The sequence below is a fragment of the Mesorhizobium metallidurans STM 2683 genome, assembly GCF_000350085.1.
Lineage (GTDB): Bacteria > Pseudomonadota > Alphaproteobacteria > Rhizobiales > Rhizobiaceae > Mesorhizobium > Mesorhizobium metallidurans.
The window spans coordinates 1-113911 of the sequence record NZ_CAUM01000146.1 but is presented as its reverse complement, the minus strand read 5'-3'; the positions used below and the strand labels follow the sequence as shown (position 1 = coordinate 113911).

Here is a 113911-nt window from a genome sequence, read left to right as displayed (position 1 = left end):
GGCCCGGCCGGGATGAACACCGCCGGCAGGTGGCCGAAGGTGAGAGCGGCGATCACCAGCCCCGGCACGATCTTGTCGCAGACGCCGAGATAGACGGCGGCGTCGAACATATTGTGCGACAGGCCGATCGCGGCGGCCATGGCGATCACGTCGCGTGAGAACAGCGACAGTTCCATGCCGGGCTGGCCCTGCGTGACGCCGTCGCACATCGCCGGCACGCCGCCGGCCACCTGGGCAATGCCGCCGGCCTCGCGTGCCGCATCCTTGATCAGCGCGGGATAGGTCTCGAACGGCTGATGTGCCGACAGCATGTCATTGTAGGAGGTGATAATGCCGAGGTTCGGCACCCGGTCGCCACCCAGCGCCACTTTTTCGGAAGGGCTGCAGACCGCGAAGCCATGCGCGAGGTTGCCGCAGGAAAGCACTGCCCGGTTGGCGGTGCGGTTCGACGCCTCGGCGATGCGGTCGAGATAGGCCTCGCGGCCTGGTCTGGAGCGTTGGCGGATGCGCTCGGTGATGGCTTCGATATCGCGTCGTGCGGTCATGGCGGTCGGTCCTTTCGGGTCCCGGAAAACATCCTCCCACCATCTGCCGGGACCATTGGCGAGTTGAAAATCAGGGTGCCCAGAAAACCTCTACGGCCTTGGGCGCTGCGTCGATCACGGCACGAATGGGCTTTCTCGCGCCCGGTCCCATGGCGCCGTCAAACGCGGTGCGCTTGTCCTCGCCCTCTATGTGCAGTGCGATGAAACCGGCAGCGAGGATCCGCGCCAGCGCCAGCGTCAGTCGCGGCTCGCCGGCGCTTGCCGCGTGGACCGGCAGCACGATCCTTGTCGAGGACGGGTCGAGCAATTTTGCCAGATTGTCGGCATCGGGAAAAAACGAGGCGGTGTGGCCGTCGGTTCCCATGCCGAGCACGACCACATCGAGCGGCCAGGGCAGTGACTGCAATGCCGCATCGTCGGACGCCGCGGCAGTCTCGATGCCTGCGGCCTCGTGATAGAGCGGCACGAAACGTGCGGCGGCGGCCGCGTTCTGCAACAGGTTGGCGGCAACCAGACCGGCGTTGGAACGTGGCGAGGAGGCCGGCACGAAGCGCTCGTCGACCAGCGTCACCGTCACTCTGTCCCAGGCAATCGGTATCTTCGAAAGCGTTGCGAAAAATTTCGCCGGCGTCGTACCGCCTGAAACGGCGAGCAGCCCCGTGCCGCGCTCGGCGATCGCCTTGGTGAGGCGGCCCGCAACGTGGCCGGCAAGCGCTGCCGCCAGTTGGGGGCCGTCGGCGAACGCATGCCAAGTGTAGGCGTTCAATTGCTCTCGTGCCATGTCCGCCCGTCGCGTTCGATCAGGGCAATCGAGGCCGAAGGGCCCCAGGTGCCCGCCGTGTAGCCCTGTGCGTCCTGCCTGGCGCTTTCCCAGGCGTTCTGGATCGGGTCGATCCATTGCCATGCCGCCTCGACCTCGTCGCGGCGCATGAACAGCGTCTGGTTGCCGCGGATGACATCCATGATCAGCCGCTCATAGGCATCGGGCGCGCGACCGTCGAAGGATTGCGCGAAACTCATGTCGAGCGAGATCTGGCGCAGCCGCATGCCGCCCGGCCCCGGATCCTTGATCATGATGAACTGCCTGACGCCTTCGTCCGGCTGCAGCCTGATCACCAGCTGGTTGGCGAAGATCGGCCCGGCGCTGTCGTCGAAGATCGAGTGCGGAATCGGCTTGAATTCGATGACGATTTCCGAAACGCGGGTCGCCAGCCGCTTGCCCGTCCTGAGGTAGAACGGCACGCCCGCCCAGCGCCAGTTGCCGATCTCGGCCTTGATGGCGACGAAGGTCTCGGTGTTGCTGTCCTTGCCGAGTTCCTCGACATAGCTCTTCACCGGCCCTCCGGCCGAGGCTCCGGCGCGGTACTGGCCGCGCACCGTATGCTTGGGCGCCTCGTTGCCGTTGATGCGCTTCAGCGACCGCAGCACTTTCAGCTTTTCGTCGCGCACGGCGTCGGCGTCCATCGACGACGGCGCTTCCATGGCGACGAGGCAGAGAAGCTGCAGCATGTGGTTCTGCACCATGTCGCGCAGCGCGCCGGCCTTGTCGTAATAGGTGACGCGGTCTTCCAGGCCGACCGTCTCGGCCACGGTGATCTGCACATGGTCGACATTGGCGGAATTCCACAACGGCTCGTAAAGTGCATTGGCAAAGCGCAGCGCCATCAGGTTCTGCACCGTCTCCTTGCCGAGATAGTGGTCGATGCGAAAGATCTGGCTCTCGTGGAAATCATCGCCGACCAGGTCGTTGAGCGTGCGCGCCGAGGCGAGGTCGCGCCCGATCGGCTTCTCCAGCACGATGCGCGAGTTCGGCGTGATCAGATTGTGCTCTTTCAGCTTGTGCGAGATGTCGCCGAACAGCGCCGGCGCCACCGCCAGATAGAAGGCGCGGATGCACTCGCTGTCGCCGATCGCCTTCTTCAACTTGTCGAAACCGGCGCCCGTGGTGGCGTCGGCCGAGACATAGGAGAGCCGCGCCAGGAACGTCTTCAGCTCCTTGGCGTCGATGTCGGCCGGCTTAACATGGTCCGAGATCGCCTGCTTGGCGAACGCCTGGAACTCCTCGTCGGTCATCTTCGAGCGCGAGGTTCCGATGATACGGGTCGGCTCGGAGAACTGATGGTCGCGCTGGCGATGATAGAGCGAAGGCAGGAGCTTGCGTTCCGACAGATCGCCGGTGCCGCCGAAAATGATGAAGTCGAAAGGGTCGACAGGGATGATCTGGCTGGTCATGGTCTGTCCGCTCTGACGCCGGTCGCAAGTACGCGGCTGATATATTCTAATCGATTTAAATTTTCCAGTGCCATCGTGTCACATCCCAAGGCCAGTCGGTCTTTCAACGATTGGTCCTAACATGTGCCCTTGACACTGGCGCGACCCGGAGGCTTGTCGCGAGCGATGGCTCCGGGAGGCCTTCGCAGATGCAGCATAGAGCGGTTCAATGAGTGAGAAAAGCATGCGCCTGGAAAACAAGGTCGCCATCATCACCGGCGCTGCGTCCGGTTTCGGTGAGGGCATGGCGCGGCGCTTTGCCGAGGAGGGCGCCAGCATCGTCGTCGCCGACCTCAATGCCAAGGGTGCCGAACGCGTTGCCGGCGATATCGGCCCCAACGCGATCTGGACCCAGACGGACGTCTCGCTGCGTTCCGAGTTCGACGAGATGGTTTATGCCGCAAAGAGCGCCTTTGGCCGCATCGACATCATGGTCAACAATGCCGGCTACACCCATCGCAACGGCGATATGCTCGAGGTCGACGAGACGACCTTCGACCTGATCACCGCCGTCAACATGAAGGCGATCTATCATGCGGCACTTGCGGTCGTACCGATCATGGAACGGCAGGGCGGCGGCGTCATCCTGACCACGGCTTCCACGGCTGGCATCAGGCCGCGGCCCGGCCTTACCTGGTACAACGCGTCGAAGGGCTGGGCGATCACCGCGACCAAGTCGATGGCGGTGGAACTCGCGCCGAAGAACATCCGCGTCAATTGTCTCTGTCCGGTGGCCGGCGAGACCGGCATGCTGGAAAAATTCATGGGCGCCGACACGCCGGAAATGCGCGAGAAATTCCGCGCATCGATCCCGCTTGGCCGGCTTTCGAAACCGCTCGACATAGCCAACGCGGCGCTCTGGCTGGCGTCGGACGAGGCAGCTTTCGTCACCGGCGTGGCGCTCGAAGTCGATGGCGGACGCTGCATCTGAGCGGCCTGGCCATAACGGGAAGCAATTTGACTTGAGCGTCCGGCGAAAGGCATAAGACGCTGAAACAGGATAGGGGTCGGTGGCGCAATGAACGCGGGATTGCGGAAAGTTCGCGAAGACCTGCGGCGTCGTTTCGACGTCTACCGGGCAAAACGCGCCCGCTCAAAGATCAACGCGACCGTTATTGGTGTAACCGGCAGTTCGGGCAAATCGACCGTGACCGAACTGCTTGGGCACATACTGGCCAGTCATGGCTCGGTGCATACCCAGGTCCTCGCCAATACGATGAACGCGTTGGTCAGGATGCTGTACAAGCGCATCAAGAATACGACCGAACTCGACTACGTCATTTTCGAAGCCGGAGCCAGTGGGCCGGGTACGCTCAAGCCAATGGCGGATATGCTGAAGCCGCATGTAGCCATAGTTACCATGGTCCGCCTCGAACATTTTTCAGCATTCAAAACCCTGGAGAACGTCGCCCGGGAAAAGCGCGCCTTGGTCGATGCGCTGGAGCCGGGCGGCTTCGCCATCCTCAATGCGGATGATCCCCATGTGATCGGCATGGCTTCCGCCACCGCGCATCGTGTCGTTACTTTCGGCGTGTCGGAACAGGCCGACTATCGCGTGACCAACGTCAATGCCGCCTATCCGGACAAGTTGACGTTGGCCATCCATTGGCGGGGCGGCGTGCTGGAATTGAAGACGGCATTTCCGGCCGAACATTTCTGGCTGCCGACAGCCGCGGCCGTTTGCGCGGCATTGGAGCTTGGCGTTCCTCCCGAGAAAGTGGCGGCCAGGGTGACGACATTCCAGCCGCTGGCCAACCGCTGCCAGGTGCTCGTCACCGAGGGCGGCCCGCAATTCATCGTTGATGCCGCCAAGTCGCCCTGGCATTCGGTCGATCTTGCCTTCGATTTGATGGCCAAGGCCACGACGAAACCAAAGCGCATCGTTCTGGGGCAGATCTCGGACTATGCGGGCTCGACCCGAAAATACCGCTACGCCTACAGGACCGCGCGTGAGATTGCCGATCAGGTTATCTATGTCGGCGACAATGCGCACCGCTCGGGAGCCGGGCAAGAGGATCGTGATAGCGGCCGGTTTCATGAATTGCGTACGCCGAAGGAGGTCTCCGAGCACATCAAGAGAACGGCCGTCGACGGCGAACTTATCCTGCTCAAAAGCTCCTCCAGGCTCCACCTGGAGAGGGTCGCGCTTGCCTGGACGCATGATGTCAAATGCTGGGTCCCGGTCTGCGGCAAGCGGGAAGGGTGCGACACGTGCGGCCTGTACGAGGTGCCGTTCGAAGAACACCGCGACCATGTCAGGCAACGCAGGCATGCCAGACGATGGCGGCGCTTTCGCCGTCTGCTCGGCGCCTGACGGAGATTTCACGGGCTGGGCGGCCGTCAGGGATCCGCGGTTCTCCAGACCGGCGCGGGCATCAGGCGCCTGTCTTGATATAAGTCTTGTAGATCCAGCCGCGCTTGCCGTTATAGACGATCTGGCACCATTGCTTGCAGCCCATCACCTGCACGGAAGTCTTGGCGGGAACGGTGACCATGGCGGCTGCATTCTTCTTCGGGCCGGTTCGCATGGTGACGGCTCTCAGAATGCGTCCGGTGCCGGCCGCGGCTGCTTTCCGCGACTTGGCTTTGGCTTGATCGCTGTCGTCCTGCGCTGCCGCAGGCGCCTGTGGTTTCGCAGTTGCAATGGCGGCGGTTTGCGCGCCGTCCGTCTTGCCCGGGGCCGCGACCTTGGCAAGCATTGTTGCCGCATCGTTCTTTGCCGCCGGGTCGGCGAATGCGGCCGCTTGCTCGCTCTTGCCCGCCTCCTGGCCGGATGACGCGGCGGCGGATGCGGCCTTTGATCCTGTCCAGCGGGGGTCATTCGGCGCCAGAGCCGGTATTTCGGCCTCCGCCGCGGCCACAGTCGGCGAAACCGCGTCGGCCTTGCCAGCGGCCCGTGGCAGCTCAGCAGCCGTTGCGGCTGCCGTCGGGATGATCTTCGTTGTCTTCACCGGAATGGTCGGGACGGTCTGCCCCGGGCTCGCGGCCGCCTGTCTCTCATTGGCCGGCAATGCCAGCCATAGCGCCACCGCGGCCACGCCAAGCAGCGCTGCGGTGCCAAGCGCGGCGATCACCAGATGCGAGTTCGAGCGGACTCCTTGCCAGAAGGTAGGCCGCATGTCGTAGCCGAACTGCATCGCAAAGCGCCGTCGTTCCGGCATGCCGAAACTAAAGGGCTCTCTCACTCTGCCACCTCCATTTGCGGCCGATGTTCTTTCGATCTGTGCCGGTAAGCCGGCATTCGATCGGCATCGGTCCGCAAAAAAACACGCGCGGGCAAGCCCGCAAAAGCCCCGCTTAACTGCCCACGGCCTGCATCTTTCAACCCAGATTGTGGCATCACTGCGCCTTTTACGAGCGATTCTGCACGCTTGGAAGGTGTTTTGCCAAGGGTTTCTGCAATCTGTGGTTAAATCCTGTCCCTCAAGGCGAACCAGTTGAGTGCGAGGAAGAGCAGAGGCGTGCGCCAGCGCCGGCCGCCGGGAAAGGGCGGGATTTTCAGATCCTCTATCAGTTTCAGCCGGTCCCGGTTGCCTGAAACAGTTTCTGCATAGAGCTTGCCGAAGAAGTTCGACAGCATCACGCCGTGGCCGGAATAGCCGCCGATCGAAATCACATTGGGCATCACCTCGCGCACGAAAGGTTTCCTCGGCACTGTGATGCCGACATAGCCGCCCCAGCCATGGGTGATCTCGACATCCCTGAGGTCGGGATAAAGCTCTGCTATCTGCCGGCGGATGTGGATGTGAATGTCCTTCGGATCGTTGACCGCATAGATCTCGCGCCCGCCGAACAGCAGCCGGCCATCCCTCGTTTTGCGGAAATAGCGCACGACAAAGCGCGAATCGTCGACCGCCTCGCCGCCCGGCAGCACTTTTGTGTCGGCCCCGAGCGGCACCGTCGCGCCGATGAAGGAGCCGATCGGCATGATGTGCGCCGCACTCACCGGCTCCAGCGCGCCGCCATAGGCATTGACGCCGAACAGGCATTTCTCGGCTGTAATCGTGCCCTTCGGCGTCGTGACATTGACCTTGCCGCCGACGGAGGTGATGCCGGTCGCCGGCGTTTGCTCGAACAGCTGCGCGCCCGCCTCAGCCGCTACCTTTGCCGTGCCGATCACCAGCTTGAGCGGATGGATGTGGCCGGTGCCGGTATCGCGGGTGCCGCCGAAATAAGCGGTCGATCCCAGCCGCTCCGCCGTCTCCCTGGCATCCATGAAGGAAATATGCGAATAGCCGAAGCGGCTTGCCATGATCTCGGCATGCGCTTTGTAGTCGTCGACATGGCGCTTCTTGTGCGCCACCGACATCTGGCCCGGCATATAGTCGATCTCGATGCGGTTGACGGCGGCGAATTCGATGAGGTGCGCCTTGGCCTCCTCCGCCAGGTCGAACAGCGCCTTGGCCCGGGAAAACCCGTATTCGGCCTCCATTTCCTCGGCCCAGGCACGCTGGCCCGTCCCAAGCTGGCCGCCATTGCGGCCGGATGCGCCATCGCCGAAACGATGCGCCTCGGTCAGCACGACATTGGCGCCGGCCTTGGCCAGATGGGCAGCCGCCGACAGGCCGGTGAAACCGCCACCGACGATGACCACGTCGCATGTCCGGTCGCCGTCGAGCGCCGCGTACTCGGGCCGAGGTCCCGCTGAATCCTCGTACCAGGAGCGGCCGGGAGAGATGGGGGATTGGTAGGGCATGATGACCGACAGGTAGGGCAGTAGGGCAGTAGGGCAGTAGGGCAGTAGGGCAGTAGGGCAGTAGGGCAGTAGGGCAGTAGGGCAGTAGGGTAGAAGCTATTCAGGTGACAATTTGCGGATCAGAAGGCGCAAGAGCGTCCCTACGCTCTCGCTGCGGTTCATCAAGGGTTCGACCGCCTCGCGCGTGGCGATTCCGACACGGTGCGCAATCATAAGATGCGTCTCCAGTTCCTTCAGCGATCCTTGGGCGATCCTGAGAAATTGCTGGTAGCAAGCTCGGCTCTCTCGGCCGTAACCCTCAGCGATGTTGGCAGGCACGGAGGTAGCTGCCCGACGCGCCTGACCTGTCACTCCATAGAGTTCGTTTTTCGGCCAAGCTCGTGTCGCTTCATAGATTGATACTGCCAGGTCCATCGCCTGCTGCCAGACGATCAGATCCCTGTAGGACTCGATCTTCGCCATCACATGCCGCCCCCTACTGCCGTACTGCCCTACTCCCCTAAACGTTCAGCAGCAGATACTCCCGCTCCCACGGGCTGATCACTTCCATGAAGGTTTCGAATTCCGCCCGCTTGATCGCCGCAAAGGTCGCGACGAAGGACTTGCCGAGCAGCGTGCCGAGTTCCTCGTCGGCCTCGAACAGGTCGACGGCTTCCAGCAGGCTGCGCGGCAGGTCGATCTGGTCCGCATTGGCGGTCGTCAGCACAGGCGGCTCGGCCTTGATCTTGTTGGTCATGCCGATCAGGCCGCAGGCGAGCGATGCGGCCAGCGCCAGATAGGGATTGGCATCGGAAGAGGGAATGCGGTTTTCGACGCGTCGGGCCGCCGGGTCGGAGCGCGGAACGCGGAAGGCGGTGGTGCGGTTGTCGTAGCCCCATTTGTTGTTGACCGGCGCCGAAGCCGACTGCGTCAGCCGGCGGTAGGAATTGACATAGGGTGCAAACATCACCAGCGCGTTCGGCACATGTTTCTGCATGCCGCCGATGAAATGGAAGAAATCGTCGGTCTCCGAGCCGTCCTCGGCCGAAAAGACGTTCTTGCCGCTCTTCTTGTCGATAATCGACTGATGGATGTGCATCGCCGAACCGGGCTGGCCCTGGATGGGTTTGGCCATGAAGGTGGCATAGATCTCATGCTTCAGCGCCGCCTCGCGAATGGTGCGCTTGAACATGAACACCTGGTCGGCGAGTTCGATCGGATCGCCATGGCGCAGATTGATCTCGAGCTGGCCGGCTCCCTCCTCATGGATCAGCGTGTCGATCTCCAGGCCCTGGCTCTCGGAAAAATGGTAGATGTCGTCGATCAGTTCGTCGAACTCGTTGACGCCGGCGATCGAATAGCCGGCGCCGCCACCGATCGGCCGTCCGGACCGTCCGACGGGCGGGGTCAGCGGGTAGTCCGGGTCGGGATTCTTGCGCACCAGGTAGAATTCGATCTCGGGCGCCACCACCGGCTTCAGCCCGCGCTTGTCGTAGGCGGCAAGCACGCGCCTCAGCACGTTGCGCGGCGTGAACTCGACCGATCGGCCGTCCTGGTGGACGAGGTCGCAAATGACCGCCGCCGTTGGATCCTCTTCCCACGGCACCACGGTCAGCGTGGAAAGATCCGGCATCAGCTTGAGGTCGCCGTCGTCCTCCGGATAGTGGAAGCCGTTGCCGTCCTCCGGATAGCCGCCGGAAATCGTCGTCATGAATACCGCCGAAGGCAGCGCCAGCGAGGTGTTGGAGGTGAATTTCTTCGATGGCATCATCTTGCCGCGCGCAACGCCGGCCTGGTCGGGCGTGATGCATTCGATGTCCTCGATGCCGCGCCATTCCAGCCAGGCGCTGACTTCCTTCCAGTTCTTCACGCCCCGCAGATTTTTCACGAACGCAGGCGTGCGGGCACGTCCTCCGCGGCTCGACGGACGGACTTCCTTTTTTGCAGGCGGCATCATTCACCAGATTGGGTTGCGGATTTTGGAGTATAGCCGGGGCCGGTGATGGAAGGGAAGGGGAGCCGGCCCGTATCGCCTGCACGGTTGAAAATCGCCACGGGCAGCTTAGGTTCGGCCTCCCGTGAACTAGCGTCCCGGTTTCAGTAGAAGACATCGAATGCAGAACAATGCCCAATTGACCACGATCGGCTTCGATGCCGATGACACGCTCTGGCAGAACGAACAGTTCTTCCGCCTGACCGAGAAGCGCTTTGCCGCGCTGCTCGCCGACCACGCCGAGGAGGGGCATATATCGGCACGATTGCTGGAAGCCGAGAAGCGCAATCTCGCAATCTACGGTTTCGGCATCAAGGGATTTACGCTGTCGATGATCGAGACGGCGATCGAGATCACCGAAGGCCGTGCGCAAGCCTCGGTCATCGCCGAAATTCTTGCCGCGGGCCGCGACATGCTTGGCCATCCGATCGAGGCGCTGCCCCATGCGCGCGAAACCGTGGAAAAGCTGGCAGGTGCGTACCGCCTGCTGCTGATCACCAAGGGCGACCTCTTCGACCAGGAGCGGAAGCTGGCGCAATCGGGCCTTGGAGATCTGTTCGAGGCGGTCGAGATCGTCAGCGACAAGAGCGCGGCCACCTATGCCAGGATCTTCAGCCGCCACGGCGATGGCCCGGAAAAAAGCATGATGGTTGGCAACTCGCTGAAGTCGGACGTAGTGCCGGCCATCGAGGCCGGCGGTTGGGGTGTCCACGTGCCGCATGAACTGACCTGGGTGCTGGAACATGTCGAGCCGCCGGTTGCGGCACCTCGCTTCCGCCGGATAGCCGATCTGTCGGAACTGCCCGGGCTGATGGAAAGCATCGGGAAAGCCGGTTGACGGTCAACCTCGCCTAGAGCGGAATGCATTTGGATTGAACGGGCATCCCGCTCTATCTGTTTGTTTTAGCCGCATTTGTGCGACGCCAAGTGATTCCACTTGGCTGCAAAATGCTCTAGCTGCGCCCGAGCCCGATCAGGTGGTCGATCACCGGTTGCAGCCGTTCGGGGGTGATCGGCTTGACCACCACCACGTCGACAACGCTCGACAAGCCCAGGCTCTCCGGAGTGCCATTCTTGGTTGAAAGCAGGATCACCGAAGGGAGCGACTTGCCCGATGTCCGTCGCAGCGTGCCGATACCGGACAGCAGCGAGTCGCAGTCCTTGTTGTCGGCTCCGCCATCGAGGACGACAGCGCCGGGAATGAACGATCGCAACGCCGCTGCCGCCGTTTCGGGCGATTCCGAGATGGGTTTCAGCCCGGATCGTTCAACTATTTTCGACACCACCACCCGGTTGACCGGCGATTTTCCGACGACGAGCACGCGGGTAAAGTCCGCGAGCATCTCGGACTGCCCGTTCCGGCTCACCAAAGTCAGGTGGCTTGCAGTCTTGGTCTCGCGATTCACGGGGCGCATGGGCAGGACAACCATTCGTCGCTGTTTCAATGCAGAGTTGAAATCAGAGCGACAATTGGCGTGAGATCGTGTCCCATGTCAAGTTGAAACGGCGGGTTTCGAAGATGTTGCTGTAAGCGATAAAATATAAGTTAAATCTTTAATCTTGGCATGGCGTGAAGGGTTGTGAAACGAAATTCACCTGCGCAGAAAAACTGCGCAGGTGAGGCGCGAATTCATCGGTTTCGATCAGCCTTGGTTCCGCTGCGTGACGATCACCGGGATCAGCAGGTCGCCCCAATTGCCGTCGCCGCCATGGTGTCTTGCCGAGCGTACCAGCTCCACCGACACGCCGGCCTCGACCGCCTTCATGACGGACTGGTTGAGTCTGTGCAGGTCATTCGCCAGCATGCGGATGGTCGCCTGCTGGTCGACATTCATGGTGGTGGCCTGTTCTTCGGCCCGTTCCTTGACGCGGCTGATCGATGCCATTGGTTTTCTCCTTGAACCCCTTTTGGGGCGTTTCCTCTGTTGTTGCGTTTCTTCTATTCCGCGGCCGGCTTGAACTGGGCATGCTCGGTCGATTCATGCATGGCCGTGGTCGAGGATCGGCCGCCGGTGATCGCCATGGACACGGCGTCGAAATAACCGGTGCCGACCTCGCGCTGATGCTTGGTCGCCGTGTAGCCGTGGGCTTCGGCCGCGAACTCCGCTTCCTGCAACTCGGAATAGGCAGCCATCTGCCGCGCCTTGTAGCCGCGCGCGAGCTCGAACATGCCAAAATTGAGCTGGTGGAAACCGGCCAGCGTGATGAACTGGAATTTGTAGCCCATGGCGCCGAGCTCCTTCTGGAACCTGGCAATGGTGGCGTCGTCGAGGTTCTTCTTCCAGTTGAACGACGGCGAGCAATTATAGGCGAGCAGCTTGCCCGGATGGTGTTTGCGCACGCCCTCGGCGAATTTTTTTGCCTGCGCCAGATCCGGCTTGGAAGTCTCGCACCAGATCAGGTCCGCATGAGGCGCGTAGGCGATAGCCCGCGCAATGCAGGGCTCGATGCCGTTCCTGACCTGATAGAAGCCCTCCACCGTGCGGCCCGCACTATAATCGACGAAGGGCTGGTCGCGTTCGTCGATGTCGGAGGTGAGCAGCTTAGCGGCTTCGGCGTCGGTGCGGGCGACAACCAGCGTCGGCGTCCCCATCACGTCGGCGGCAAGCCGCGCGGCGTTGAGGTTGCGGATGTGTGCTGCGGTCGGGATCAGCACCTTGCCGCCGAGATGGCCGCATTTCTTCTCCGACGCCAACTGGTCCTCATAATGGACGCCGGCGGCACCGGCCTCGATGAAGGCCTTCATGATCTCGAAGGCATTGAGCGGCCCGCCGAAGCCGGCCTCCGCATCGGCCACGATCGGCGCGAACCAGGTGTCGACCGAAAGCCCCTTGCCTTCGGAGGTCTCGATCTGGTCGGCGCGCTGCAGCGTGCGGTTGATGCGCTTGACGAGCTCAGGCGCCGCGTTGGCGGGATAGAGCGACTGGTCCGGATACATGGCTGATGCGGTGTTGGCGTCGGCGGCGACCTGCCAGCCCGACAGATAGATTGCCTTCAGGCCGGCCCGCACCTGCTGCATCGCCTGGTTGCCCGACATGGCGCCGAGCGCGTTGACGAAATCCTCCTCGTGGATGAGCTTCCACAACCGGTTGGCGCCCATCTCGGCGAGGCTCTGGCGGATCTGGACCGAACCGCGCAACCGCTTCACATCTTCGGTCGAATAGGGCCGTTCGATACCGTCAAACCGGCCTTCCGGTGCCGAGGGGACGAGGTTGTAAAAATCAGTCATCGGTCACTCCGAATGGGTCTGTGTCGGGTTTTGAGAACGCCAGGTCATGGAAAACATCGCGTCGTCGGATGTGACATCATTTACATTGCATTGCAAAATTGGCCAGAAGAACTAGGGGATAAACCGGAAAATAAGAGAAAATCTGTGTTGCGTTTGACAGCGTGCGGCTGTAATTTTGTAAATCTTGTAAAGACTCAACTCGCAAAGTCGAAGTTCGACTTCATTGTAAATTCGTGTAAAGGGACCATGGCCGAGCAAAAGATATTCGCCGGACCGCGCATCCGCCGCATCCGCAACGCCAAGGGCCTGACGCAGACGGCGATGGCCGAAGGGCTCGGCATCTCGCCGTCCTATCTCAATCTCATCGAGCGCAACCAGCGACCGCTGACGGTCCAGTTGATCCTGAAGCTGGCTTCCGTCTACAAGGTCGACCCGCACGAATTGCAAGGCGAGGCGAAAGGGGCGGTCGCCGCCTTGCGGGAAGTCTTCTCGGATCCGTTGCTGGTCGGCGAATTGCCGGGGGACCAGGAGCTGATCGAGCTTGCCGAGGCGGCGCCCAACGCGTCCGCCGCGGTGGTAAAACTGTTCCGCGCCTATCGCGAGCAGGCTGAGCGGCTTTCCGATCTCAATGAGCTTCTGGCGCGGGAGGGTAGGGCCACCGCGCTTTCCGGCGCCCGCTTGCCGATCGACGAAATGCACGAGATTTTCGAGCGCCGGCCGAACCATTTTACCGCACTCGAGGCGGAGGCCGAGTCGTTCACATCGGTGCTCGATCCCGGCGACGATCTGTTCGGTGCGCTGAAGGCCTGGCTGAAGCGCGAATACGGCATCGTCGTCAAGGTGCTGCCGGTCGCCACCATGCCGAACTGGCGCCGCCGCTACGACCGCCATTCGCAGCGCCTGTTTCTGTCCGAGCGCCTGTCGCCGTTCGACCAGTTGCGCGAAGTGGCGATGGAGGCCTGCCTGATCCGCATGACGGTCGCGGTGGCGGGCGAGATTCAGGCGCTGAAGCTGACCACGGACGAGGCCCGCCGGCTGGCGCGCTTCGAACTTGGCCGCTACGCTGCCCACGCGCTGATGATGCCTTATCAGGCCTTTCAGGCGGCCGCCCACCGCGCGCGCTATGACATCGACGTGTTGCGTTCGCGCTTCGGCGTCTCCTTTGAGCAGGCCGCGAACCGCCTGACCATGCTGCAGCGGCCGGGCGCGTCGGGCATACCGTTCTTCATGCTGGAGGTCGACAATGCCGGCAACCGCTTCCGCAAGGCGGGCAGCCAGGGCTTTCCGCAGAGCCGCTTCGGCGGCGGCTGCCCGAAACTGCCTGTCCATGCTGCCTTTGCCCAGCCCGGCCAGATCTTCGTCGAGGCGGTGGAAATGCCCGATGGCGCCGAGTTCCTGTGCGTCGCCCGCACGCTCGAAGGGCCGCAGGGCGCGTTTGCGGAACGCCCGCGCCGCACGGCACTTCTGCTGGGCTGCGACATCGGCTTTCGCGACGAGATCGTCTACGGCGCGGCACTGCCGGGTGTGGCTGCCGCCGCAAAGCCTGGACAGGGAACCAATCCGGCTACACCGATAGGCCCCGCCTGCCGGCTCTGTGAACGCATCGGCTGCCTCGCCCGCGCCGAGCCGCCGGTCACGCGCCCGCTCGGCCTCGATGAGATGGTGACCGGACTGAGCGCCTTCGATTTTCAGTGAGACGTCGCAGACACCTTGCCGTCTTTGCCACAATTGTCGCCGTCCGGTGGATCACGCCCGGCTGCTGCCTTTGCGTTACGCGTCTGAGGCACGTCCTTGTCGTCCGTTGCGCATTGTGCCGCCCCAGTGCATGTCGCGCAAAAGTGCGCAGCGGTTTTGCGACAACGACATGCACAAAACAAGAAGCTAAAGCGCGTCGCATGAATCCGTTCAAACCCGACACGCTTTAGAAATCGCCGACAGTCGCGCCCATGACCGATACCGCATCATCGCCGATGGCCGTTTCGCCTGTTGTCTCGCCGCAGGGCGAGCGCATCGGCTTCCTCCTGGTGTTCCTGTCGGCTCTGATGTGGAGTTTCGGCGGCGCCATCGCCCGCTTCATCGACGCCGGCGACAGTTGGACCGTGGTGTTCTGGCGCTCGGTCTGGGCCGCCGCCTTCCTGGTCTGCTTCATGATCTGGCGCGACGGCTGGCGCTGCACGCTGAAATTGTTTCGCGACATGGGCCTGCCCGGCCTTGCCGTGGCCTTCTGCTTCGCCACCGCCTCGACCTCTTTCGTCGTGGCGCTTGCCTATACTTCCGTCGCCAACATCCTCTTGATGCAGGCCGGCGTGCCACTGCTGGCGGCGTTGTTGGCCTGGGCGCTGTTTCGTGAAAGAGTCGCCATGGCGACCTGGGTGGCGATTGGCGCGGTCATTGCCGGCGTCGCCGTCATGGTGTCGGAATCCCTCGACGGCGCCGTCTCGCCCATCGGCGACGGATTGGCCCTGCTCATCGCCGTCATGTTTTCGATCGCCACCGTCATCACGCGCCGCTTTGCCCATGTGCGCATGACGCCGGCGACCTGCCTCGGCACGATGCTCGCCGCCGCATTCGCGGCGTCACAGGCATCGGAATTTGCCGTTTCCAGCCGCGACATGGGCTTCCTCTTTGCCTTCGGCGTTGTCAACCTGGGTCTTGGCCTTGCCTTCTTCGCCACCGGCGCCCGGCTCGTTCCGGCGGCAATCGCCGCCCTGCTCGGCACATTCGAGCCGATCCTCGGACCGATCTGGGTCTGGCTCATCCACTCCGAGGTGCCATCGGCGCGCACCATTGTCGGTGGCGCTGTCGTGGTCACGGCGCTGCTCGTCCATATCGGGCTCGAATTCAAGCGTCAGGCGCGGCCCGTGCGGCCAGGCGTCACTGGCATGCCATCACCTAACTGATGCAGCGCACCCGCCAAAGCGAGATGAGCCATTGACAACGCGGCGGCCGCGCGGGCAGGCTGCAAATACGGCAACAACAAGACAGGCGTATCTTGCCAAGTCTCTCCGTCGGCCCGATCAAGACCGGAGCGCATCGTTGTATTTCTGCCCGCGCAGCGGCGAAAGCTTCTGACGACGACGGAGCGCCTTCCCGACCGCAAAGGAAACACCGGGCTCCGCCAGCATCGCCCCGCCATGGTGCCGGCAATTCGCGCTTGTTGCTTCCTGGAAAGCTCAATAATCTGAAGCAAATGCCGGCCGCGCGGACGCTGCCGGGTACAATCACCAAAGGAGAATGGCATGATCCGCAAAGCGCTCTGGCTTTCGGCGACTTCGGCATTGTTGGCTCTGCTCGCGTCCGGCGCTCATGCCCAGGACCGCGTCGTCAACGTCTTCAACTGGTCGGACTATATCGACAGTTCGATCATTGACGACTTCACCAAGGAGACCGGTATCAAGGTCGTCTACGACACTTATGATTCCAACGAAATTCTCGAAACCAAGCTGCTTGCCGGTGGCAGCGGCTACGATGTCGTGGTGCCGACGGCAAGCCCGTTCCTGGCCCGTCAGATACAGGCCGGGGTTTACCAGAAACTGGACAAGTCGAAGCTGCCCAACCTTTCCAATATGTGGGGTGAGGTGGCGGACCGGGTTGCGAAGTTCGACCCCGGCAACGAATACTCGGTCAACTATATGTGGGGTACGACCGGCATTGGCTACAACACCAAGAAGGTGAAGGAAGCCCTTGGTATCGATACGATCGATAGTTGGGACGCGGTTTTGAAGCCGGAGAATATCGCCAAGCTCGCGGGTTGCGGCGTGTACTTCCTGGATTCGCCGACGGACATTGTTCCGACCGCGCTGAATTATCTTGGTCTCAAGCCCGACTCGACCTCTCCCGATGACATTGCCAAGGCCACGGACCTGTTGCTGAGCATTCGGCCGTCGATCCGCAAATTCCACTCGTCGGACTACATCAACGCGCTCGCCAATGGCGACATCTGTGTGGCGGTCGGGTTTTCCGGCGACCTCTTCCAGGCCCGCGATCGTGCGACGGAAGCGAACAAGGGGGTCGAAATCGCCTACGCCATCCCCAAGGAAGGCGCGGAGATGTGGTTCGATCAGATGGCGATCCCGGCCGATGCGCCGCATGTCGCCGAGGCGCACGAATTCATCAACTACATGATGAAACCCGAAGTGATCGCCAAATCCACCAACTACGTTTTCTACGCCAATGGCAACAAGGCCTCGCAGCCGCTCGTCAGCAAGGAAATCCTTGATGACCCGGGCGTTTATCCAACCGATGCGGTGCTGGCCAAACTGTTCACCGTGGGTCCATACGATCCCAAGACGCAACGTCTCGTCACCAGGTCGTGGACCAAGGTCATTACGGGACAATAGTAATCTGACGCGGCCCCGGCGGCTGGCTGCCGGGGTCGAATTCTTCAGGGGCAAGATAAGAGACGGAGTGGGACATGAAATCGCTTGGCAGTATCCGCAGGGATTTCGCGCCCTGGAACGACCCCAACGCCAAGCCCTACATCCAATTCGAAAACGTCACCAAGAGGTTCGGTGACTTCACCGCCGTCAACAATCTGTCGCTGACCATCTTCGAGCGCGAGTTCTTCGCCCTGCTCGGCGCGTCCGGTTGCGGCAAGTCGACCTTGCTCAGAATGCTCGCCGGTTTCGAGGAGCCGTCCGCAGGCCGTATCCTGCTCGATGGCCAGGATTTGCGTGGCATCCCACCCTACCGGCGGCCGGTCAACATGATGTTCCAGTCCTACGCCCTGTTCCCGCACATGACTGTCGAGAACAACATTGCCTTCGGCCTCAAGCAGGACGGCATGGCCAAGTCCGATATCGAAAAGCGCGTCGCCGAGATGCTGAAGCTGGTCAAGCTCGAGCAGTTCGCCAAGCGCAAGCCGCACCAACTGTCCGGCGGCCAGCGCCAGCGCGTCGCGCTTGCCCGCTCGGTCGCCAAGCGGCCGAAGGTTCTGCTGCTCGACGAGCCGCTTGGCGCGCTGGACAAGAAGCTGCGCGAGGAGACGCAGTTCGAACTGATGGACCTGCAGCAGGAACTTGGCTTGACCTTCGTCGTCGTCACCCACGACCAGGAAGAGGCAATGACCATGGCCGACCGCATCGCCATCATGGACAAGGGCGAGGTGATGCAGGTGGCGACGCCGGCGGAAGTCTACGAGGCGCCTGGCTCCCGTTTCGTCGCCGGCTTTGTCGGCAACGTCAACATGTTCGAAGGCAAGGTCGCGCGTGGCGAGGCGGGTGCCGCAAGCATCGATGCCGGCAACGGCATTACCATCCGCACCGAGAACGCCGGCGATGCCGCCGCTGGCGCCACTGTCGCCTTCGCCATCAGGCCGGAGAAGATCAAGGTATCGTCGAAGAAGCCGGCCGATGCCGTCAACGCCATCGAGGGCGAGGTCTACGACATCGCCTATCTCGGCGACATGACTGTCTATCACATCAAGCTCGACGACGGCCATGTGGTGCGCGCGAGCGCGATGAACGCGGCCCGCATCACCGAGGATCCACTGACCTGGAACGACCGGGCCTGGGTTTCATTCCGGCCGGATGCCGGCGTCGTTCTGACACGGTAGGGGGCGGTCATGTCGAACGCCGTAACCGCCGTATCGGCCTCTCCGGCAGCCAATGACGGCAAATCCGTTCCGGCGAGGCTGGGGGAGGCCTTCGTTGGCCGCCTGGTCATCATCATCCCCTATCTCTGGCTGCTGTTCTTTTTCCTCGTCCCCTTCATCATCGTCTTCAAGATTTCGCTGTCGCAGACGGCGATTGCCATGCCGCCCTACACGCCCGTGCTCGATTTCAGGGACGGCATCTCCGGGTTCTTCGCTGGATTTGGCGAGCTCAATTTCGACAATTACGCCTGGTTGACGCAGGACGCGCTCTACGTCAACGCCTATGTATCGAGCGTCATCATTGCCGCCATCTCGACGCTGCTGACCTTGCTGGTCGGCTATCCCATCGCCTATGGCATGGCGCGTGCGCCGGCGGCGATCCGCCCGACGCTGCTGATGCTGGTGATCCTGCCGTTCTGGACCTCGTTCCTGATCCGGGTCTACGCCTGGATCGGTATCCTCAAGCCCGAGGGGCTGCTCAACCAGTTGCTGCTGTCCACCGGCATCATCAGCCAGCCGCTGATCATCCTCAACACCTACACGGCGATCTTCATCGGCATCGTCTATTCCTACCTGCCGTTCATGGTGCTACCGCTCTATTCCGCCCTTGAGAAAATGGATCATTCGCTGATCGAGGCGGCCAAGGATCTCGGCTGCCCGCCGACCAGCGCCTTCTGGAAGATCACTTTCCCGCTGTCGCTGCCAGGCGTCATCGCCGGTTGCCTTCTGGTGTTCATTCCCGCCGTCGGCGAGTTCGTCATCCCCGACCTGCTCGGCGGATCGCAGACGCTGATGATCGGCAAGACGCTGTGGAACGAGTTCTTCGCCAATCGCGACTGGCCGGTGTCGTCGGCCGTCGCCGTCATCCTGCTGTTGCTGCTGATCGTGCCGATCATGCTCTTCCAGCGGGCCCAGGCGCGCGCCCAGGAACAGGATCGGTAAACCCATGAACGCCACCTGGAGCCGCTTCAACATCACCTCGATCGTGCTGGGTTTTGCCTTTCTTTACCTGCCGATCGTCCTGCTCATCGTCTTTTCGTTCAACGAGTCGAAACTGGTCACCGTCTGGGGCGGCTTCTCGACCAAATGGTACGTCTCGCTGTTTCACAATCAGGGCCTGATGGACGCTGCCTGGGTGACGGTGCGTGTCGGCGTCATTTCGGCAACGGTGGCGACCGTGCTCGGGACGCTGGCGGCGCTCACCCTGACACGCTACACGCGTTTCAGGGGCCGGGTGCTGTTTTCCGGCATGGTCTTTGCGCCGCTGGTCATGCCGGAAGTCATCACCGGCCTGTCGCTGCTGCTGCTCTTCGTGGCTGTCGGTCTCGACCGCGGCTTTCTCACCGTTACCCTTGCCCACATCACATTGACCATGTGCTTCGTAGCCGTTGTCGTGCAGTCGCGCCTGGTCACCTTCGACCGCTCGCTGGAAGAGGCCGCGATGGATCTGGGCGCGCCGCCGGTAAAAACCTTCTTCCAGATCACGCTGCCCGTCATCATGCCGGCGATCGTGTCCGGCTGGATGCTGGCGTTCACATTGTCGCTCGACGACCTCGTCATCGCCAGCTTCACCTCCGGGCCGGGCGCCACCACGCTGCCGATGAAGATCTACAGTCAGGTCCGCCTCGGCGTGACGCCTGAGATCAACGCCGCCTGCACCATTTTGATCGCGGTCGTCGCGGTCGGCGTCATCGCCGCGTCGGTCGTCAACAAGCGCCGCGAGGTGCAACGGCAACTTGACGAGCAGGCCGCGCAACGCGGCTGAAAATGGGCCGCCACCTTCAGGCGGCCTATTCTCCTGAAACGCCGCGGCTTATCGGCGAGATGAACGGCGTGCTCCAGGTGCCGCCGACGAAGAATGACGACTGGCTGGGGCCTTGGCCGTTTGTCTGCGTCGTCGCCTGGTCTGGCTGGATGATGCCGCCGGAGAGAGCCAACCCGCGTCCGGCATAGGTTGCGATGCCGGAAAGCCAGAGCTTGTATTTCGCCGAATTGGCCTCGGCCTTGTCGATCTTCGCCACGCCGTTCGAAATGCTCGCCTTGAGTTCGGCTCCGTCGATAGGCAGCGTTCCGTCGGAGACATCGTCGAGCGCGAAGAACCCGCCCTGTTCGGTGTGTTTGAGAAATGCCGGCAGATTGAGCTTGCTCAGCGCGCCCTGACCGAATGTTGCCGAGACCGAGCCGTCGGCATTCTCGAAAATGGAATCCCAGGTTCTGCCTGGCCCCTTGAGGATGACGGAGACGGTCCCCGTCCCGATCGGCACCAGTCGCGTCATTCCGGCCGCGGTGGCGAACGCGCCGCCGTCGATATCAGAGGCAAGCAGCCTGATCTCGACCTGCGTCCCTTCCGGCTTGCGATCGAAACGAAGACTGCTCTGGATGTTGCCGCCAAAGGCCGATGCATCGGAAATGTCGAAGACGGCAAGACCGTTCTTGACCTGGGCGGTGGCGGCGACATCGGCAAGCTGGATGGCGCCCGCGGTGGCGTGGGCGGCCGACAGCCTGAGATCGAGATTGACCCGGTCGGCGAAGCTCGTGTCGATTTCGGCGGGGCCGGTTCCGCCAGTGGGCGTCAAGGGGGTGAAGGCGGAGAGAAACGACCACAGATCAAGCGTGTCGAAGGCAAGCGTCCCGGCGATCACCGGCCGCGCCTCGCCGAAGGAGAGGTCCAGGGCGCCCATTCCCGGATTGTTGTCGAGCGCAAGCGCGGTGTTTTCCAGTTTGACGCGGCCGGCGGTTGCCGTGACCTTGCTCGAAACGGAAATCGAGCCGATTGCCGCACCCGGCGCGATGCCGGCCTGCGACCATTCGAGCACCCGCCTGAGCGAAGGCGCGGCAAATTTCGCCTGGCCGTCGAAAAAGGCATTTTCGAACATGCTGGCCACGCCGTCGAAGGAAAAACTGGCAGGGGCCGCCTTGAACGAAAGCGTGATCGGCGCCGCGCCCCCCGCAAACAGCACCAGCGGGTTCGGCGATGCGGCATCGATGGCGATACTTTCGCCGCGCCAGATCCCGGTCGCCGACAGCGTCGCATTGCTGTTCATCGCGGCCCAGTTCGCTTGACCGGTCAGGCTGCTCAGGATCTCGGTGTCCTTGCCGCCGACCGAGGTCACCATGCGGCCGTCCCTGAATTCCACGGTGCCGAACGGATCCGTCGGCAGCTTGCTCAGATCGGGCTTCGCCGGATCGGCGCTGATCACGGCGCGAGCCGTGTCGATGGAGCGCGTTATGCGCCCGCCCGAGGGTATGGCGGGCAGAAAAAGCCCATTTGCGGCGCGCTGAACCCGGATCGTCGGCCGCACCAGCCGCGCCGTCGAAAACACCACGTCGCCACGCAGCGCCGCCATGGCGGAGAGATCGACCTCGACCCGTTCGGCTTCGATCACCGGCGGCGCGTCGGTTTCCGTCCACTGTGAGAGCGTCACATCGGACAGGATGGCGCGGAAATTCGGCCAGACTTCGATCCGCGGTGCGCCGTCGATGGTGACCCTGAAACCGCTCCACGCGCTCATTTCCCAGGCGATGCGGTCGCGCACGATGCGGGTCGAGGCGACGAGCGGCAGGGCGGCGACGACCAGCGCGATGACGAGGACGGCAACGCCGATCACCCATATTCCGCGCCGGATCAAAGGTGATGCCATATCGCCCCGGTTGCTTCCATTCCGACAAAATCGCTCGATGGGTGTAACCCCAGTCGTCACTACGACTTAGGGCTGACGCATTTCAAGTCTTTATGGCCCGGCGATGGCATTTGCGCACATCCATCGCGGCCGGCTTAACAAAATCTTGCTCTGCTGCGCTGCGATATGCATAAGCGACGGTGACCGTGGAGGAACGATCATGGCCGCCGAAACACCACTCTGGACCCCGACGCAAGACCAGATCGACTCCGCCCCGATGACTGCCTTCATGAAGGCCGCCGAGGCGAAAACCGGCGGCATGTTTTCCTCGTATGCCGACCTCCATCGCTGGTCGGTCGACGATCGCGGGGCGTTCTGGGACTTGGTCTGGGATTTTTGTGGGATCCTGGGCGACAAGGGGACCGGCGAGGGCGTCGGTGAACGCGTCCTTGTCGATGGCGAAAAGATGCCCGGCGCCGCCTTCTTCCCCGACGCGAAGCTGAACTTCGCCGAGAACCTCCTCAAGAAGACCGGCTCTGGAACGGCCATCGTCTTTCGCGGCGAGGACAAGGTCGAGCGGCGACTGTCCTGGAATGAGCTCCACGCGCTGACCTCGCGCCTGCAGCAGCTTTTCCTGTCGCTTGGGGTGAAAGAGGGCGACCGGATCGCCGCCATGATGCCCAACATGCCGGAGACCGTCGCCGCCATGCTGGCGGCCGCCTCTATCGGTGCCGTCTGGTCGTCCTGCTCTCCCGATTTCGGCGAGCAGGGCGTGCTGGACCGGTTCGGCCAGATCGCGCCCGTCGTCTTCATCGCCCCGGACGGCTATTGGTACAATGGCAAGGCGATCGAGGTCGCCGACAAGGTCGCCACCGTGGCGACAAAGCTTCCCACCGTCCGCAAGATCCTCATCGTCGACTATCTCGGCACCTCGGCCGACGTGGCAGTGACAATCGATAAGGCAGCGGCGCTGGAAGAGGCGCTTTCTCCGTTTGCCGCCAAGCCCGTCGCCTTCGAACGGCTGCCGTTCGCGCACCCGCTCTACATTCTGTTTTCCTCGGGCACGACCGGCATTCCCAAATGCATTGTCCATTCGGCTGGCGGAACGCTGATCCAGCACGTCAAGGAAGAACGGCTTCACGCCGGTTTGCTCGATGGCGACCGCTTCTTCTACTTCACCACATGCGGCTGGATGATGTGGAACTGGCTGGTATCAGGCCTGGCGTCGGGCGCGACGCTGCTGCTCTATGACGGCTCGCCCTTCTACCCCGACGGCAACGCACTGTTCGATTTCGCCGATGCCGAGAAGATGACTTATTTCGGCACCTCGGCCAAATTCATCGATTCCGTGCGCAAGGCCGGCCTCAAGCCGATCAACACGCACGATCTTTCCACCGTGCGCACGGTCTCCTCCACCGGCTCGCCGCTGTCGCCGGAGGATTTCCGCTTCGTCTATGACGGTATCAAGAAGGACGTGCACCTCGCTTCGATCTCCGGCGGCACCGACATCGTCTCCTGCTTCGTGCTCGGCGTGCCGACGCAGCCGGTCTGGACCGGCGAGATCCAGGGACCCGGTCTCGGCCTCGCCGTCGACGTCTGGGACGACGACGGTCACCCGCTCCGCCAGGAGAAGGGTGAACTCGTCTGCACGAAGGCGTTTCCGGCGATGCCGATCGGCTTCTGGAACGATCCCGATGGCAAAAAATACCACGCGGCCTATTTCGAGCGCTTCGACAATGTCTGGTGCCATGGCGACTTCGCCGAATGGACCTCGCATGGCGGACTGATCATCCATGGCCGCTCCGACGCGACGCTCAATCCGGGTGGTGTGAGGATCGGCACGGCGGAGATCTACAACCAGGTGGAGCAGATGCCGGAAATCTTGGAGGCGCTGTGCATCGGCCAGGATTTCGACAATGACGTGCGCGTCGTGCTGTTCGTGCGGCTGGCCGCGGGCGTCGAGCTTGACGCCGAACTGGAAAAACGCATCCGCGCGAAAATCCGCTCCGGTGCCAGTCCCCGTCACGTGCCAGCCAAAATCGTCGCCGTCAGCGATATTCCACGCACCAAGTCGGGCAAGATCACCGAGCTCGCGGTGCGCGATATGGTGCACGGTCGGACCATCAAGAACAAGGAGGCGCTGGCCAATCCCGAGGCGCTCGAACTGTTCCGCGACCTGCCGGAGCTGGCCGACTGAACATGGTTAACGAGTTATCTCGCTCGAATTTACCTAGATTTCATGAGTGGTACACATTGGTAAATTTTCCGGCGCGCCGGTAAGGATTTGTTAAGGGCCGGCATTGATAGTCGTGCGTAACTTGAGGGAGAAATCCCGTTCCTCGAAATCCCCAGAGGATCTGAATTCGCTCAAGCCCCGTTGTGACAGCAATCTCATTACTAAAGGCGTCCCGTGGGACGCCTTTCTTTTATTCTATTCGGCCAGCACGCGCGTCGATGGAAAAGCGATCTCGACGAGGGTGCCTTCGCCGGGCGTCGAGTTGATGGTGAAGCGGGCCCGGTTCGCCTCGACCATGGCCTTGGTCAGCGGCAGCCCGAGACCAGTGCCGTCACCGCGTCCGCGCTTCAGCGCATTGATCTGCTTGAACGGCTTCAGCGCCTGCTCGATCTCCGACTGGCTCATGCCGATGCCGGTGTCGCGAACGCGCATGACGACATCGCCCGAAGCCTCGTAGGCGGTCGAAACGATGACCTGGCCGCCGGCCTGAGTGTAGCGAATGGCATTCGACAGGATGTTCAGCGCGATCTGGCGCACGCTGCGCAGGTCGGCCACCACTTCCGGCAGCCGCGATGCGAAGCTGGAGCGGATGATGACACGTTCGCGGTTGGCCTGCGGCTGCATCATCGCCACCGTTTCGGCGAGCGTGTCGTTGAGCGACACCGCCTCGTAGGCCATCTCCTGCTGACCGGCCTCGATCTTCGAAATGTCGAGCAGATCGTTGACCAGGTCGAGCACGTGGTTGCCCGACCGGTTGATGTCGCGCAGATAGTCGCGGTAGCGATCATTGGCGACCGGCCCGAATTTCTCATCCACCATCAACTCGGAAAAGCCGATGATGGCGTTGAGCGGTGTGCGGATCTCGTGACTGATGCGGGCGAGGAAGTCGGTTTTCTGCGAGGAAGCGCGCTCGGCCACCGCGCGCGCCTGGGTCAGATCCTCTTCGGCCCGCTTCCATTGCGTTATGTCGCGCACCACCGCGCAGAAGCCGCTGTCATTGGGCAGCCTGCCGATGGTCATGAACAGCGGGATGAAGCGCCCTTGCGCCTCGCGTCCGATCACCTCGCGGCCGTCATTGAGCACGCTTGCCACGCCGGGTTCGGACAGTCCGTCGAGATAGTCCCGCGCCGCGCGCTGGCTTTCGATGGCAAACAGCGAGACGAAAGACTTGCCGGTCACCTCGTCGCTGTCGAAGCCGAACAGTGCTTCAGCCGGACGGCTGATCGAGCGGATCGTTCCGTCGCGGCCAATCAGCACGACGCCGTCGGTCGCGGTGTCGATGATGGTGCGCATCTCGGCGATGCGTGCCTTGAGCTCGGGGATGTCGGGCTGCGTCTGCTCGTCCGCAGCACCGTGCAGGGCCGCCGGCGGTGCATCGTCGTCGCCGGAACGGCGCACGACCAGCATCAGCGCCTTGCCGGTACGCCACGGAACCGCGCGCAAAAGAGCCTCGATCGGAAACTCCTGGCCGTCACGTGTCTTCAACCGCAGCGCGTGATCGGTGCCGTCGGAGGCGCTGTCGTCGTAAGGATCGGCAAACAGCGCGCCGAGGCCGCCTGCCTCCTCCAGATCGTCGAGCGTGTCATAGCCGGTCAGGCCGAGGAATTCCTCATTGGCGTAGTGAAGGTCGTCGCCGGAATGGATGAGGAGCGGCACCGGCAGCTTGCCGAGGATCGAAATATCCGGAGCCTTGTCGTCTCCGGCGAAAAAAGCCGACGGTACAAACCCTTCCAGCTTGAGTGGCGGCACCTGGAGACGTGGCCGCCCGACGGGTGCCGGCTCCACGTCATCGGTATTCGCGATGTCATCGGTTGACGGACGGGTTTCCTCGCTATCGGCGCGCGCCCAGTCCTCGCTGTCTTCCGCATCGCGGAAATCGTCCGCGATCATGCTGTCGTCGTCTTCGGTGGTCTCAGCACGCCGCGGCGCTTCGCTGGCGCTCGATCGGCTGTCCGTGCCGGTAGGTTGGGCGATCTCCTGCGCTTCAGCCTTGTCCGGTTCCGAGCGAGGTGCGTCATCGCTGTTGTCGGCTACATGGTCCCGGTCGGCGTAGTTAAGCAGCGAGCCCGTGATGTTGGACACGGCTGATGGTCCCGGCTGCTCCTGGACAGCCTCCGGCTGTTCCTGCACGGCCGCGTCCGGCTGCTTGCCGTCGAGTCTTGCGATATCCTTCTCGTCTTCGCTATTGGTTTCGGCCGGTTCCGCCACCAGTTCCGCCGGCTTTTCGACATCGGCTCGCTCGACCGGGACATTCTCCTTCCTAAGCCGCTCGCCGATCTCGCGGAATGCACTGCGCTCCAGCGTCGACAGGCCCTTGTCGTTGGCGGGCTGCCTGTGCTCCGCCAGCCGGATCACCTTGTCGGCAAAGCGACGTTCCGGCTTTGGCACAATGGTCAGCGCCGGCACCTCGCCCTTGAACGGATCGGTTTCCTTCGGTGCTTCGGGCACAGTCTCCGTGATCTCAGGCCCGGTGATCTCAGGTCCGGCGGCTGCCGGCGCCTGGTCATTGGGGACAAGCGCCATCCCGATCGCTTCCGGATCGACCGCCGCATCGCCGGTGCGGGCGACGCCGAAACCGCGGAAGCCTTCGAAGGCGCGGCTGCGGCCATAGACGGGCAGCGCCGCCAGGTCGACGGGTATTTTGAGATCGGTGCCGGCAACCGGCCACAGCACCGAACGGCCGGACCAGGTGTCGCGCCGCTCGAGCAGGCCGGCGATCTCGCCGGATGCATCGAGGCCAAAGGCGGCCGCGACGTCCCTGAAGCGCCGGCCGATCACGTCGGCGGCGGGCTTGCCGACGATCTCGGCGAATTCGGGTGAAAGGGCACTGAACTTGCCCTCGGCGTCGGTGCGCCAGACGAAGCGCAGCGGCGCCGCGGCGCGGTCGATGGTTCGCGTGGGGGGCTCGGCCGGGTAGGCGGGTTCGGCGATGTCTCGCGCGCTGCCTTGTGCTGGAATATCCGCCCCGGCGGGTGCTTCGCTAAGCAAAGGGGCTTCCGGCCTTACCGGCTCGCGCGTCTCATCCTCACTGGCGCTGAAGTACCAATGGTCATGCTGCGCCGGCGTTCCGCCGGGCGCCGGGCGAGCGCTATCGGCGGTTTGCGGGCTTCGTTCGGTTGCATTTGCAATGTCATGCTCAGCCGATGCCGCTTCGACAATCGGCGGTACGGCGTCCGTCGCCGTATCGGCGCCGGCTTCCGTCTCCACCGGGCCCCCGTCGCCAAGAGCTTCGCTATCGAGCCTGTCCTCGTCGATCACCACCAGCAGGTGCCGCTCATCCGTCAGCCGGGCGAGGCCGGCCGGATAGGAGGTGGCGCCGCCTGGAACGAGGCGCTTGACGATGCGCTCGCTCTCATTCGTTACATCGGCCACGAGTGCTGCCAGCGTCTCGGGCAGGATGCCAAGCGCCGAAAAACCATCCGAAGCTGCCTCGATACCGCCCTTGGCGTCGACAAAGGCGATGAAGTGACCGTCCTCGGTAAAGCCGCTGATCGCCCGATCGGCAATCTCGGCGGCGTTGCGCGAGCCGGCTTGCGCTGCCGGCACTGCCAGCATGATCGCATTCTCGCCATCCGGCATGGTGATAGCGGTGGCCAGGAAGCCAATCGCGCGGCTGGTCAGGCCGGTGGCCAGCCGAACCGTGATGGCGCGGTCGCGGCCGATCTCCGGAAAACCGCTTGTCGCCATGATCTGGCGCCTGGCGATCATCGGCAACCCTGCCGAGCTGCCGATGATCGCCTCGATGTCCGGGTAGCCGAACACGGCCGCTCCTGGTCCGTTGGCCCAGATCACCTGTTCGAGGTCGGCCGGCAGAACGGCGATCGCGTCGCCGGCGGCAAAGCGCTGGCGGACCGCGTCAAGCACAGCGACGTCGAGAAAGGAGTAGTTTTCGGACGGCATGCGGCTAGTGAACCCTCTGGGCAACCCTCTCGATCGGGCAATTTTGAGTTAACGCTTTGTTAATAAAAGCCGACGGCGCGAAGGTCTACAAGCCATTGCGTGCAGCGGTCGGAATCTCTGGGCGTTTGGTTAACGCCGCTTAAGATTTTATGGTGCGCTGCAACAAAGATGTTGCAATGCACAAAATTTGCCTTTATATTGCCATCATACATGAACGAGACGGCTTTCCTTCAAAGCCGCTGCCACCACAAGGATGGAAAATGTCCAGGACCAAAACTGCCGAGACGATCGAAAACGTTGAATTCCCGAGCTTCGACGCTTCCAAGGCCACCGACCAGATCCGCGCTTTCGCCGAAAAGGGCGTTGAGCAGTCGAAAGAGGCCTATGCCAAGCTGAAGACCGGCGCCGAGGAGACCCAGAAGGCTCTGGAGTCGACCTTCGAGACCGCCAAGACCGTTTCCAGCGACCTGTCGCTCAAGACCATCGCTGCTTTGCGTGCCAATGCCGAAGCCGGCTTCTCGCATCTCGAGGCTCTGATCGGCGCGAAGTCGCTGTCGGAAGTCGTCGAGCTGCAGACCGCATTCCTGCGCAAGCACGTCGAAATGACCGTCGAGCAGGCCAAGGATTTCCAGACCGTCGCCTCCAAGGCTGCCGAGGACGTCTCCAAGCCGATCAAGACCGCCTTCGAGAAGGCCGTAAAGGACATCAAGGCCGCCTAATATTTGCGCACAACGCGAAGATGCATCAAAACGTCGCATTTCGTCAGACAAATAGATATGCGATAGAATTGGTGAAAATGAATACCCGGCGGGTGGAACCTCCTCCCTCTGCTCTCCGGGGTGACCAGCCAGCACCTCCTCCCGCTGGCTCGTAACAGGAAAAGGCCGGCACCTCCTCCCGCCGGCCTTTTTCTTTGCCCGGCGGAAGGTTGCGAAACGATGGTTCGCTACAGCGCCACACGTCCTTGGAGGCGCAAAGGCCGCTGTAGAACCTTGGGTTTGCGCATGATCCCGGCGAAAACCGGTTCTGATTTTCAGGGCGATGCGCTGCCAAAAGTCTTGAATTAAACTCCGATAGCCCGTATGGACGCATCGCCGAGCGACAGAGCGCATCCTGGAGAATGAGCCTCGATCCCGCTCAGGCAAACGTGCCGTTGTAGCTCAGATGGTTAGAGCGCCGGATTGTGGATCCGGAGGTCGCTGGTTCGATCCCAGCCAACGGTACCATCGGCTTCCTCGCCTTCCGTGATCGTCAATGTGGCCTTGGCCTTGCGGGTTTCACTCCATGAGGAGCAAACTATTTCCTTGTCGGAAAGCGGCAGCGAAGCTCTGACAGGTCTCAATCGTCTCCGGCGTCTGTCTTCCATGTTGAGGATTCGGTTTCTTAGAAGTAAACCCGTTGGGCTTGCCTTATGAACCGGAACCGCTGACCCTCTCCGCGCATTTCGATGGATCGTGAACAAATCCACTTTCAATAGTGCTCCGGGCAGGCCCCAGGCAGGCTGGACAATCAAGCTGGGCGATTCTCCCGTCATCGGCACGGCGATCCACAGCGGCTCCGACATCGGGCGCGCCTGCCAATCGCTCATGTGCATCCCTGATCCTGACCGGCTGCGGGAGGAGGACCCCTTCACCGAGCACTTTATCGCCGATTTCCCAACCCAGATCGTCGTTCATCGATCGCGCTTTCAAGTCGATCTGAACCGCGCGCGCGACGCTGCCATCTATCGGTCGCCGGACCAGTCCTGGGGCCTGAACGTATGGCGAGAGCCGCCGGCTGAAGACATTGTGAACGAATCTGCTGCCTTTCACGACGCGTTCTACGGCGAGCTCAGGCGTGTCCTGACCGATGTCGAGAAGCGCCATGGCCGGTTCGTCCTTGTCGACGTCCACAGCTATAATCACCGGCGCGAAGGGCCGAAAGCAGTGCCCGCGTCGCAAGATGTCGCGCCCGACATCAATATCGGCACATTCTCCATGGACCGCGCGCGCTGGGCGCCGGTGGTCGACGCCTTCATGGAGACATTGCGCGGCCAGCGTCTCAATGGCGAGCCGATCGACATACGCGAGAATGTATCGTTCCAGGGCAAGGGCGAACAGACCCGTTTCGTCCACGCCAATTTCCCCGAAACCGGCTGTGCCATCGCGGTCGAGTTCAAGAAGATTTTCATGGACGAATGGAGCGGCAACCCCGACTGGGCGGCAATCGAACGGCTGCGCGCCATGCTGGCGTCCACGGTGCCGGTTCTTGAGGCCGCGCTGCGAGGCATGACATGAAGCCGAAGCTCGTCGAGGTTATGTCTCCGCTGGCGCAGATCGAAGCGGACCTGGATGCGCTTTTGCGGGACGGCAAGCCGATCCGCCGCGAGTTCGGCGACGGCAACCGTTTGCACATCGATCGGCCGCTGCCCTTTCTCTGCGTCCATGTCGGGTCGCACCAGGATGCGGCATTCCAAATTGTTTCCGCCAACGCGTCCTATCTGATCGTGGCCGATACTGGCTTCGCCGGTGAGGTCGCGCGGCTGGTGGCGCGAAGGATGCGCGATCATTGCGGCGCATTCCTCGTGCTCGACATCGGCGAGTTGGCCGAAGACCGGTTTCTGACCGAGGACGTGCCGTTCCTGCCGCCTTTCGAGATTGCACTGGCCAGCGGCAAAACGGCGGCGGAGAAGGCGGCGCTCAAGCGCTTCGCCACTGCTGCGTCCGGACGCGAAGCAAAATACCGCACGCCTCGCGTCGACGAACTCAATCCCGCGACACGTGCCGAAGCACGGCTCACGGATTATCTCGGCGATGTCGCTGAACTGACGGTGCGCTTCGCGCCGATCTACAAGGTACCTGGCAGCGAGCGTGTCTATCCTGAATTGCGCGACCTTGTCGTCGCCAACATGGTGGATTCTGGACTTCAGGCCGTCAGCGCTTTCCTAAAGGCATCAAGGCTGGAACAGCCGGCAACCCATCGCTCACTGGGTCGCCGCGCCTATATCGACGCTGTCGTGCGCGCCGACCGGGCGGTCGACAACGTCGCGTCGACATTCGACTTTCTGCTTGCCGTCACACCGATCAACGCCGAACCAGCCTGGCTGGAATTCCAGGCCGGCGGCTTCGAGCGTATGCCCGCACTGCTCTACAGGCCGCTCGAGTTCGAGGTTGCCGCCCAGAAGCGGAAGCTCTATTCGGTCTCTCTCGATCATCTGGAAGATACGCTCCTGACCAAGCTGCTCTCTGAAAGGCAGCAGGAACTCGATCTCCAACTGTCGATGCTCGCGGCACGCGAAACGCCTCGCTTCCTCGAATTCGGACGAGCACTCCATGGCAGCGTCGAGCCAAGCCTGGCGGCGAGGGCACACACCATTCTCGAAAAGGTGCCCCGCGTTGCGTCGGCCGCCCGGCAGAAGGGCCTGGGCGCCGACGCCGTTGCCGCGGCCGCGCGGGACATGATCGCCGGATACCGGGCAGCCTATCCGGAATTCGATGCTTCCGTGGAGATCCGCGGCGACCTGCCGGCCGGCCTCCTCGTCTCTCGAAACCGGCTGCTGGTTTCGCGCGATACCAACCTTCCACCAGAGCGTCTGACTGCGCTGCTCAGTCACGAGATCGGTGTTCATCTGCTGACCTATTTCAATGGCGATGCGCAGGGGCTCTCCATCTTCCGCAACGGGCTTGCGGGCTATGAGGGCATGCAGGAGGGGCTGGCCGTGCTGGCGGAGTATCTGGTCGGCGGCATGACCGCGGCGCGCTTGCGGCTGATCGCGGCCAGGGTCATCGCCTGTCAGGCGATGCTCGCCGGCGCGACGTTCGAGGAAACCTTCCACGTTCTTCATAGGGATTTCGGTCTCGATGATCGCAGCGCCTTCAACGTCGTGCTGCGTGTCTTTCGCGGCGGTGGCCTTGCAAAAGACGCCATCTATCTGCGCGGCGTGGTGCAGGTTCTCGATCACCTGAAGCACGGTGGCAGCCTCACGCCGTTTTGGATCGGCAAGATCTCCGCAGCGCATTTCGGAGCCATCCAGGAACTCAACGCGCGCGGCTTGTTGCGGGCGCCGCGCCTTGAACCTGCATTCCTTTCTTCCGATGCGGCGCGTCCGCGCCTCAAGAAAGCGATGGCAGGGATCGATCCGATCGATATGGTTGAGACCTGAGGGAGTCCCCTATGCGCATTGCGTTCTTCGTCAATTCGATTGAGAGCGAAACGCCCGGCTACACGACGACAGCGCTGGCGCTGGCTGCAATCCAACGTGGCCATTCTGTTGTCTATGTCGAACCAGGCGATTTCATATTGCGCCCGGATGACAGTCTGGCTGTCAGCGTAGCGGTTTTGCCGGACGCTCCCTATAAGACGTCCGACAAGCTGCATGCTGCCTTGAAGGATGCCGCGAAGCAAAAAAAGACCTTCGCGGCAAGCGATATCGACATCTTGTTTCTGCGCAACGACCCGTCGCTCGACGCCACCGATCGACCATGGGCCGCCAACGCGGGCGTTATGTTCGGCCGGCTCGCGGCGGAGCGCGGCGTGATCGTCGTCAATGATCCTGACGGCCTGGCGCAGGCGCAGAGCAAGCTCTATTTGCAGACCTTTCCCGAGGCGGTTCGACCGTCAACCCTGATATCGCGCAGCATTGCCGAAATACGCGCATTCATCGACAAACACCCGAAGGGCTGCATCGTCAAACCACTGCAAGGGTCGGGCGGCAAGAACGTCTTCCATATTGCGACCGCCACCGATTCCAACCTCAACCAGATTTTCGAGGCCGCCAGCGGTGACGGCTATCTCATCGCGCAGGTCTACATTCCGGAGGCCAAGGCTGGTGACGTGCGCCTTTTCCTGATGAACGGCCTGCCGCTGATGCGCGATGGCAATTATGCCGCCTTTCGCCGCGTCCCGGCCAAGGGCGACGTTCGCTCCAACATCCATGCCGCCGGAACCGCCCGCAAGGTCAAGGTAACGGACACGATGTTGCGCATTGCCGAGATGGTACGCCCCAAACTGGTCAGCGACGGCATGTTTCTGGTTGGCCTCGACATCGTCGGCGACAGACTTCTGGAGATCAATGTCTTCACGCCAGGCGGGCTGATACGGCTGGCCGACATGTACAAGACGGATTTTGCCATACATGTCATCGTCGCGCTGGAGGACAAGCTGACGCTGCGCCGGGCCTACGGACAGGCCATGCCGAATTCGCGGCTGGCGACGCTTTGATGAGTGCAGGCAAGTCGGCGGTCAGATCAGCGGTGCGGCCCGGACTGCGAGCGAAAAACCGCACATCGATATGGCGCCAATAGCTGGTTACGCCGCGATTTCGCAAGCTGCGCATTCTTATCGATGACACCGAGTAATTGCACACCCCGCGGGACCGAGATCTCGACGGCATCGGGCGTAAGATTTGCTACCAGGACTCTGATGTCTTGGCCAAGCCCGTAGGCGATCGCCGCGATGCCCGGGTGATCGACCACCACCTCGTAGCGCCTCGCACCGGCTGCGGCAGAGAGTTCGGCATGAACGGCTTGCACGGGACGCTTGCGGTCGAGATCATCCACAAGCCCAAAAACTCCGGTTGGCGACGCAAGAATGAGACGATCGACCTCAGCGCTGGCGGCTTGTGCCGCCACGCCGACGGCAAAGGCTGCGCCGAACAGGGCGCCATGCCGGGGATCGTTCCCAGCACCCGACACACGCGCAAGAGCCGGGTTTGCGGCCACGGCCTGACCATAGGGATTGTGCCGCATGCCGATCGTGCAGGGTCCGAGCCAGATAGGCTTTCCCGGGCACAGCCGTCGCGTCGCGGCGATGACCGGGGGATAGACGCTCAGCGTCTCCATGACCGAAAGATCGTCGGCGGCATGAACAATGGCTGCGTTGCCGAAGAAGACGAAATCGGCATCGCCGGTCGGCGGGTTGCGATTGAATTCGGTGAACAGGGACGGCGTCCCGGCGCCGATGGCGGCGCGTATCCCGCTTGCCCTGAGCGCGTCCACGAGGTCGCTGATCGGCCGTTCACCCGGAGGCACCGAACTCGACGCCCGTGTCTTGAACTCGCGCCGTGGTGAAACCAGAACGGCACTCGGTTCGACTTCCGACGAGCGGATCGCATCGACGACAGCTTTCGCCTCAGTCGCCGGATTGGCGGCATCAAGGATTGCCTCGATCGCGAGGCGTGCGCCGATCGACGCGGCAAGGCCGGCCGCCTTGCGCAACACATGCGCGTCATGTCCGCGCGCGCTGTCGAAGCGAACGATGACATCCTGCGCTGGACCGAGCAACGTGGCGCCGGCCCGGGCCGACGCCAAGTTGTCGGAATCGAGAAACAGGGCCATGGACGGCATCCGCCCAATTGGCCCAAGCGTCAGAGTGGCCTTTTCGGCGATTGCAGGTCGGCTCGCCAAAGTCTTGGCCTCAATGGAAACCGTGACGCGCTGGATGTCCTTCGCTCCCTTGGCGATGACATAGGGCCGTGGCTTCGACAGCGGACGGACATAGGTCTTGAACGAGGCGTCGGTCCAGTTGCGCTGGTCTTCCATCTCGAAGGCATCGCCTTCCATGGCGACGGTGCAAATGAGGCCGGGCGCCGGCTCGTGCGTCAGCGCGCTGATGTCGAAGGCCGGCTGGTCGGGGCTGATCGCCTCGGGAAAGACCGTCTCCTCGATCCGGCCGTCGCTGTGCCGGATGGTCAGCCTCCCTCCTGCCGCCTCCGAAGGATGGAGCACGACGAAACCGGTGCGATTGGTCGGGAAATCAGCGAGCGCGACGCCTTCCGCCTCCAAGGTCAGCACTCCAGAAGCGTCGCCCATTATTTTCATCCGGTAGGAAAATCTGCCCTGCGCACCGGCGCACAATCCGTCATAGGCGACCTCGAACGCCGCCTTGTCCTCCGATATTGTGAGGTTCGTAAGCCCGGCCTTGTATGTCCCCCAGGATACGTCGCGCGCCAGATAGTTTATCGCGCGCACCACTTCGACGCCGGCAAATGAGATTGTGTGAAGATTGCCGCCTTCCAGGATCACGCTCAGCGGACCGGCGGTAAGGGTCTGGCGCTCGGCGACCTGTTCGTCCGTGCCGAACAGGTCGAGCCTGCTGGCTTCTCCGCTCACGTCGCTTCCCTGACTTTGGCGTTTTCCTCCACCCTGTAGGCGATTACGGTCTTGCTGATCACCAGATCGCGCGAGCGTTGGTCGAACTGACGGAAATGATCCGAGGCAAGATGCAGGTCGAAGGCCGCGCGGTCGCGGTAGATCTCGTAGAGGAAGACATGGCTGGAGACGGCCGAGTCCGCCGGCGTCAGCACGTCGAAGCGCAGGCAATCCGGCTCGAGCTCGACGGAGAGCGCCGCATTCTCGGTCACCAGCCGATGGAATTCGGGAAAGGCGCCTTCGAGAAGCTCGAACGCGACGGTGATCGCGAATGCGGCCGCGCCAAGCCTTTCCTTGCCTCGGCTCTGCGCCTTTTCACGCCCCGCCGTCATTGCGCCCTCCGGCTTTTTGAGGCGGCAACATTTTCGCCCCACTGCGCCGGAACGATTGCCCGGTGTTCCGCCGCCGCGCGGTAGGCTGCATCAACCAATGCGTATGTCCTAAGATTGTCCCGGCCGGACGTTTCGGCAGGCACGCCGCGCTTGAGGCAGTCGAGGAAATGGCTGCAGGCGACGAACGCGCCTTCCTGTGCGACATGCCAGGGCTGGCTGGTCCACGAGCGCAGCGGCGAGCCGATATCCTCCTCCGTTGCTTTGCCGTGGCTGGTCACCCGCATGCGCAATCCCGGACGGACGACGATCGAGCCCTTGTCGCCCTCGATCTCCACCAGCGTTTGCGGGAACGGATCGGGGTCGCGGCGCGCCTCGTAGGTACACTCGACGACGCTGACTGCACCACTCGTGTGGCGCAGCAGCATCGTCGCCGTATCCTCGGCCTTCACCTTGGGATTGCGGCGCTGGGTCTCGCAGGAAATGCGCTCGACTTCGCCCAGGAAATAGCGCGCAAGGTCAAGCATATGGATGCCGACATCCGCGATTGCCAGCCGTTCCTCGTCGTAGAAATAAGGCTGCGTGCGATAGACATCGAAGCCGGTTCGAAATGCTATCCGCGCCCAGTTCGGCGTCCCGATCGCCCCGCTGTCGATGACGCGCCTGATATGGCGCATCGGCGTCTGGAAGCGGAAGTTTTCATGCACCGCGAGCCACACGCCTGCCTTCTCGGCCGCCTCGACGATGGCGACGCAATCGTCCCAGCTCGGCGCGAAAGGCTTTTGCACGATCGTGGCAACGCCGCGCGCTATCGCCAACTCGCAGAGCGCGCGGTGCGTGTCGTGGCGGGTGACGATGTCGACGGCGTCCAGCCGCTCGCTTGCGAACATGATTGCGGCGTCCGCATAGGACGGGACGCCGAACGCACGGCCGGCGGCTTCGGCCTTGCCGGCATCGATGTCGCAGACGGCAGCAAGCTGCGCGCCTTCCGCCGCAAGCTCCTTCCACGCATGCAGATGGTTCTGCGCATAGAAGCCGCAGCCGATCACCCCGATCCGGATCGCCCCCGTCGCCATTTTCTATCCTGCAACGATGGGCGTTCTGAGCACGCCGATACCATCGGCCTCGATCTCGACGACGTCGCCGGCTTTCATGAAGACCGGCGGCTTCTGGAAGATGCCGACGCCGGCCGGCGTTCCCGTCGACACGATGTCACCAGGCGCGAGCGGAATGTACTGCGACAGGAAGGAAATCAGCTGCGGCAGCGAAAACAGCCAGTCCGAGGTGCTGCCGTCCTGCAGCGTCTTGCCGTTGAGCCGCGTCTTCAACGCGACATTGTCGGGATGCGGCATCGCATCTGATGTGACGATGCAGGGGCCGATCGGCGCGAAGCCGGCAAAGTTCTTGCCGATGGTGATCTGATTGTCCTTGAACTGCACGTCGCGCGCCGAAATGTCGTTGAGCAGTGTGTAGCCGAAGATCGCCGGCATCACTTCGGCTTCCGTTGCCTTGTGCAGCTCCTCGCCGATGACCGCCGAGAACTCCACCTCATAGTCCATCTGTTCAGTTCTATCAGGCTTTTCGACCGGCACATCGGGTCCGATCACCGAGGTCGGCAATTTGGTGAAGAAGAAAGGCTCGGTCGGCATTTTCGCGTTCGGGTTCTCCTCGGCGTGGCCCTTGTAGTTGATGCCGGAGCACAGCACCTTGCCCGGCCGGATCGGGGCTTCCAGCCTCACATCGGCGAGCGCGTAGCGCGGCGCCTTGGCGAGACCGGCCCGAATGCGGCTCAGCGTCTCTTTGCCGCCGAGCACGACCTCCATCACGCTCTTAGCAATTCCAACCTCGGTCAGGCAGTCGACGTGGTCGCCGTCGAGCACGCCGGCGTGATGATCATGGCCTCCCTTGCGGTGGGAGAAGGTAACAAGCTTCATCTAGTCCTCCGAAACGAATACGGCCTTGTGCAAAGCCATTGGATTGTCTGCGAGCTTCCGGAAGACGCCGGGTGCTTCGCCAAGCGCGAAGGAACTTGCAATCTTCGGATAGCGGATCTTGCCGCAGGCGAGCAGCTCAAGCGCCTCGGGAAAACAGTCGACCGAGGCGCGCGAGCCGAGGATGGTCACTTCCTTGCGGGTGAAGTCGAGGCCCGGGAAGGTAATGCCTTGCCCCTTCCTGACCAGTCCGAGAATGACGACGCGCCCGCCGGCGGCGACGAGATCGATGGTCTGCTCCATTGCCGGCGCAGCTCCCGTCGCCTCCATGACCACTGGCATGCCTTCGCCATTGGTGAGTTCGAGCACGCGTTCCAGCAGGCCGGCGCCGCCGGCAATCGGGATCGCGCCGAGATCGGCCGCCGTGGACAGGCGCTCGGCCGACAAATCGGTGGCGTAGACCTTTGCGCCATGCGCGCGCGCCACTTCGACGATTGCCAGTCCGATCGGCCCGGCGCCGAGCACGAGCATCGTGTCCTGCGCGCTGACCATGCCGCGGCGGCAGCCCTGCACGCCGATCGCCACCGGCTCGGCAAACGCCGCCCCGAAGTCGGTCAGCCCATCCGGCACGACATTGAGATTTCCGGCCGGCGCTGTCACGAAATCGGCGAAGCCACCCTCGCGATGGACCCCGACAATGCTGAGATTGGCGCAGCAATTGCGCTTGCCGACCCTACAGGGATAACAGTGGCCGCAGCCGATGAACGGATCGACGACGACGCGCGTGCCGATGGCCGGGCCGCTTGAGCCGGGGCCATAGGTTTCGACCACGCCCGATATCTCGTGGCAGCCGATCCGGGGGTAGCTCACATAGGGGTTCTTGCCGGTGTAGATGTAGAGGTCGCCGGCGCAAAGGCCGGCAGCCTTGACGCGCACCAATACCTCTCCCGCCTGCGGCTCGGGCTTTGGCGCCTCGGCCATGCGGATCGAAAACGGCGCATCGAAGATTGCGGCACGCATTTGATCAGGCCGCCTTGGCCGGCCGCACGACCTTGCCGTCGCCGTCGAATTCGATCCAGTCGCCGGCGCGCAGCAGATAGGGGTCGGCGATCGCCTCGCCACGCGCCCTGGCTTGCCGGTGGTGCTCCATATAGTCGGCGACATCCTTGTCGCCATCGAGTTTGATGTAGTGGCAAGGCAGCACCGTCTCGAGGCCGAGCCATTGCGTGGCGAGAACGCCTTCGTACGGGCTCATCTCACCGGTCAGCATTTCACCCGGCATCGGGTTGAGATGCAGGATCTCCTGCGGATTGGCGATGCCGATACAGCCGACATTGGGCTTGTAGAGCTCGGCCTGCAGCTTGAGATCGGAGAAGATGGCGGTATCGCCATAGTGGTAGAAGCGCAGATTGTCGTCGGCATAGACGATGAAGGCCATCGGCACGCCCGAAATGAAGGAATTGTCCTTCAGCCTGATTTGCGACCAGTGATGGCATTCGAGCGGCTGGATCTCGATGCCCGCCACCTTGACCCGGATGCCCCAGGTCGTGGCGCGGATCTGGCTGGCCGGAATGCCGCGATCCATCAGCCAGGCCTTCACCTCGCCGCCGCAGACGACCGGACAGCCATATTTCTGCGCGATCTTGTCGGTATCGCCGAGATGATCGAAGGCCGCGTGGCTGACGACGACGAGATCGACGTGATCGAATTCGGTCGACTTGGTCGCTGCGCCCGGATTCTGGTCCAGAAACGGATCGCACAGGATGCGCAAGCCGTCGCGCGTCAGGATCTCGTAGGCGGCGACGCCGTGGAAGCGCATGCGGGTGGTGGGGTGACGTGCCATTTTGTGTCCTTGGCCATTTTGGTGGTGATTGGCCGTCCGGCGGCGAGGGAGAGCGCGCCGCCGGAGGCTGCCCGAGCCTTGAATCAAGGCTGAACCTTGAGCCAAGACTCCGGCGGTACAGCCTATTTCACATTCAGCGCGGTCAGCACCTTGTCGACATTGTCCTTGGTGATCAGGATCACGCCGGTATCGAGCGTGTCCGGTATCGGACGGCCGCCATCGGCTGCGGTCAGGCCCGCCGACTTCAGCGTGTTGGTGTTGTAGTCGTGCAGGAGCTTGACAGCGTAGTAGATGAACAGCTCGCGGTTCTGCACGACGATGCCGTCGACCCAGCCTTCCTTGGCCGATTTGAAGAAGTCGGGCGTCTGCTCCATCGCCGTCACCTTGATGTCGCCGGGATTCTTGCCGGCTTCACGCAGCGCGGTGACGATGCCGGCGCCGGATTCGGAATCGAAGCCGGCAAGGCCGGCGATATCGGGATTGGCTGCGAGGATCGCCGCGGTCACCTGCGCCGCCTTCTGCGCGTCGCCGCCGTCGTCCTCATTGGCGACGATGGTGTATTTGCCGCCGCCATTGGCCTCGATATAGGCTTTGAAACCTGCCACCGCCTCGCGCATGTTGCCGGCGTTGATGATTGACATCGACGCGAGCTTGCCGCCATTCGGCAGCATTTCCATCAGCTTCTTGGCCTGGGCGACGCCGACCTGCGTCCAGTTCGTGCCGATATAGGCAAGGCGGCCGGAATCGGGCAGGTCGCCATCATCGACCACCGTCGGCACGCCCTGCTCCATGCATTTCTTGACGGATTCGGTCAGCGACGGATCCCAGCCGCCGACCACCGAGACGCCGCTCGGCTTCTGAGCGCAGACCTGGTCGACGGCGGAGATGAAACCCGGCACGTCGAAGTCGGTCGGCCCGGCGACGATCACCTTGACGCCGAGTTCCTCGGCGATCCGCTTCATGCCGACATAGTCGTACTGCACGAACAGCGGCAAATTGGCCTTGTTGGAGATCCAGTAGTAGGTTTCCTTCGCATCGGCCGGCCCGAAGGATGATTCCTGCGCGCTGGCCGGAAAAGTCTGGAGCAGTGCCGTGGCAGCAAGCGCTGCGCCGGAGAGTATCGTTTTCACTATCGATTTCATGCCCGTTTCCTCCTGATGTTTTTGTAGTCCCAGTCGTCTGAAATCCAGTCTCCTGCATCCCGTCCGGTTGTCCGGCTCCAGCCTCCGCCTGAGATCAGGCGCGGCCGCTGGTCTTGAAACGATCGAGCGACACGGCGAACAGCAGGACCAGGCCCACCACCAGCCCCTGCCAGAACACGCCGATCGCATTGATGATCATGGCGTTCTCGATCAGCGCGATGAACAACACGCCGAGAATGCCGCCAAGGATCGTGCCTTCACCGCCTTTCAGGCTCGCGCCTCCGAGCACTGTGGCGGTGATGACCTTGAGCTCGATGCCGACACCGGCATTGACGACGGCGCTGTTGAGGCGCGCGGCACCAAGCACACCGGCCAAACCCGCCAGCGCTCCCATGATGACGAAGCCGATCAGGATGAGCCGGTCGACGCGGATGCCCGAAAGCTGGGCCGCGCGCGGATTGCCGCCGATGAAATAGAACTGCCGGAAGAAGCGCGTCCGCGCCACCAGCCAGCCGCCGACGAGCACCAGCACCAGCATCGCCCAGAAGGGCGACTGGATCCTGAACAGCGGGTCGGCGGCGCGGCCATATTCGGCGAAGGCGTCGCTGATCGGGGTGACGCCGGTGCCTGCGGTGACATAGGTCAGGCTGCGATAGATGGTGAGCGTGCCAAGGGTGGCGATCAGCGCGTTGATGCCGATACGCGTCACGATCAAGCCGTTGACCAGGCCGCACAGTGCGCCGACCAGGATGCCGATAAGGACCGCGATCTCGGCCGACCAGCCCCACCATCCCGCCACGACGCCGGCCCAGACGCCGGAGAAAGCCAGCGTGGAACCGACCGACAGGTCGAATGTGCCGCCGATCATCAGCAGCATCATGCCGCAGACGAGCATGCCGACCGGCGCCAGGTTGAGCAGCACGGCCCGCATGTTGGAGGCGGTCGGGAAATTGTTCGGGTAGACGATGCTCATCGCCAGCGCCAGCACGACGACGAGCACGAAGAGCGTCAGTTCCCTGGAATCGGCAAGTCGCCGCACGATGCGCACGAAGAGATTCTCGCGCCGGCGCTCGGCAGTCTCTGCCAGGGGTTGCGTGATCTGCATCGCCATCATGCCTCTGCCATATCAGGTTGTTTGCGAACCTCGGCCACCGAGGCCGTGTATCTGGTGGCCAGCCGCAGCACCTGTTCCTCGCTCGCCCCGTCGCCCGGCAGTTCGCCGACCGTCCGGCCTTCCGCCATCACGACGATGCGGTCGGCGAGCGCCAGCACCTCCGGCAGGTCCGAGGACACGACGAGCAGGGCGACGCCCTTGTCGGCGAGCGCCCTGAGCAGCCGGTAGATTTCGGAACGCGCCCCGACATCAACGCCGCGTGTCGGCTCGTCGACGATCAACAGGCGCGGCTCCATCGCCAGCCATTTGGCCAGCAGCACTTTCTGCTGGTTGCCGCCGGAAAGATTGCCGACGATCTGGCGGACGCTCGGCGTCGCGATGCGCAGCTCGTCGACGAAATTCCTGGCCAGCGCCTCGGCCTTGCGGTTGGAAAAGTTGGCACCCGACGAGACCCTGGACAGAACCGTCGCGGCGACGTTGTTGACGATGTCCATGCCGAGGAACAGTCCTGCCGCCTTGCGGTCTTCCGGCACCATGCCGATGCCGGCATGCTTGCCGTCCCATGGACCTTTCGGATCGATCGCCGTACCGCCGATGCGGATCTGGCCGCCGTGCCGGCGGCGGGCGCCGAAGATCGCCTCGCAGAATTCGCTGCGACCCGAGCCGATGAGACCGGCAAGGCAGACGATCTCGCCGGCCCGCACGATGATCGACGCCGAACGGACCAAAGGCGGCGCATCCAAATCTTGCGCTTCGAGCACGATTTCGCCGATTTTTCGCCCCGTGGCGGAGCGCGAGAAATGCACGTCGCGTCCGACCATCAGGCGGATCAACTCGTCGGTCGATGTCTCGGCGACCTGGCGGGTTCCGGCAAGCCTGCCATCCTTGAGCACGGTCACCGAATGGCAAAGCGAGAAGATCTCGGCGAGGCGATGCGAAACATAGATGACCGAGACGCCGTTGCCGGCCAGCCGGCGCACCACGTCGAAGAGCTTCCCGGTTTCGGTCAGGGTCAGCGCCGCCGTCGGCTCGTCGAGGATCAGGACCCTGAGGTCACGCGACAGCGCCTTGGCGATCTCGACGATCTGGGCCTGCGCCGGCGACAGCACCGACACTTTCAGCGCCGGGTCGATGGCAACGCCAAGCTGCGCGATCAGCGCCTTTGCCTGTTCCCGCATGGCGCGGACATTGACCTGGCCAAGCCATTGCGTCGGCTGCCGGCCGGCAAAGATGTTCTCGGCAACCGAAAGCTGCGGCACGAGCGAGCCTTCCTGATGCACGATGCCGATGCCGAGGTCGCCGGCGGCCTTTTCGTCGAGCGTGCCGATCTCGGCGCCATCGACCAGGACGGTGCCCTGGTCGCGCGAATAGACGCCGGCGACGATCTTGCCGAGCGTCGATTTGCCGGCTCCGTTTTCGCCGAGCAGGGCGCGGATTTCACCGGCCTCGACGCTCATCGAGACGTCGTCGAGCGCCCGCACGCCGGGGAAGAACTTGGAAAGGCCGTTGATTTTGAGCCTCGGCGCCATCGCCCTATTGTGCCCTGGCCTGGAGGTAGTGGGCCTGCTTGGCCTGGATCATCCAGACCATGGTTTCGTTGACGGGCGTCGCCACACCGGTGCGCTTGCCTGCTTCGACGATCGCGCCGTTGATGACCTCGATCTCGGTCTGGCGCCTGGCCTCGACATCCTGCAGCATCGACGCCTTGCCGCCGACCGCCTTCTCCAGCAGGCCGGTGATCGCGGCCCAGCGCTCGTCATAGTCGAGCGCGATGCCTTGCGCCTTCGCCACCGCCACGACCTCTTTGAGGATGGCGGCCATCAGGCTCTTGGTGCCGTCGAAGGCGACGAGCTCGTGCGACATGAAATGCAGCAGTCCGGCGACCGGCAGCGTGCAGGCATTGAGCGCCAGCTTTTTCCAGACCTCGTCCAGTATCCTGTCGGAGCGCGTCGTTTCGATCTCGGCCGCGCGGAACGCCTCGATCACCTTGCCGAGGCGCTCGGTCGGCTTGCCCGTGAGCTCGCCGATATAGGTCATGCCGGATCCCGGATGCTTGACGCGGCCCGGCGCCAGCAAGGTGCCGCCATGATAGGTGAGCCCGACCAGCACGCGATCTTCGCCGACGATCGAGGCGATACGCGGCGCATTGCCCCAGCCGTTCTGCAGGCTGAGCACGGCGGTCTCACCGGCGATCATCGGTTCGGCGGCCCGGACGGCAGCCTCGGTGTGATAGCATTTGACGAAATTGATGATGAGGTCGACCGGGCCGACGCTCGCCGGATCGTCGCTTGCCGGCACCCTGATCACCGGCTGCGAACCATCTTTCTCTTCGATGGTAAGTCCGTTGTCGTTGATCGCCGTCACGGCCGCCTTGGAGACGTCGATCAAAGTCACGTCGTTGCCGGCGCGGGCCAGATAGCCCCCGAATATCCCGCCCATGGCTCCGCCGCCGCCCAGAATGGCGATTTTCATGCATCTTCCTCCCTTGGCGATCGCAACCTTTGGCGATCGCAACCGCCGTCGCAAAGCGCGTTGATTTGCCGGCTTTGGGGCATGCCTTGACGTGCACCAAACCAGCCACTGACCGGCGCTCGTTGAGCCCGGCCTTTGTCCTCGCGCTTTTCGATCTTGTGATTTCAGCATTGCAAGCTGTTGCATGGTTGTCAAGCATGATGGTATGAAAGGTCTATGGTCGACCCACTTGTCATAGAACGAAAGAAGCTCTTCGAGCATGTTGCCACGCATCTCGAAGGGCAGATCCTCTCCGGCAAACTGAAGCCCGGAGACCAATTGCCGCCCGAGCGCGACTTGCAGTCGCGCTTCGGCGTCGGCCGGCCCGCCATTCGCGAGGCGCTGATCTCGTTGCAGAAAGCCGGCCTCGTCGAACTCACCAATGGCGCCCGCGCCAAGGTGCTGATGCCGACAGCCAGCCACATCTTCACCGGCATGGCGCCTGCCGTCAGGCAGATGCTGTCGACCGAGGAAGGGCAGCGCTCCTTTCAGGGCGCCCGCATGTTCTTCGAAGTTGGCTTGGCCCGTGAGGCGGCTCGCACGGCGACACCAGCCGACCTGGAATCGCTGTGCACCGCGCTCGAGGCCAACCGCCTGGCGATCGGCGACCGCGATCGTTTCACCAGCACCGACATCGCCTTCCACTTCGAGCTGGCGCGCATTGCCCGCAATCTCGTCTTCGTCGCGCTGCACGACCAGATATCGGAATGGCTGAAGGAACAGCGCATCGTCACGCTGGCCGCCGACGGCCAGGAACAGACGGCCTATGAAGCGCACCGCGCCATCTATGAGGGCATCGCGGCACGCGACCCCGATCGCGCCGAGCAGGCGATGCGGTCGCATCTCGACCAGCTGACGACGATGTTCTGGCGCCAACGGGCAAGTGAGCCTGAGACGGGCGGCCACGACGAATGAAGATCGGCGTCATTGGGGACGATTTTACCGGTTCCGGCGACATCGCCAACACGCTCGCCAAGGCCGGCGCGCGGACCGTTCAGTATGTCGGCATACCTTCCGCAGACCTGACGAGAGCGATCGACGCCGCGGTCATTGCATTGAAGACACGTTCATCCGATGTCCGCGATGCGGTGGCGCAGTCGCGGCAAGCCTGCCGTTGGCTGGTTGCCAATGGCGCCGAGCAGATCGTCTTCAAATATTGCTCGACCTTCGATTCCACGCCGCAAGGCAACATCGGACCAGTGGCGCAGGCGCTGCTGGAGGAATTGGACGCACCGTTGACGCTGGTTTGTCCTGCCTTTCCCGCCAACCGCCGCACCCTTTATAACGGCCATCTCTTCGTCGGCGACCGTCTGCTCAGCGAGTCGGGCATGGAGAACCATCCACTGACGCCGATGACCGATCCCGACATAAGGCGATGGCTTTCACGCCAGACACAGCTCAAGGTCGGCCATCTTGCACTCGAAAGCTTGCGCTCGGGTGCCGCTGAGGCCGACTTGAGTCTTGCGCGGCGCAACGACGAAAAACTGATCGTCGCCGACGCGATCTCAAATGACGATCTCATCGAGCTCGGCAAGATAGCCAGGAGCCATCGGCTGGTCACCGGCGGTTCCGGCATTGCCATGGGCCTGCCCGGCAATTTCGGCATCGTTCCGGCGCCCGAGAACCGACCGCAGTTCACGGGCGGCAACGGTCCCGGATTCATTCTTTCCGGCAGCTGCTCTTCGGCGACACGCCGGCAGATTGCCTTCTACGGCAGCAGCCACCGTTCGATGCGTCTCGACGCGGCCGAAGCGCTCGATCCGGCCGCCGCCGTCGCGCACTGCCTCGACTTTCTGGTCAGCCACCAGGACGAAGGCCCGCTGGTCTACTCGACGGCCGAACCTTCGGAAGTGGCCTCGGCACAAGAGCGCTATGGACGCGACCGGCTGGCGACATCGTTCGAGACGATCTTTGCCGAGCTCGCCGCAAAGGCGGTGGCTGCCGGCTTCCGGCGGCTCGTGGTTGCGGGCGGCGAGACATCCGGTGCCGTCGCCTCGGCATTCGGAGTGGCGGCACTCGAGGTCGGTCCGGAGATCGACACCGGGGTGCCGGTGCTCATCCTTGACGGTGAGCCGAGGCTGGCCTTCGCGCTGAAATCAGGCAATTTCGGCGCCGATGATTTTTTCGAACGCGCCCTCGATATGCTGAAAGGTGACGCCCGATGACACCGGAAGAACAGCAGCTTCGCGATGAGTTTTGCCGCTGGGGCGAATCCCTGTTCATGCGTGGCTACACCGCCGGCTCGTCCGGCAACCTGTCGGCCCGGCTTGCCGACGGTTTCCTGGTCACGCCGACCAATTCCTGCCTGGGCTGTCTCGAGCCCGGCAGATTGACGAAACTGGACGCCAAGGGCGTGGCGGTGTCGGGTGACGCCCCGACCAAGGAAATTCCCCTTCATATGGCATTCTATGAGGCACGGCCGCAGGCGGCGGGCGTTGTGCATCTTCACTCGACCTATGCCACGGCGCTTTCCTGTCTCGAAGACACCGACCCCAACAACGCCATCCCGCCAATCACGCCTTACGTGGTGATGCGCGTCGGGCCGGTGCCGCTTCTGCCCTACACGCATCCCGGGTCGGCCGAAATCAGGCCACTGGTGCTGGCCAAGGCGCATGATCATGCGGCCGTTCTGCTCGCCAATCACGGTCCGGTCGTTTCCGGACGCAGCTTTCGCGACGCTGTTTTTGCCGCCGAGGAACTGGAGGAAACGGCAAAGCTGGTGCTTCTGACGCGAAGGCTGCCGGTCCGGCAACTGGATGCTGTGCAGGTCGCCGAGCTTGAGCAGCGCCGACCGAAATGAATTCGCTTTGCCATATAACTAAAACCATCCGGGGAAGGCAGCGCGTACGGCCGTCGCCAGCGGTGGGATGTCCTCATCGGGCACCGACGAATAGGGCCACAAAAGCCGGGGTCCAATCGAGCTCCAGCCGCCGGCCGCCGCCATCGCCTTGTCGAGGGCGGCGTCGCTGACGCCATAGCGGGCTCGAAACGGCAGGACGTGATCGGCGAGAAAAGCCTGTATGCGTGCCTGCATCTCGACGGCTGCTTGCTCCCCGGCTCGTATCTGCGCCCACCATTGCAGTGCCCCTGTCGGGCTAAGGCAGGCAACGTTCGAATAACTGCCATGTGCGCCGTCCGCATAACCAGTCGCCAGCGTGTGGCCTGGCACGAACACCGAAAAGCCCGGCAGTTCGCGCCGCATGTCGGCGTACCAGCTGGCGTCACCGCCGGGCAATTTTGTACCGACAAGCGACGGCACCGCGGTACTCAGCGCGGCAATGGCTTCGAGGCTCAGCCGCCGCTTGGCGTGCGGCGGGTTGTAGAGCACCAGAGGAGTATCAGGCGCCGCCTCGGCCAGGCCCGAGACGAAACGCAGCACTTCCTCGTCGCTCGGCGGCCACCAGTCCGGCAAGGTGAATTGCACTGCCGAGGGTGTCAGTCCGGCAACGCGCTTCAGCCGTTCGCGTGCGACGCGCGGATTGGACTGGCTGATGCCGATCTGGAAAGGGATTTCCGCAGCACCGGCGACTTCCGCCACCATCTCGCTTAGCCGATCGAATTCGGTTTCCGTCTGGCAATGGAACTCGCATGCCGTGCCGTTGGAATAGACGCCGTGAACGCCCAATGCGCAGAGCCGCGCGACGGTCTCTCGCGTGGCGTTCCAGTCGATATTGCCATCCAGGCCGACCGCCAGCATCACGGCGCCCCAGATGCCGCGCGGCGCATGTCCGGGGAGGGCGGAGAGATGATCGCTCATGGTCCGGCTAGCACAGGGTGAAGGAGAGCGGTGCAAAGCCGCCGAGACGGATCTCGATGCGGCCCTGCCTTGCAACGATCAGCAGCGGCGACAGTGATCCGGTGGTGATCACCATGCCTTTTCTAAAACCGCCGAAATGGTCGTCGGCCATCCCAGCGAAAGCAACGATGGGCGAGATGGCGTCGCCGAACGGGTATTTGGCGGCCTCGCGCTGGATGATCGCCCCGTCGCTGGAAAGCGTGATCGCCATGCCATCGACCTTCGGCTCGTGCGCAAGTACCTGCGTGCCGATGACATAACCGCCGGTGACCATACTGTCGGCCAGCGAACCGAAAGGGCCGGCTGTGGTCCGGTCGTCGATGCGGGAACCGATAAGCTCGATGCCGAAAACGAAATGCTCGATGGTTTGCAACACGGCGTCGCGTCCGGCTTTGGCGATCTCTGGCGTCAGGTCGGCGCCGAGCCGGACAGCCACTTCGATCTCAAGCCCGGCGAGATCGCGTTCGCCAAGTTCGATCGTTCCGCCGTCGTCGATGACCATGCCGGCGGGGATCGGCGCACTTGTCGCAATCCCGTCGGGCGGCATCGCCACCTTGGCAACGGGCGCGCTTTCGCCAAGCAGCTTCATGACTTCGCCCTGGATTGCCAACGCCTCATTGCGCGTCAGGTCGATGAAACGCGACGCCGGCACGCGTTGGCGCGGATCCCTGTGAGCCTCGGCGATGGCCTTGGCAATGGCATCGATATCAGCCGGCATTGGCGATCGTTTCCTCGCGGCGGGATTTATCCGAAGCAAAGGCTGCTTCGATGATGCCGATGAGCTTGCGCCCATAGGCGCCGGTCACCGGTACCGGCTTGTCCCGAACGATGGCGTCGCGCAATGCCGCCCATTCGCGTTTCACCGCATTGTGCATCCAGGCCGGCTCGAACGAATCCGGCAGGTCGGCCCACACCGTATCCCGGCCAATCATCGTGCCCCGATCCATGTCGATGCGCAGCGTGCCGCGCTCGCAGACCAGGTCCATCGCAAAGCCGACTGCGCCATTGCGATAGCCGACGCTCTGCACCTGGCCCAGACCGCCACCCTTGAAGCGAAGCGCCAGCATCGAAGTGTCGTCGGCCTCTTGTTCGTGGAACTTCGCGCCGAGCATGGCGCTCACCGAGATGACGTCGTCATCCATCAGCCAGACAAGACGGTCGAGCGCATGAATGCCGGCGGTCATCAGCATGCCGCCACCGGTGGCGTTGCGCAGGTGCCAGTCGCGCCGGTTGTGCTCCATCCACAGCTTGATCATCCAGCTCGATCCGATCAGTGGCCGGCCGATCTCGCCGGCCTCGATGACCTTCTTCGCTGCCATGCAGGGTTTCGAGAAATGCAGGAGATGGGCGACCATCAGCTTGACGCCGCTCTGCGCCACCGCCGCATTGATCGCATCGCATTCAGCCAAGGTTCGCGCCATCGGCTTTTCGAGCATAATGTGCTTGCCGGCCTTGGCCGCGCCGATCGCCATTTCGGCATGCAGCGCGTGCGGGGCAGCGATGACGACGGCATCGACGCTGCTGTCTTCGAGAAGTTCGCGCCAGTCGGTGTAGCCCTTGCCGCCGTGTTCGCCCGTGAAGGCGGCAAGCGCCGTCGCGTCTCCACGGCAGGCCGCGACGATGCGTATGCCATCGACCTCCCTGATCGCGCGTGCATGCGCCGCGCCGAAATCGCCCGCGCCGATAATGCCTATTCCAATCATCGTCCTGCCTTCTGGTAAGCGGCGTCGATCAGCGACATCGCCGCAACATAGTCGTCTATGGAGATTGCCGGCGCAGCCTTTCGCTGCAACCGTTCGAACGTGTCGCGCATGCAGAGCCGGTAGCGCGTGGCCGGCAGCTCGACCGGCAGGTCGACAAACGCGGCGTCGTCGAGCGTCGCGCAGATCGCCTTGTCGCCACTGTCGATGAGAGTGGCGTTGGCGCTGACGATGCGCCATTCGAAATCGCCGCCGGGCCGCATTGAGGCGTAGGTGCAACCCGCCTCCACGGTGAACAGCGCGCCGGCCTCGTCCTCGAGCACCAGCAGCGCATAGTCCTCAACCGGAGACCGGTGGATCCGGTTGCCCACCGATACGGATTTGAGACGGAGTTCCCCACTGGCGAGGCTCAGCGCGGCATCCACACCGTGAATGCCCAGATTGCGCAATGCGCCGCCACCGCCAATCGCGGGATCCACCACCCAGCCAACGCCGTCGGCGGCATAGCGCTCGGGCGGCCCGTTGACGACACGGAAATGGCCGTGCGCGAGTTGGCCGGCGCGGCCTTCCCCACGCAGTCTTTCAAAGGCGATCACAGCCGGACCGAAGCGATTGGGCAAAGGCACGCTGACGAAGGCTTTTCGCTGGTGCGCCAGGTCTCGCAACTGGATCAGCGACGCGGTGCTGCTCGCCGCCGGCTTCTCAAGCATAAGCGGGATGTCAGCCTCGATCACGCTGCGCGCCCCGGCGGGTACGGTCGAAGGATGCCCCATCAGCAGGATCAGATCGGCAGCTGCTGCCAGAACGCCTTCGAATGCAGCAATCGCGCTCAGCGAGTTGCGCGCCGCAAATCCCTTCGCATGCGCCTCGTCCTCGTCCCACACGCCGATGATTTCAGCCCCGGCTGCATGCGCCGCGTCGAGATGCATGTCGGCGTGCCAATGGCTCGTGCCGGCCAAAACGATCCTCATATCTCTGACATTTCCTCCACTGACTTGCAGGATATCCTACAAGTCGCTATAGGACAAGTCGTCAGCCTCCCGCGCGATGTGGTTATTCGGCGTCGGACAACAGTGGGAGCAGGGAGCAACATGCCGGTATTGAAGTCGATCGAGCCGCTCAGCCGACCACCGCTTCTGCATGTGAGCGTGCAGGAGAGCCTGCGGAAATATATCGAGGCGAACAGGCTGAAGGCGGGCGATCCGTTGCCGCCGGAGACATACCTGGCGCAGCAGCTCGGCGTTGGCCGCAACTCGGTTCGCGAAGCGATCAAGGCGCTGGAATCGATCGGCATATTGGAGACGCGCCGCGGCATCGGCGTGTTCGTCAAGGAATTCTCCTTCAAGCCGCTGCTCGACAATCTGGCTTACGGCCTGCAGGACTCGCTGCGCGATGTCGAGGAACTGCGCGAGATCCGCCGCGTGCTCGAGACCGGATTGATCGCCAAGACCATCGAGATGATCAGCGCCGAGGACATCGGCGAGCTTCGCCGGCTGACCGAAAGCATGCGCCAGCGGGCTGAGCGCAGCGAGAGCTTTGCCGAGGAGGACCAGCAGTTCCACCAGATGCTGTTCCGCTGCCAGAACAACCACATGCTGAGCGCCCTCATCGACATCTTCTGGGTGGCGTTCAACAAGGCCTCGGACTTCACCAATCTCGACAATCCGACGCCGCTCGCCACCTGGCGCGATCATCATGAAATCGTCGAGGCGGTCGCCGCCAAGGATGTCGACCGGGCACGCAGCCGGCTTGACGATCACTACAGAGGTATCCAGCAAGTCATCGCCAAGAACCGCACAATTTGAAAAAATGCCAAGGGAGGAAACCATGCGCATCAAGACGATAGCCATTGCCGCCGCGCTGCTGCTCGGCACCGGCCTGCCGACCATCGTGCAGGCACAAAGTCCAAAGACCATTGCCGGCGGTTTCGACGTCGGTCCCGGCGGCTTCCCCAAAAACTTCAACCCGCTGGTCGCGACCGGCGGCTTCACCTGGCTCAGCACCTATTTTGAACCGCTGGTCATCTGGAATGCCGGACTGACCGAACTCGAAGGCGATTTGGCCAGGAACTACACGATGAGCAGCGACCAGTTGACCTATACGTTCAACCTGGTCAAGGAGAGCTGGCACGACGGCAAGCCGTTCACGTCCAAGGACGTCAAATTCACCATCGAGCTTGCCAAGAACAAGGTTTCCGGCAGCCTGCTGGCGGCACGCCTCGGCGATGTCGCGTCCGTGGAGACGCCCGACGACAGCACCGTGATCGTCAAGCTGTCGAAGCCGAACGGCTCATTCCTGTCCATTCTTTCGCAGGTGCTGATCCTGCCGGAGCATGCCCTTGCCGGGATGCCGCCGGAGTCGCTGGCGACCAGCACCTGGTGGTCGACCAGTCCGGTCGGCACGGGTCCGTTCAAGTTCAAGAAATACGTCACCGACCAATATGTCGAACTGGCCGCCGACGACGACTATCGTGGCGGCAAGCCGAAGGTCGACGTGCTGATCAACCGCTATTTCGAGAACCCGGCAGCGGCAGTCGCCGCGCTGCGCGCTGGTGAGATCCAGTTCACCTATGTCGAGCCCGACGATGCGGCCTCGTTCAAGACCGACGCCAGCTTCAAGTTGATCGAGGGCGGCTCCTACGTGGTCAACTATATCGGCCTCAACCAGAAGGTCGACCTGTTCAAGGATCTGAGGGTACGTCAGGCGATCATGTATGCGATCGACCGTAACGCCATCATCGAGAGCCTCTATGGCGGCGCGGCCAAACCAGCCAATTGCGGCTATGTCGCGCCGCAACTGGTTCCCGAAGGGCTGGAAGCTTACGCCTACGATCCGGCCAAGGCCAAGGCACGGCTGACCGAGGCCGGCTGGGACAAGATCAACGGCGACAAGCCCATCACCTTGCTGACCTACTACGGCTCGCCGCAGGCCGCCAACGTCATGGCCGCCATCCAGTCCATGCTGGCCCAGGTCGGCATCAACGTCGTGCCGCGCGTCGTCGACACACCGACCTACAATGGCACCGTCTACAAGGAAGGCACGCCGGACTGGAACGCATTTCCCATGGTCTATGCCGGCTTGCAGAACGGTCCGAACCCGGCCGGCATCAATCCGGGTCTGAACAAGTCGCAGTTGCCGCCCGCCGGGTTCAACACGATGCGCATCGAATTCGACGATCTGAGCGCGGCCTTCGACAAGGCACTGGGTGAAACTGATGCGTCGAAACTCGATGCCGCCTGGCAGGGTGTTTGCAAGGTGATGAACAAGGATCTTCCCTGGGCAACGCTATGGGTGGCCAATCGTTATGGCGTTGTCTCCAATAAGCTGAAGGATTTCGTCTGGACGCCCGCGCCCGGCGGCGGTCCCTATGCCGCTCATCCCGAGACCTGGGACATCCAGTAAACAGGCGGATCTCCCGCCCACCGATAGGGGCCGGCATCTTCCGCGATGCCGGCCCACGCCATCCACTTCCGGAAAGCCGATGCTGAGCTTCATCGCCCGCCGCTGCGCCACAGGACTGTTGATGCTGGTCGCCTTGAGCCTCCTCATCTTCGTCCTGCTGCGCATGGCGCCCGGCGATCCGATTGACGCCTATATCAATCCGTCCGTGCCGATGTCGGCCTCCGATCTTGAAACGCTGCGCGACCGCCTCGGCCTCGACCAGCCGCTGCCGCTTCAGTATATCGGCTGGCTGCGCGCGGCGCTGTCTGGTGATTTCGGCTATTCGATCCAGCGCAGCGGCGTGCAGGTGCTGCCGCTGGTGATGGAGCGAATCGGACCCACGGCTCTGCTGATGGGCATGGGTCTGGCGATCGCCATCATCGTCGGCATTGCCGCCGGCATCTATAGCGCCGTGCGCCGCAACGCCTGGCCCGACATTGCGATGTCGGTGCTGTCCTTCATCGGCATATCGAGCCCGGCCTTCCTGACCGCGCTGCTCGGCCTCTATTTCTTTTCTGTGCTGCTGCGCTGGGCGCCGTCAGGCGGCATGCAGACCGCCGGCGCGCCATTCTCGATCTCTGACGTGCTCGCGCATCTGATCCTGCCGGCGTGCCTGCTGTCGATCGGCCACGCTGCCCTGATCATGCGCTATATGCGCGCCTCACTGCTCGAAGTGCTTAACCAGGATTATGTCCGCACCGCCCGCGCCAAGGGCGTGCGAGAATTCTGGGTGATCATCAAGCACGCCACCCGCAACGCGCTCTTGCCGGTCATCACACTGATCGGCTCGACCGTGGGCATCGCGATCGGCGGCGCGATCTTCCTGGAGAGCGTCTTCAACTGGCCGGGCATGGGCCTGCTGCTGGTCAACGCCGTCGGCACCCGTGACTATCCCGTCATCATGGGCGCCACGCTGGTCATCGGTGTCTGCGTCATCCTGGTCAACATTCTCACCGACGTCGCCTATGCCTTCGTCGATCCGCGCATCCAGGTGGCATGATGACGGTTGCCGCGACCGAACCACCAGCCATGCAGCGCACCAAGGGTCCGTTGCGCCGAGCGCTCGACCGCTTCATCGAGAACCGCGCCGCGCGGGCCGGCCTGCTCATCGTGATCCCGGTGCTGATAGCGGTCATGACCTATCACTGGTGGTGGCCATACGCGCCCAACGCCATCGATCTGAAGGCCATGAACAAGGGACCGTCCGCCACCCATTGGCTCGGCAGCGACGGCGTCGGCCGCGACGTCTTCGCCCGGCTTCTGCAAGGCGGTCGCATCTCGCTTTTGGTCGCTGTCTGCTCTGTCGCGATCTCCATCGTGATTGGCTTCCTCGTCGGCGCCATCGCAAGCTTCGGCGGCCGCGTCGTCGATGCGACCGCGATGCGCTTCGTCGATCTCGCCATGACTTTGCCGCCGGTCATCTTCCTGCTGGTGCTTGCCTCGATCGCCGGCACCGGCATCGCGCCGACAATCCTCGTCATCTCGCTGCTGTCGTGGCCCGTTTTGTCGCGCATGGTCAGGGCCCGGCTGCTCGAACTGCGCGAGCGTGATTTCGTTGTCGCGGCGCGCGGCATGGGGGCAGGGCTGCCGCATCTCCTGTTTCGCCACGGCCTGCCCAATTGCATAGACATCCTTGTCGTCTACGCGACCTTGCAGATCGCCAACGCGATCCTGCTGGAAGCCGGCCTCTCCTTCCTCGGCCTCGGCATCGCCCCGCCCGAAGCGAGCTGGGGCAACATGCTCAATCTCGCCCGCTCCACCGTCGTGCTTGAACAATACCCCTGGCAGTGGATGTTTCCCGGTGCCGCCCTCGTGCTCACGGTCCTCGCCATCAATTTCATTGGCGACGGCCTGCGTGACGCTTTCGATCCCCGATCCGATCTCAATTGAAGGTTCTCAAAATGCCACTCTTTACCGGCGTCGTGCCGCCCGTCGTCACCCCCCTCAATGCCGATTACAGCATCGACTTTCCATCGTTCACGCGAACACTGGAGAACCTGCTCGACGGCGGCGTCCACGGACTGTTCGTGCTTGGCTCGACCAGCGAGGTCGTCTTCCACGAAGAGGCGGCGCGCAAGGCGATCATCGAGCATGCGGTGAAGGTCAACAACGGCCGCGTGCCGATCTTTGTCGGCGTCATCGACCCGACCACCGACCGCGTCATCAACCATTCGAGGATCGCCAAGGCGGCCGGCGCCGATGCTATCGTCGTCACCGCGCCCTTTTACGCACGCACGAGCCAGCCGGAGATCATCGATCATTTCCGCTACATCAAGGATGCGATCGACATCCCGATCATCGCCTACGACATCCCGGTTTGCGTCCACATCAAGCTTGAGCGCAAGACGACGGTGACGCTTGCCAGGGAAGGCATCGTCGCCGGCCTGAAGGATTCCAGCGGCGATGACGGCAATCTGCGTTACGTGCTGAAAGACATGGCCGGCAACGCCAATTTCTTCGGCATGACCGGCTCCGAAATCATGGTCGACACCGCCCTTGCCATGGGCGCGCACGGTGTCGTGCCGGGCATCGCCAATGTCGACCCGCACGGCTACGTCAAGATGTGGAACCTGATGCAGGCCGGCAGGTATGCCGAGGCCCGCCTTGAGCAGGAGCGGCTGTTGAAGCTGTTCGAGATCGTCTGGATCGCGCTCGGCCGCACCAGCGCCGGTTCGGCCGGCGTCGGATCCTTCAAGACGGCCATGCGCAGCCTCGGCATCATCGCCACCAACAGGATGGCCCGTCCGCAGCGCGACCTCAACGCCGAGGAAACCGCCAAGGTCGACGCCATCCTGCGCGACGTCGGCCTGCTCGGCTGACAATGGAAGCGCCGATCCTCCAGATCGCCGGACTGCGCGCCGTGTTCCGCATTGCGGGGCGCGACATCGCTGCCGTGCAGGATATCGATCTGGAGATCGGCTCCGGCGAGACCGTGGCGCTGGTCGGCGAGTCCGGTTCGGGCAAGTCGGTCACCAGCCTCTCCATCATGGGGCTGCTGGCGAAGAAGATCGGCCATATCGCCAAAGGCCGTATCTCGATCAGGCGGCGCGACGGGTCCGTCACCGAGCTGACCGGGCTGGACGCGGAGCAACTGCGCCGCGTGCGTGGCAACGACATCGGCATGGTCTTTCAGGAGCCGATGACCAGCCTCAACCCCGTCTACACGATCGGCGAGCAGATCGCCGAGCCGATCCGCATCCATCTTGGCAAATCGCATCGCGCGGCGGCAGCCGAGGCGGTGCGCCTGCTGACGCAGGTCGGCATCCCGGACCCGGCGCGGCGCGCGAAACAATACCCGCACGAACTCTCGGGCGGCATGCGCCAGCGCGCCACCATTGCGATGGCGCTCGCATGCAACCCGACCTTGCTGATCGCCGACGAACCGACGACAGCGCTTGACGTGACGATCCAGGCGCAGATACTCGATCTGCTTGCCGACCTTCAGGCCGAACGCGGCATGGGCGTCCTCTTCGTCACCCACAATCTTGGCGTGGTTGCCGAAATCGCCGACCGCGTGGCGGTCATGTATGCCGGGCGCATCGTCGAGACCGGTCTGGTGAGCGAAGTCTTCGCCCGTCCGCGCCATCCCTATACGATGGGCCTGATGCGCTCGGTGCCGCGGCTTGGCCAGGCAACGGCGCTGAAGGCCGCCGGCACGCCGCTGCCGACGATCGCCGGCAACGTCCCCTCGCTGGCCATGCTGCCCAAGGGCTGTTCCTTCGCTCCAAGGTGCCCGATGGCGATCGACGCCTGCCGCGCCGCCGTGCCGCCGCTGTTCCAGGTGTCGCAAACGCAGGCGAGCCGCTGCATTCGCTGGGAGGAGCTATGAGCGCGCCGGCTCCCTATCTCACGGTTCGCAACCTGACCAAGCATTTCGCCCCGACAGCGTTCTCGCGCGGGCCCGTGGTCAAGGCGCTGCAGGATATTTCCTTCGACATTCCACGCGGCCAGGTGGTCGGGCTGGTCGGCGAATCCGGCTCCGGCAAGACGACCGTTGGCCGTTCCGTGCTGCGGCTGATCGAACCGACTTCCGGCGAGATACGCTTCGACGGCAAGGACATCGTCAAGCTGGGGGCAGGGGATCTTCGCCGCCAGCGCCGCAACATGCAGTATATTTTCCAGGATCCTTTCGCCAGCCTGTCGCCGCGCATGACCATCGGCCAGATCCTCACCGAGGGGCTGGATATCCAGAGGATCGGCAACCGCGCCGAGCGTCGCGCCCGCGCCGAAAAGGCGCTCGCCGCAGTCGAACTGCCGGTCGACGCCTATCATCGCTACGCGCATGAGTTTTCGGGCGGCCAGCGCCAGCGCATCGGCATCGCGCGCGCCCTCACGCTGGAGCCCGAATTCATCGTCGCCGACGAGCCTGTCTCCGCACTCGACGTGTCGATCCAGGCACAGGTGATCAATCTTCTGCGCGACCTGCAACTGCGGCTCGGCCTGACGATGCTGTTCATCTCGCACGATCTGGCGGTGGTCGAATATATCTGCGACACCGTCATCGTGCTCTATCTCGGGCGCATCATGGAGATCGCACCGGCGGCGAGCCTCTACGCCCGCCCGCAACACCCCTATACGCAGGCGCTGCTGTCGGCCATTCCCTCGCCGGACCCGGCGAAGCGCTCGAAGCGCCAGATACTCAAGGGCGATATTCCAAGCCCGGCCAATCCGCCGTCGGGCTGCGTGTTCCGCACCCGCTGCCCCTATGCGATCGAGGCCTGCGCCGGCGTCGTGCCCGAATTGCGCGAGACCGAGGCGGGACATCTCAAGGCCTGCATTCGTGACGACATCCCGGCATGACGGCCGCCAAATAGCGAGTTATTTCGCCGTTGAACGGGGACATAGTCGCGTGGTCACGGCTGAGCGGCCAGACACATTGGAACCTTCTTGACCCAATACGGTTGAGGCTGGTGACGGCGGGCATTTGCACCCCCTCAGCAAAATGTAGAGCGTCCCCCGCCCTTTCCGCCGTCACACCTTCACAGTATGCGAAATCTATATTGTGTCCCGGATCGTTTTAACGTTCCCAGCGTTTGACCCAGACCCGCACGGAGGAATCGACAATGGGCGACGAACAGCATGAGAAAATCCAGCAACGCGCATACGCAATTTGGGAACGTGAAGGCAGCCTGCACGGCGATCATGAACGGCACTGGCAGACGGCCAAGGAGGAAATTGAGCGCGAGGCCGCACTTCCACTCACGGCTGATGACGCGCTTCCGCAAACCCGTGAGATGGACAGCAACGATCCATTGACGGTCGAAGCGCTCGCATTGCGCACCGGAATAACCGTACAGCAAGCGCAGGATTTGATCGATCGGATGGGCGATGACCGCACGGCGATCGAGGACGCTGCGCGGAGCCTGGCGGTAGGTGGACGAAACTTCAGCAAGTGAGAATCTGTCGAACCCTGAAGCCGACAGACTGGAACTCCTGACCGCGTCGTGGGTGGCCATTAGGGCGTCCCGCGCAAGCCGCTCGGCGTGTCACATGATGCCGAAGGTCTTATAGGCTTCCACCGCGCTCATGCCCTCGCGGATCGCTTTGGCGACGAGCCTTTCGCCGCGGACTTTTTCAAGCGCCAGCCGAACCACCTCTTCCTCCGCTTGCCGCGGAATAACCAGCACGCCTTCCTTGTCGCCAAACAGCAGTGTTCCCGGCTCGATGCGCACGCCACCGATCTCGAGCGCACAGCGATAGTCCACGACCTTGCCGCGCACGCCTTGGTCCTGCGCGTAGTAGCCGGTGCAGAAGCATGGGAACTCCAGCGCCTTGATGCCATCGGTATCGCGGACGAAGCCGTCGACCAGCGCGCCACGCACGCCGAGGATCTTCGCGCGGGTCGACATCAGTTCGCCCCACAGCGCGTAGCGGGGCGAGGCGCCGCTGGCGACGTAGATCTCGCCGGGCTTCAGATCGTCCAACGCTTCGAACATCAGCCCGAACGGCTTGGTCATCAGCGGATTGCGTGTCGGCTCATTGGACGGAAAGATGTCGGATTCGAGCACTGGCATCGCCCGGCCTAGCAAGCGTGTCTTCTCGTCGATCGGCTTGAACACGGGCGGCAGGAATTGATGCTGCAGCCCCAGCGTGTCCATCACGTCGCCGACCACGGCGACGAAGAGTTCCGTGTCGAACAGGCGATACATTTCGGCGTCGTCGGCATAGAGGCGCATCGATCTGGTCATCAGGCTTGCGTCCGGGTGCTCGTGGAATTGGTGGTGCGGGCAGGCCCCAGCACTGCTGCGTTCTGAACCAACGCGCGCATATAACCCAGGGCAAAAGCCTTTCCGGCGTGCCAGGGCGCGTTGCAGGACATTTCCGGGGTATGGTCGGGGATCATCACGCCGTCATAGTTTTCGTCACGCAGGATGCGGACGATCTCGGCCATATCGATATCGCCGTCATCGACGAAGGTCTCGTGATAGTTCGGCACTTTGCCGCGCACGTTGCGGAAGTGGATGTAGCCGATGCGCCGGCGTCGGGCGAAGCGCCTGACGTGCCCGTAAATGTCGTCGGCTCCCGGCATCTCCTGCAGCGAGCCGAGGCAGAGCTCCAGCCCGTTGGCCGGCGAGTCGATTATGTCCATCAGCCGGTCGTATTTCTCCGGCCGGTTGACGAGCCGCGCGGCACCACGCAGCGCCTCGGCCGGTGGATCGTCGGGGTGGGCCGCCAGCACGACGCCGGCCTCTTCGGCCACCGGCACGATTTCGCGCAGGAAGATTTCGAGCCGCTGCCAAAGCTCGTCGCTGCTGACCGTCACCGCTTCCGCATTCGGCCGCCCGGCGCGATAGCGCATGTTCCAGACAACACCGTCGGGGAGGGGCAGATCGGCATCGATGGCGGCGAGGTCGAGACCCACCGACACCGCTTCGCCGCGCGCGAAGGGGCCGCGCGACCATCCCCAGACACCGGCGATGGAGAAATTGTAACCAATGCAGGGGATGCCGGCGCGCCCGGCATCGCGGACAAGGCGCTTCAGCCCGTCGATCTGCTTCGAACGATCGGGACCGCCGAGCAGCACATCGGACCAGAAGCGCGGCGAGAAATTCTCGATCGCCGCGATCTCCAGACCGTTATCGCGCACGGTCTTGACCAGGCCGGCGAAATCCTCGTGGCTCCAAAGCTCGTCGGTGGAGCAGTCGCCCCAGCCTGCCTCTTCGCCGCCGGCTGAGAGCGAAGGATCGCGGCCGCGAAAATAGTTGGTGAGGTGGGCAACGATGTGGGTGGCGCCTGCCTGACGGGCAAAGCGGAAATTGTCCGGCGTCAGCGATTCCCGGTAAAGGCCAAGACCGATCTTCATGGTGCTATTTCACGCCGATACCGGCGGTCAGGCCGCCATCGATCTTGTAGTCCGCGCCGGTGCAGAAGCCGGCTTTAGATGAACATAAAAAGGCAATGAGCTCCGCCACTTCCTCCGGCTCGCCGATGCGGCCAAGCGGATGGGCGGCGCCAAAGCGCCTGTAGGCTTCTTTGACATCGGCATCGCTGCCATTGTCGCCACGCGCGGCCTTCTCGAGGATCGGCGTGCGGATCGAGCCCGGGCTCACCGAATTGATCCGGATGCCGGCCGCCGCGTAGTCGAGCGCCAGCGATCGCGTCAGCGTGTGGATGGCGCCCTTGGTGGTGGCATAGGCGGCAACGTTTTGCTGGCAGGCGAAGCCTTGCACCGAAGCCACGTTGACGATGGCGCCGCCGCCCCGCTTGATCATTTCCGGGATGCCGAAATGCGCCGTCAGGTAGATCGAACCGACATTGACGGTCATTGCCCGGTTCCAGGTTTCCCAGTCGGTGGTCGTCGCGGTTCCGTAGGGATGGACCGCCGCCGAGTTGACGATGATGTCGATCCCGCCGAACCGCTCGACGCCGGCCGCGACCGCGTCGCGAACCTGGTCGGAAACGGAGACATCGACTGTCTGCACCAGCGCATCCGCTCCGGCCTTGGCGAGACTTTCCTGCATCGCGGCATTGGCCGCCCGGTCGATGCCGCAGGCGACAATCGCGGCGCCGCCCTGCGCCAGGCGCCTCGCTGTAGCGAGCGCGATGCCGGTCGTGCCGGTAACCAGCGCAATCTTGTTTTCAAAGTCAGACATGATGTAAATCCTTGGAAGATGTCGGGTTCGGCTGCGCCGGGATTGCCGGCGAGATCCGGGCGTTTTCGAGATCGTCCGGAACGAAGCGCAGGCCGAAATCGAGGTGCCGGCTCATCAGGTAGCTATAGGCGATACGGTCGCGTGCGCGCAGCGCCGAAATGATCTCGCCATGGGCGCGGCGTGTTTCACTGAGGATCGGCCGGATGGATTTGCCGACGGTCATGATGTGCAGGATGACCGGCGACAGGAACTGATAGGTCTGTACCAGCATGCGGTTGCTGGCGAGCTTCACCAGCGCCAGGTGAAAATCGAAATCACGCTGCGCCGCCTCCTGGACATCCTTGCTGGTTTCGATCAGGCCGTTGACGTCGTCCAGGGCGTCGAGTTCGGCGGCGCTGGCGTTGAGAATGACGTGGTCGCCGATGCTCACTTCGATGATGCGGCGAAACCCCTGGATGTCGTTAAAGGAGGTCCTCGAAATATCCATCTGCGCGGCGAAAAAGTTCTGAATCGCCACGTTCTGGCGATCGGCCAGCACCGCGCCGACACGCGGCTTGGGATCGATCAGGCCATAGGTGCGGATGGTGCGCAGCGCTTCGCGGATCGTGTTGCGGCTGGCGCCAAACAATTCGCAAAGCTCCCGTTCGGTGGGCAGGACGTCGCCGACGGACATGGCGCGATTGCGGATGAGGTCGAGGATCTGCCGCACGGTCTGGTCGACGGCCGAACTGCTGACCCCGGCATCTTCTGTCGCTTCCACCGGGTCGTGACCAGCCTGCTCCAAGGGACTGTCTCCTCGCTATTTGTTGGACCAGTACTACGGTCAAACGGGCAATAAATCAACCGCTGCGCTGCCAGAAGACCGGAAACGGCCGATGCAAGGCGTATTCTAGCGTGTTGACAGTCCTGTGGTCCAACAATATGGTCGCCTCTCACACTTAGGAGGCCTTATGGAACAGTGCTGGCGCTGGTATGGACCGGACGACCCGGTGACACTCGATCATGTCAAACAGGCAGGTGCGACAGGCGTGGTCTCGGCGCTGCACAATATCTATGACGGACGCGCCTGGCCGCTCGAGAGCATTCTGGAGCGCAAGCGGATCATCGAGGCGGCTGGGCTGACCTGGTCGGTCGTCGAGAGCATTCCCGTCCACAATTCGATCAAGATCGGCTCGGCGGAAAGAGGCCGCTATGTCGGCTGGTACAAGGACACGATCCGCGCGCTTGCCAAGGCCGGCATCGCGACGATCTGCTATAATTTCATGCCCGTGGTCGACTGGACCCGCACGGATCTCGCTTACCGGCTGCCGACGACAGGTTATGCCTTGCGTTTCGATGCGATCGATTTCGCGGCCTATGATTTGTTCGTGCTGAAGCGCGGGAATGCCGAGGCCGGCTACAGTGCCGCTCGCATCGCCGAGGCGGAGTCGCGACTGAAGGAACTGAGCGCCGAGAAGATCGACCAGATCGAGCGCAACCTCATCGCTGGCCTGCCGGCGACCGAGCGCAGCTATAACCGCGACAGCTTTCGCGAGGCATTGGCGGAATACGATGCGATCGGGCCAAAGGAACTGCGCGACAACCTTGCCTGGTTCCTGCGCGAGATCATTCCGGTGGCCGAAGAGGAAGGGGTGCGCATGTGCATCCATCCCGACGACCCGCCCTTCTCGCTCTACGGCCTGCCACGCATCGTTTCGACCGCCGAGGATGCGCGCTTCATCCTCAACGCCGTCGACAGTCCGGCCAATGGCCTGACGTTCTGCACCGGCTCCTATGGCACGCGCGCCGACAACGACATTGTCGCCATGGTCAAGGAATTCGCCGGCCGCATCCATTTCGTCCATCTGCGCAACATCACCATCGAGGCGGACGGCTCGTTCTATGAAGCCGAGCATCTCGAGGGCGGCACCGACATGGCGCATGTCATCCTCGCCTTGATGCAGGAGGAAGCGCGCCGTCGCAAGGAGGGCCGCGCCGACTGGCAAATTCCCCTGCGTCCCGATCACGGCCATCTGCTCGCCGACGACATCGGCAAGACCAGGATCAATCCCGGCTACTCGCTGATCGGCCGGCTGAAGGGTCTCGCCGAACTGCGCGGCATCATGCGCGCCGTGGAGCGGTTCGGGCTCGCATGAGGATCGTCAGCAGGCGATTGGTTCGCCGTTTGCGTATGTAAAAACTATTTGTCTAGGTGAAAATACCTGCTACTACAGCGGGCCGGACACGCATTGCCCGGTTCCAGGGAGGAATTGCCTGAAATGACAAGACTGCGCGGTCTTGCGTGGGATCATCGACGTTGCTGGGGTCCGCTCGACGCCAGCGTCGGGCCGTATTGCGACGCCAATCCTGGCCTGGAAATCGAATGGGACCGCCGCAGTCTCTATGAATTCGGCGAGGGCGCGCTCGGCCCGGTGCTCGGCACGTACGATCTGGTCGTCTTTGACCATCCTTTTATCGGCGACATCGCACAGGGTGAGCTGATGGTGCCGTTCGATGCCTATTTGTCGGCGCAGCAAATCCGCTTCTTCGAGGATGATTCAGTCGGTGCGTCCTGGCACTCCTACGAGAAGAATGGGCGCCAGTGGGCATTGCCTATCGATGCTGCTTGCCAGGTCGCCTCCTATCGCCCGGATCTTCTCGAACGCTACGGATCGGTGCCGCGCACGCATGAGGATGTGGTCGAACTTGGCCGGCGTGCACGCGAGGACGGGAAATGGCTTGGCCTGCCGTTCGTGCCGACGGACGCCATGTGCATGCTTTTGACGCTAGGTCATCCGCAGGAAGATGGCGAACAATTCATCGCGAGGGAAATGGTCGAGCAAGCCATCGCGCAACTGCGCGAACTTGCGGCTTTATCGCATCCGAACTCATCGAAGTGGAATCCGATCCGCTGCTATGACCATATGATCGCACATGACGACGTGGTCTATGTGCCGTTCGCCTTCGGCTATGTGAACTACGCCGCGAAAACCGACAGGCCGTATCTGCGCTTCGCCGACGTGCCGACACCGCGCTCCGCCGGCGCTTTGCTCGGCGGCGCCGGCATCGGCGTCAGCGCTCGGTCGAAGCACAAGCAGGCGGCGATCGACTACGCGCTTTTCCTGTGCTCGCCCGAGTATCAGCGGGGCGACTATATGAGGGCGGGCGGACAGCCGGGATCGCTGGCAGCCTGGAAGGATGCCGGGGTCAACGGCCTTTCCGGGGATTTTTTCCGTTCGACGCTGCAGACGATCAGCTCCTCCTATCTGCGCCCGACGCATCCGGGTTTCACCGCCTTCTTCCGCGAATGCGCGCCGTATGCGGCCGCTGCCGTTGCCGGCGGCATCCCGGCAGCCGAACTCGCCGACCGTGTGAATCGTCTTTACCGGGAAACCAGGCAAGACCAAGCCCAGAGGAGCGTCGCGTGATGGCCGCCAGCGTTGCAGAGACGCTCGACGAAGCCGAAGGCGGCCGCAACGGCTATCGCGTGCCGGCTGTGGAGAAGGCGCTGGACGTTCTGGAGTTCATGGCTTCCAGCGCCGAAACGCTGACCCAGACCGAGATCGCGGCCGGCCTGGGACGCTCCATTCACGAAATCTACCGCATCCTGCTCTTACTGGAGAAGCGCAGCTACATCTTCCGCACGCAATCGGACCGCTTCCGGCTGTCGCTAAAACTGTTCGAACTGGCGCATATGCATCCACCGGTAAACCGGCTGGTCGAATGCGCGCTGCCGGTGATGCGCGAATTGACCGCCAATGCCGATCAAAGCTGCCACCTTGTGGTGCGCGAAGGACAGAATGCGCTGGTGGTGCTGCAGATCGATTCACCGCTGCCGATGCGCTACTCGGTGGCGCTGGGTTCGCATTTTCCGATCCTCGAAACCAGTTCCGGCGCGGTGTTGCTTGCCCATTCGAACCGGGCCGAGCGCGACCGCATCGTCGAGCGGATCGTGGTCGCGGGCGAAGGCCAGGGCACGCGGGCCGAAATCGAAGCACGGCTGAACGAGGTTGCAAGGCTCGGCTATGAGATGCGCGCCTCACTGGCCGTCGAGGCCTGCACCAACATATCGATGCCGGTGCGCGATCACACCGGCGCCGTCATCGCCGCGCTTACGGTGCCGCTGCTGCCGCAGAAGGCGGCGCGGTTCGACCGCGAAACTGTCTTCGAACTCGCCCGGGCTGCCGCCGAGAAGATATCGGCGGCGCTTGGCTGGGGCGAATCCACCCTCTCTTCACGTGCCGACCCGGAACGGCGGGATTACCCGTTCAGCGACTGACAAAAGCGATAAACCTGGGAGAAGAAACATGCAGTGGTCCAAGTCAATCCTGTTTGCGTCCGCGGCCGTGCTGGCCTTGAGTGCTGCGGCTGCGCATGCCGAGAACATGCCAAAGCGCATCGGCTACGTCACCAACTACGCCACCCATGAGTGGTACCAGAACGTCATTAAGGGCATGAAGGCTCACGGCAAGGAACTTGGCATCGAGGTCGAGGTACAGGACGCCAATCTCGACATCGCCAAGCAGGTCGCCGCGGCCGAAGACTTTATCGCCAAGGGCGTTGACGTGCTGATTATCACCCCGGTGAATGAAGAAGGTGTGGTGCCGCTGCTGCGTCAAGCCAAAGCTGCCAACGTCCCGGTGGTGCTTGAGGGCAACCCGGTCAAGGGCATGACCACGATGGTGGCGATCTGCGACTACGACACCGGCTATTTCTCCGGCGTCGAGGCTGGCAAATACGCCAAGGAAAAGCTCGGCGGCACCGCCAAGGTGATGAATGTCGGCCTGCCGCTGCTGTCGGCAACCGTGCTGCGCTCGCAGGGCTTCATGGACGGGCTGAAGACCATCATCCCCGAAGCGGTCATGGTCCATGACCTCGACGGTGGCGGCAACCCGGATCGCGCGCTGGAAGTATCTTCGGCGGCGCTCGCGAAGAACGCCGACATCAACATCATCTATGGCATCAATGATTCATCCTCTCTCGGCGGTCTGCAGGCCTGGAAAGCGGCAGGGAAGTCGCAGGATGGCCTGTTGACGGTCGGCACCGGCGGCGAGGGACTTGCCTTCATCAACGCGATGCAGAACGAGCCGTCCTACCGCATCGAGGCCGCGATGTTCCCGGAAAAGGAAGGCTTCACCGCCATCGACGCTGCGGTCAAGCTCTTCAACAACGAGGAAGTGCCGGAGCACATCGTCAGCCCGACCGCACCGATGAACGGTGAGGACTGGAAGAAATACTACGACTATGACGGCACCACCCGTACCATCAAATGGGATGCCGTCAACGCACTCAAGCCGCCGGCGAAATGCATGAAGACCTCCGCCGACCTGAAGAAGTAGGGGCTCGGATTGCCCTTCCCGCTCGGCGGGAAGGGCAGCGGGACGGATGCCGACAGCAAAACAGGTCAACTGCCCGGTTTAGGCGGCAGGTTTCCAAATGGCGACGGCACCAATGCCGCTCTGGAAATGAAAAGGAAATGAGCGAGCTTACACACGCCTCCGCGCCCAGACGTTCCATTGGCGGCCAGCTTCTGGGCAGCAGCCAGCTCGTGCTGGGGCTCATCCTGGCTGCGCTCTGCATCGCCATCTCGATCGCGGCGCCGCAGTTCTATTCCGAGGCCAATATCATCGCCATCCTGCGCCAATGCGCGCTGGTGCTGATCGTCGCCTCGGGCATGACCATGCTGATCATTACCGCCGAGGTCGATCTGTCGGTCGGTGCGTCGCTCGCCTTTGTCGGCTGCATCGGCATGGCCGTGCTCAATTCGACGCACAGCCTCGCGCTCGGCATGCTGGCGGCACTTGCCTTTTCCGGTGGGGTCGGCCTGTTCAATGGTTTGGTCGTCACCAGGTTGAGAGTAAACTCGCTGATCGCCACCATCGGCACGATGATGATGCTGCAGGGCGGTGTCTATTTGTTCACGCGCGAGGCGGTGCAGAACCACAATCGGCTGGTGAGCTTCACCGATCTCGGCGCCGGCTATGTCGGCGCGGTGCCGGTGCCCGTCATCCTGGCGGCGCTGATCTTTGTGATTGCCTATGTGACGCTGCGCTTCACCACGCTTGGCCGTTATCTCTATGCGGTCGGGGCCAACGAAAAAGCAGTGCGTCTGTCTGGCCTGCGCTCGGAGCGCCTCAAGCTGTTCGCCTTCGTCGTCACCGGCCTCTGCGTCGGCGTTGCCGGCATGATCCTGTCGTCGCTGATGAATGCAGGACAGCCGACCGCCGGCCGCGGCTTCGAACTGACGGTGATCGCCGCCGTCATCCTCGGCGGCACCAGCCTGCTCGGCGGCCGCGGCTCGCTGTTCGGCACGTTGCTTGGCGTGCTGGTGCTGAAGGTGATCGACAACGGCATCATCATTCTCGGCTGGAACCAGGATCTGCAGATGGTGGTGCCGGGCGTCGTCATCATCCTGGCAACCTATCTCGACATCATCCGGAACAAAGCCAATGTCCGTTGATTTCCTTCACCCCGGCGAAGGCGCGGCCATCGATAGAGATGTGCCGGCGCTGGAACTGCGCGGCATCGACAAGCGCTTTCCAGGCGTGGTGGCGCTGGACAATGTCGATTTCACCCTCGAAGGCGGCAAGATCCATGCCTTGATGGGCGAGAACGGCGCCGGCAAATCGACGCTTATCAAGATCATGGCCGGCGTCTACGGCAAGGATGCCGGCACCATCCGCATGCGCGGTCGCGAAGTCGACATCAAGTCGCCGCGCGACAGTCTGAAGGAGGGCATCAAGGTCGTGTTCCAGGAGATCGCATTGATCTCCGAATTCACGGTAGCCGAGAACATCTTCCTTGAAGGCTATCCGACCGGCAAGGGCGGCTCGATCGACTGGAAGAAAATCCGTGCCGATTCAGCCGCGCTTTTCAATCGCATCGGCTTCAACGTCGATCCGGCGGCACGGACGGGATCGCTCCCGGTCAGCCAGCAGCAGATGGTTGAGATCGCACGTGCGCTCGCCCACGAAGCCCGCGTCGTGGTGATGGACGAGCCGACGTCATCGCTGACGCCGAACGAGGTTTCTCTGTTGTTCACCGTCATCCGAAGGCTGGCCGCGCTCGGTATCGCGGTGGTCTATGTCAGCCACAAGCTCGACGAGGTCTTCGAGATCGCCGACACCGTGACGGTGCTGCGCGACGGGCGCCACATCTCGACCAGGCCGATCGGCGAGCACACCAACGATACGCTGATCCAGGACATGATCGGCCGGCGCATCGACAATCTGTTCCCCCGCAAGCGCGGCGCGCCGGGCAGCAAGGTCGCCCTGTTCGTGGAGAAGCTCAGCACGGCAAAGAAGCTGAACGACGTCTCCTTCGAGGCGCGTGCTGGCGAGGTTCTCGGCTTCTTCGGCTTGATGGGCGCCGGCCGTACCGAGCTTGCCAAGGCGATCGTCGGCTACGACCCGATCGCTTCGGGCACGATTACGGTCGACGGCAGCCGCTTGGTGCCGCACGACACGCGCACCGGCGTCGGGCTCGGCATCGGCCTGCTCACCGAGGACCGCAAGAGCGAAGGGCTGATGGGCGAACTGCCCGTCTACCAGAATGCCAGCCTCGCCTCGCTCGGCGCCTTCGCGCGAATGGGGTTCGTCGACAAGGCCAGGGAGCACCGGGCGGTGCAGGACTATGTCGACCGCTTCCGCATCAAGACCCCCAGCCTGTTCCAGCAGGTGAAGAACCTGTCGGGCGGCAATCAGCAGAAGGTGCTGATCGCGCGCTGGCTGATGCGGGGCCTGAAGGTGATCGTCGTCGACGAGCCGACCCGCGGCATCGATGTCGGCGCCAAGTCGGAGATCTTTGCGCTGATCGACCGGCTGGCCGGCGAGGGCCTGGCGGTCGTCATGATGACGTCCGAAATGCCGGAGCTGCTTGGTCTTGCCGACCGGATCGCGGTGATGTGCGAAGGCCGTCTGACCGCGATCATGTCGCGCGATGAAGCCACGCAGGAGAATATCCTCAATGCGGCGATCGGGTGAGCCATGACGCTTCGCGGCAGCATTCCTTGCGATCCGGGCCACCTGCTCGAAGGGAGCAAGCAATGAGCCTTGCAAGCACGGCTTCCCTCAAAGACCAGCCATCCATGCTGGCGCGGCTCTTCGCCCGGCAGGAACTGGCCTTGCTGGTATGCCTCATCCTGGTGCTGGCGTTCTTCTCCGTCACGGTCGAGAATTTCCTCTCCGTGCGCAACTTGACCAACGTGCTTGGCCAGGCGTCGTTGCCGCTGATCGCCGGCATTGGCTGTGCCGTCGTCTTCATTTCCGGTGAGGTCGACATTTCGATCGGCTCGCTGCTCGCGACCATTGCGCTGCCGCTGATCATCATCATGAACGACAGCAACTCGCTGCTGCTCGGCGTCGGTGGCGCGCTGCTGTTTGGGCTGATCATCGGCGTGGTGAACGGCTATCTCACCGCCTATGCCGGCATCAACTCGCTGATCGTGACGCTGGGCACGATGTTCATCATGCGCGGCGGCGTCTATCTCTACACCGGCCAGCGCGCCATCCCCGACGACGCCAGCCTCGACAGCTTCATCGCGCTGTCGGATGGCCGCCTGTTCAACGTCATCCCTTATTCGGCTGTCATCGCCATCGTTCTGCTCGCCGCCTTCGCCTACATGATGCAGCACCGGCCGTTCGGGCGGCAGATCTATGCCGTCGGCGGCAATCAGGAAGTGGCGCGGCTGGCGGGCTATGACGTGCGGCGCGTCAAGTTCATCTGCTTCATCATCAGCGCGCTGCTGGCGACGGTCGCCGGCATCATCCTGGCGGCGCGCGTCGGCTCGGCGCAACATACGGCAGGATTGAATTTCGAATTCCAGGTCGTCGCCGCGACGGTGCTCGGCGGCGTCAGCCTTGCCGGCGGCATCGGCAGCCTGAGCGGCATGGCGCTCGGCGTGCTGATCCTGCAATTCCTGTCCAATGGCCTGCGCGGTCTTGGCCTGCCGACCGAATGGCAACTGGTCATCACCGGCATGATCATCATCGCGGCTGTCGCCTTTGACGAAGCAAAGCGCCGGCGCGCGAATGGAGGCTGACATGGCTCGTCTCGAAGGAAAAACCGCTGTCATTACCGGCGCCGCCGACGGCATCGGCCACGCGATCGCCGAGGCGATGGCACGGGAAGGGGCGCATGTCTTCCTGGGCGACATCGCCGACAAGGCCGGTGAAGATTTCGCGGCCGCACTTCGCGCGGCCGGCCACGATGCTGACTATGTGCATTGCGACGTGGCGCAGGAAGCCGACATCGCCCGCCTCATAGACAGCGCTGTCAAGAAGACGCGGCGCCTCGACATCATGGTCAACAATGCCGCCATCGCCATTGGCGGCATGCCGGTGCATGAGATGACCGACGAGCAGTGGCACCGGCTGATCGCGGTCAACCTGACCAGCGTGTTTCGCGGCTGCAAATTTGCCCTGCCGTACATGATCGCGCAAAAGTCGGGCTCGATCATCAACATGGCCTCGGCGCAGGGTCATATCGGCCTCGATGGCTGGACGGCCTATGCCGGCGCCAAGGGCGCGGTGATGGCGATGACACGTCAGATGGCGGTCGAATTCGGCCCGATGAACATCCGTGTCAACTCGATCTCGCCGGGCACCATCAACACGCCGATGAACGACAAATTGATCAAGGAGATCGGCGGCAACCTCGCCAAGACCTGGGTCAAGATGCATCCGCTCGGCCGTATCGGCGAGCCTTCCGAGGTGGCCGAGGCCGCCGTCTATCTCGCCTCCGATGCCGCCGGATTCACCACCGGCACAGACCTGCGTGTCGACGGAGGTCTGACCGCGGCACCCCGCTACGTTCCTGAACTGCTGTGAAAACACGAAACGAGACATGAAATGAACAAGGCCCTCGAAGGCGTCCGCATCCTCGATTTCAGCCATCTGCTGCAGGGGCCGTTCGCCACCCAGTTGCTCGGCGACATGGGCGCCGACGTCATCAAGATCGAGCGCGCCGGCGCCGGCGACATGTTTCGCGGCATGACCTTCTTTGCCAAATGGGTAGGCGGCTCCGAGAGCCCGAATTTCCTCGCCTGGAACCGCAACAAGCGCTCGATCGCGCTCAACCTGAAGAGCCGCAAGGTGCATGCCATCATCATGGAGATGGCCAGGAGCGCCGACGTGGTGGTGCAGAATTTCCGCCCCGGCGTGTTGGCCAAGCTCGGCTATGGCTACGATGACTTTCGGGCAGTCAATCCGCGCGTCATCTATTGCTCGGGGTCCGGCTATGGCGAGGAAGGCCCCTATGTCGAGCGCCCCGGCCAGGACATGCTGATCCAGGGTCTTGCCGGGCTGATTGCCAACACCGGCCGCGGCGACCAGGCTCCGGTTCCCGCCGGCGCCGGTCTCGCCGACCAGATCGGCGCCATGAACATGGTCTACGGCATCCTGTCGGCGCTCTACTATCGCGAGAAGACCGGCAAGGGCCAGAAGATCGAGGTCAATTTGCTGGCCGGCCTGCTGGCGCATCTCAACCAGGAATATGTCGCCGTGCTCAATCTCGGCGAGGATTTCGTACGCCCGAATTCCGGCATCGGCCATCCCGGCATGCAGGCGCCGTTCGGCGTCTACGAGACGAAGGACGGCGGCTACGTGTCGATCGCCATGAGCCCGTTCAAGACGCTGTACGAGGTGCTGGAAGCGCCGCAGCTTGCCGTCTACGACGACCTGAAAACCCTGTTCGACAAGCGCGACGAGGTATTCGAGAAGGTCAATGCCGAGACCAGGAAATTCGCCACGCAGGATCTGTTGGCGCGGCTGCTGGCAGTCGACATCTGGTGCGCCGCGGTGAAGGATATTCGCCGCGCGGCTGAGGATCCGCAGGTCAGGCATATGGGGATGATCACCAGCTACGATCATCCGCGCGGTGGCAAGGTTCGGGTGGTCGCACCGGCGGTCAAGATGAGCGAGACGCCTGCGACCATCGACCGACCGGCCCCGCTGGTCGGCCAGCACGGTCGCGAGATCCTGGCCGAATTCGGCCTCTCCAAGGACGAGATTGCAGCATTGGAGGCATCCGGCGACATGACCGTGGACGCAGCCTGACGATGCCAGCCTACCGGACACTCACGATCGAAACGTCGGGCCGGGTCGCGGTCGTCACCTTCCGGCGCGCCGACCAGCTCAACGCCATGAACCGGCTGATGCAAGGCGAGATCACCGAGGCTTTCGAGGCACTGTCGGACGACGCAGGCGTCGGTGCGATCGTGGTGACCGGCGAGGGGCGCGGCTTCATGGCCGGCGCCGATATCAAGGAATACGCGGCGCAGACCGCTGCGGAGTTCGACGCCTTCCAGGCCGCGGGCACGCGCATGTACGCGGCGATCGAGAACAACCGCAAGCCGGTGATAGCGGCGGTCAACGGTTTCGCGTTGGGCGGCGGCATGGAACTGGTGCTGTGCTGCGATATCGTGATCGCCAACCAGTTCGCGAAACTCGGTCTGCCGGAGATCAAGCTCGGGCTGATCCCCGGCGGTGGCGGCACACAGCGAAGCGTCGCCAAGCTCGGCCGCAATCGCGCTAATTTCCTGCTGATGACCGGCGCCATTGTGCCGGCCTCCGAATTCATCGCTGCCGGCCTGGTCAACGAGGTTGTCGATGTCGACAGGCTGATGCCGCGCGCGCTGGAACTGGCCGGGATGATCGCCAGCGAACCCGCCGCCGCGATCGAAGGCCTGAAAGCGCTGACGGCGCACGCCGTGTCAGGCGATCTGGCCGATGGTCTCGCCACGGAACGCGACATTCTGGGCGACCTCTACCGCAGCGACATCGGCCAGCAGCGCGTCAAGGAGTTCGCCGACAGAAGCACGACAAAGGTGAAGAAGGCCGGGCTGTGAAGACCGGTGCTCGAGGCATCCGCGCTGTGACAGATCGAGCCGCAATGTCTCTGGTCAAGCCGAACCGGCCGCGCTTCACCGATGTCGAGGAACTGGCCGCGATGGTCGGCCACGGTGACTCGCTCGGCGTCGGCGGTCACCATTTTGCGCGGTTGCCGATCGCATTGCTGCGGGCGATCGCCGGGTCCGGCATCAAGGGTTTGCGTTACGTCTGCTGGGCCGGCGGGTTGCCGCTCGAACTGCTGCTCGAAGTGGATGCGGTGGCGGAGGTCGAGCTCTGCTTTTCCAGCCTGGATATTTTTGGCCTTCCCCCACGCTTCCGCGCAGCAGCCGAGACCAAGGCGGTGCCTGTTCGCGATTGGACAGCGCTTGCCATCATCCAGGCGCTGCGGGCGGCGCAGCAGAATCTGCCGTCGATGCCGTTCCAGCTTCCGGCGGGTTCGGACATGCTGGCGCGCGTGCCGGGTGCAAGCGCCGGGTCCGATCCCATTGCCGGGACTGATACGGGATTTATCCCGCCACTGCGGCTTGATACGTTTGTCGTCCACGCCCAGCGCGCGGACGAAAGCGGCAATGTGCAAATCATCGGGCCACGCGCGCTGGACTTCGCCATGGCGGGCGCGGCACGCAAGGTGCTGGTCACCGTCGAGGAAATCGTCCCGGTCGGGGCGCTGCGGCACGATGGGCGCCAGAGCATCCTCACCCGCAATCAGGTTTCGGCTATAGCGCTGGCGCCAGGCGGCGCTTACCCGGCCTCGTGCCTGCCATTTTATGTGACAGACTATCAGAGATTGTCGGCGGCATTCGCAACCAGGGAAACGCCTTTGGCGGACAATCTGCGCCTGCCATCCGAAGGCGTCCCGGAACTGCTTCAAAAAGCTGCGAAAGTTCGCGCGGAAACGGTCATCGCAATGCCCGCGCTCGCGCACAGCGAAAAGAACGCGTCCGTCGACGAGATCATCGCTGCCCGCATCGTCGCCGAACTCGACAATGAGAGCTTTGCCAGCGCAGGCGCGGTGTCGCCGCTGGCCAACGTCGCCTACCGGCTGGCCAAGGCGACGCACGCGCCGGACATGATCATCGCAACGATGAGCTGCGGCCATCTCGACATCGCGCCGAGTCCGATGATCCTGTCGCTGATCGAAAGTCTGGATTGCGAGACGGCGGTGGCGCATGCCGGCGGCGACGACACCTACTCGACCTATTACCAGGCAGGCGCGGTGACGCATGAGATTGTCGGTGCGGCGCAGGTCGACCGGCGCGGCCGCGTCAACACCATCGCGCTGCGCAAACCAGGCGGTGGCCTCATCCGCCTGCCCGGTCAGGGCGGCATGGCCGACGTCGCCAACATGCATCGCGACTATCTGCTCTACATTCCCCGTCATTCGGTCCAGTCGCTGGTGGATGAGGTCGAAATCGCCAGTTCCGCCCGTGGGCTGCTGACGAAGGCAGAACGCGAACCGATGGGCTATCGCACCGGCAAGGCGCTGGTCTTCACTGATCTATGCGTCTTTCAGCTCGATCAGACATCCAGGGAGTTGGCCGTCATCGAAACCATGCCCGGTGTCACGCACCAGCAGATCCGCGATGCCACCGGATTTGCAGTGACATTCGATGCCGATTGCCGGGAGATGGCACTTCCTTCCAAGAATACACTCGCTGTCTTGCGAGGCCGGATCGACCCGCTCGGTCTGCGTCGTCTGGAATTCGTCAGCGCGAAGGAGCGTGGCGCGCTCATCGCCGAGATCCTCGCCGCCGACCGCACTATGGTCGAGCGCTGCATCGCCGCGCAGAGATCGCCCGTCGCAAGTTGAGGAACGTTCCATGGCAAAGCCGTTGCTCGACATGTCCGCCGCGCGCGTCTTCTTCGACGGCATCTTCACCAGCCCGCGCGTCGCGCATCCGGAAGGCGTGGCTGTGCACAGCGATGGGTCGATCTGGTGCGGCACTGAAACCGGTGACCTCTTGCGGCTGGCCGCCGATGGCGGCTCGGTCGAACGCAAGGGCGGCACGGATGGTTTTCTGCTTGGCATTGCTTTCGACAGCGCGGGGAACTGCTTTGCCTGCGATTTGAGGCATGCCGCGATCTTTCGCTGGGATGCCGCGACAGCGCATATGGAGCGCTTCGCTTCGTCCGGCATCCGCGTGCCGAACTATCCGATCGTCGATGAAGCGCGGGGCTGGCTCTACGTATCGGACAGTGTCGGCGAGGACAATCGCTCGGGCATCTTCCGCTATGACCTCAAGACGGGCGACGGCGCTCTGTGGTGCCGGCAGGCCATGTCGTTCGCCAATGGCATGGCCATGGCGCCGGACGGCAACGGTCTCTATGTCGTGGAAAGCAACGCGCCGTGCATCAGCTATGTGCCGATCCTAGCCGATGGCACGGCAGGGGCTCGACAGGTTGTCGTCGAAGGCATGCACAATGTTCCGGACGGCGTGGCCTTCGCTGCCGACGGTTCGCTGTTCATCTCATGCTACGAGCCAAGCCGGATCTATCGCTGGCGCAGGGGCAAAGGTCTGGAAGTGGTGATCGAGGACCCGGCGGCGACCACGCTGGCGCACCCCACCAATATCGCCTTCAAGTGCGACAAACTCTACACCGCGAATCTTGGTCGCTGGCACATCACAGAGATTGATTTGTCGGCACTTCCAAACGCGGACCAGCTTGGTTGACTATCCCGCAAATTCGGCCGGCGCGGCGGAAGGAAGCAGGCTGGCGAGCAGAGTCGACATTGCATGGGGATGTCACTATATACCGGCGGCTTCGACGGCTCGTGACCGTTGAGCCACCGTAAATGCGCTACATATTGTGACACCTTTTGTGATACATATCGGTCTTAAAAACCGGCAAAAAAGCGAATAGAAACAATAGCGCGGGATTCGCTATGGATCCCAGCCAACGGTACCAGTCTCCTCAAGATTCAGAGCGTGCTCCTTGAACCTGCGATTCCTTCGGCTCTGTGGAGCTTGGACAAGATCGGCTTGCCGGGCGACGACGACTCGGTTGGAATGGGAACATGCATCCTTTTGCGGATGGCGACGTTTAGGGTTACCAACCGGCATAGCCGCCAGGGAACAGCAGTATGAGTGAACACGCGATCGAGTTCTTGCGGGGGTGGATCGGCGAAAAGGTCCAGTGCCAGCCCTCGCCGGAGAGGATCGAGAAGCAGGCCGAGACGCTCGCAAAGGAGTGCGCGGCCAAGGCTGCGGAAGCCGGCATACCCTTGGAGGATATCCAGGAAGAGGTCGGCGATATCCAGGAGCTTATCGCGTCGAGGCTGGAAGAGGCTGCCGAGGCCGAAGAGGACGAAAAGAACGCGAGCAAGCCTGGCGAGTGAGTATGCCGCCGGCGAAACGCGGCCGGGACTTTCCAGCTGTCTGACGGCCGCAGCGCTCTATTCCGACGGCCGCAGCGCTCTATTCCTTTGGACCCGCGCCGAATCTGTTCTTGAGCCACGCCTTCGGCAGCGCCGGCACGAAATTGCCGTCGCGCCCGGTCATGTCGTCATTGGCTGTCAGCGCATTGAGGATCGCTTCCTCCACGCCCTGGATCACCGCGTCGAAGAACGGATCGATATCGATGTCGGGGATGAAATCGGCCTTGGCGATGCGCCCTGGCAGAGCCAGCGTCGCCTCCGGGTTGGCCGTCGAGAAGGCCAGGAAAATATCCCCCGAACTGTGATAGCCGAACCCGCCGGTCATGGCGACGCCGAGCGGCGCCCGCCGCGCCAGTCGCTTCATCTGATGCGGCAGGAACGGCGCGTCGGTGGCGACGACGGCGATGATCGAGCCCTTTTCGGCGCGCGGCGTGCTTTCGCGGATCGCCGGCTGCTTGAGATCGGGCCCGGCGCGTACGCCGCGAACGGTCAAATTATGCCGCTTGCCGAAATTCGCCTGCACGAATACGCCGACCGTGTAGCTGCTCTCCCGCCATTCGACGATGCGAGACGCACTGCCGGAGCCTGCCTTGAAGCCGAAGCTGATCATGCCGGTGCCGCCGCCGACACTGCCTTCCTCGATCGCTCCGCTTTCAGCCGTATCGAGAGCGGAAAGGACATGCTCGACACCAAGATGGTGGCCGTTGATGTCGTTGAGGAAGCCATCATAGGTTTCGCCTGCCACCGGCAGCGCCCAGGCGCTTTCGAGCGACTGCGGCATTATCCGTTGCATCCAGCGCAAGGTTGCGTCGCGGCTGACGCCGCAGGAATGCGTGTTGGTGATGGTGGCCGGAAAGTTGAAGGCACCGGTTTCCTCGATGATATGCGAGCCGGTCAATTCGCCATTGCCGTTCTGGCTGAACATGCCGGCGAAGACCGGTGTAGCGAGATCGGCGCGTGGCCTGGGCAAGATAGCGGTCACGCCGGTGCGCACCGGCCCCTTGCCGACCACCAGCGGCCCGTCGCCCATAATCAGCGTGGCGTAACCCGCGGCGACGCCGGGTACGTCGGTGATGGCATTGAACCGGCCGGGCGTGCCGTCAAAACCAATTCCGAAAGCTCTTGCGCGCCATTTGCCGGAAGGCGTCTGTTGGTGCGGATTGCCGGTCATGAGTGCATCGAAGTCATTCGTCCAGAATTTACGGGCATTCAGAACAGGGACCCCTGCTTGCCAGGCTCCCTGGATTTGGTGGCCGGTCTCGTAGTCGCCTTCGGTCTTGCCGGGCTTGCCATACCGCTGGTGGCAATGGCCTTTGCAGCGCCATCGGCGAACTCCAGCGAAAGCGCCATCCCCGGCGCCACCTCCGCCGCGTGCTTGACGACCGAGCCGTCGGCGTCCTTCACCAATGCGAACCCTCGCGCCAGCACGGCCTTGTGCGACAGCGTCGCCAGCAGCCGGTCGGCCTGGGTCAGTTTTCCGCGCAAGCGGTCCAGCCGCCGCGAAGTCGCCTGGTCCTGTCGCCGCGTCAGCCTCGTCAGCGCATCCGCCTGCAATTTCTGCCGCCTTGCGATCGGCGCGGGTGACAGCCGCGCCGCGTTGCGCGAAAACCGCGCCCGCCGCTCGCGCACGATGGCGAAGAAGGCAGCCTGCGCGCGGGCGAGGTCGCGGCCGGTCAGCGTGCGGGCCTCGTTCATGCGGCGCGACAGGGTGGCCGGCGTCAGCCTTTGTGCTCGCAGCCTGGCTCGCTTGCGCTCGATGCTGACCGACAGCGCCCGGCCGAGCCGGCTTGTCGCCTCGTCGAAGCGGCGGCGCGGCAGCGCCAGCAGCTGGTCGGGCGAGGGCAGCGCACGGGCAGCCGCGCGGACCGCCTGTCGCTTGCGTTCGAAATTGCGCGAAGCGGCCGCCTTCAGCCGCGCGCCGAGCCCGGCAAGCGTCGCTTCGAGATCCGCCTTGACCGGCACGGCAATTTCGGCTGCACCCGTCGGCGTCGGCGCCCGCACATCCGCCACCAGGTCGATCAGCGTCCAGTCCGTCTCATGGCCGACGGCGGAAATCAGCGGAATGCGCGAGGCGGCGGCGGCGCGGGCGAGCGCCTCGTCATTGAAACCCCAGAGGTCCTCCAGGCTGCCGCCGCCGCGCGCCACGATCAACAGGTCGGGATGCGGGATGGCGCCATCCCATGCCAGCGCGTTGAAACCGTTGAGGGCGGCGGTCACTTCTGCGCCGGCCGTCTCGCCTTGCACCCTGACCGGCCAGACAAGCACATGCAGCGGAAACCGGTCCTTGATCCGGTGGATGATGTCGCGGATGACCGAACCTGTCGGCGAGGTGATGACGCCGATGACGCGTGGCATGAAAGGCAGCCGCCGCTTGCGCCCGGCATCGAACAGGCCTTCGGCCTGCAGCCGGCGCTTGCGCTCCTCCAGCAGCGCCATCAGCGCGCCAGCGCCGGCGGGCTCGAGATTGTCGATGACGATCTGGTAGTTGGACTTTCCGGGATAAGTGGTGAGCCTGCCGGTGGCGATCACCTCCATGCCTTCTTCGGGACGGAATTTCAGCCGGCTCATCGTGGTCTTCCACACCACGGCATCGAGCCGCGCTCGGTCGTCCTTCAGCGCAAAATAGGCATGGCCGGAAGAATGCGGCCCGCGATAGCCTGATATTTCGCCGCGCACCCGCACATTGCCGAAGACGTCCTCTACCGTGCGTTTCAGCGCGCCGGAGATCTCGCTCACCGTGTATTCGGTGGCGTTGGTGCGTGATTCGGATGCGGCGTCGCTCATGGGCCGATTGAGGGACGGTTGTCCGCCCGCGTCAAGGCGGCTGGTGCCGACATCTGTCTCACCAGCCCGGCAGTATCTGGTTCGGCTTGGTCCGCTTCATCTTCGAAAAGGCGAGCGCGGCGAAGTCGAAGGTTCCGGTCTCTTCGCTGATCGGCACCGAAATATTATCCAGGCTTTCCGAGATATGGCGGGCCAGCGCGTCGACGATTTCCGGCCGCGAGGTCTGGCCGCGCATGATGCCGATGCGGCAATCTGGCAGGATGGCGAACCCGTCGGCATCGCCCAGCACCCGCATGCCGGGCCTGAGCGCGCATTCCGGCAGCACTGAGATCGCCAGGCCGGACAGCACGGCAGCGGTGATCACGGTTGCCGAGAAGCTGGTGAACAGGATGCGATAGTCGCGATTCTGCCGGTCGAGCACATCGACGGCGGCGCGCCGCCAGATGCAGTTCGGCCGGCCGAAGGCCATCGGCAGCACGTCCTGCTCATGCGTCGCATGGTTGGCCGAGGTGACCCACAGCAGCGGCTCGCGCCGCACCACTTCCGATTGGCCGTGCGCGTCATTGTGCGTCACCAGGGCCAGATCGAGATTGCCGCGCTTGATATGTTCGACCAGCCCTGGCGTCGGTTCGCAGATTACGGTCAGCTCGACACGCGGGTTGGAGCGCGCGAAACGCGCCATGATCTCAGGCAGGAAGCGATCGGCATAGTCGTCCGGCGTACCAATGCGGATCGTGCCTTCGAGCCGCCGGTCATCGAAGGCGGCCAGTGTTTCCCGGTTCAGGAACAGCAAGCGTCTTGCATAGGAAAGCAGCCTGTCGCCTTCCTCGGTCAGCCTGTTGGTGCGCCCGTCCTTCTCGAACAGCGGCTTGCCGATCCGCTCCTCCAGCCGGCGCATCTGCATGGACACCGCCGACTGCGTACGGTGCACTTCTTCGGCTGCGCGGGTGAAGCTGCCGGTGTCGACGATTGAGATGAAGGTTTGCAACTGATCGAGATCGAGAGGCGCTTTCATAGGCCTAATCCATCACTAGTGTTGATGCTAAAGATTAGAAACATTCGTTGGATTAATCAATCGAACGATGGCAAATTAGCGCCATCCACATGAAGGCATGTGAATCGGAACCGGAACGGTGCTCCTCCCAGCACCGGTTGCCCGGCTTCGTCCGCTCGACTCCGAAGGAGGCTGACATGGCTACGTATGATTTCGCCACCGAGACCTCGCGCATCACCACGCGTCCGGCCGTTGCGACGCGCGTGGCCAATGCGGTCGCCAATGCCTACCGGGCCTGGAAAAACCGCCGCGCCTTCTATCGCCTTGGCGAGATGTCGGACGCCGAGTTCGCCGACATCGGCTTGACGCGCGCCGACCTGCACGTCGCCAATGTGCCGTTCGGCCGCGATCCGACGGTCAGGTTGCGTGCGATCGCCACCGGCCGCGCGGACACGATCGAGGATCTGGCGCGTAAGGTGGCCTGACCAAGTTGCTGTTTCGGTGGCGTTGAACTTCTTTTGGAGTCAACGCAACCAAAGACTATCGCAGGCTCCCACTCCCTGCCGGCTCCCCCCGGCCGCCTGCATCCTGCCCGGTCCCGCGAGGACCGGGCATTTTTTCCTCAGCTTCGTCATCCTTGGGCGTAGCGACGCGAAGCGGAGCGCAGACCCAAGGATCCATGCCGTGACCTCAGTCGAGGATGCATCGGAACAGAATTTTGCACCAAAGCGGCGCTCTCAGGTCACGGCATGGATCCTGGGGTCTGCGCCGCGTCGCTTCGCTCCTTGCTCCGCCCCAGGATGACGACGCCGCGTGGGTCAGCGGCAATCCTACCGCCGACCCATCCCCTGCTTGAACTGGTCGAAGATCGACTCCATGCCCTTCTGGTAGTCGTCGCGCTGCTGCGCACCTGTCTCGAACATTTTGCCGAACAGATCGTCGAATGGATTCGTCGGCCTGCCGCTCGGATTGGGCGCGGGCTGCGGCGCCTGGCGTTGCCGCGGCGCCGGCTGCCCGCCAGCCATGCCGTCTGCCTGGCCGCCGCCGAACATGTCCTGCAGCACCTTGCCGAGCGGATTGTCGCCCATCGGGTTCTGCGTCTGCTGCGGCTGGCCTTGCGGCTGCTGGCCGCCGCCGAACATGTCCTGCAGCACCTTGCCGAGCGGATTGTCGCCCATCGGATTCTGCGTCTGCTGCCGCTGGCCGCCGCCGAACATGTCCTGCAGCACCTTGCCGAGCGGATTGTCGCCCGTCGGGTTTTGCGTCTGCTGCGGCTGGCCTTGCGGCTGCTGGCCGCCGCCGCCGAACATGTCCTGCAGCACCTTGCCGAGCGGATTGTCGCCCGTCGGGTTCTGCGTCTGCTGCGGCTGGCCTTGCGGCTGCTGGCCGCCGCCGCCGAATATGTCCTGCAGCACCTTGCCAAGCGGATTGTCGGCCGGGTTTGCAGACTGCGGCGCCTGGCGTTGTTGTGGGGCCTGGGCGCCGCCGCCCGCCTGCCGCATCATCTGCTCGATAAGTTCGCCGAGCGGATTGCCGCTGCCGCCGAAGCCGCCGGCCGCCTGCATCTGGTTGTTGGTCTGCTTGAACAATCCGCCCATGACCATCGAAGCGACCGAGGGCAGCATCTGCTGCAAGACCTGTTGGCTGACGCCGCTGGCCTGTGCAGCCTGGCCGGCAACGGCGCGCGACAGATCCTTCGAGCCGAACAAATGCCCGAGAATGCCATTGCCTTCGTCGACGCCGGGTTGCGAAAAGGCCGCTGCCGGGTTCTCGAAATATTTGGCGTGCTGGCCGCTGGCCATCGCCGTCATGAAGGAGCCGAGCCCGTTGGGGTCGGACGTATTGCGCTTCAGCCCTTGCGAAAAGGCAGGCAGCAGCGCCTCGACCGCCGACTGCGTCTGCTGCTGCGAAAGCCCGAACTGTTGGGCAAGCGCCTGCATGCCATTGCCGTTCTGGGCCTGCGCCAGAATGTCGAACAAGGAAGGCATTGATCTCTCCTCGGGAAAATCCTCGTTGGAGAAGTCTAGTTCGTTTCCATGACTGTTTGAAGCGACTTCTGCCGAGTAGTCGGTCAGGCGGATAGCGAAACGTTAATACGCATATTCCATGAACACCGGCTCGATCGAGCCGCCCCAGCGCGTATGATAGGCTGAGAGCATCTCTTCGGCACTGGTCGTGCCGCGCGCGACGACTTCCTCCAATGTGTTGAGGAACGAGGTTTCGTCGTAACCGTCGCGGTTCCTCTTGCAGCGGTTCTTCAGTCCCGTGCGCGAGATGACCAGCACGTCGCGCGCGATCTCGCGCAAGGTGGTGTTGCGGAAAGGCGCCGAAATGCCTTGTTCCGGTACGGCGTTGCGCATCGCCAGCACCTCTTCATAGGTCCAGTTCGAGGTCAGCGCTTCGGCTGCGTCGAGCGCTGCCTCGTCGTAGAGCAGCCCGACCCAGAAGGCCGGCAGCGCGCAGATGCGTCGCCATGGCCCGCCATCGGCGCCGCGCATTTCAAGGAACCGCTTCAGCCGCACGTCGGGAAACAGCGTCGACAGATGGTTCGCCCAGTCGCCCATCGTCGGCAACCCGTCCGGTATCTCGTTGCGGGCCGCACCCGCCATGAACTGGCGGAAAGTAACGTGCGTCATGTCGTGATAATGGCCGTCGCGGATGACGAAATACATCGGCACGTCGAGCGCCCATTCGACATAATCGGCAAAGCCGAATTCGGACGAGAAGCAGAATTGGAGCAGGCCCGAGCGCTGGTTGTCGGTGTCGCGCCAGATGTCGCCGCGCCAGCTCTGCAAGCCGTTGGGCCGGCCTTCGGTGAAAGGCGAGTTGGCGAACAGCGCCGTCGACAGCGGCTGCAGCTTCAGCGACACCTGCATCTTGCGGCGCATGTCCGCCTCGCTCTCGAAGTCGAGGTTAACCTGGATGGTGCAGGTGCGGTACATCATGTCGAGGCCCTTGCTGCCGACCTTGGGCATGTAGCGCGTCATGATCTCGTAGCGCGACTTCGGCATTTTCGGCGTCTCGGCCAGCGACCATTTCGGGCTGCCGCCAAGGCCGAGAAATCGGATGCCCATAGGCTCGGCGATCTCGCGCACCTGCGCCAGATGCGCGTTGCCCTCGCGGCAGGTCTGGTGGATCGTTTCCAGCGGCGCGCCGGACAGTTCGAACTGGCCGCCGGGCTCCAGCGAAATCGCTCCCTGGCCGGTCGGCTCGACCAGGCCGATGATGCGGCCGTCGTCGATGATCGGGTCCCAGCCGAGCTTATCCTGCATGCCTTCGAGGATGGCTCGGATGCCACGCTCGCCGCCATAGGGCACCGGCGCATTGCCGTCGACATAGAACGGGAATTTCTCGTGTTCGGTGCCGATGCGCCATTTGTCGCGCGGCTTGTTGCCTTCGGCCAGGTGCTCGACAAGCTCGTCGACGCCTTCAATGGGCCGGAAATCGGTTGTGTCGCGCGCCATAAAAGTCCCGATCAAAGTGCTACAGCGTCCTTTGCGCGTCCGAAAGGGCGCGCGGCGCTGTAGGCGGTCGGACGACCGCGGGCGCTAAATGGACGAAATGTCAGTAGCCGATCAAGAGAAAAATCCTGAGCCACAGGTCAAGAGGAATTGATTCATGCCGGCTCTCACCAATCGCCGATCGTCGCCTGTATCACCGCAAGTGCGGCCACCGCGGCCGTGTCGGCGCGCAGGATGTGGGGGCCGAGCGGAATGGCGGTGACGAAGGGCAGCGCCCTCAGCATCTTGCGCTCGTCGTCGGAAAAGCCGCCTTCCGGTCCGACCAGCAGCCCGAGCTTCTTTTCCCTCAGCCCTTGCAGCGCGGGCAGAGGATTGTTGGTCGAGGCGTCCTCGTCGCAGAAGATCAGCCGTCGCTCTCTGTCCCAGTTGTTGAGCAGGCGTTCGAATTTTTCCGCTTCGCGCAACTCCGGCACCGCCAGTATGCCGCATTGTTCGGCCGCCTCGACGACATTGGCGCGCAGGCGTTCGATGCCGGGCTTTGCCACTTGCGTGTGCTGGGTGATGACCGGCTGCAGGATGCCGGCGCCCATCTCGACCGCCTTCTGGACGAGATAATCGAGCCGCCCTTGCTTGAGCGGCGCAAAGCAATAGACGAGATCGGGCAGCGGCGGCTGCGGCCGCTGCAGGGTCAGAACCTTCAGGCGCACCGACTTTTTCGACCTGGCGGCGATTGCCGCCGACCATTCGCCGTCGCGGCCGTTGAACACCAGGATTTCGGCGCCTTCGCCAAGCCGCAGCACATGCATCAGATAGTGGCTTTGCTGCTGGCTCGCTTCGATCTCGATGTCGGGTCCGAGGTCGTCCGGCACGAACAGCCGCTGCATCTTGTAATTGGCGCGCATTGTCGAGGAATGGGCGAGCCGGCCGCTGCCGTCAAGCCTCGGCGGTGGGATGCCAGACCGGCTCGTAGCCTTGCCTCAGCACGCAAAGAGTGGTTGCCGGCGTAAGCAGGCTGAGCGGACGGCAGGCAAAGCGATCGAACCCCACCACTTCGTCATAGCCGGCAAACGACCAGCGCAATGCCTTGCCGCCGCGCAGCGCATAGGCCTTGGCTTCATCCGCGACCATGGCGCCGTCCGGCAGCCCCGCAAGCTCATCCACCGCCCGCGGTCGCCCGCCCGACGCCAGCCGCTCCCTATGCAGCCGCTTGTCGACCATCGGCACGCGTGGCTCGGCAATGCTGAAGGCCATCCCGAAGCGCCGGACGAAATCGCTCGCCCGCTCGCGCCGGCAGAAGAAGCAGGGCCGGTGGCCGGCTGACAGCGCCGTCACCTCGTCGAGGAAAAACAACTCGGTCCAACCTGCCTTGCCGCCTGGCCGGTTGCGCCCCATCGGCTCGCGCCGCACGTCACGGAACTCGCACACACAGATAATCCAGGCCTGCAACGCCCAGCGCTTCTTCAGCAGCGTCTTCGTTTGGGGGTCATGGATGATGCCGCGATTGCCCGTGAACAGGCCACGTTCGGGCACGGCGCGGATCAAGCCGAACGGATCGACGCGGTTCTGCAGTGGCATAGTTTTCTCCCCGAATACGCATCTTGGCTGCAACGCCGACGCCATGATATCGCTCGTGACATCATTTTCATGTCAGTAGGTTTTTTCGATGCGGGTGCTGGTGGTCCAGAATTACGACAACACCGGCCTCGGCCAGGTCGGCGCGGCACTTGCGGAAGCTGGCGCCGACCTCGATCTGCGCCGCCCCTATCAGGGCGAAGCCCTGCCGGAGGATGCCGCCCAGCATGACGCGATGGTGGTGCTTGGCGGCGGCCAGAATGCGCTGGCCGACGACGACTATCCCTATTTTCCCGCGCTGCTCGAACTGACCCGCGATTTCGCCGACAAGGACCGTGCCGTGCTCGGCATCTGTCTTGGCAGCCAGTTGGTCGCCCGCGCCTTCGGCGGCGAGAACCGCATCGGCGCGGCCAATGAATTTGGCTGGCGCGGCGTATCGCTGACGCCCGATGCCAAAGTCGATCCGGTGCTCGGCGCACTGCCCGAAAACTTTCCCATCTTCCAATGGCATGACGATACGTTTGCGTTGCCTGAAAACGCCGTGCGGCTGGCCGGCAATGACGTCGCCGAGAACCAGGCCTTCCGCATCGGCCGCGCGGTCTACGGCTTCCAATTTCACTTCGAGGCCGACCGGCCGATGGTCCGTGACTGGAGCGCATCCTTCGCCCTGCTGATCGCTGCCCGGCATCCGGACTGGTCCGGCGAGCTCGATGGTGAAATGGCCCGCAACGGACCGCGGGCCGATGCCGCTGGCCTGGCCATAGCCCGCGCCTGGGTGGCGACGATCTGACCAGAAGATATTGCGTGTGCAAGGGCGCGGCGCCCGGGTTGTATACTGGACGTTGCATATTTGGCACGCGGACGAAAATCCTCTGTGGACGACTTGTTTCATCCTTGGCTTGTGTCCGCCCGCCATCCTAGAAGACGCGCGCTCTGCATCTTCCTTGCAACCGCGATGAACCTTTATGTGATCCGCGCGACACATCGTCGATACAGAACACGCCTAGAAGCGCGAAATCGTCGAAACTTTGAAGCGTATTTTCGTTTCAACCTATTGGTAACCTGCCTTTTCAACCCATTGGTAACCCGCCTCGTGCACAGATGCAGAAAGCTCAACCAGAGATGACGTCCGTGAAAGCAGCGCTTCTGTCCTTTGCCATGCTGTCGGCCATCGTGCTTTTCGGCTTTGGCACCTATGCCGGCGACGTGGCCAACAACCACAATGCCGTCGACGGTTACGGCGTTACCGCCGCGCTTCGCTGATACGATTGCCCGAAAGCCTGCCCTTGGGCTTGACCGAGGGGCCCATGGTTTGGGACAACGACATCCAAGGCAACGACTTGAGCGTGGCTCCCTTCAGAGGCGGCTCCTCTAACCCCTCTCACCCGACATCGCCAGAATTCGCTTGTCCGTGCCGTCCACGACGAGCGCGGTAAGGTTTCCCGACTGCCAGGCAAGCGTGTCGACGTTGACACGGTTGGCCATTACTTCGGCCTCCGGCACCGGCGTGTGGCCATGCACCACGATTTTCGGATAGAGGCCGGGATGGTTGTGGAAGACGTCGCGGATCCACATCAGGTCCTGCGGGTCCTGCTCGTCCAGCGTAATGCCGGGTCGGATGCCAGCATGGCAGAAGAAGAAGTCGCCGAAAGTCAGTGAAAACGGCAGCGACCGCAGGAAGTCGACATGGCTTTTCGGCACGGCCTCGACAAGTGCTGCGTGCCTCTGGCGGAGCGCCGCCTCGGCCCTGCTAAACCAAATACCGCTCTCGGGCAGCGCCACGCCATAGGACTGCGCGGTCTGGATGCCGCCATAGCGCATGAACAGCCCATCCGGATCGGGGGTGTCGAGAAATTCGAGAAAGCCGATATCGTGATTCCCGGCGAGCATCAGGTAACGCGGATCGCGTTTCCGCACCTCGATCAGGAAGTCGATAACGCCTTTGGAGGCCGGCCCGCGATCGACATAGTCGCCAAGATGGATGACACGCCAGTCCGCCGGCCGGTCCTGGCTGATCTCCGCCGCGATTCCTCGATGCATGGCGGCCAGCAAATCGAGCCGGCCATGCACGTCGCCGATCGCGTAGAGCCGCACGCCGTCAGGTGCGCGCGCGTCGAGGAAGTGGATGCCGGGTTCGGCCAATGCCTGTGTGGTTTCAGTATTCATGCCATGACGAGTCTAGACCATGATCCCACAAAGTGGAAACCGGTTTTCGGAAAAGTGATGATCAAACAAGAAGATAGAGCCGCCTTGCGGCCGTCGCATGTTCCGCTTTAGCGCCGAAGCTGGTCCTTGCCCATGTCCGTCACCAGGCGCTTTCCGCACAGCGCCAGTGTGATGTCCATCTCCTTGCGGATGATTTCAAGGGCTTTGGTAATGCCTTCCTTACCGAGCGCGCCCAGGCCGTAAAGGAAAGGCCGGCCGATATAGGTGCCCTTGGCGCCGAGGCACAGCGCCTTCAACACGTCCTGGCCCGAGCGGATGCCGCCATCCATATGCACTTCGATGGTGTCGCCGACCGCGTCGGCGATCTCTTCCAGCGCCATGATCGACGACGACGCGCCGTCGAGCTGGCGTCCGCCATGGTTCGAAACGATGATCGCGTCGGCGCCGGTCTTGGCCGCCATCATGGCGTCTTCCTTGTCGAGGATGCCTTTCAGGATCAGCTTGCCGCCCCAGCGCTCCTTGATCCAGGCGACATCCTTCCATGACAGATGCGGGTCGAACTGCTCCGTCGTCCATGACGACAGCGAGGCGACATCGCCGACACCCTTGGCGTGGCCGACAATGTTGCGGAACGTCCGGCGGGGGGTGCCGGCCATTCCCAGGCACCAGCGCGGGCGGATGGCCATGTCGAGAATGTTGGCAAGCGTCATCTTGGGCGGCGCCGAAAGCCCGTTGCGGACATCCTTGTGGCGCTGGCCGAGGATCTGCAGGTCGAGTGTCAGCACCAGCGCCGAGCACTTCGCCGCCTTCGCCCGGTCGATCAGGTTGAGCACGAAATCCTTGTCGCGCAGCACATAGAGTTGAAACCAGAACGGCTTCTTCGTCGCCGAGGCGACGTCCTCGATCGAACAGATGCTCATCGTCGAGAGCGTGAACGGTACGCCGAATTCCTCCGCCGCCTGCGCCGCCAGCATCTCGCCATCGGCATGCTGCATGCCGGTCAGGCCGGTCGGCGCCAACGCCACCGGCATCGCCACCTTTTCGCCGATCATGGTCGATTCCAGCGAGCGGTTGCTCATGTCGACCAGCACGCGCTGGCGAAACTTGATTTTCTGGAAATCCTCCTCGTTGGCGCGATAGGTGCTTTCGGTCCAGGCGCCGGAATCGGCGTAGTCGAAGAACATCTTCGGCACCCGCCGGCGTGCCAGGTTCTTGAGATCGGCAATGGTGAGGATGTCGCTCATGGTGGTCCCCGCTTATTTCGATGGCTAGGAGCGTTTGCGTGTGGATTCGATGTCGGCGGCTTCGGAACGCTGCCGCAGCCTCAGCCTCGACACGCGCTGCCAGTCGCCGCTGCGCTCGGCTTCCGCCATGGATCGTTCGACATAGGTGAGGTGGTCCATCGCCGCCTGCCGCGCCGCGATCGGATCGCCTTCCTTCACCGCGGCATGGATCGCCCGGTGCTGTGCCAGCAGCGCCTCGCGTGCGCCCGGCACGGTGAACACCAGAAGCCGGTTCTGGAAGACGCCTTCGGACAGCAGCCGGTAGCAGGCGCGCAGCGTGTGCAAAAGGATGATGTTGTGCGCGCATTCGCAGACCGCATGATGGAACTCGACATCGATTTCCGCCTCGTCGTCGAAGTCGCCGGTCCGGTGCGCCTCGTCCATGCGCGCCATGATGCGGTCGAGCAGCGCCAGATCGTCTTTGGTGGCGCGCCGCGCCGCGTATTCGGCGGCAACGGCCTCGATCTCGCGGCGGTATTCCAGATAGTCGGTCACCGCCTTGCGGTGCATTGAGATCAGGTCCGTCACCGGCTTGGTGAACAACTGGCCGATGACGTCGGCGACATGGGTGCCGCCGCCGGGCCGTGTCGTCAAAAGCCCGCGGCGTTCGAGCAGTTTGAGCGCGTCGCGCAGGATCGGGCGCGATACTTCGAACCGTCGCGCCAGCTCGCGCTCGCCCGGCAGCCGGTCTCCGGTACGCAGCACGCCTTCGAGGATCAGGTTTTCGATCTGCTGCACCACCTCATCGGCGGTGCGCGAATGCTCGATCCTGGAGAAAATGTCGCTCAACGGGGGCGCCTGGGAATTTGAACCGGTGTCGCGCAGGATAAAGCCAGTGTCGCCAACTGGTCAAATTATTTATCCAATTCGCCCGATCGGGTCGTTTCGACGCCATGGTGCTGTGTCGCCTTCGGCTAAACTTTGTTGTTTGCGTCTCCAGGCGATTGTCTCTAGAGGACGCCATTGCACGAAGGGTCAAAAAAGAGGGGGACCAGCCGTGTCGGACGATCCGTCCAATCTCGAATTCCAGCCGCGCTCCAAGGGCAGCGTCATGGGCTTCCCGGCGCATGAGGGAAGGCCCGGCGCGCTTGGCGAGGTCCATGCCCGGCCGCATCCGCTGGTCGAGAAGCCGCGCGTTCTGATCCAGCTTTCCTTCATGACCGAGGGCGGTTCCGGCGTCGACATGGCCGTGCTGTCCGAACTGTCGCGCCGCCTCGGCATCGCCGCGCCCGACCGTCATGCCCGCCACCACGCCATGAAATGGGGTCAGGGCTCGCTGCGCTGGGAGCGGCACACGGAATTCTCGACCTATCTGTGGGAAGGGCCGCTTTCCGAAAGCGGCCGGGTGCAGGAGGATTCTCCCTTCGGCAATGGATTTTCCCCGCCGGGAACGGTCATTTCAGGCATCAGGCTCGAAATCCGCAAATGGACGCAGGCCAGCGAGAGGCTGATCGCCGGCTTCGACCCGACCAGCCTGTGCTATTCGCTGGTCGAGCGCGGCAACGCCGCCATCGTCACCGATTTCCGCCAGGATGGCGACGGCCTGACCCGCATGTTGGTGCTCGATCGCGGCCTGACGCCGGCACGAACCGGCGCGCTGTCGCAGCGGCTGATCGATATCGAGACCTACCGCACGCTGGCCATGCTCGGCCTGCCGTTGGCGCTGATGCTGTCGGGCCGTGCCCGCCGCATCGAAGACAGGCTGGCCCAGACGACGCTGGAAATGAAGGTGGCCGAGACCCGTGACAGCCAGACGCTGCTTGCCGATCTGACCGAGCTTGCCGCGGAACTCGAAGCCGATGCCGCCTCCAGCCTCTACCGCTTTGGCGCCAGCCGCGCCTATGACGGCATCGTCGTCGAGCGGCTGGAGGCGCTGGAGGAAGAGGCGGTGCCTGGCTACGACACCTGGGGCGGCTTCCTGCAGCGGCGCGTCGCGCCCGCCATGCGCACCTGTCGTTCGGTGGAGGAACGCCAGGCCAATCTGTCGCGCAAGCTCACCCGCGCCACCACGCTGCTGCGCACCTGGGTCGATGTCGAGGTCGAGAAGCAGAACCGCGATCTGCTGGCATCGATGAACAACCGCGCCCGCCTGCAGCTTCGTCTGCAGCAAACGGTGGAAGGCCTGTCCGTCGCCGCCGTCTCCTACTATGTCGTCGGCCTCATCAGCTACGTCGCCAAGGGCGCCTCGATCTTCGGCCATGCCATTGCGCCGGAAGTCGTCACCGCCGCTTCGGTGCCTCTGGCCATCCTGCTCGTCTGGTGGGGCGTGCGTCGGGTGCGCCGGATGCACTCCGAGCCGGCCAGGCAGCCGGGCGAGTAGCCCTTACCCTCCCCCTTGTGGGGAGGGTCGATCCGCGCAGCGGATCGGGGTGGGGGTGCTCGTAGAGCGCTACCTCGCGCCGACCCCCACCCCTCTCACTTCGTTCGCGACCCTCCCCACAAGGGAGTAAAACCACAGCGGCAGATTGCCGCTGCGGAGGCCTGTCCTGGCATTGGTTCCCGATTTTGGTCAAAGCAGGATTTGCAACAGGCGACCGTCGCTGGTAAAACATTTTTACCAGTCGAGCGAAGGAGGCTGCTGATGTCCGGCCTTGCCATGCCGAAGCCAGACGATGCCACGATGCGCCGGCGCGACGAGATCGTCGCCGACATGCGCATCATCGTGCCGGGCGAGGGGGTCGTCGACGCCGCCAATTCAATGCGTGCCTTCGAGAGCGACGGGCTTACCGCCTACCGGCAATTGCCGCTGGTCGTGGTGCTGCCGGAAACGGTGGCGCAGGTCTCGCGCGTGCTGAAATATTGCAACGACCGCAACATCCGTGTCGTGCCGCGCGGTTCCGGCACATCCTTGTCCGGCGGCGCGCTGCCGCTCGAGGACGCGGTGCTGCTGGTCATGAGCCGGTTCAATCGTATCCTCGAGATCGACTTTCCCGATCGCATCGTCGTCGCCCAGCCGGGCGTCACCAATCTCGGCATCACCACCGCCGTCGAGCAGGAGGGCTTCTATTACGCCCCCGACCCATCCTCCCAGATCGCCTGCTCGATCGGCGGCAATGTCGCGGAAAATTCCGGCGGCGTGCACTGCCTGAAATACGGCCTCACCGCCAACAACGTTCTCGGCATCGAGATGGTGCTGATGAATGGCGAGGTGGTGCGGCTCGGCGGCAGCCATCTCGACTGCGAAGGCTACGACCTGCTCGGCGTGATGACCGGTTCCGAGGGGTTGCTAGGCGTCGTCACCGAGGTCACCGTGCGCATCCTGAAGAAGCCGGAGACGGCGCGCGCTCTGCTGATCGGCTTTTCGACCAGCGAGCAGGGCGGCCAATGCGTCGCCGACATCATCGGCGCCGGCATCATCCCAGGCGGCATGGAGATGATGGACCGCCCGGCGATCCATGCGGCCGAGGATTTCGTCCATGCCGGCTACCCCCTGGATGTCGAGGCGCTGCTGATCGTCGAACTCGACGGGCCGGGCGTCGAGGTCGATCATCTGATCGGCCTTGTCGAAGCCATCGCCTACCGCAACGGCTCGACCACCTGCCGCATTTCGCAGTCGGAGCAGGAACGGCTGAGCTTTTGGGCCGGCCGCAAGGCGGCCTTCCCGGCGGTCGGCCGCATCTCGCCCGATTACTACTGCATGGACGGCACCATCCCGCGCAAGGAACTGCCGCACGTGCTCGCCGGCATGCGCGAACTCTCGGAAAAATATGGCCTCGGCGTCGCCAATGTCTTCCATGCCGGCGATGGCAATCTGCACCCGCTGATCCTTTACGACGCCAATGTGCCGGGCGAGCTCGACAAGGCCGAGAGTTTTGGCGCCGACATCTTGCGGCTTTGCGTCAAGGCCGGCGGCGTCCTGACCGGCGAGCACGGCGTGGGCGTCGAAAAGCGCGACCTGATGCCGGAAATGTTCAACCAGATCGATCTCGACCAGCAGATGCGCGTCAAATGCGCCTTCGATCCCAATCATCTTTTGAACCCCGGCAAGGTCTTCCCGCAACTGCGCCGCTGCGCCGAACTGGGGCGCATGCATGTGCACCGGGGGCAGGTGGCGTTTCCGGATATTCCGAGGTTTTGAGTGGAAACGTTGGCGCTTGAACACCCCCCTCTGGCCTGCCGGCCATCTCCCCCTCAAGGGGGGAGATTGGATGTCGCATCGGTTTTCGCCAATCTCCAGCGATGCAAGAAAGGTGAGGCGCTGAAACTGCCAATCTCCCCCCTTGAGGGGGAGATTGGCAGGACAGAGGGGGGCGCGAAGGATCGCGGTGTATCGCCATGACCACCTTCACCCCATCCACATCAGCCGAAGTCCTCTCCACCGTCCAGTGGGCGGCGTCGGAAGAATCGCCGCTGGAAATCCTCGGTCATGGCTCAAAGCGCGGCATTGGCCGGCCGCAGCAGAGCGAGCATACGCTCGATGTCTCCAAACTCACCGGCGTCACGCTCTACGAGCCGGCCGAACTGGTGCTGTCGGTAAAGGCGGGCACGCCGCTGGCCGAGATCGAAAGCCTGCTTGCCGAAAACGGCCAGCAGCTCGCCTTCGAGCCGATGGATTACGGCCCGCTGCTTGGCGGCAAGCCGGGAAAAGGGACGATCGGTGGCGCACTCGCCGCGAACCTTTCCGGCCCGCGCCGGCTGAAGGCGGGCGCCGCGCGTGACCATGTCCTCGGCATCAGCGCCGTTGCCGGCCGTGGCGAGGCCTTCAAGTCCGGCGGCCGCGTCGTCAAGAACGTCACTGGCTACGATCTGTCCAAGCTGATGGCCAACAGCTGGGGCACGCTTGCCGTGTTCACCGATGTCACCTTCAAGGTGCTGCCGGCGGCCGAGACCGAAATCACGCTCGCCATACGCGGATTGCTCGACGATCATGCCGCCGCCGCCATGGCGCTGGCGCTGGGTTCCAGCGCGGAAGTATCGAGCGCCGCACATCTTCCTGAACGCGTCGCGGCGCGGGTTGTTGGCGGTAACCTCGGCAGCGATGCGGCGACGCTGCTGCGCGTCGAGGGTTTCGGGCCGTCTGTCGCATACCGCATCGCCGCGCTGAAAGACCTGCTCAGGAATGCCGGTCCGCTGGAAGAAATCTCAGGGGAAGCTTCGCATTCGCTCTGGCGCGATGTCAGGGATTGCGCGCCATTCGCGGACGGCGGCGACAAGCCGGTATGGCGGATCTCGATGGTGCCGTCGCAAGGCCACCAGATGGTAATGACGCTGCGTATGCAGGCCGGTGTCAGCGCCTTCTACGACTGGCAGGGCGGGCTGATCTGGCTGCGCATGGAGGAAGGGGATCCCGAGGCGGGCCTGCTGCGCGGGCTGATCGGAAAACATGGCGGCGGCCACGCGACGCTGGTGCGCGCCGCTCCTTCGCATCGCGCCGCCGTGCCGGTGTTCGAACCGCAGGCACCGGCGCTGGCAGCCCTGTCGGCAAGGTTGAAAGCCGAATTCGACCCCAAGGCGATCCTCAACCCCGGCCGTATGACGCCGGGTGCCGGCTCTGCTACTCTCGGCCAGGCAACCGAGGGAGGATCACCATCATGAGCGACATCAATTCCGGCCAGGGCGACAAGCCCACACCGCGCCAGACCGACCGTTGGCTGGAGCCCGGCCCGACCAATGCGCTGGTCATTTATGTCCTCTACCTTACCAGCCTGGTCATCGGCATCACCGGCATTGTCGGCATCGTTCTGGCCTATATCAACCGCGGCAAATCAGGCGGCTTCGTCGAGAGCCACTACACCTTCCTGATCCGCACCTTCTGGATCGGCCTGCTCTATGCGCTGATCTCGGTGGTGCTGATGATGGCGATGGTCGGCGTCGTGCTGATGTTCGCCGTCGCCGTCTGGTTCATCGCCCGCTGCATTCTGGGCCTCCAGGCGCTGCAGCGCGGCGAGCCGGTCAAGAACCCGGAAAGCTGGTTTCTGGGATTATAGGAAATTTTCGAGTGCAGACCAATTTCTCAGCCGCCCAGCTTGCCGATCCGCATGTCGCGGAATCGGAGACGATCCTGCGCAAATGCGTGCATTGCGGCTTCTGCACCGCCACCTGCCCGACCTATGTGACGCTCGGCAACGAGCTGGATTCGCCGCGCGGGCGGATCTACCTGATCAAGGACATGCTGGAGAACGGCCGTCCGGCCGACAAGGAGATCGTCACCCATATCGACCGCTGCCTGTCCTGCCTCGCCTGCATGACCACCTGCCCGTCGGGCGTCAACTACATGCATCTGGTCGACCACGCCCGCGCCCATATCGAGGAGACCTACCGGCGGCCGCTGCCCGATCGGCTGACACGCGCCATGCTGGCCTTGGTGCTGCCCTATCCCTCGCGCTTCCGCGCCGCTCTGAAACTGGCGAAGCTAGGCAGGCCGTTCGCCGGCCTGTTCGAAAGTACGCCGGCCCTGAAGCCGCTGGGCGCCATGCTCAGGCTCGCCCCGAAAACGGTTCCCAAAGCGTCGCCGATGGCCTCGCCCGGCACGCATGCCGGACAGGGCGCGACAAAACGCGGCCGCATCGCGATCCTCACCGGCTGCGCGCAATCGGTGCTCGATCCGGCCATCAACGACACGACGATTGCGTTGCTGACGCGGCTCGGTGTCGAGGTCGTTGTGCCCCAAGGCGAGGTCTGCTGCGGTGCGCTGGTCCATCATATGGGGCGGGAGGAAGCGGCGCTTGCCTCGGCGAGGCGCAATGTCGACGCCTGGACGCGGGCCATCGAGCAGGGCGGGCTGGATGCCATCGTCATCACGGCGTCGGGCTGCGGCACCACCATCAAGGACTACGGCTTCATGCTGCGTCTCGACCCGGCCTATGCCGACAAGGCGGCGCGCGTCTCGGCGCTGGCCAAGGACATCACGGAGTATCTGGCTGTTCTCGACCTGCCGGAACCGGTGCGCAAGCCCGGCACCGTCGTCGCCTATCACTCGGCCTGCTCGATGCAGCATGGCCAGAAGATCACCCGCCAGCCCAAGGAGCTTCTCATCAAAGCAGGCTTCATCGTGCGCGAGCCGCGCGAGGGGCATCTGTGCTGCGGCTCGGCCGGCACCTACAACATCCTGCAATCCGAGATTTCGGCAAAGCTGCGCGACCGCAAGGTGAAAAATATCGAGGCGACCGGTGCTGAAATCGTCGCCACCGGCAACATCGGCTGCATCACCCAGATCGCATCCGCAGCCAAGCTGCCGGTCGTGCATACGGTCAAGCTGTTGGACTGGGCCTATGGCGGGCCAAAGCCGGAAGGCATCGCCGACGACAGCGAAGTCTTGGCAGCCGAGTGAATTCCGCCACCTCGCTACGCGCCTACCGCGAGCTTGTCCACCACGCCATAGGTCGCCTGGTAGAGCGCGCGCTGGCGGCTCAGCGCCACCATCGTGTTGCGCAGCAGGATCGCCACCGTGAGCGGGCCGACGCCGCCCGGCACCGGCGTGATCCAGGAGGCCACCTCCTTGACGCTGTCGGTGTCGACGTCGCCGACGATGCGGCTTTCGCCATCCGGCCCGATCTCCGAATTGATGCCGATGTCGATGACGGCAGCACCCGGCTTGACCATGTCGGCCTTGATCAATCGCGGCTTGCCGACAGCGACGAACAGCGCGTCGGCGCGGCGGGCATGGGCGGCCACCGAACGCGTCATGTGATGGCAGACCGTCACGGTTGCGCCCTCGCTCATCAGCAGGAAGGCGATCGGCTTGCCGACGATCTCCGAATGGCCGACGATGACGACTTCAAGCCCCTTGAGATCGAGGCCGGTTTCCTTGAGCAGTTCCACCGAAGCGGCTGCCGTGCAGGGAGCAAGGTCGAGCTGGTTGTAGACGATGTTGCCGATCGAGGCCGGATGCATGCCTTCGACGTCCTTCAGCGGATGCACCGCCGCTTGCAGCGTCCTGATCGGGATATGCGCCGGCACCGGCCGCTGGATGATGATGCCGGTGACGCGCGGATCGGCGTTCAGCCCATGGATCGCCGCCTCCAGTTCGCCGGCGGTGCAGGCGGGAAAGCGCCGCTCCTCGAATTCGATGCCGGCCAATGCCGCCTTGGCGCGCTGGTTGCGCACATAGACATCCACCGCCGCGGTGTCGCCAACGGTGATCGACACCAGCTTGGGCGGAAAACCTTCGGCGGTCGCGATCGCCGCGTCCTCGCGCACGGCGGCGATGATGCGTTGGGCGACCGGGCCGCCCCTGAGATAGCGGCTGTCGTCGGGCAGCGACATGAATGTCTGGCCTTTGTCTTGAAGCGTTGCCGCCGACATAGCAAAAGAGCGGGCAAAAAGGCAGCGTGAAAGCGAACCGCTATGCCTCGCGCGCGACTTCCGATGCAGCTTGCTTCGATATCATTCAGAAACGAAAAGGGCAGCGCGGTTTCCCGTGCTGCCCTTTCGTGACTGGCCGTATCCCCACACGGCCCGTCCCCCGTTATCCCTATTCCCCATTCTTCTGGACAGAATCGCCAGTAAGATCAACCGGAGATTACATGACCACAACCGTCGTGCCAACATTGACCCGCTCATAGAGGTCTACGACATCCTCGTTGCGCATGCGGATGCAGCCCGACGACACCGCGCCGCCGATCGTCCAGGGCTCGTTGGTGCCGTGGATGCGGTATTCCGTCGAGCCGAGATAGAGCGCGCGCGCGCCGAGCGGGTTTTCCATGCCGCCGGCGAGATAGGTCGGCAAGTATCGGCCCTTGGCGGCCTCGCGCTTGATCATCGCCGCCGGTGGGCGCCAGTCCGGCCACACCCGTTTGTTGGAGATCTTGTGCGTGCCCGACCATTCGAAGCCCGGCTTGCCGGTGCCGACGCCGTAGCGCCGCGCCTTGCCGTTCTTCCCGACCAGATAGAGAAAATTCTGCGTCGTATCGATGACGATCGTGCCAGGCTTCCGCGACCCGTCATAGGCGACTTCCTGCGGCAGATAGAGCGGGTTGATCTGCGGCCGCGCGACCATGCGTTTGGCAGGGGCCCGCACCGCCGCCGTGCGCAGCCGATCGGGCTGAACCGGTTGCGCTTGCCGCTGATAGCGGCGTTGCGGCTGCACCTCCTGCCGGCTCTGCCGCACGATGCCCGGGGCGCGGCCGAGTTGCAGCACCCAGGGCGCCGAAAGGTCGGGGCTCACCGTCACCGGTGGCCTGTCGGCATAGCGGTCATTGGCGCTGGAGACGGTGACGCCGGCGGCAAGCATGGCCGCGGCGCCGAACAGGGAAAGGAACATTGACTTCATCGGAACGCACCTTGATCGTCGAACACGCGGGGGAAAGCCCCCGATTTCGCGATCATTGGCGCGAAGCCGCAACCGAAACATGAATCGGAATGCGTAAAATGCCGAAGTGTCAGTAAACCTTTTGGTGTGGTTACCGGCCGGTTCAGGAATCTGGTAAAGCCGCGGTAAAAGCAGCGCAAAGCCCATTAACGAACGGATTTTTAGCGATGGAAAGTGAAAACACAGGCCTGCTCGCCGGTCCCGATGGCGTGAAACGCTGCTTCTGGCACGGCAATCTGCCGGACTATCTGCACTACCACGACCATGAATGGGGCCGGCCGGCCACTGATGACCGCAGGCTGTTCGAAAAGATCTGCCTCGAAGGCTTTCAGTCGGGCCTGTCATGGCTGACCATATTGCGCAAGCGCGAGAATTTTCGCGCCGGCTTCGCTAACTTCGAGTTCGACAAGGTTGCCGCCTTCACCGACAAGGACGTCGAGCGCCTGCTCGGCGATGCCGGCATCATCCGCCACCGCGGCAAGATCGTCTCGACCATCAACAACGCCAAACGCGCCCGCGAGATGGTCGATGAATTTGGCTCGCTCGCCGCCTGGTTCTGGAAGTTCGAACCAGGCCCCGACGAGCGGCCGGCCATCGTCGACCTAGCCCATCTGCGCGCCAACCCGACCACGGCGGTTTCGGTGCGGATTTCGAAGGAATTGAAAAAACGTGGCTGGAGCTTTGTCGGCCCGACCACCGTCTACGCCTTCATGCAGGCGATGGGGTTGGTCAACGACCATCTCGAGGGCTGCGTCTGCCGGGCGCAGGTGGAGAAGGAGCGAAAGGCATTCAAACGGCCGAAATGAGCTCCTTCTCCCCGTCACTAGACGGGAGAAGGAGGCGGCAGGCGGATGAGGGGCAGCACGAGCATTCGGGAGCTTGCACCCTCCCTGGTTTCAAACGCCGCTGGCGCCGGCGAGAAAGAGCCCGGCGACGATGGCCGCCACCGTCGCAAGGGCGGGGTAGATCACCAGCAGGCCGGTCATCAGCGCATCGCGCATCGTCGGGCCCTTGCGTTCTTCAGCGGTAGCCTCGAATGGACCCGCGGGCAGCGCGCGGGCTGAGCTGTCGATGTTTGTTGCTTGTGCCGTGGTCATTGCCCCGAACCCCTTGTTTCGGCGTGCTTATCGGCCCTGATTGTGTCGGCACGATGCCGCGTTGGTGGCCGAATTGTTTCATTTTCGGCGTGGTTTGTTTTGGAATGCCTTAAGCGTTTCGAAATTACTAACCATAGCAATTGGCGTTTACGTCTTCAGCCGCTTGGCGCTGCCCCCTCATCGCCCTGCCCGTCCTCCGCAGCAGCTGCGGAGGGTGGACCGGGCACTTCTCCCGTATAGTGACGGGGAGAAGGACGCTGCCATTGCCGGTTTCAGCAATCGCCAACGCCGGGGCAAGGATGCCGGCGACGAAGCTTCCTTCTTCTCCCCGTCACTATACGGGAGAAGTGCCCGGCAGGCGGATGAGGGGCGGCGCGGAGTTTACGAAATTATCGGAACCGTCTCCACCAGCTCGCGGAGAGGCAGTGCAAACCCTTGCCTTCTCCCGGCTGCATGGGTAGGACACGCCCACTCGAAATAAGTCACCGATTACTTAGCAAAAAGACCTCATCCCCATGGCCGACAAATCGGAAAAGACGAAAGCGCGGCTGCCGCGCGGCTTTGCCGACCGCAGCGCCGACGACATCCGCGCCGTCGAGAAGATGATGGCGACGATCCGTGGCGTCTACGAGCTTTACGGCTTCGAGCCCATCGAGCAGCCGCTGATCGAATACACCGATGCGCTGGGCAAGTTCCTGCCCGACCAGGACCGGCCGAACGAAGGCGTCTTCTCGTTCCAGGACGATGACGAGCAGTGGCTGTCTCTGCGCTATGACCTGACCGCGCCGACGGCGCGTTTCGTCGCCGAGAATTATGACAAGCTGCCGAAACCCTATCGCAGCTATCGGTCCGGCTGGGTCTTTCGCAACGAGAAGCCCGGTCCAGGCCGCTTCCGCCAGTTCATGCAGTTCGACGCCGATACGGTTGGTACGCCGGGTGTCGCGGCCGACGCCGAGATGGCGATGATGATGGCCGATGTGATGGAAGCGCTTGGCATCAAGCGCGGCGACTACGTCATCCGGGTCAACAACCGCAAGGTGCTCGATGGCGTGCTGGAGGCGATCGGCCTCGGCGGCGACGAGAATGCCGGGCGCCGGCTGACGGTGCTGCGCGCGATCGACAAGCTGGATAAACTGGGCGTCGAGGGGGTCCAGTCGCTGCTTGGCGCGGGACGTAAGGACGAGAGCGGCGATTTTACGAAGGGTGCAGGGCTAGACGCCGATCAAACAGCAATTGTTGTGAGTTTATTTGATCGCGAGATTGCAAACGTGATTGCGCAGGAAGGTCCACCCGGAGATATTTCAAAAATCAAAGTCGACTACGGTGATCAAGCTACATTCGCACCATCCAAGGTGAAGCTTCTGGCCATGGGTGTTGAAGCTTCGTCTGTCTACCGGGAAGGTACAGACGAGCTATTGGCAATCGAAAATTTCGTGAGATCAGCTGGCTACAGCTCTGACCGCATCCGCATCGATCCCTCCGTCGTGCGCGGCCTCGAATACTACACCGGCCCGGTCTTCGAGGCCGAACTGCTGGCCGAGATCCCCAACGAGGATGGCCAGATCGTCCGTTTCGGTTCCGTCGGCGGCGGCGGCCGCTATGATGGGCTGGTCTCGCGCTTCCGTGGCGAACCGGTGCCGGCGACAGGCTTTTCCATCGGCGTCTCACGGCTGATGACGGCGCTGAAGAACCTCGGCAAGCTCGACACCTCCGATGTGCTCGCACCCGTCGTCGTGCTGGTGATGGACAAGGACACGACAAGCCTTGGCCGCTACCAGAAGATGGTGGGCGAGTTGCGCGCCGCCGGCATCCGCTCCGAAATGTATCTCGGCGGCGCCGGCATGAAGGCGCAGCTCAAATATGCCGACCGCCGCGGCAGCCCCGTCGCCATTATCCAGGGCGGCGACGAGCGCGCCAAGGGCGAGGTCCAGATCAAGGACCTGATCGAAGGCGCCCGCATGTCGGCCGAGATAGCGGACAACGCCGAATGGCGCGCGGCAAGGCCGGCGCAGGTGACGGTGGCGGAGAGCGAGCTGGTCGCTGAGGTGAAGAAAATCTTGGCTGCGCAGGCGGCTGATCGCGCGAAGGGTGCCTCGCGCCTCGCTCTCCAATGACCTCCCGCTACCCCGCCATCGCATCGGATATTGCGACGCTCTTCGCCGCGCGCAATACCCACGCTGTCGAGGTCGCGGTGCTGCAACCGGCAGACCCGTTCCTCGACATGGCCGGCGAGGATCTGCGCCGCCGTATCTTTCTCACCGAAAGCGAGACGGGAAGGACGCTGTGTCTCAGGCCGGAATTCACCATTCCCGTCTGCCTCGACCACATCAGCTCGCAGGCCGGCACGCCGCGCCGCTATTCCTATCTCGGCGAGGTCTTTCGCCAGCGCCGCGAAGGCGGCAATGAATTCTTCCAGGCCGGCATCGAGGATCTCGGCGACCGCGATACGCCGCAAGCCGATGCCCGTTCATTGGCCGATGCGCATGCTTTGCTTGCCTTGGTACTCCCGGACCAGGCCCTGACAATCACGCTGGGCGACCAGACCATATTCGAAGCGGTGCTGGCAGCACTCGGCCTGCCGCGCGGCTGGCGCATGCGGCTTGCCCGCGCCTTCGGTTCGGCACCGATGCTGGAGGCGGCGTTGGCCGATCTCGCCAATCCGCCACGCAATGGCCAGCTCTCCGGCCCGGTCGCGTCTCTTGTGCTGGACGGCGATCTGGAAGGCCTGTCGGCGCATATCGCCGGCGGCATGCAGGAGGCCGGGCTGTCCGCATCGGCCGGGCGCGCGCCTGCCGACATTGCGCGGCGTCTGATCGAGAAGGCCGAACTGCGTAGTGTCAGGCTGTCCAACGAGGCGTTTTCGGCACTGAAGACATTTCTGGCGATCGACGTGCCGCTTAATAGTGCGGCCCAGGCGCTCGAAGCCTTCGCATCGGGTGCCGACCTTTCACTCGGCGCGGCTCTGGAAAATTTCGCCGCCCGCGCCCGCGCGATCGCGGCACACGGCCTGCCAGTCGAAAAAATCCGCTACGACGCCGCCTTCGGCCGTCCGCTCGATTACTACACCGGCCTCGTCTTCGAGATCGCGGCGGAAAATGGCGACCGGCCGCTGGCCGGCGGCGGCCGCTACGACCGGCTGCTGACGCTGCTTGGCGCGAAGACGCCAATCCCTGGCGTCGGCTTTTCCGTCTGGCTCGACCGCATCGAGGCGCTGCGGGAGCAGGCGCCATGATCACGCTGGCGATCCCGTCGAAAGGCCGGCTCAAGGAGCAGGCGCTGGAGGTTTTGGCCAAGGCCGGGCTTGCCGTCAACCTGCCCGGCGACGAGCGCAAATACCGCGCCCGCATCGAAGGCGCCGAGAGCGTCGAGGTGGCGTTCCTGTCGGCCTCCGAAATCGCTGGCGAGATCGGCCAGGGCGCGATCGATCTCGGCATCACCGGCGAGGACCTGTTGCGCGAGACCCTTGCCGACTGGGAGACGCGTGCGGAGATCCTCGCCCGCCTTGGTTTCGGCATTGCCGATGTGGTGGTGGCGGTGCCCGACATCTGGCTCGATGTCGACAGCATGGCCGATCTCGACGACGTTGCCGCCGATTTCCGTCAGCGCCACGGAAGGCGGCTCAGGATCGCCACCAAATACTGGCGCCTGACCCAGCAATTCTTTTCGCAGAAGCACGGCATCCAGGTCTACCGCATCGTCGAGAGCCTGGGCGCCACCGAGGGCGCGCCTGCGGCGGGCCTGGCCGATGTCATCGTCGACATCACCACGACCGGCTCGACGCTGCGCGCCAATCATCTGAAGGTGCTGGGCGACGGCGTTGTTCTGCGCTCGCAGGCCTGTCTTGTCGCATCGAGGAAGCAGCGTGCGGCCGCCGAAGAAGCTGTCTTGCGTGAAATAGCCGCGAAGATGGCGTCCGTGGCCAAGTAGGCTGGTCCTGCCAGTACCATCGACGGGATTTCCACCACCCTGCCGGGCTGATAGGCTCGGCCGTCTGCGGAGGAGACGGCGATGGCGATCAATCTCGACGAGTTGAAGAATGCCACGCACCTGCGCGGTCGCGGCCCGCGTAATGGCGCAACCTTCATCGCGCCGGTTGACGGCAGGGCGTATGTTTCGGGCGAGCGCACGGTGCCGCTGCTCAACCAGACGATTCCGGCGCTGTTTTCCGACACCGTCAGCAAATACGGCACGCTCGATGCCGCCGTTTTCGTCGCTCAGGACAAGCGCTTCACCTGGAGCGAACTGTCGGACGCGGTGGACGCGCTGGCTGCCGGTTTTCTGGCGCTTGGCCTGGAAAAGGGCGACCGCGTCGGCATCTGGTCGCCCAACCGCTGGGAATGGCTGGTGACGCAGTTCGCCACAGCCCGCATCGGCCTGATCCTGGTCAATATCAACCCGGCCTACAGGCTGACCGAGCTGGAATACGCGCTGAACAAGGTCGCTTGCCGAGCACTGGTCACATCGGCCAAATTCAAGACCTCCGACTATCTCGGCATGATCGAGACGCTGGCGCCGGAGATCGCCAAGGCGGCACCTGGCAAGCTCAAGGCGCAAAAGCTGCCGGCGCTGGAGATCGTCATCCGCATGGGCGAGGAACATTCGCCCGGCATGTTCAATTTCGCCGACGTGCTGGCCATGGCCGGGCGCGACGAGCATGACAGCCTCGATCGCATCTCGGAGGGATTGAAGCCCGGCGAGGCCATCAACATCCAGTTCACCTCGGGCACGACGGGCGCGCCCAAGGGCGCCACGCTGACCCACACCAACATCGTCAACAACGGCAATTTCGTCACCTCGGCGATCAGGCTCACCGCCGACGACCGGCTGTGCATCCCGGTGCCGCTCTATCACTGCTTCGGCATGTCGATGGGCACGATGGGCTGCGTCACCAAGGGCGCGACCATGGTTTTCCCGGGCGAGGGCTTCGATGCCGGCGCCACGCTGAAGGCGGTGGCGGAGGAGCGCTGCACCGGCCTCTATGGCGTGCCGACCATGTTCGTCGGCCTGCTCGACCACCCGGATTTCGCGTCCTTCGATCTCACCAGCCTCAGAACCGGCATCATGGCCGGCTCGCCCTGTCCGATCGAGGTGATGAAGAAGGTGGTGTCGCTGATGCATATGGCGCAGGTGACCATCGCCTATGGCATGACCGAGACCAGCCCGGTGTCGTTCCAGAGCGGCGTCGACGACCCGCTGGAAAAGCGCGTCTCGACGGTCGGGCGCATTCATCCCCATGTCGAGGTCAAGGCCATCGACGCCGATGGCGCAACCGTTGCGGTCGACGCGCCGGGCGAACTCTGCACACGCGGCTACTCGGTGATGAAGGGCTATTGGGACGACGCCGAAAAAACCCGTGAGGCGATCGACAGCGACGGCTGGATGCATACCGGCGACCTCGCCACCATCGACGCCGAGGGCTATTGCAACATCGTCGGCCGGGTCAAGGACATGGTCATCCGCGGCGGCGAGAACGTCTATCCGCGCGAGGTCGAGGAGTTCCTCTATCGCCATCCCAAGGTGAAGGAGGTGCAGGTGTTCGGCATTCCCGACCCGAAATATGGCGAGGAGCTATGCGCCTGGATCGTGCTGAAACCCGGCCAGATCGCCACCGCTGAGGAGATCAAGGCCTTCTGCGCCGGCCAGATCGCCCACTACAAGATCCCGCGCCACATCCGCTTCCGCACCGAGCTGCCGATGACCGTGACCGGCAAGCCGCAGAAATTCCTGATGCGCGAGGCGATGATCGAGGAGTTGGGACTGGTGACGCAGAAGACGGCTTGAGGGGCGGGCGCTATGCCGACCGCCTATGCCCAGGCATCGTGTCTGCGGAGCATGAGGACGACGTCGTCGATCCTCCCTACGGCGCGACCGGAACGCGCGCAGTGACAGGCGCGAAGACCGAGATCGCCTTCGGGTGGACCTTGAAATGCGCCGGGGTCGAGGTGACGATCTCGCCGTCGGTGTTCACCGGCATCGGCCCGTTCGTCTCGATGTCGAACTCAACGCATCGGGCCGTCCGGACCTCGCTCCAGGCGCCATGTGTTCCCGAGCGGAACGAGCGCAGCATCAGCGCCAGCTTCCAGAGATTCGTCATTTCGAGGCTATAGAGGTCGAGATGTCCGTCATCGATCTCCGCGGTCTCCTCCACGATGACGCCTCCGCCATAGTGTCGGCCGTTGCCGACGGCGATCTGGTAGGTCTTGGCTTCGATCGCCGTACCTTTTTCGGTGATTCTCGCTTCGAACGGGACGGCACCGGTCAGCACCTTGAGGGCGGCCAAGGCATAGCCCAGCCTGCCGAAACGCTTCTTCAGCGCCGGATCAAGCCCCTGCGCAAGCTTGCTGCTCAGGCCGATGCTTGCAACGTTGAAGAAGGCATGGCCATTGACCGTGCCGACGTCGATCAGGCGTGTTCCGCCTCGCACGATCACGTCGGCGGCCCGCAGCAAGTCCGTCGGAATATTGAGTGTGCGAGCGAGGTCGTTCGCCGTTCCCATCGGAATGATGCCCATCGGCAAACCGCTTTCCATTACCGCGACCGCAGCTGAAGACACCGAACCGTCGCCGCCGCACACAATCACAAGGTCGGCGATATGGCGCAACCGGACGATGTCGCGTGCGATTTCAGGCAATGCTTCGAACGTCTCGACGGTGACGGAAAGGCCGCCGGCCTCCAGCCGCTGGACAACAGGCGCGATCGCCTCCTGGCCGCACCGCGCCTTGGGATTGAGGACGAGCAACGCGCGTCTTTTGGTGGATACATTCATTCGGAACCTGGTCGCAATTTCACGGCACGCACATAGGACAGCTCGCAGCCGACTTCCACCACAACCGACCTTTGATCAGTCTTAAATGAGCCCTTCCGCTCATCCCGACGAGGGTTGGGATGGGCCAACCACCCATTGGCAAAGCGGGAAAGTTGCGCATTTAAGGATGTTGCGCTGAATGCGGCCAAGGTCGCGATGCCGCCTATATTCACGCGGTTCCGGAGCCGGGGCGTTGTCTTGATGTCCGGCGACTCGATCGAGCGCGGCGCGCCGTCTGAGATCAGCGACGACGGACACCGTGGCCAGCACGAGAACGAACTGCCCCTGAACAGTCGGGTGATCGATTTCGAATAACGGATCTAGCTTGCCGCAGTGAGTTCGATCTGCTCGACACCCGCCGCGATGTTGATGCCGGTTTCGCCCTCGACTGCGAGCGGTTGAAGTGCAAAGGCTTTCTCCGTTCCGCCGAGCAGGACATCGGCACCAAGTCCAAGGCCCGCGGCCGCTTCCGCATCGACGCCATCGTATTTTCCGGTGAGCAGGCCATTGTCCTTTGCAGTCGAGCCGCTGACGACGGCCCAAATGAGATGGCCTTCTTCCACCTCGCCAAGTTCGATGCCGAATTCGTGGATCGAGCCGGTGTAATTTTCCGTCGTGCCGTCATTCCTGGTGAATACGCAGGTCATTGTCTGTTTGCGCTCAATGATCTCGCCGATGCCGGTCGAGGTGTCGCATTTCAGGATACCGACCTGGGCGTTCACCGCCCAGGCAGGTGCTGCCGCGAAAAGCAGAAATGAAGCGCCCGCAAGGGCGAAGAGGCGGATGTGGAAAAGCATGTCGGATTTTCCTTGGTTGAAGTTGCGAAGCTGATGCGTCCGGTAAGAATCAAATCTCCTCGGTAGTCGTTTGACGCCACTCCTCTCCCTTGCCTAGCCGGGAAGCGTGGACGTGACCTCGCGCTTCGTCTTGCGCGCGGCGCGCCATTCCTCGAACCGTTGCAGGATGACGAAGAAGGAAGGCACGAAGAGCACGGCGAGGCAGGTCGAGGCGATCATGCCGGAAAAGACCGTGATGCCGATAGATTTGCGTGCGCTGGCCCCGGCGCCCGTCGCCACCACCAGCGGCGCGACACCGAGTATAAAGGCGAAGGACGTCATCAGGATCGGGCGGAAACGAGCACGTGCCGCCTCGATCGCGGAGTCGATAATCGGTTTGCCGGCGGCGCGCAATTCGCGCGCCACCTCGACGATCAGGATGGCGTTCTTGGCCGATAGCGCAATCAGCAGGATCAGGCCGATCTGGACGTAGAGATTGTTGTCGATGCCGAGGCCGTTGAGGACCAGGACCGGGCCGACCAGCGACAGCGGCGCGGCAAGCAAGATCGAGATAGGTGCGAGCCAACTCTCATATTGGCCTGCCAGCACCAGATAGACCAGGAGCAGCGCCAGGCCGAACACCAGATAGATCTGGCTGCCGACGAGCTTCTCCTGGAAGGACAGCGCCGTCCAGTCGTAGCCGGTGCCGGGCGGCAATGTGTCGGCCGCGACCCCTTCCATCAGCTTGATCGCGTCGCCGGACGAGAAGCCTTGCGCCTGCACGCCGATGATCGATGCCGAGGGATAGAGGTTGTAGAGGCTGATCAGCGATGGGCCGACGCTCGGTGTGATCGTCAGCGCCGAGCGGAATCATGTCGCCGTTCTGGTTGCGCACACTCAGGCGGCCGATGTTCTCGGGCGACACGCGGAATTGTGCATCGCCCTGCACATAGATCTGGAATACCCGCCCGAACTTGTTGAACTGACTGACATAAGTCGAGCCGAGATAGCCGGCGAGCGTCTGGAAGACCTGGTCCGTGGTCAGTCCCAGCGTTTGCACCTTCTCGCGGTCGAGTTCGACCGTGTATTGCGGAACATTGGCGCGGAACGGCGCCGCTACCCGCTGGATGCCCGACTGCGTCTGGGCGGTCCTGGTCACCGCCTCGACCGCACCCTGCAGCTTGGCGAGGTCGAAACTGCCGTCGCGCAGTTCGACCTGCATGGTGAAGCCGGCGGCATTGCCGATGCCCTGGATCGGCGGTGGCGGCAGCACCAGCACAGTTCCATCAGCCATGTCGGACAGGTTTTTGTTGAGCGTCGCGTAGAGCGAGGCAAGATCCTCGCCCTTGCCGCGCAGGCTCCAGTCCTTGAGGATGATGTAGGCGACGCCGGCGTTCGCCAGCGTCGAATTGTTGTCGAGTGCCGAGATGCCGGCGATCGTCACCACCTGATCGACGCCCGGCGTGGCCTTGGCGAGCTTCGAAACCTGCTGCAGCGTCTCCTGCGTGCGGCCCAGTGCGGCGCCATCGGGGAGTTGAACCGTAGCGAGCATGTAGCCCTGGTCCTCGATCGGGATGAAGCCTGTGGCCACGCGCGATATGCCGTAGCCCGCCGCACCGATGATCAGCAACGCAATGATGCCCATCACCGTGCTGTGACGCACCATGGACCCGATCAGGCCGGCATAGCGGTTCTCCAGGCGCTGGTAGACCGCGTTGAAGCCGCGAAAGAAGAAATTGCGCTGGTCCGGCGGCACCGGGCGCCTCAGCCAGGTCGCGCACTGCGTCGGCTTGAGCGTGGCCGCGTTGATGGCGCTGATTATGGCGGTTGCCGCAATCACCAGTGCGAATTGCGCATACATTTGCCCCGTGAGGCCGGGCAGGAACGCAGCCGGCAGGAACACCGCCATCAGCACCAGCGTGATGCCGATGATCGGTCCGAACAGCGCGTTCATGGCGGCAATCGCCGCGTCGTGGCCCGACATGCCGCGCTCCATGTTGTGAGCGGCGCCCTCGACCACGACGATGGCGTCGTCGACGACGATGCCGATGGCGAGCACGATGGCGAACAGGGTCGACAGATTGACCGAGAAGCCGAGCGCGGCCATCGCCGCGAACGCGCCGATGATCGTCACCGGAACGGTCGTTGCCGGCACCAGCATCGCCCGCCAGTCCTGCAGGAAAAGCAGGATGACGATAAGCACCAGGACAGCGGCTTCGATCAGCGTCTTGTAGACCTCGTGGATCGCCTGGCTGACGAAAATCGTGGTGTTGAAGGGGGTCGAGTATGCCAGCCCTTTCGGGAACTCGCGCGACAGTGCCTTCATCCTGGCCTCGACCTTGCCGGCCACATCGAGCGCGTTGGCGCCCGGCGACAGGAAGACGGCCATGCCCGCGGCCGGCTGGCCGTCGAGATTGAAGAATTGCCCATAGGTCTGCGCGCCGAGCTCGACCCGGCCGACATCGCGCACGCGCGTCATGTCGCCATTGGTGCCGGTCTTGACGATCACGGCGCCGAACTGGTCGGGATCGTCGAGGCGGCTGGACACTTCGATCGTGTACTGGAAGGACTGGCCGTCGGGCGCCGGCGGCGCGCCGACCTGACCTGCGGTGACCTGCTCGCTCTGCTGCCCCAGCGCCTGGACGATGTCCTGCGTGGTAAGGCCGCGCGCCTGCATCTTCTCCGGATCGAGCCAGACGCGCATGGAATACTGGCCGGCGCCGAACACATTGACGTTGCCGACCCCGGGTATCCGGGAGAGCTCGTCCTTCAGCCGGATGGTCGCGTAATTGGCGAGATAAAGGCTGTCATATTGCCCATCAGGCGAAGTCAGCGTGACGATTTCGAGGATCGAGGTCGACTTCTTCTGAACGGTGACGCCTTGCACCTGCACCGCCTGCGGCAGCCCGGCCAGGGCAGAGGACACACGGTTCTGCACAAGCACTTGCGCCTGGTCGAGATCGGTGCCGATCGCGAAGGTGACGGTGAGATTGTAGGTGCCATCCGATGCAGCATAGGACTGCATGTAGATCATGCCCTCGACGCCGTTGACCTGCTGCTCGATCGGCAGCGCCACCGTGTCGATTACCGCGCGCGCGCTGGCGCCCGGATAGCGCGTCGTCACCGAAACGGTGGGCGGCACCACATCGGGATATTGCGCCACCGGCAGGGCGAACAGCGAGATGATGCCGATGACGACCATTAGGATGGCGATGGCGTTGGCCAGGACCGGCCGCTCGATGAAGAACTTGGAGATCATGGCGCTGCGCTGTCCGTGGCGACCGCTTCCAGCTTCTTCTCCTGCGGTTCGATCTTCTGGCCAGGCACGGCCGTCAGCAGGCCGGAGACAAGGACACGGTCGTCCGCCGCGAGACCCTTGGTGATGACGCGCAACGCCCCGACCAGTTGGCCGATCTCTACCGGGCGCTGCTCGACGACATCGTCCTTTCCGGCGACGAGCACGTAGCGGCCCTTCTGGTCGCTGCCGATCGCCCGGTCGGGAACGAGCAGCATGTCCGGTTCTTCGCCCAGCGGCACGCGCACGCGCACGAAATAGCCGGGCAGCAATGCCCGGTCTTCATTGGGCAATACGGCGCGGGCCGCCAGCGTGCCGGTGGCGGCCGTAACCTCTGGCGCGGCATAGTCCAGCGTTCCCGCATGGGGATAACCCGTCTCGCTCTGCAGGCCAACCTCGACCGGTATTTTCTTGAGGTCCTGCGCGGTTATTCCACGCTTGGCCATGGCGGCGCGAATGCGCAGCACATCCTGCTCGGAGATGTTGAAATTGACGTAGATGGGAGCGAGCTGAACGATGGTCGCCAGCGTGGTGGCGCCGCCGGCGCCGACCAGTTGTCCCATCGACACCTGGCGGGAGGTGACGATGCCCGCGAACGGCGCCTTGACTTCGGTGTAGCTCAGATTGAGTTGAGCCTGCTTGACGTCGACCGCGCTCTGCTTCTGCTTGGCGATGTCCACCTGTGCCGCGGCGGCGGACTGGTCGGCGGTCGATTGCGAGATGATTTTCTGCGACAGCAGCTCCTGCTGCCGCTTCAGGTCGGCGCCGGACTGCTTGGCGGCGGCATCGGCCGAACCCTGCCCGGCCTGGGCTTGCTCGAGCGCCAGCTGGTAGGTGTCGGGCTCGATCAGGAACAGCCGGGCGCCGGCCTTGACCTCGTCGCCGTCCTTGTAGTCGATTTCCTGGATGAAGCCCGAAACGCGCGCAACCAGCGGTGTCGTGTTTACCGCCGCGGCGCTGCCGGTGGCCTCGAGATAGGGGGTCACGCTCTGCTTCACCGGAAGCGCCACGTCGACCTTGGGCGGAGGTGGCGCCATGTAAGCGTTTTGCTCGTTGCATGCGGACAACAGTATTGTAACGGCGACCAGGCCTGCCGCCGGCACGATTCTACCTAATACGAAAAGCATTTTCCCCCTCTGGATACTTCCCGGTGTATATCGCATTATATGAAAGTGAGCTAATTTACATATTTGAGGGGAGGTTGTCATGCGGATTGCGTTAAGCGTGCTTTTCCTAGCAACTCAGATGGCGACCACAGCGGCGCTGGCGCAGACGGCGTCGGAGCGTGAGGCCTGCGAGGCGGATTACAAGAAGTTCTGCAGCGGCGTGCAGCAGGGCGGCGGCCGCGTCATCAAATGCCTGTCCGACCATATGAGCGAGCTGACGCCGGAATGCCAAAAGGTCGTCAAGGCGAACACGCCTGGATAGGACCGCTGCGGCGCGATCTTTTCGGACTGCGGATGATTTTATACTTCGAGACTATCGGACGCCGGCGGCGAGGTCTGCGGGCGCAGGATAGGGAATGGTCGCGGCACGCGAGATGTGCTCCAAATAGGTTTTCAGCAAGAGCAGAAGCGTAAGGGCTGCAATGAGCGGTTTCGCAAGATCGGCGGTTTCCTATGCGATGCCGTTGGCCGCTCTCACTGTGGCCATCGCGGTCAGGGCCAGCGGGCTCTCGGTGGACCAGGGTTCCATCAATATGAGGATCCTTGTCGGAGCGCTTTCGAGCGCGATCATGTTCACCACCATCTTTGTGGTGCTCGACCACGCCGAGGCGGTGGCCCGGCGGGTAGGGGAGCCGTACGGCACTTTGGTATTGACGATTGCGGTGACGGCCATCGAAGTGTCGATCATCGTTTCGATGATGCTGCATGGCGAGAACAACCCGACGCTTGCACGCGAGTCCGTCTTCTCGACGGTGATGATTGCATCCACCGGCGTTGTCGGCGTGTGTCTGACATTTGGCGGCTGGCGGCATCGCACGCAGGCAATCGTGCGACAAGGGACCAGCGCCTATCTGGCGGTTCTGATCGCGCTGACCGTCATGACGCTTGTTCTGCCGACCTTTACGCAAGCTACGGGTCCCGGTACATTCTCGGCGGCCCAACTTGGTTTTGTGAGCGTGCTTTCAGTGCTGCTCTATGCGGGTTTTCTGTTCGCCCAGACCGTCCGCCACCGGGACGATTTCATCGAAGGACCGACGCACGGCGTTTCGACGCGAGCCGCCCCTCACGAGAGCATCCTTACTGGCGTGCTGCTGCTGGCAATCGGCCTGATTGGCATTGTCATGCTCGCCGAGCAAGTCGCCGCAAGCATCGAGGATGCGCTGGTTACCTACCAGGTGACCCAGGCCGACGCCATTGTGGGAGCATTGATCGCGGGCCTGGTCTTGATGCCGGAGTCCGTTTCAGCGGTTCGTGCCGCCCTCAACAATGAGCTGCAGCGCGGTTTGAATGTCGCGATGGGTTCGGCTTGCGCCACGATTGGCTTGACGATACCGGCAGTCGCCGCCGCCAGCCTGCTGACGGGAAGGGGCCTGACGCTGGGCATTCCCGCGGCTGACACGGTACTTCTGGTCCTGGCGCTTTTCATAAGCAGTGTCAGCTTCAGCAACGAAAGAACGACGTTCCTGACCGGCCTGGTCCACCTTGTCGTCTTTTTCACCTATGTGTTTCTGATCTTTGTTCCATGAACAGGCCTGGAGCTATATTATTGCAGTGACCCTGCCCGCAGTATTGAGGCGACAGCCGACTTGCGCCTGCCGGACTTCGATGCCACCTTTTCTTGCGTAGTCTATTCGCACCTTGATCGGGGCCGTGAGCTCACCTCGACGTTGACGCAAGGCACCCGCGCTTACCGAGCGGACACGGACGGCGCCAAGCGGCTTCGCGGCGGACATGATCGCCGCGCGGCAGGCTTGCACGACCGCGGCTGGAGTACCGGGTATCATTTTCAGTGGTCCCACGGATCCAAACGGATAGCCCAGGGTCGAGTTACCCCGGCCTGTCCTCGAAGGCCTGAGGACGGGTGGCAGAGAGATCGATTGCCTGGTGGTTTTGGCGGGGACAATGGCTTTCGTGACGGCGGGCGGACTAGCGGCAACCGATTTGTTGTCGGCGGACGGATCGGCGCCCGCACCAATTCCCGCTGAAACGCTTCCGCTGGTGTTGCTTGGATTGTTGCTGGCATTGGAGCCCACGCCGCTGCTGGTCGAAACGCTTCCGCTTGTGCTGCCGACATTGCCACTAACGCCTGCGCCGACAGATCCTGCGCCGACCGAAGCGCCAACGTTTGCTCCGCCTACACTGCCGACGCTCGCGCCCGCTCCCACAGATGTGCCTTGCGGGCCAGCGTTCACTCCAGCACTGACCCCTATGCCGCCGACGCTTGTGCCCGCTCCCACAGATGCGCCTTGCGAACCGGCGCTCACTCCAGCACTGACCCCTACGCCGCCGACGCTTACTCCAGCACTGACCCCGAGATCACCACCGCTCACTCCGGCACCGATCCCGAGACCGCCGCTCTTACCGCCCAAACCTGCGCCAAGAGCCGAGGCAGGGCCGATCGCGATCCCGATCGTGAACGCGGCTGCGACATATCTTTTCATTCTGATACTCCCGTGCGGCATACATTCAACTCCCTCGTCGGCGCCGGCGCAGGTCGAGCTAGCTCGGTGGCCGCGTCGGGAGCAAAGGTGCAGGAAGTTCGATGGCCAGCACCTCAGATTGCGGCGACTTTCGGTACTTCACTTTCTGTTTTTTCTGCGAGCGCGGTTTACGGGCTGGTTGGACGCCCGAATCCGATAATGCACTTGCAAGTGCAGTCGCGGGGGTACGTGCTTTCAGCGCGCGCGCAGCGGCGGCGCGGCGCTTGTCCTTGACGATGTCGATCGTCTTACGCGCGGCACTAAGGCTACGGGCCAAACCAGTGGCCCTTTCACGCTCCTGGTCCAGCGCCGCACTCAATTCTATTGAGTTCTGCATCAAGGCATCGCGGTCCCGGCGAACAATTTCGAGGTCACGTTCAGCCGAATCTGCTCGTTTGCGTTCCAGCGCGAGTGCTTCTCCGGCTTGCTTTGAAGCAGCCTCGGCCACCTGGCGGTCCTTTACAGCGTTGGTCTGCTCGCCTTCGGCCA

General features: G+C 63.3%; 100 protein-coding genes, 1 tRNA gene and 2 pseudogenes (1 of these 103 cut by a window edge). 55 read left to right on the top strand and 48 right to left on the bottom strand.

Annotation, left to right across the window (positions count from 1 at the left end):
• From edd to zwf, 3 genes are all read right to left on the bottom strand, one after another.
• Window positions 1-545 carry the 5' end (the start) of a phosphogluconate dehydratase gene (gene edd / locus MESS2_RS25560; RefSeq protein WP_008877461.1) on the bottom strand. The gene continues 1279 nt to the left of window position 1, outside the view, so the window shows 545 of its 1824 coding nt (coding positions 1-545); its start codon is at window positions 543-545; the stop codon falls past the left edge of the window.
• Window positions 546-615: 70 nt separating this feature from the next.
• A complete protein-coding gene (pgl, locus tag MESS2_RS25555) occupies window positions 616-1326 on the bottom strand; it encodes a 6-phosphogluconolactonase (RefSeq protein ID WP_040594020.1) in 711 nt (236 codons plus the stop codon).
• On the bottom strand, window positions 1308-2777 hold the full coding sequence (gene zwf / locus MESS2_RS25550) for a glucose-6-phosphate dehydrogenase (RefSeq protein ID WP_008877459.1): 1470 nt from the start codon (window positions 2775-2777) through the stop codon (window positions 1308-1310). The genes pgl and zwf overlap by 19 nt, the downstream gene beginning before the upstream one ends.
• A gap of 223 nt (window positions 2778-3000) precedes the next feature.
• On the opposite strand from zwf, the gene MESS2_RS25545 reads away from it, so the two are divergent.
• Window positions 3001-3747, top strand: coding sequence for an SDR family oxidoreductase (locus MESS2_RS25545; RefSeq protein ID WP_008877458.1), 747 nt, complete (start codon window positions 3001-3003; stop codon window positions 3745-3747).
• A gap of 87 nt (window positions 3748-3834) precedes the next feature.
• The gene (locus MESS2_RS25540) at window positions 3835-5130 is read left to right on the top strand and encodes a Mur ligase family protein (RefSeq protein ID WP_008877457.1); all 1296 of its coding nucleotides are present in this window, start codon (window positions 3835-3837) and stop codon (window positions 5128-5130) included.
• A 61-nt stretch (window positions 5131-5191) separates the two neighbouring features.
• On the opposite strand, the gene MESS2_RS25535 is transcribed toward MESS2_RS25540, so the two are convergent.
• The 4 genes from MESS2_RS25535 to MESS2_RS25520 all read right to left on the bottom strand — a co-directional run bounded on the left by MESS2_RS25535 (window position 5192) and on the right by MESS2_RS25520 (window position 9448).
• Window positions 5192-6001, bottom strand: a complete 810-nt coding sequence (locus MESS2_RS25535) for an SH3 domain-containing protein (RefSeq protein WP_040594019.1) — start codon at window positions 5999-6001, stop codon at window positions 5192-5194.
• Between the two features lie 224 nt (window positions 6002-6225).
• Window positions 6226-7512: an NAD(P)/FAD-dependent oxidoreductase gene (locus MESS2_RS25530; protein ID WP_008877455.1), complete on the bottom strand. Its 1287-nt coding sequence runs from the start codon at window positions 7510-7512 to the stop codon at window positions 6226-6228.
• 96 nt (window positions 7513-7608) lie between these two features.
• Window positions 7609-7974, bottom strand: coding sequence for a four helix bundle protein (locus tag MESS2_RS25525; RefSeq protein ID WP_008877454.1), 366 nt, complete (start codon window positions 7972-7974; stop codon window positions 7609-7611).
• Window positions 7975-8011: 37 nt separating this feature from the next.
• Window positions 8012-9448, bottom strand: coding sequence for a glutamine synthetase family protein (locus MESS2_RS25520; protein ID WP_008877453.1), 1437 nt, complete (start codon window positions 9446-9448; stop codon window positions 8012-8014).
• 157 nt (window positions 9449-9605) lie between these two features.
• Between MESS2_RS25520 and MESS2_RS25515 the strand changes: the two genes are divergently transcribed.
• Entirely contained in the window at window positions 9606-10322 is a 717-nt protein-coding gene (locus tag MESS2_RS25515; RefSeq protein WP_008877452.1) for an HAD family hydrolase, read from the top strand.
• Between the two features lie 115 nt (window positions 10323-10437).
• Here MESS2_RS25515 and MESS2_RS25510 read toward each other — a convergent pair whose 3' ends face one another.
• From MESS2_RS25510 to aceA, 3 genes are all read right to left on the bottom strand, one after another.
• Window positions 10438-10914, bottom strand: a complete 477-nt coding sequence (locus MESS2_RS25510; protein ID WP_008877451.1) for a response regulator — start codon at window positions 10912-10914, stop codon at window positions 10438-10440.
• 213 nt (window positions 10915-11127) lie between these two features.
• Complete coding sequence (locus MESS2_RS25505) at window positions 11128-11370, bottom strand: SMc00767 family acetate metabolism repressor (RefSeq protein WP_008877450.1); 243 nt, start codon at window positions 11368-11370, stop codon at window positions 11128-11130.
• 53 nt (window positions 11371-11423) lie between these two features.
• Window positions 11424-12713, bottom strand: coding sequence for an isocitrate lyase (gene aceA, locus MESS2_RS25500; protein WP_008877449.1), 1290 nt, complete (start codon window positions 12711-12713; stop codon window positions 11424-11426).
• Between the two features lie 246 nt (window positions 12714-12959).
• On the opposite strand from aceA, the gene MESS2_RS25495 reads away from it, so the two are divergent.
• From MESS2_RS25495 to MESS2_RS25470, 6 genes are all read left to right on the top strand, one after another.
• A complete protein-coding gene (locus MESS2_RS25495; protein ID WP_008877447.1) occupies window positions 12960-14408 on the top strand; it encodes a helix-turn-helix domain-containing protein in 1449 nt (482 codons plus the stop codon).
• 251 nt (window positions 14409-14659) lie between these two features.
• Entirely contained in the window at window positions 14660-15613 is a 954-nt protein-coding gene (locus tag MESS2_RS25490) for a DMT family transporter (protein ID WP_040594018.1), read from the top strand.
• 339 nt (window positions 15614-15952) lie between these two features.
• Window positions 15953-17053, top strand: coding sequence for a polyamine ABC transporter substrate-binding protein (locus MESS2_RS25485; protein ID WP_008877445.1), 1101 nt, complete (start codon window positions 15953-15955; stop codon window positions 17051-17053).
• A 74-nt stretch (window positions 17054-17127) separates the two neighbouring features.
• The gene (locus MESS2_RS25480) at window positions 17128-18267 is read left to right on the top strand and encodes an ABC transporter ATP-binding protein (protein WP_008877444.1); all 1140 of its coding nucleotides are present in this window, start codon (window positions 17128-17130) and stop codon (window positions 18265-18267) included.
• Window positions 18268-18276: 9 nt separating this feature from the next.
• Complete coding sequence (locus MESS2_RS25475; RefSeq protein WP_008877443.1) at window positions 18277-19248, top strand: ABC transporter permease subunit; 972 nt, start codon at window positions 18277-18279, stop codon at window positions 19246-19248.
• Between the two features lie 4 nt (window positions 19249-19252).
• Window positions 19253-20071 (top strand): ABC transporter permease, encoded by an 819-nt coding sequence (locus MESS2_RS25470; protein WP_008877442.1) that lies wholly within the window; start codon window positions 19253-19255, stop codon window positions 20069-20071.
• 25 nt (window positions 20072-20096) lie between these two features.
• Here MESS2_RS25470 and MESS2_RS25465 read toward each other — a convergent pair whose 3' ends face one another.
• Entirely contained in the window at window positions 20097-21947 is a 1851-nt protein-coding gene (locus tag MESS2_RS25465; RefSeq protein ID WP_040594017.1) for an AsmA family protein, read from the bottom strand.
• Between the two features lie 199 nt (window positions 21948-22146).
• On the opposite strand from MESS2_RS25465, the gene MESS2_RS25460 reads away from it, so the two are divergent.
• Window positions 22147-24123 carry an acetoacetate--CoA ligase gene (locus tag MESS2_RS25460; protein WP_008877440.1) on the top strand — a complete coding sequence of 659 codons (1977 nt, stop codon included), beginning with the start codon at window positions 22147-22149 and terminating at the stop codon, window positions 24121-24123.
• A gap of 234 nt (window positions 24124-24357) precedes the next feature.
• Here MESS2_RS25460 and MESS2_RS25455 read toward each other — a convergent pair whose 3' ends face one another.
• Window positions 24358-28062, bottom strand: coding sequence for a PAS domain S-box protein (locus MESS2_RS25455; protein ID WP_008877438.1), 3705 nt, complete (start codon window positions 28060-28062; stop codon window positions 24358-24360).
• Window positions 28063-28322: 260 nt separating this feature from the next.
• Here MESS2_RS25455 and MESS2_RS25450 point away from each other — a divergent pair, with 260 nt between their 5' ends.
• From MESS2_RS25450 to MESS2_RS25430, 5 genes are all read left to right on the top strand, one after another.
• On the top strand, window positions 28323-28781 hold the full coding sequence (locus MESS2_RS25450) for a phasin (protein ID WP_006329365.1): 459 nt from the start codon (window positions 28323-28325) through the stop codon (window positions 28779-28781).
• A gap of 430 nt (window positions 28782-29211) precedes the next feature.
• Window positions 29212-29288 (top strand) — tRNA-His (locus MESS2_RS25445).
• 228 nt (window positions 29289-29516) lie between these two features.
• A complete protein-coding gene (locus tag MESS2_RS25440) occupies window positions 29517-30338 on the top strand; it encodes an N-formylglutamate amidohydrolase (RefSeq protein WP_008877437.1) in 822 nt (273 codons plus the stop codon).
• Window positions 30335-32203: a flavohemoglobin expression-modulating QEGLA motif protein gene (locus tag MESS2_RS25435; RefSeq protein ID WP_008877436.1), complete on the top strand. Its 1869-nt coding sequence runs from the start codon at window positions 30335-30337 to the stop codon at window positions 32201-32203. The genes MESS2_RS25440 and MESS2_RS25435 overlap by 4 nt, the downstream gene beginning before the upstream one ends.
• Before the next feature lie 11 nt (window positions 32204-32214).
• Entirely contained in the window at window positions 32215-33261 is a 1047-nt protein-coding gene (locus MESS2_RS25430; protein WP_008877435.1) for a glutathione synthetase, read from the top strand.
• Window positions 33262-33287: 26 nt separating this feature from the next.
• Here the strand turns inward: MESS2_RS25430 and MESS2_RS25425 are convergent, their stop codons facing one another.
• The 10 genes from MESS2_RS25425 to MESS2_RS25380 form a co-directional block, all read right to left on the bottom strand.
• A complete protein-coding gene (locus MESS2_RS25425) occupies window positions 33288-35150 on the bottom strand; it encodes a D-apionate lactonase family protein (RefSeq protein WP_008877434.1) in 1863 nt (620 codons plus the stop codon).
• Entirely contained in the window at window positions 35147-35521 is a 375-nt protein-coding gene (locus tag MESS2_RS25420; RefSeq protein ID WP_008877433.1) for a putative quinol monooxygenase, read from the bottom strand. The genes MESS2_RS25425 and MESS2_RS25420 overlap by 4 nt, the downstream gene beginning before the upstream one ends.
• Window positions 35518-36594, bottom strand: a complete 1077-nt coding sequence (locus MESS2_RS25415; protein ID WP_008877432.1) for a Gfo/Idh/MocA family protein — start codon at window positions 36592-36594, stop codon at window positions 35518-35520. Before MESS2_RS25415 ends, MESS2_RS25420 begins: the two co-directional genes overlap by 4 nt.
• 3 nt (window positions 36595-36597) lie before the next feature.
• Window positions 36598-37452: a fumarylacetoacetate hydrolase family protein gene (locus MESS2_RS25410; RefSeq protein ID WP_008877431.1), complete on the bottom strand. Its 855-nt coding sequence runs from the start codon at window positions 37450-37452 to the stop codon at window positions 36598-36600.
• On the bottom strand, window positions 37453-38469 hold the full coding sequence (locus MESS2_RS25405) for a zinc-binding dehydrogenase (protein ID WP_008877430.1): 1017 nt from the start codon (window positions 38467-38469) through the stop codon (window positions 37453-37455).
• A 4-nt stretch (window positions 38470-38473) separates the two neighbouring features.
• Window positions 38474-39292: an MBL fold metallo-hydrolase gene (locus MESS2_RS25400; RefSeq protein WP_008877429.1), complete on the bottom strand. Its 819-nt coding sequence runs from the start codon at window positions 39290-39292 to the stop codon at window positions 38474-38476.
• Window positions 39293-39414: 122 nt separating this feature from the next.
• Window positions 39415-40434 (bottom strand): substrate-binding domain-containing protein, encoded by a 1020-nt coding sequence (locus MESS2_RS25395; protein WP_008877428.1) that lies wholly within the window; start codon window positions 40432-40434, stop codon window positions 39415-39417.
• A 94-nt stretch (window positions 40435-40528) separates the two neighbouring features.
• Complete coding sequence (locus MESS2_RS25390) at window positions 40529-41545, bottom strand: ABC transporter permease (RefSeq protein WP_244440092.1); 1017 nt, start codon at window positions 41543-41545, stop codon at window positions 40529-40531.
• Window positions 41545-43077, bottom strand: a complete 1533-nt coding sequence (locus MESS2_RS25385) for a sugar ABC transporter ATP-binding protein (RefSeq protein ID WP_008877426.1) — start codon at window positions 43075-43077, stop codon at window positions 41545-41547. Before MESS2_RS25385 ends, MESS2_RS25390 begins: the two co-directional genes overlap by 1 nt.
• Before the next feature lie 4 nt (window positions 43078-43081).
• Window positions 43082-44020: a ketopantoate reductase family protein gene (locus MESS2_RS25380; RefSeq protein ID WP_008877425.1), complete on the bottom strand. Its 939-nt coding sequence runs from the start codon at window positions 44018-44020 to the stop codon at window positions 43082-43084.
• A gap of 216 nt (window positions 44021-44236) precedes the next feature.
• Between MESS2_RS25380 and MESS2_RS25375 the strand changes: the two genes are divergently transcribed.
• From MESS2_RS25375 to otnC, 3 genes are read left to right on the top strand one after another with little or no spacing between them, the layout of a single operon-like run.
• Window positions 44237-44974: an FCD domain-containing protein gene (locus MESS2_RS25375; RefSeq protein ID WP_008877424.1), complete on the top strand. Its 738-nt coding sequence runs from the start codon at window positions 44237-44239 to the stop codon at window positions 44972-44974.
• Window positions 44971-46224: a 3-oxo-tetronate kinase gene (gene otnK, locus MESS2_RS25370; RefSeq protein WP_008877423.1), complete on the top strand. Its 1254-nt coding sequence runs from the start codon at window positions 44971-44973 to the stop codon at window positions 46222-46224. The genes MESS2_RS25375 and otnK overlap by 4 nt, the downstream gene beginning before the upstream one ends.
• Complete coding sequence (gene otnC / locus MESS2_RS25365; RefSeq protein WP_008877422.1) at window positions 46221-46859, top strand: 3-oxo-tetronate 4-phosphate decarboxylase; 639 nt, start codon at window positions 46221-46223, stop codon at window positions 46857-46859. The genes otnK and otnC overlap by 4 nt, the downstream gene beginning before the upstream one ends.
• 18 nt (window positions 46860-46877) lie before the next feature.
• Here the strand turns inward: otnC and MESS2_RS25360 are convergent, their stop codons facing one another.
• From MESS2_RS25360 to MESS2_RS25345, 4 genes are read right to left on the bottom strand one after another with little or no spacing between them, the layout of a single operon-like run.
• A complete protein-coding gene (locus MESS2_RS25360; protein ID WP_008877421.1) occupies window positions 46878-47816 on the bottom strand; it encodes a dihydrodipicolinate synthase family protein in 939 nt (312 codons plus the stop codon).
• Between the two features lie 7 nt (window positions 47817-47823).
• Window positions 47824-48573, bottom strand: coding sequence for a hypothetical protein (locus MESS2_RS25355; protein ID WP_008877420.1), 750 nt, complete (start codon window positions 48571-48573; stop codon window positions 47824-47826).
• Window positions 48563-49558 (bottom strand): Gfo/Idh/MocA family protein, encoded by a 996-nt coding sequence (locus MESS2_RS25350; protein WP_008877419.1) that lies wholly within the window; start codon window positions 49556-49558, stop codon window positions 48563-48565. Before MESS2_RS25350 ends, MESS2_RS25355 begins: the two co-directional genes overlap by 11 nt.
• Window positions 49555-50526, bottom strand: a complete 972-nt coding sequence (locus MESS2_RS25345) for a Gfo/Idh/MocA family protein (protein WP_008877418.1) — start codon at window positions 50524-50526, stop codon at window positions 49555-49557. The genes MESS2_RS25350 and MESS2_RS25345 overlap by 4 nt, the downstream gene beginning before the upstream one ends.
• A gap of 120 nt (window positions 50527-50646) precedes the next feature.
• Here MESS2_RS25345 and MESS2_RS25340 point away from each other — a divergent pair, with 120 nt between their 5' ends.
• The 8 genes from MESS2_RS25340 (at window position 50647) to MESS2_RS25305 (ending at window position 58392) form a co-directional block, all read left to right on the top strand.
• Complete coding sequence (locus tag MESS2_RS25340) at window positions 50647-51360, top strand: FadR/GntR family transcriptional regulator (RefSeq protein WP_008877417.1); 714 nt, start codon at window positions 50647-50649, stop codon at window positions 51358-51360.
• Between the two features lie 22 nt (window positions 51361-51382).
• Window positions 51383-52957: an ABC transporter substrate-binding protein gene (locus tag MESS2_RS25335; protein ID WP_008877416.1), complete on the top strand. Its 1575-nt coding sequence runs from the start codon at window positions 51383-51385 to the stop codon at window positions 52955-52957.
• 79 nt (window positions 52958-53036) lie between these two features.
• A complete protein-coding gene (locus tag MESS2_RS25330; RefSeq protein ID WP_008877415.1) occupies window positions 53037-53996 on the top strand; it encodes an ABC transporter permease in 960 nt (319 codons plus the stop codon).
• A 29-nt stretch (window positions 53997-54025) separates the two neighbouring features.
• Window positions 54026-54886 carry an ABC transporter permease gene (locus MESS2_RS25325; protein WP_040594032.1) on the top strand — a complete coding sequence of 287 codons (861 nt, stop codon included), beginning with the start codon at window positions 54026-54028 and terminating at the stop codon, window positions 54884-54886.
• A gap of 11 nt (window positions 54887-54897) precedes the next feature.
• On the top strand, window positions 54898-55815 hold the full coding sequence (locus tag MESS2_RS25320) for a dihydrodipicolinate synthase family protein (protein WP_008877413.1): 918 nt from the start codon (window positions 54898-54900) through the stop codon (window positions 55813-55815).
• Window positions 55816-55817: 2 nt separating this feature from the next.
• On the top strand, window positions 55818-56825 hold the full coding sequence (locus MESS2_RS25315; RefSeq protein WP_008877412.1) for an ABC transporter ATP-binding protein: 1008 nt from the start codon (window positions 55818-55820) through the stop codon (window positions 56823-56825).
• Complete coding sequence (locus MESS2_RS25310) at window positions 56822-57796, top strand: ABC transporter ATP-binding protein (protein WP_008877411.1); 975 nt, start codon at window positions 56822-56824, stop codon at window positions 57794-57796. The genes MESS2_RS25315 and MESS2_RS25310 overlap by 4 nt, the downstream gene beginning before the upstream one ends.
• Window positions 57797-58059: 263 nt before the next feature.
• The gene (locus tag MESS2_RS25305; protein ID WP_008877410.1) at window positions 58060-58392 is read left to right on the top strand and encodes a DUF2934 domain-containing protein; all 333 of its coding nucleotides are present in this window, start codon (window positions 58060-58062) and stop codon (window positions 58390-58392) included.
• Between the two features lie 90 nt (window positions 58393-58482).
• On the opposite strand, the gene MESS2_RS25300 is transcribed toward MESS2_RS25305, so the two are convergent.
• From MESS2_RS25300 to MESS2_RS25285, 4 genes are read right to left on the bottom strand one after another with little or no spacing between them, the layout of a single operon-like run.
• Window positions 58483-59184, bottom strand: a complete 702-nt coding sequence (locus tag MESS2_RS25300) for an RraA family protein (RefSeq protein ID WP_244440090.1) — start codon at window positions 59182-59184, stop codon at window positions 58483-58485.
• Window positions 59184-60299 (bottom strand): mannonate dehydratase, encoded by a 1116-nt coding sequence (locus tag MESS2_RS25295; protein WP_008877407.1) that lies wholly within the window; start codon window positions 60297-60299, stop codon window positions 59184-59186. Before MESS2_RS25295 ends, MESS2_RS25300 begins: the two co-directional genes overlap by 1 nt.
• Before the next feature lie 4 nt (window positions 60300-60303).
• Window positions 60304-61089: an SDR family NAD(P)-dependent oxidoreductase gene (locus MESS2_RS25290; RefSeq protein ID WP_008877406.1), complete on the bottom strand. Its 786-nt coding sequence runs from the start codon at window positions 61087-61089 to the stop codon at window positions 60304-60306.
• Window positions 61082-61873 (bottom strand): FadR/GntR family transcriptional regulator, encoded by a 792-nt coding sequence (locus MESS2_RS25285; protein WP_008877405.1) that lies wholly within the window; start codon window positions 61871-61873, stop codon window positions 61082-61084. The genes MESS2_RS25290 and MESS2_RS25285 overlap by 8 nt, the downstream gene beginning before the upstream one ends.
• Window positions 61874-62039: 166 nt before the next feature.
• Between MESS2_RS25285 and uxuA the strand changes: the two genes are divergently transcribed.
• The 13 genes from uxuA to MESS2_RS25220 all read left to right on the top strand — a co-directional run bounded on the left by uxuA (window position 62040) and on the right by MESS2_RS25220 (window position 76254).
• Window positions 62040-63224: a mannonate dehydratase gene (gene uxuA / locus MESS2_RS25280; protein ID WP_008877404.1), complete on the top strand. Its 1185-nt coding sequence runs from the start codon at window positions 62040-62042 to the stop codon at window positions 63222-63224.
• 123 nt (window positions 63225-63347) lie between these two features.
• Window positions 63348-64496 carry an ABC transporter substrate-binding protein gene (locus MESS2_RS25275; protein ID WP_008877403.1) on the top strand — a complete coding sequence of 383 codons (1149 nt, stop codon included), beginning with the start codon at window positions 63348-63350 and terminating at the stop codon, window positions 64494-64496.
• Window positions 64496-65347 (top strand): IclR family transcriptional regulator, encoded by an 852-nt coding sequence (locus tag MESS2_RS25270; protein ID WP_008877402.1) that lies wholly within the window; start codon window positions 64496-64498, stop codon window positions 65345-65347. The genes MESS2_RS25275 and MESS2_RS25270 overlap by 1 nt, the downstream gene beginning before the upstream one ends.
• A 28-nt stretch (window positions 65348-65375) precedes the next feature.
• A complete protein-coding gene (locus tag MESS2_RS25265) occupies window positions 65376-66407 on the top strand; it encodes a sugar ABC transporter substrate-binding protein (protein WP_008877401.1) in 1032 nt (343 codons plus the stop codon).
• A 137-nt stretch (window positions 66408-66544) separates the two neighbouring features.
• The gene (locus tag MESS2_RS25260; RefSeq protein ID WP_008877400.1) at window positions 66545-67528 is read left to right on the top strand and encodes an ABC transporter permease; all 984 of its coding nucleotides are present in this window, start codon (window positions 66545-66547) and stop codon (window positions 67526-67528) included.
• Window positions 67518-69050 carry a sugar ABC transporter ATP-binding protein gene (locus tag MESS2_RS25255; protein WP_008877399.1) on the top strand — a complete coding sequence of 511 codons (1533 nt, stop codon included), beginning with the start codon at window positions 67518-67520 and terminating at the stop codon, window positions 69048-69050. The genes MESS2_RS25260 and MESS2_RS25255 overlap by 11 nt, the downstream gene beginning before the upstream one ends.
• 62 nt (window positions 69051-69112) lie before the next feature.
• Complete coding sequence (locus MESS2_RS25250) at window positions 69113-70108, top strand: ABC transporter permease (RefSeq protein ID WP_008877398.1); 996 nt, start codon at window positions 69113-69115, stop codon at window positions 70106-70108.
• Between the two features lies 1 nt (window position 70109).
• Window positions 70110-70895, top strand: coding sequence for an SDR family NAD(P)-dependent oxidoreductase (locus MESS2_RS25245; protein ID WP_008877397.1), 786 nt, complete (start codon window positions 70110-70112; stop codon window positions 70893-70895).
• Window positions 70896-70916: 21 nt separating this feature from the next.
• On the top strand, window positions 70917-72122 hold the full coding sequence (locus tag MESS2_RS25240; RefSeq protein WP_008877396.1) for a CaiB/BaiF CoA transferase family protein: 1206 nt from the start codon (window positions 70917-70919) through the stop codon (window positions 72120-72122).
• Between the two features lie 2 nt (window positions 72123-72124).
• A complete protein-coding gene (locus MESS2_RS25235) occupies window positions 72125-72913 on the top strand; it encodes an enoyl-CoA hydratase/isomerase family protein (RefSeq protein WP_008877395.1) in 789 nt (262 codons plus the stop codon).
• Window positions 72914-72957: 44 nt separating this feature from the next.
• Window positions 72958-74727, top strand: coding sequence for a CoA-transferase (locus MESS2_RS25230; protein ID WP_008877394.1), 1770 nt, complete (start codon window positions 72958-72960; stop codon window positions 74725-74727).
• 10 nt (window positions 74728-74737) lie between these two features.
• Entirely contained in the window at window positions 74738-75589 is an 852-nt protein-coding gene (locus tag MESS2_RS25225; protein WP_008877393.1) for an SMP-30/gluconolactonase/LRE family protein, read from the top strand.
• Window positions 75590-75999: 410 nt separating this feature from the next.
• A complete protein-coding gene (locus tag MESS2_RS25220) occupies window positions 76000-76254 on the top strand; it encodes a DUF768 domain-containing protein (RefSeq protein WP_008877391.1) in 255 nt (84 codons plus the stop codon).
• Between the two features lie 79 nt (window positions 76255-76333).
• Here the strand turns inward: MESS2_RS25220 and MESS2_RS25215 are convergent, their stop codons facing one another.
• The 3 genes from MESS2_RS25215 to MESS2_RS25205 are packed head-to-tail and all read right to left on the bottom strand — an operon-like array spanning window position 76334 to window position 80092.
• A complete protein-coding gene (locus MESS2_RS25215; protein ID WP_008877390.1) occupies window positions 76334-77464 on the bottom strand; it encodes a DmpA family aminopeptidase in 1131 nt (376 codons plus the stop codon).
• A gap of 38 nt (window positions 77465-77502) precedes the next feature.
• Window positions 77503-79077 carry an exodeoxyribonuclease VII large subunit gene (xseA, locus tag MESS2_RS25210; RefSeq protein ID WP_008877389.1) on the bottom strand — a complete coding sequence of 525 codons (1575 nt, stop codon included), beginning with the start codon at window positions 79075-79077 and terminating at the stop codon, window positions 77503-77505.
• Between the two features lie 58 nt (window positions 79078-79135).
• On the bottom strand, window positions 79136-80092 hold the full coding sequence (locus MESS2_RS25205; protein ID WP_008877388.1) for a LysR substrate-binding domain-containing protein: 957 nt from the start codon (window positions 80090-80092) through the stop codon (window positions 79136-79138).
• Window positions 80093-80268: 176 nt separating this feature from the next.
• Here MESS2_RS25205 and MESS2_RS25200 point away from each other — a divergent pair, with 176 nt between their 5' ends.
• Window positions 80269-80556: a DUF1127 domain-containing protein gene (locus MESS2_RS25200; RefSeq protein ID WP_008877387.1), complete on the top strand. Its 288-nt coding sequence runs from the start codon at window positions 80269-80271 to the stop codon at window positions 80554-80556.
• A 345-nt stretch (window positions 80557-80901) separates the two neighbouring features.
• Here the strand turns inward: MESS2_RS25200 and MESS2_RS25195 are convergent, their stop codons facing one another.
• The 4 genes from MESS2_RS25195 to MESS2_RS25180 all read right to left on the bottom strand — a co-directional run bounded on the left by MESS2_RS25195 (window position 80902) and on the right by MESS2_RS25180 (window position 85107).
• Complete coding sequence (locus MESS2_RS25195) at window positions 80902-82059, bottom strand: DUF937 domain-containing protein (protein ID WP_008877386.1); 1158 nt, start codon at window positions 82057-82059, stop codon at window positions 80902-80904.
• A 102-nt stretch (window positions 82060-82161) separates the two neighbouring features.
• Window positions 82162-83535, bottom strand: coding sequence for a glutamate--cysteine ligase (locus tag MESS2_RS25190; RefSeq protein WP_008877385.1), 1374 nt, complete (start codon window positions 83533-83535; stop codon window positions 82162-82164).
• A gap of 164 nt (window positions 83536-83699) precedes the next feature.
• Window positions 83700-84434, bottom strand: coding sequence for a 16S rRNA (uracil(1498)-N(3))-methyltransferase (locus MESS2_RS25185; protein ID WP_008877384.1), 735 nt, complete (start codon window positions 84432-84434; stop codon window positions 83700-83702).
• A gap of 31 nt (window positions 84435-84465) precedes the next feature.
• Window positions 84466-85107: a hypothetical protein gene (locus MESS2_RS25180; RefSeq protein ID WP_008877383.1), complete on the bottom strand. Its 642-nt coding sequence runs from the start codon at window positions 85105-85107 to the stop codon at window positions 84466-84468.
• An 88-nt stretch (window positions 85108-85195) separates the two neighbouring features.
• On the opposite strand from MESS2_RS25180, the gene MESS2_RS25175 reads away from it, so the two are divergent.
• Both MESS2_RS25175 and MESS2_RS33890 read left to right on the top strand, forming a co-directional pair.
• Window positions 85196-85894, top strand: a complete 699-nt coding sequence (locus tag MESS2_RS25175; RefSeq protein WP_008877382.1) for a type 1 glutamine amidotransferase — start codon at window positions 85196-85198, stop codon at window positions 85892-85894.
• A gap of 341 nt (window positions 85895-86235) precedes the next feature.
• Window positions 86236-86367, top strand: a complete 132-nt coding sequence (locus MESS2_RS33890) for a hypothetical protein (protein WP_008877380.1) — start codon at window positions 86236-86238, stop codon at window positions 86365-86367.
• Window positions 86368-86475: 108 nt separating this feature from the next.
• Here MESS2_RS33890 and MESS2_RS25170 read toward each other — a convergent pair whose 3' ends face one another.
• From MESS2_RS25170 to MESS2_RS25160, 3 genes are all read right to left on the bottom strand, one after another.
• Complete coding sequence (locus MESS2_RS25170) at window positions 86476-87246, bottom strand: metallophosphoesterase (RefSeq protein ID WP_040594031.1); 771 nt, start codon at window positions 87244-87246, stop codon at window positions 86476-86478.
• Between the two features lie 131 nt (window positions 87247-87377).
• The gene (locus MESS2_RS25165; RefSeq protein WP_008877378.1) at window positions 87378-88514 is read right to left on the bottom strand and encodes an alpha-hydroxy acid oxidase; all 1137 of its coding nucleotides are present in this window, start codon (window positions 88512-88514) and stop codon (window positions 87378-87380) included.
• Between the two features lie 24 nt (window positions 88515-88538).
• Window positions 88539-89342, bottom strand: coding sequence for a FadR/GntR family transcriptional regulator (locus MESS2_RS25160; RefSeq protein WP_008877377.1), 804 nt, complete (start codon window positions 89340-89342; stop codon window positions 88539-88541).
• A gap of 208 nt (window positions 89343-89550) precedes the next feature.
• Between MESS2_RS25160 and MESS2_RS25155 the strand changes: the two genes are divergently transcribed.
• The 5 genes from MESS2_RS25155 to glcF all read left to right on the top strand — a co-directional run bounded on the left by MESS2_RS25155 (window position 89551) and on the right by glcF (window position 95823).
• Window positions 89551-90873 carry a DUF3422 family protein gene (locus MESS2_RS25155; RefSeq protein ID WP_008877376.1) on the top strand — a complete coding sequence of 441 codons (1323 nt, stop codon included), beginning with the start codon at window positions 89551-89553 and terminating at the stop codon, window positions 90871-90873.
• A gap of 261 nt (window positions 90874-91134) precedes the next feature.
• Window positions 91135-92631 (top strand): FAD-linked oxidase C-terminal domain-containing protein, encoded by a 1497-nt coding sequence (locus MESS2_RS25150; protein WP_008877375.1) that lies wholly within the window; start codon window positions 91135-91137, stop codon window positions 92629-92631.
• A 197-nt stretch (window positions 92632-92828) separates the two neighbouring features.
• Window positions 92829-94088 carry an FAD-binding protein gene (locus MESS2_RS25145; protein ID WP_008877374.1) on the top strand — a complete coding sequence of 420 codons (1260 nt, stop codon included), beginning with the start codon at window positions 92829-92831 and terminating at the stop codon, window positions 94086-94088.
• Window positions 94085-94480, top strand: a complete 396-nt coding sequence (locus MESS2_RS25140) for a DUF4870 family protein (protein WP_008877373.1) — start codon at window positions 94085-94087, stop codon at window positions 94478-94480. Before MESS2_RS25145 ends, MESS2_RS25140 begins: the two co-directional genes overlap by 4 nt.
• Window positions 94481-94491: 11 nt before the next feature.
• Window positions 94492-95823 (top strand): glycolate oxidase subunit GlcF, encoded by a 1332-nt coding sequence (glcF, locus tag MESS2_RS25135; RefSeq protein WP_008877372.1) that lies wholly within the window; start codon window positions 94492-94494, stop codon window positions 95821-95823.
• Between the two features lie 14 nt (window positions 95824-95837).
• On the opposite strand, the gene MESS2_RS25130 is transcribed toward glcF, so the two are convergent.
• Both MESS2_RS25130 and MESS2_RS25125 read right to left on the bottom strand, forming a co-directional pair.
• Window positions 95838-96758 carry a bifunctional 5,10-methylenetetrahydrofolate dehydrogenase/5,10-methenyltetrahydrofolate cyclohydrolase gene (locus tag MESS2_RS25130; protein ID WP_040594030.1) on the bottom strand — a complete coding sequence of 307 codons (921 nt, stop codon included), beginning with the start codon at window positions 96756-96758 and terminating at the stop codon, window positions 95838-95840.
• A gap of 256 nt (window positions 96759-97014) precedes the next feature.
• Complete coding sequence (locus MESS2_RS25125) at window positions 97015-97764, bottom strand: L,D-transpeptidase (RefSeq protein WP_008877370.1); 750 nt, start codon at window positions 97762-97764, stop codon at window positions 97015-97017.
• A 206-nt stretch (window positions 97765-97970) separates the two neighbouring features.
• Between MESS2_RS25125 and MESS2_RS25120 the strand changes: the two genes are divergently transcribed.
• On the top strand, window positions 97971-98609 hold the full coding sequence (locus tag MESS2_RS25120; RefSeq protein WP_008877369.1) for a DNA-3-methyladenine glycosylase I: 639 nt from the start codon (window positions 97971-97973) through the stop codon (window positions 98607-98609).
• 90 nt (window positions 98610-98699) lie between these two features.
• On the opposite strand, the gene MESS2_RS25115 is transcribed toward MESS2_RS25120, so the two are convergent.
• Window positions 98700-98900 (bottom strand): hypothetical protein, encoded by a 201-nt coding sequence (locus MESS2_RS25115; protein WP_008877368.1) that lies wholly within the window; start codon window positions 98898-98900, stop codon window positions 98700-98702.
• Window positions 98901-99415: 515 nt separating this feature from the next.
• On the opposite strand from MESS2_RS25115, the gene hisS reads away from it, so the two are divergent.
• From hisS to MESS2_RS25095, 4 genes are all read left to right on the top strand, one after another.
• Window positions 99416-101014: a histidine--tRNA ligase gene (hisS, locus tag MESS2_RS25110; RefSeq protein ID WP_008877367.1), complete on the top strand. Its 1599-nt coding sequence runs from the start codon at window positions 99416-99418 to the stop codon at window positions 101012-101014.
• Window positions 101011-102132: an ATP phosphoribosyltransferase regulatory subunit gene (locus MESS2_RS25105; protein WP_008877366.1), complete on the top strand. Its 1122-nt coding sequence runs from the start codon at window positions 101011-101013 to the stop codon at window positions 102130-102132. The genes hisS and MESS2_RS25105 overlap by 4 nt, the downstream gene beginning before the upstream one ends.
• On the top strand, window positions 102129-102827 hold the full coding sequence (gene hisG, locus MESS2_RS25100; RefSeq protein WP_008877365.1) for an ATP phosphoribosyltransferase: 699 nt from the start codon (window positions 102129-102131) through the stop codon (window positions 102825-102827). Before MESS2_RS25105 ends, hisG begins: the two co-directional genes overlap by 4 nt.
• A gap of 81 nt (window positions 102828-102908) precedes the next feature.
• A complete protein-coding gene (locus MESS2_RS25095; protein ID WP_008877364.1) occupies window positions 102909-104681 on the top strand; it encodes an AMP-binding protein in 1773 nt (590 codons plus the stop codon).
• Window positions 104682-104757: 76 nt separating this feature from the next.
• Here the strand turns inward: MESS2_RS25095 and MESS2_RS25090 are convergent, their stop codons facing one another.
• On the bottom strand, window positions 104758-105666 hold the full coding sequence (locus MESS2_RS25090; RefSeq protein WP_008877363.1) for a lipid kinase: 909 nt from the start codon (window positions 105664-105666) through the stop codon (window positions 104758-104760).
• Between the two features lie 135 nt (window positions 105667-105801).
• On the opposite strand from MESS2_RS25090, the gene MESS2_RS32475 reads away from it, so the two are divergent.
• The gene (locus tag MESS2_RS32475; protein WP_157357843.1) at window positions 105802-106020 is read left to right on the top strand and encodes a hypothetical protein; all 219 of its coding nucleotides are present in this window, start codon (window positions 105802-105804) and stop codon (window positions 106018-106020) included.
• 5 nt (window positions 106021-106025) lie between these two features.
• Here MESS2_RS32475 and MESS2_RS25085 read toward each other — a convergent pair whose 3' ends face one another.
• The 3 genes and pseudogenes from MESS2_RS25085 to MESS2_RS25075 all read right to left on the bottom strand — a co-directional run bounded on the left by MESS2_RS25085 (window position 106026) and on the right by MESS2_RS25075 (window position 110903).
• Window positions 106026-106502 (bottom strand): DUF992 domain-containing protein, encoded by a 477-nt coding sequence (locus MESS2_RS25085; protein ID WP_008877361.1) that lies wholly within the window; start codon window positions 106500-106502, stop codon window positions 106026-106028.
• Window positions 106503-106595: 93 nt separating this feature from the next.
• Window positions 106596-109740: pseudogene (locus MESS2_RS25080) on the bottom strand (efflux RND transporter permease subunit).
• Window positions 109737-110903, bottom strand: a complete 1167-nt coding sequence (locus tag MESS2_RS25075; protein ID WP_008877358.1) for an efflux RND transporter periplasmic adaptor subunit — start codon at window positions 110901-110903, stop codon at window positions 109737-109739. Before MESS2_RS25075 ends, MESS2_RS25080 begins: the two are co-directional and overlap by 4 nt.
• 118 nt (window positions 110904-111021) lie before the next feature.
• On the opposite strand from MESS2_RS25075, the gene MESS2_RS25070 reads away from it, so the two are divergent.
• Window positions 111022-111204, top strand: coding sequence for a cysteine rich repeat-containing protein (locus tag MESS2_RS25070; RefSeq protein WP_244440089.1), 183 nt, complete (start codon window positions 111022-111024; stop codon window positions 111202-111204).
• A 160-nt stretch (window positions 111205-111364) separates the two neighbouring features.
• Entirely contained in the window at window positions 111365-112468 is a 1104-nt protein-coding gene (locus tag MESS2_RS25065) for a calcium:cation antiporter (protein ID WP_008877355.1), read from the top strand.
• Window positions 112469-113441: 973 nt separating this feature from the next.
• Here the strand turns inward: MESS2_RS25065 and MESS2_RS25060 are convergent.
• Window positions 113442-113911: pseudogene (locus MESS2_RS25060) on the bottom strand (hypothetical protein); the annotation flags it as partial.

What these genes read in the sequence shown, in the direction of transcription:
- pgl (WP_040594020.1), bottom strand. Translation starts at nt 1,326, where the DNA reads ATGGCACGAGAGCAATTGAACGCCTACACTTGGCATGCGTTCGCCGAC.
- zwf (WP_008877459.1), bottom strand. Translation starts at nt 2,777, where the DNA reads ATGACCAGCCAGATCATCCCTGTCGACCCTTTCGACTTCATCATTTTC.
- MESS2_RS25545 (WP_008877458.1), top strand. Translation starts at nt 3,001, where the DNA reads ATGCGCCTGGAAAACAAGGTCGCCATCATCACCGGCGCTGCGTCCGGT.
- MESS2_RS25540 (WP_008877457.1), top strand. Translation starts at nt 3,835, where the DNA reads ATGAACGCGGGATTGCGGAAAGTTCGCGAAGACCTGCGGCGTCGTTTC.
- MESS2_RS25530 (WP_008877455.1), bottom strand. Translation starts at nt 7,512, where the DNA reads ATGCCCTACCAATCCCCCATCTCTCCCGGCCGCTCCTGGTACGAGGAT.
- MESS2_RS25525 (WP_008877454.1), bottom strand. Translation starts at nt 7,974, where the DNA reads ATGGCGAAGATCGAGTCCTACAGGGATCTGATCGTCTGGCAGCAGGCG.
- MESS2_RS25520 (WP_008877453.1), bottom strand. Translation starts at nt 9,448, where the DNA reads ATGATGCCGCCTGCAAAAAAGGAAGTCCGTCCGTCGAGCCGCGGAGGA.
- MESS2_RS25515 (WP_008877452.1), top strand. Translation starts at nt 9,606, where the DNA reads ATGCAGAACAATGCCCAATTGACCACGATCGGCTTCGATGCCGATGAC.
- MESS2_RS25510 (WP_008877451.1), bottom strand. Translation starts at nt 10,914, where the DNA reads ATGGTTGTCCTGCCCATGCGCCCCGTGAATCGCGAGACCAAGACTGCA.
- MESS2_RS25505 (WP_008877450.1), bottom strand. Translation starts at nt 11,370, where the DNA reads ATGGCATCGATCAGCCGCGTCAAGGAACGGGCCGAAGAACAGGCCACC.
- aceA (WP_008877449.1), bottom strand. Translation starts at nt 12,713, where the DNA reads ATGACTGATTTTTACAACCTCGTCCCCTCGGCACCGGAAGGCCGGTTT.
- MESS2_RS25495 (WP_008877447.1), top strand. Translation starts at nt 12,960, where the DNA reads ATGGCCGAGCAAAAGATATTCGCCGGACCGCGCATCCGCCGCATCCGC.
- MESS2_RS25490 (WP_040594018.1), top strand. Translation starts at nt 14,660, where the DNA reads ATGACCGATACCGCATCATCGCCGATGGCCGTTTCGCCTGTTGTCTCG.
- MESS2_RS25485 (WP_008877445.1), top strand. Translation starts at nt 15,953, where the DNA reads ATGATCCGCAAAGCGCTCTGGCTTTCGGCGACTTCGGCATTGTTGGCT.
- MESS2_RS25480 (WP_008877444.1), top strand. Translation starts at nt 17,128, where the DNA reads ATGAAATCGCTTGGCAGTATCCGCAGGGATTTCGCGCCCTGGAACGAC.
- MESS2_RS25475 (WP_008877443.1), top strand. Translation starts at nt 18,277, where the DNA reads ATGTCGAACGCCGTAACCGCCGTATCGGCCTCTCCGGCAGCCAATGAC.
- MESS2_RS25470 (WP_008877442.1), top strand. Translation starts at nt 19,253, where the DNA reads ATGAACGCCACCTGGAGCCGCTTCAACATCACCTCGATCGTGCTGGGT.
- MESS2_RS25465 (WP_040594017.1), bottom strand. Translation starts at nt 21,947, where the DNA reads ATGGCATCACCTTTGATCCGGCGCGGAATATGGGTGATCGGCGTTGCC.
- MESS2_RS25460 (WP_008877440.1), top strand. Translation starts at nt 22,147, where the DNA reads ATGGCCGCCGAAACACCACTCTGGACCCCGACGCAAGACCAGATCGAC.
- MESS2_RS25455 (WP_008877438.1), bottom strand. Translation starts at nt 28,062, where the DNA reads ATGCCGTCCGAAAACTACTCCTTTCTCGACGTCGCTGTGCTTGACGCG.
- MESS2_RS25450 (WP_006329365.1), top strand. Translation starts at nt 28,323, where the DNA reads ATGTCCAGGACCAAAACTGCCGAGACGATCGAAAACGTTGAATTCCCG.
- MESS2_RS25435 (WP_008877436.1), top strand. Translation starts at nt 30,335, where the DNA reads ATGAAGCCGAAGCTCGTCGAGGTTATGTCTCCGCTGGCGCAGATCGAA.
- MESS2_RS25430 (WP_008877435.1), top strand. Translation starts at nt 32,215, where the DNA reads ATGCGCATTGCGTTCTTCGTCAATTCGATTGAGAGCGAAACGCCCGGC.
- MESS2_RS25420 (WP_008877433.1), bottom strand. Translation starts at nt 35,521, where the DNA reads ATGACGGCGGGGCGTGAAAAGGCGCAGAGCCGAGGCAAGGAAAGGCTT.
- MESS2_RS25415 (WP_008877432.1), bottom strand. Translation starts at nt 36,594, where the DNA reads ATGGCGACGGGGGCGATCCGGATCGGGGTGATCGGCTGCGGCTTCTAT.
- MESS2_RS25410 (WP_008877431.1), bottom strand. Translation starts at nt 37,452, where the DNA reads ATGAAGCTTGTTACCTTCTCCCACCGCAAGGGAGGCCATGATCATCAC.
- MESS2_RS25405 (WP_008877430.1), bottom strand. Translation starts at nt 38,469, where the DNA reads ATGCGTGCCGCAATCTTCGATGCGCCGTTTTCGATCCGCATGGCCGAG.
- MESS2_RS25400 (WP_008877429.1), bottom strand. Translation starts at nt 39,292, where the DNA reads ATGGCACGTCACCCCACCACCCGCATGCGCTTCCACGGCGTCGCCGCC.
- MESS2_RS25395 (WP_008877428.1), bottom strand. Translation starts at nt 40,434, where the DNA reads ATGAAATCGATAGTGAAAACGATACTCTCCGGCGCAGCGCTTGCTGCC.
- MESS2_RS25390 (WP_244440092.1), bottom strand. Translation starts at nt 41,545, where the DNA reads ATGGCGATGCAGATCACGCAACCCCTGGCAGAGACTGCCGAGCGCCGG.
- MESS2_RS25385 (WP_008877426.1), bottom strand. Translation starts at nt 43,077, where the DNA reads ATGGCGCCGAGGCTCAAAATCAACGGCCTTTCCAAGTTCTTCCCCGGC.
- MESS2_RS25380 (WP_008877425.1), bottom strand. Translation starts at nt 44,020, where the DNA reads ATGAAAATCGCCATTCTGGGCGGCGGCGGAGCCATGGGCGGGATATTC.
- MESS2_RS25375 (WP_008877424.1), top strand. Translation starts at nt 44,237, where the DNA reads ATGGTCGACCCACTTGTCATAGAACGAAAGAAGCTCTTCGAGCATGTT.
- otnK (WP_008877423.1), top strand. Translation starts at nt 44,971, where the DNA reads ATGAAGATCGGCGTCATTGGGGACGATTTTACCGGTTCCGGCGACATC.
- otnC (WP_008877422.1), top strand. Translation starts at nt 46,221, where the DNA reads ATGACACCGGAAGAACAGCAGCTTCGCGATGAGTTTTGCCGCTGGGGC.
- MESS2_RS25360 (WP_008877421.1), bottom strand. Translation starts at nt 47,816, where the DNA reads ATGAGCGATCATCTCTCCGCCCTCCCCGGACATGCGCCGCGCGGCATC.
- MESS2_RS25355 (WP_008877420.1), bottom strand. Translation starts at nt 48,573, where the DNA reads ATGCCGGCTGATATCGATGCCATTGCCAAGGCCATCGCCGAGGCTCAC.
- MESS2_RS25350 (WP_008877419.1), bottom strand. Translation starts at nt 49,558, where the DNA reads ATGATTGGAATAGGCATTATCGGCGCGGGCGATTTCGGCGCGGCGCAT.
- MESS2_RS25345 (WP_008877418.1), bottom strand. Translation starts at nt 50,526, where the DNA reads ATGAGGATCGTTTTGGCCGGCACGAGCCATTGGCACGCCGACATGCAT.
- MESS2_RS25340 (WP_008877417.1), top strand. Translation starts at nt 50,647, where the DNA reads ATGCCGGTATTGAAGTCGATCGAGCCGCTCAGCCGACCACCGCTTCTG.
- MESS2_RS25335 (WP_008877416.1), top strand. Translation starts at nt 51,383, where the DNA reads ATGCGCATCAAGACGATAGCCATTGCCGCCGCGCTGCTGCTCGGCACC.
- MESS2_RS25330 (WP_008877415.1), top strand. Translation starts at nt 53,037, where the DNA reads ATGCTGAGCTTCATCGCCCGCCGCTGCGCCACAGGACTGTTGATGCTG.
- MESS2_RS25325 (WP_040594032.1), top strand. Translation starts at nt 54,026, where the DNA reads ATGCAGCGCACCAAGGGTCCGTTGCGCCGAGCGCTCGACCGCTTCATC.
- MESS2_RS25320 (WP_008877413.1), top strand. Translation starts at nt 54,898, where the DNA reads ATGCCACTCTTTACCGGCGTCGTGCCGCCCGTCGTCACCCCCCTCAAT.
- MESS2_RS25315 (WP_008877412.1), top strand. Translation starts at nt 55,818, where the DNA reads ATGGAAGCGCCGATCCTCCAGATCGCCGGACTGCGCGCCGTGTTCCGC.
- MESS2_RS25310 (WP_008877411.1), top strand. Translation starts at nt 56,822, where the DNA reads ATGAGCGCGCCGGCTCCCTATCTCACGGTTCGCAACCTGACCAAGCAT.
- MESS2_RS25305 (WP_008877410.1), top strand. Translation starts at nt 58,060, where the DNA reads ATGGGCGACGAACAGCATGAGAAAATCCAGCAACGCGCATACGCAATT.
- MESS2_RS25300 (WP_244440090.1), bottom strand. Translation starts at nt 59,184, where the DNA reads ATGACCAGATCGATGCGCCTCTATGCCGACGACGCCGAAATGTATCGC.
- MESS2_RS25295 (WP_008877407.1), bottom strand. Translation starts at nt 60,299, where the DNA reads ATGAAGATCGGTCTTGGCCTTTACCGGGAATCGCTGACGCCGGACAAT.
- MESS2_RS25290 (WP_008877406.1), bottom strand. Translation starts at nt 61,089, where the DNA reads ATGTCTGACTTTGAAAACAAGATTGCGCTGGTTACCGGCACGACCGGC.
- uxuA (WP_008877404.1), top strand. Translation starts at nt 62,040, where the DNA reads ATGGAACAGTGCTGGCGCTGGTATGGACCGGACGACCCGGTGACACTC.
- MESS2_RS25275 (WP_008877403.1), top strand. Translation starts at nt 63,348, where the DNA reads ATGACAAGACTGCGCGGTCTTGCGTGGGATCATCGACGTTGCTGGGGT.
- MESS2_RS25270 (WP_008877402.1), top strand. Translation starts at nt 64,496, where the DNA reads ATGGCCGCCAGCGTTGCAGAGACGCTCGACGAAGCCGAAGGCGGCCGC.
- MESS2_RS25265 (WP_008877401.1), top strand. Translation starts at nt 65,376, where the DNA reads ATGCAGTGGTCCAAGTCAATCCTGTTTGCGTCCGCGGCCGTGCTGGCC.
- MESS2_RS25260 (WP_008877400.1), top strand. Translation starts at nt 66,545, where the DNA reads ATGAGCGAGCTTACACACGCCTCCGCGCCCAGACGTTCCATTGGCGGC.
- MESS2_RS25255 (WP_008877399.1), top strand. Translation starts at nt 67,518, where the DNA reads ATGTCCGTTGATTTCCTTCACCCCGGCGAAGGCGCGGCCATCGATAGA.
- MESS2_RS25250 (WP_008877398.1), top strand. Translation starts at nt 69,113, where the DNA reads ATGAGCCTTGCAAGCACGGCTTCCCTCAAAGACCAGCCATCCATGCTG.
- MESS2_RS25245 (WP_008877397.1), top strand. Translation starts at nt 70,110, where the DNA reads ATGGCTCGTCTCGAAGGAAAAACCGCTGTCATTACCGGCGCCGCCGAC.
- MESS2_RS25240 (WP_008877396.1), top strand. Translation starts at nt 70,917, where the DNA reads ATGAACAAGGCCCTCGAAGGCGTCCGCATCCTCGATTTCAGCCATCTG.
- MESS2_RS25235 (WP_008877395.1), top strand. Translation starts at nt 72,125, where the DNA reads ATGCCAGCCTACCGGACACTCACGATCGAAACGTCGGGCCGGGTCGCG.
- MESS2_RS25230 (WP_008877394.1), top strand. Translation starts at nt 72,958, where the DNA reads ATGTCTCTGGTCAAGCCGAACCGGCCGCGCTTCACCGATGTCGAGGAA.
- MESS2_RS25225 (WP_008877393.1), top strand. Translation starts at nt 74,738, where the DNA reads ATGGCAAAGCCGTTGCTCGACATGTCCGCCGCGCGCGTCTTCTTCGAC.
- MESS2_RS25220 (WP_008877391.1), top strand. Translation starts at nt 76,000, where the DNA reads ATGAGTGAACACGCGATCGAGTTCTTGCGGGGGTGGATCGGCGAAAAG.
- MESS2_RS25215 (WP_008877390.1), bottom strand. Translation starts at nt 77,464, where the DNA reads ATGACCGGCAATCCGCACCAACAGACGCCTTCCGGCAAATGGCGCGCA.
- xseA (WP_008877389.1), bottom strand. Translation starts at nt 79,077, where the DNA reads ATGAGCGACGCCGCATCCGAATCACGCACCAACGCCACCGAATACACG.
- MESS2_RS25205 (WP_008877388.1), bottom strand. Translation starts at nt 80,092, where the DNA reads ATGAAAGCGCCTCTCGATCTCGATCAGTTGCAAACCTTCATCTCAATC.
- MESS2_RS25200 (WP_008877387.1), top strand. Translation starts at nt 80,269, where the DNA reads ATGGCTACGTATGATTTCGCCACCGAGACCTCGCGCATCACCACGCGT.
- MESS2_RS25195 (WP_008877386.1), bottom strand. Translation starts at nt 82,059, where the DNA reads ATGCCTTCCTTGTTCGACATTCTGGCGCAGGCCCAGAACGGCAATGGC.
- MESS2_RS25190 (WP_008877385.1), bottom strand. Translation starts at nt 83,535, where the DNA reads ATGGCGCGCGACACAACCGATTTCCGGCCCATTGAAGGCGTCGACGAG.
- MESS2_RS25185 (WP_008877384.1), bottom strand. Translation starts at nt 84,434, where the DNA reads ATGCGCGCCAATTACAAGATGCAGCGGCTGTTCGTGCCGGACGACCTC.
- MESS2_RS25180 (WP_008877383.1), bottom strand. Translation starts at nt 85,107, where the DNA reads ATGCCACTGCAGAACCGCGTCGATCCGTTCGGCTTGATCCGCGCCGTG.
- MESS2_RS25175 (WP_008877382.1), top strand. Translation starts at nt 85,196, where the DNA reads ATGCGGGTGCTGGTGGTCCAGAATTACGACAACACCGGCCTCGGCCAG.
- MESS2_RS25165 (WP_008877378.1), bottom strand. Translation starts at nt 88,514, where the DNA reads ATGAGCGACATCCTCACCATTGCCGATCTCAAGAACCTGGCACGCCGG.
- MESS2_RS25150 (WP_008877375.1), top strand. Translation starts at nt 91,135, where the DNA reads ATGTCCGGCCTTGCCATGCCGAAGCCAGACGATGCCACGATGCGCCGG.
- MESS2_RS25145 (WP_008877374.1), top strand. Translation starts at nt 92,829, where the DNA reads ATGACCACCTTCACCCCATCCACATCAGCCGAAGTCCTCTCCACCGTC.
- MESS2_RS25140 (WP_008877373.1), top strand. Translation starts at nt 94,085, where the DNA reads ATGAGCGACATCAATTCCGGCCAGGGCGACAAGCCCACACCGCGCCAG.
- MESS2_RS25130 (WP_040594030.1), bottom strand. Translation starts at nt 96,758, where the DNA reads ATGTCGCTGCCCGACGACAGCCGCTATCTCAGGGGCGGCCCGGTCGCC.
- MESS2_RS25125 (WP_008877370.1), bottom strand. Translation starts at nt 97,764, where the DNA reads ATGAAGTCAATGTTCCTTTCCCTGTTCGGCGCCGCGGCCATGCTTGCC.
- MESS2_RS25120 (WP_008877369.1), top strand. Translation starts at nt 97,971, where the DNA reads ATGGAAAGTGAAAACACAGGCCTGCTCGCCGGTCCCGATGGCGTGAAA.
- MESS2_RS25115 (WP_008877368.1), bottom strand. Translation starts at nt 98,900, where the DNA reads ATGACCACGGCACAAGCAACAAACATCGACAGCTCAGCCCGCGCGCTG.
- hisS (WP_008877367.1), top strand. Translation starts at nt 99,416, where the DNA reads ATGGCCGACAAATCGGAAAAGACGAAAGCGCGGCTGCCGCGCGGCTTT.
- MESS2_RS25105 (WP_008877366.1), top strand. Translation starts at nt 101,011, where the DNA reads ATGACCTCCCGCTACCCCGCCATCGCATCGGATATTGCGACGCTCTTC.
- hisG (WP_008877365.1), top strand. Translation starts at nt 102,129, where the DNA reads ATGATCACGCTGGCGATCCCGTCGAAAGGCCGGCTCAAGGAGCAGGCG.
- MESS2_RS25095 (WP_008877364.1), top strand. Translation starts at nt 102,909, where the DNA reads ATGGCGATCAATCTCGACGAGTTGAAGAATGCCACGCACCTGCGCGGT.
- MESS2_RS25090 (WP_008877363.1), bottom strand. Translation starts at nt 105,666, where the DNA reads ATGAATGTATCCACCAAAAGACGCGCGTTGCTCGTCCTCAATCCCAAG.
- MESS2_RS25085 (WP_008877361.1), bottom strand. Translation starts at nt 106,502, where the DNA reads ATGCTTTTCCACATCCGCCTCTTCGCCCTTGCGGGCGCTTCATTTCTG.
- MESS2_RS25075 (WP_008877358.1), bottom strand. Translation starts at nt 110,903, where the DNA reads ATGCTTTTCGTATTAGGTAGAATCGTGCCGGCGGCAGGCCTGGTCGCC.
- MESS2_RS25070 (WP_244440089.1), top strand. Translation starts at nt 111,022, where the DNA reads ATGGCGACCACAGCGGCGCTGGCGCAGACGGCGTCGGAGCGTGAGGCC.
- MESS2_RS25065 (WP_008877355.1), top strand. Translation starts at nt 111,365, where the DNA reads ATGAGCGGTTTCGCAAGATCGGCGGTTTCCTATGCGATGCCGTTGGCC.